This is a genomic window from Pseudomonas sp. NPDC088368, assembly GCF_044753445.1.
Lineage (GTDB): Bacteria > Pseudomonadota > Gammaproteobacteria > Pseudomonadales > Pseudomonadaceae > Aquipseudomonas > Aquipseudomonas bambusae.
Genome location: NZ_JBIVNG010000015.1, coordinates 113735 through 202802 on the forward strand (window position 1 = coordinate 113735; position 89068 = coordinate 202802).

Here is an 89068-nt window from a genome sequence, read left to right on the forward strand (position 1 = left end):
GGCCCAGCCCGGAAAAGCCCGGTTGCAGCAGGATCGCCAGTAGGATCGCCACGCCCGGCAACCAGGGTTTCTGGCGCACATGGCTGAAGGCCAAGGCTGCCAGCGCCGGGTTGTAGCCTGACAGGCCGAGCAACGCCAGGTCGGTTTCCTGTTGCCACAACGCGAAAGCGATGCCGCATGCGCAACCCAATGCCGCCCACACCGCGGCGGTGCGATTGGCGATGAGCAGGCCAATCCCGATCAGTACACCGGCCAACGGATGATCCAGCAGAAACACTTGGCCGAGACCCAGTGGCAGCGCCCGGATCAGGTCCGAATGGGCCATGCCGACATTCGACACAGGCTCGGCGAATACCAGCAGCACCCAACTGAACAGCACGAACGGCGCGGTGTAGGCCTTGAGGCAAGACGCAAGAGGCGCCCGTTGCATCCACGCGTGCATCAGCATGGCGCTGAGACCGCCGCAGGCGATGATCAGCAAAGGTGACAGGGGCGAATCATCGAAACGGTAGCTGATCAGCAAGCCCAACAGTACGCCGTTGTAGCTGTATACCCCGGACTGCCGCTCGGACTTGGAATAGCCGCGACGTTGCGCGGTGAGCAACCCGGCGACCGCACCTAATAACGCGCCACCCAAGGAAGAGGGCGCGCTGATCAGGATCGCCATTAGACAGAAAAGGCCGCACACGGGGCTGCGTTGCAGCAGGACCTGACTGAAACCATTGAGCAGCGCTTCGGCCCAGTCGGGGCAATGGGAGGAGGGGGCAGGGTTGAGTGTGCTCATGTATGTATTCAATAGTTTTAGTTATTGTATACATATTGGATCTGGCGACCGGCGTAATCAAGCCCTAGGGTCGGATATCACGAACCTGTGGGAGACGCCGGAGGTACGACGGCGTCTCCCACAGGGGATCGGAGCATTCCGGAGTTTTGTTTGAACCTTATTAAACCCTGAACTGCCGCAACAACCCATTCAACTGTTCGCTCAGCCCTTTGAGCTGCACGCTCGCCGCGCTGGATTGTTCGGCCGCCACCGCTGTGCTTTGCGACAACTGCGCAGCCTGGGTCACGTTCTGATTGATGTCTTCGACCACGTGGGATTGCTGCAACGTGGCGCTGGCGATGGAAGCGTTGAGCCCGTTCAGATTACGCAGTGCCTGGCTGATGGAGGTCAGGCTCTGGCCCGCGAGGTTGGCCTGTTCGATGGTCAACTGCGAGGACCGGCTGCTGTCGCCGATCACTTTCACGGCCGCGTCGGAGTGGCTTTGCAGGCGTTCGATCATCGCCTGAATTTCCGCCGTGGACTTCTGAGTGCGTTGCGCCAGCAAACGCACTTCGTCCGCCACCACCGCGAAGCCGCGACCTTGATCCCCGGCGCGGGCCGCTTCGATTGCAGCGTTCAGCGCCAGCAGGTTGGTCTGCTCGGCGATGGAACTGATCACCTCCAGCACCCCGCCGATCTGCGTGCTTTCGCTGGACAAGGTGCGGATCACCTCGACCGCCTGATCGATGGTGCCCGACAGATGCCCGATCTGTTTCAGGCTGCTGTCGATGTTGGCTTGGCCCTGCTGGGCCTGGGATTCGGCGTTGCGCATTTCACTGGCGGCATGCTCGGCGTTCTTCGCCACGTCCTGCACACCGTAGGTGACCTCGTTGACCGCGGTCGCCACTTGCTCCATCTGCAGCGATTGCTGCTGGCTGCGCTCTTGCGCCTGCACGGCGTTGTTGCCCAAGTCGTTGGACGCCTGGCCCAGTCCGAGCGCCGACACCTGCAACTCCCCGACGACCCGGCGCAGCTTGGCGGTGAAGGCGTTGAAATGGGTCGCCAGTTGTGTGATTTCATCGCGCCCGTGGGTTTCCAGGGTGCGGGTCAGGTCGCTCTCGCCACTGGCGATGTTGGCCATGGCGTCGACCGTGGTTTTCAGTGGCCCGGCGATGCTGCGGCCAATGACGATCAGCAGGATCGCCATCAACAGAATGATCCCCAGGCTGATGGACACGGCTTTGATTACCTGTTGCTGGAACTCGGCCTGCACGTCATCGACGTACACACCGGAGCCAATCACCCAGCCCCAGGGCGAGAACAGCGACACGTAGGAGGTTTTCTGCACCGGCTCGCTGGCGCCCGGTTTCGGCCAGCGATAGTTGACTGTACCCGCGCCTTTGGCCTTGGCCACCGCCACGATTTCATTGAAGACCTGAAAACCGTCCGGGTCCTTGATGCCCGACAGGTCCTGTCCCACCAGCTTGGGGTTGGCGGGGTGCATGATCATTACCGGGCGCAGGTCGTTGATCCAGAAATAATCAGTCTGGTTGTAGCGCAGGCCTCGAATGGCATCCATCGCCTGCTGCTGCGCCTGTTCGCGGGTCAGCTTGCCGGTGGTTTCCAGCCCCTGGTAATAGTCGAGCAGGCCCGCGGCTGTCTGCACCACGTGCATGGTCTTCTGCGCCTTGGCGTCGTACAGGTCGTCGTGGATTTGCTTGAGCATGGCCACCGCCAGCGTGAACAACATCAACACAGCGACGATGAGGATCAGCCACAGCCGGCGGCTGATGGAGAAGTTGCGCATATTCATGACCGTCACTCCGTTCATTGTTCTTGTTATGACGCGGGCTGCGCGTTTGAGACCAGCCCCCGAGACGGTGAATCATCCACAGCCAAGGCCAGGTGCATCATTCCCGTCATAAAGCATCTCGGCGCTGCGAAGCCAAACCTGAGAGCCCTGTGAAGTTATTTACGGTAATCAAGCGAGTGTGTTTCGAAGGTTTGCCAAATGCCCAAAAAATGACGTCAGAATGTTTACACGTATAGCCAAAGGCTTACACGAAATGGAGCGTTTCGCTCTATGTTGGATCCCATCGAAGCAGTACATTGGATCCATCAACTGCAGCAAAGGATGGCTGCAGGATCAAGGATGATCGACCGTTGCCAAGGTACTGGCGGCCAACAGGATGTTGGACGGTGTTGCACAAACCCGCTTCGGCGGGTTTTTTTATGCCCGCGAAAAACGCCGTTTGGCATGCGTATGCATCCCGGTCTCCGCTACATTCCCCCTTCAGGCATTTGCCCGTACGCGCGCGTGAAACACTCATTTGGATCAAATCTCATCAGCCGATGGAATTTCCAGCGCTGGCGCCGTTCACAGTACCGACAACACCCGAGTCCAGGACAGGGCCGGCCGGGCAGGCAATGGGAAAAATTATGGTGGATGCAGCGCAAATGGCAGCAAACGGGCAACAAAAAGGACTGATCCTGGTGGTTGAGGACGAGTCGATCATTCGTGATTTCGTGTGCGAGATTCTGGGCGATGAGGGGTTTACGACCCATGCGCTGGAAAACGCCGATGACGCCGCGAAGTTTCTGGATGACCACGCGGACAGGGTGTCGTTGCTGCTGACCGATATTCTCATGCCGGGCACGTTGAACGGCGCCGACCTCGCCAACCTGTCCGGCAACAAATGGCCCGAGATTCCGATCCTGATCATGTCCGGCCACGAAACGCCGGAAAGCTCCGGGGTACAGCATGCGGTGACGTTCATCCGCAAACCGTGGAGCTTCGGTCAGTTGCTCGACGGTGTCGACAAGGCGTTGCAGACCCGCAACCCGGCGTGACGCGGGCTAGCGATCCGGTTCACACCCTTTTAGCACCAGACGGATGATGGTCTGGGCGGCGGCCTCGTAATCGGCGTCGTCCAGTTTGCTCTTCCCGGTGACCGTGGAAATCTGCCAGTCGAAATCCGCGTAGGTCTGGGTAGCGGCCCAGATGCTGAACATCAGATGATGAGGATCAACGGGCGCAATCAGCCCGTCGTCGATCCAGCCCTGAATACACTCGATGTTATGCCGTGCCTGACCGTTGAGCTGCTCGACCTGCTCAGGCGTCAGGTGCGGCGCGCCGTGCATGATCTCGCTGGCGAACACCTTGGAGGCAAAGGGCAAGTCTCGCGAAATGCGGATTTTGGAGCGGATGTAGCCGCTCAAGACTTCAGAAGGAATGCCTTCGCGATTGAAGGGCGTCGACGCCTGCATGATCGGTTCGATGATGCTTTCGAGCACCTCGCGGTAGAGGTTGTCCTTGGATTTGAAGTAGTAATAAACGTTGGGCTTGGGCACACCGGCCTTGGCGGCGATGTCGCTGGTCTTGCTGGCGGCGAACCCTTTGTCGGCGAATTCTTCACTGGCTGCGCGCAGGATCAGTTCTTTGTTGCGCTCGCGGATGCTGCTCATAAAGCGGAATGTCCTTGCCTGCTCGGCGGTGGCGAATGTTAGCACCGGCTTCGCGACAGGCTCAAGATTGCTGCAAATCCCTGAATCCTCACTGTTTGTCCCCTGTGGCACCGGGGAGGGCCGGTGGTATTGTGTGCGGGTGAAGACGGGAGTGGAAAAAGGGGGCGCCTTTACGGGGCCTGAACGGGTATTCGGTGACGAGGTGTCGGCTTATGAACAGCCCTTTGTTTTCCAGCGTGGTTGCCTATGCCCAACATTGTGAGCGGCAATTGGTGGAAATCCTGCATCGCCGACCGACCCTCGACCGGCAGCAGGTCATGACCTGGGTCGATGAGCAGAGCCATGCGATGAAAGACCGCGATCCTCTGGATCTGCTGCGTGCGCTCAATGCCAAGGTGCGGGCGGGAAAGCCCTTGCCGTGGGAGTCGCATTGATGCGCCGATCCGGGGATTGCTGCTGCCGGAACGCCGTGCGCTGATTCCCCTGTGGGAGCGAATTCATTCGCGAATGATCGGCTGGGCGATGGAGATGTATCGCCTGTAGCGGCTTTTCGCGAATGAATTCGCTCCCACAGGTTGGACTGCTACACGTGTGAAGGCTGTCAGTTGTCTGCGACTTGGCTGTAGGTTTTTTCAGGCTTGCGGTTGTAGAACGTCGCCAGGCCGACCAGCACTACCAGAATGGTTAGCAGCACAAGTGATGATCCCACTGTGCCGAAGTCCAGACCGCCTTTGTCGTAAGGCTTGGTCAGCACGTCGCCCAAGGTCGCGCCAAACGGCGGGGTGAGAACGAAGGTGATCCAGAACAGGGCCACCGACGACAGCCGCGAGGTGTAGTGCAGCAGGGCGACCAGCGCAATGGCCGAGCCGATCAGCAGCGCGCCGCCCATGAAACCCAACCCCGAATCGTCCGCCAGGAAATCCCCCAATGCGGTGCCGAGGGTGTTGGAAAACAGGATCGCGAACCAATAGAACAACTCGGCCTTGAGCGTGGTCACGCGGGTGACCGACAGCGACTTCTCGCTCAGGTACCAGACTGAAAAAATCGCCAGCAGAATCGCCACCAGAATCGCAGACCCCGCCGCGTAACCCAGCCCCAGCGTGCGGTCCATGAAATCCGACATCGTGGTGCCTGCCGTGCTGGTGGACAGGATCACCAACCAGTACAACGCCGGGTTGTATCGCTTGGACGCCAGCTGTGTCAGCAGCGTGACCACGAACACGCTGATCAGAATCAGCGAACTCACCAAATAGCCCACGTCCAGCGTCATCGACAACAGGTCGCCTGCGGTTTCCCCCAGCGTCGTGGCACAGATTTTCATGATCCAGAACGCAAGCGTGATCTGCGGAAGTTTATTCATCGTTCATACCCGAGAAGGCCGGACGGCATTGTTCGAAATAGGGCGCGTCAGCCGTTGGCTGATGGTGGCTCATGATCCCGAGGCCGGTGTTAAAAATAGGTCGAACAAAGATGAAAACGTCATGAAAGCGTGCAGACCGCCATTGACTTGGGATTCGGTTCCGGACAGAGGGCGCATCCGGTGTGCTGCGCCGGTGTAAACTTGCCGACGGCGACTCGATGGATCGAACAGCCGTGAGTACATCGATGATCTGGAATAGGGAGATTGAGCCATGCATGGATATGGCATGTCCGGCGACTTGTTACATCTGGCGCTTTATTTATTGACGATTGTGGCTTGGCTCTATTTGTGGCTGGTCTGCGTATTCAACGCCCGAATACCCTTCAAACAAAAACTGGGCGCCCATGCCCTGTTGATCTGTGCGCTGGGCATCCCGAGTCTGGCAACGATCATGGTCGGCGGCGCGTTCCTGGTGTTTGGCCTTGAATACCTGCTGTGGAGTCTGATGATCGTCGGTGTGGGCGTTCCGGTGGCCAGCGCCCGACTGGTTCAACGCCACACAGCCTGACCATACGTCACCTGTAATCCTGTGTTGCCGCGTTTGCGTCTAGCCTTTGATCAAGGTCTGGACACGGACGTCGGCACATGAATCTCTGCTCCCATACTCCCAGTCTCAGCGTGGTTGACTCGCGCGGCTTGCCCGTGCGTCAAGTCGGTTTCTACCGTGCCGATGTGCAAGATCGCCCCGAATTCCGGATGACCCGCCAAGCGTTCGACGTGTCAGGGCGCCTCTTGGCAACCACTGATCCTCGCCTTGAACGACCCTCTACTTCCACCGTTTTCAGCCTCACCGCCCAGCCGTTGTTTACCGACAACGCCGATGCAGGATCGCGCCTGACGCTGTTGGGTGAAGCGGGGCAGCCGCTGGAAAACCGCGACAGCCGGGGCACGCTGTCGTTGGTTGAATACGACGAGCTGATGCGGCCTGTGGCGATCGCCGAAACGCTTGATGGGGAACCCGCTCGGGTGTCTGACCGGTTCATCTATGGCGACGCCAGCGCGCAATGGATTGCGCACAACCAGTGCGGCATGTTGCTGCGACGCGACGATCCGGCGGGGGCGGTGTGTTTTTTGGAATACGGTCTGACTGGGGCTGTGTTGCATCGAGAGCGGCGATTTCTTGCACAGACAGGGCGCGTTGACTGGCCGCAAGAGCCTTCGCAACGTGACCTGTTGCTTGAGGCGCAGCGCTATCTATCGACGAGTGCTGTGAATGCTGGCGGGGAGGTTATCGAGCAGACCGATGCCCAAGAGAATCGCCGGTTTCTCACTTACGCGTGCTCAGGAGAACTGACGAGCACCGCTCTTCAATCGTCGGGCAGCGACAAGGTGCGCGTTTTAGTGAGCCATATTCACTACGATGCAATGGGCGCCGCCGAACGGGAGGTCGCAGGCAATGGTGTCGTCAGCACTGCGACTTACGATCAGGCAGATGGGCGGCTGACCCGGCTGTTGGCGCTCACTCGCAATGGGCAGGTGCTGCAGGATCTGAATTATGGCTATGACCCGGTAGGTAATGTCGTGAGCGTCAAGGATGCCGCGCAGCCGGTTTCGTTTTTCAAGAATCAGCGCGTTGATCCGGTCAACCGTTATGCCTACGACAGCCTTTACCAACTGATCGAAGCCACTGGGCGAGAAGTGGCCCCGGTTTCCCATTTGCCCGGACTGCCCGGCCTTCAACCCCTGCCGTTAGACCCTGACCGGCTGATCAACTACACCCAGCGCTTTGAATACGACGCTGGCGGAAACCTGCTGGCGCGGCATCACTCAGGTGCTGAAACTTGGCGCATGGCGGTGTCTTCAACGAGCAATCGCAGCCTGCCACAGCGGGCAGACGGAACACTGCCAGACGAGGGGCAGATCGCTGAAGGCTTCGACGCGAACGGCAATCTGAAGGCGCTCCAACCGGGTCCGGCCATGATGTGGGGTACGCGAAATCAGCTAAGTGAAGTCACATCCGTCGAACGCGAGGATGGACCTGATGACAGCGAGCTTTATCGCTACGACGGCGATGGCCAGCGGGTGCGAAAGGTGCGAGTGAGTCAGGCGCGCGGTCGCGCGCTGACCGCCGAAGTGCGTTACCTGCCGGGGCTGGAAATTCATCGCAATGAGGCAACCGGAGTAGTGCGGCATGTGCTGACGGTGGAGGCGGGGCTCAGCAGCGTGAGGCTATTGCATTGGGAGTCCGGCAAACCCGACGGCATCGAGAATGATCAGTTGCGCTATAGCCTGAGTGATCACCTGGGCTCCAGCACCCTCGAACTTGATCAAGACGCGACGTTGATCAGCCACGAAGGCTATTACCCGTTTGGCGGCACGGCATGGTGGGCGGCGCGAAGTGCTGTTGAGACTAAATACAAGACCGTGCGTTATTCCGGCAAAGAGTGTGATGCGACGGGGCTTTATTACTACGGGTTCCGGTATTACGCGCCGTGGTTGCAGCGCTGGGTTAATCCCGACCCAGCGGAGGATGTCGATGGGCTGAATCGGTATCGGATGGTCGGTAATAATCCTATTACATGCGTTGATAACGATGGGCTTGAAACAGAAGTGGCGGCGCGCTGGAAGGATGCCGCGAGAAGAGCAAGGTCGGCGGTGACTGTAAGAACGATTGTTCCGGGTATTATTGCAGTGCGAGTGCGCGGAGATAATGCCTTGTTCGAACGGATCGGAATTGACCTGAATAGAGCTGCAGCAAGCGACAGGCAACTTGCTTATCTATCGATCGATCAAACCTACCGAGGCAAGATCTCGGGCGGTGACGATTTTGTGGATCTCAGAACCCTTTCATCGGCAGATATTGAGAGCGTGACTCGAAAAACGAGCACATACACGGCAGTCATAAATGGAGGATTTTTTAACGGTCGTCGTAGGCTAGACTCGGGATACCCCGCTCATGCCTCTGTCGGCAAAAACAAAATTGACGGAAAAGCCAAACCCGCCGCGTCAGTTCCGGAGCATCACAGAGGTGATTACGTCAAAGTTAAAATGGATGACAGTTCCTACATTCATTCCGCACCGCAGTTGTCTACGGCAGGGACCCCTTCATTTACCGCCGACAAGATAAAACGGTTTTCCAGATTTCGCTTTGAGCAAAAGACTCCTACACCTGGCTATCTCAATCATGCGGATCAGCCTAATTCTCGCTCTGCAGTCAGCCTCCCTGCGCAGGCCAATTCAAAAGGCCGGACAAGGCTTGCAGTTGGATTGACAGAAAGCCGAGACCTGACCATATCACCCGGTTACACAATGCCGGAGTGGGCCGCCGTCATGTCCAGGCTGGATCGGTTGGATGGCACCGCTAAAGCGGGTTCCTCGATCAATCTTGACGGTGGTGCATCCTCGACGCTTGCGGTTATAGGTCGGGAGGAAGGCAGGATTTTTTCTGCTGCTCTGCCAAATGGCGAACGAAAGATAGGCAATTTCTTGTCATTCCATAAGCGCAAGCCAGCCTTTTGGTCTCGGTTGAAATGATAGAGCCTGCCCGGCCTGAACACTCAATTGCGACCAGTCCTGATGGCAAACGCAGACACATGGACGTCGGCACAATGAACCTCAACACCCGAACTCCCGCATTCGTTGTTGTCGATCCTCGCAGTCTCGAGGTTCGCCGTGTCTTATGTTATCGAGCTTCCTTGGAGCAAGACCTTCAGGTTCGCACAAGCAGGCAGATTTTCGACGCCTTAGGGCGGCTGTGCGCCATGACGGATGCCCGACTCGACAGGCCAGCGACTCAGACGATCTACAGCTTGTCCGGCCAGCCAATGTATGTGCAGAGCGCCGATGCGGGCTGGCGTCTGAACTTCCCTGGCGAAGCAGGCCCGGTACGAGAAAGTCGAGACAGTCGCGGCACTCAATCCTGGACCGAGTACGACGCCTCATTACGCCCGGTGTCGATTGCCGAGCAGCTCAGTGCCGAGCCGCCTCGGGTCGTCGAGCGGTTGGCCTATGGCGATGGCGACGAGGCGGGCGCCCAGCATAACCGCTGTGGGCAGTTAGTCAGACGAGACGATGCGGCAGGCTCCACAGCTTTTCAGGAATATGCTTTGACCGGCGCGATTGTGCAGCAGCAACGCCGTTTTCTGGCCGGTCTGGACAGTCCCGACTGGCCTGAAGCGCTCTCATTGCGCGACCCGCTGCTGGAGGCTGAGGCGCATGTCTCGACCTTCACGTTGGGGACGTTGGGGGATGAGCGGGTGCGTTGCGATGCTCTACAAAATTATCAGTACACCGGCTATACCTGCGCCGGACAGAGATGTGTTGTCAGGCTCCAGCCCACCGGCAGTCAGGCGTTGCACACCTTGGTCAGCGAGATTCGATACACCGCGTCGGGGGCGGTCGAGCGCGAAACCTGCGGCAATGGGGTCGTCAGTCGGTACACCTATGATGAAGCTGACGGGCGGTTGACCCGGATGCTGGCGTTGTCTCCTGAAGGATTAGCGCTGCAGGATCTCAATTACGGCTACGACCCCGTTGGGAATGTCGTGAGCGTTGAGGATGTTGCGCAGCCGGTCTCGTTTTTCAGAAACCAGCGCGTTGATCCGGTCAACCGTTATGCCTACGACAGCCTTTACCAACTGATCGAAGCCACTGGGCGAGAAGTGGCCCCGGTTTCCCATTTGCCCGGACTGCCCGGCCTTCAACCCCTGCCGTTAGACCCTGACCGGCTGATCAACTACACCCAGCGCTTTGAATACGACGCTGGCGGAAACCTGCTGGCGCGGCATCACTCAGGTGCTGAAACTTGGCGCATGGTGGTGTCTTCAACGAGCAATCGCAGCCTGCCACAGCGGGCAGACGGAACACTGCCAGACGAGGGGCAGATCGCTGAAGGCTTCGACGCGAACGGCAATCTGAAGGCGCTCCAACCGGGTCAGGCCATGATGTGGGGTACGCGAAATCAGCTAAGTGAAGTCACATCCGTCGAACGCGAGGATGGACCTTATGACAGCGAGCTTTATCGCTACGACGGCGATGGCCAGCGGGTGCGAAAGGTGCGAGTGAGTCAGGCACGCAGTCGCACGCTGACCGCCGAAGTGCGTTATCTGCCGGGGCTGGAAATTCATCGCAATGAGGCAACCGGGGTAGTGCGGCATGTGCTCACGGTCGAGGCGGGGCGTAGCAGCGTCAGGTTATTGCACTGGGAATCCGGCAAACCCGACGGCATCGAGAATGATCAGTTGCGCTATAGCCTGAGTGATCATCTGGGCTCCAGCACCCTCGAACTTGATCAAAACGCGACGTTGATCAGCCACGAGGGCTATTACCCGTTTGGCGGCACGGCATGGTGGGCGGCGCGAAGTGCTGTTGAGGCCAACTACAAGACCGTGCGGTATTCTGGCAAAGAGCGCGATGCGACGGGGCTTTATTATTACGGGTTCCGGTATTACGCGCCGTGGTTGCAGCGCTGGGTTAGTCCGGACCCGGCGGGGGATGTGCAGGGGGTGAATCGGTATGGGTTTGTTGGTCATTCACCTGTCTCAAACAAGGAGATTGACGGTCAAGTTTATGAAGGCGTAGATGATGCTATCGAAAGAAGAATGGTTGAAATGGGCGATCGGATTCTTTGGAGAGGATTGCCACAGTTCGAGCCGTCATCAGCCGCCAGAGTGAGGAGCGCTTTGGACGAGGTTAGCCAGATGTACATTGACGCGCTCCGTATGGTTGATGCTCACCCAGCAGAAGCGGCACCCATCTTACGAAGCTATTTCGGGCCAGCGCACCCTACTGTCATGGCGGATGTGAAGTCTGCCTGGGTCAGAACGCGTGAGCTTGCTGCGCAATACAGCCACGGTTGGGGGCAGGAGAAATTTGTAGGCGTGACAGGAGGGGATGCTGACCAAATCGCGAAGATATATAGAGACGATTTTCACGGTCGAATCGTCATCAATAGAGAGGATATAAACAATCCTGAGCTCAACATGACGTTAGCGCATGAGCTTTCGCATCTCAAACGGGTTAATCGAATTCCAGCGGTGGGGCCTTCAACCATGGACTACTTCTATTTGTGGGAGAGCGGGATGAAAACGATGACAGGCCGGACTGAAAGCCGTCATGAGGTGGCAATGGAGAGCGTCTCGGAAGCACTCATGAACGGTCGCGCCAGCCTCGGCTTTCTTTATAAACAACAGACCATTTTCTATCAGAATTTCTTGCCAATGGTTCGTTCTCAAGCCCCTTCGACGCAAGGTGGCAACATGGGTGTTGTGGTCAGTGCGTTTAATGCTCGGCCTGACATCAGGGCGCAGATGGCTGCCGATAACGCTGACAGTTTGGCGTGGTCGGCTTACAGCTTGCAGAGGCGGTATCGGCAATTGAGGCGAACTTCAGCCCCCAGCGCAGTGGCGACTCACTAATCCTGTGGTTTGTGATGAGGCGCTGCTCGTCTGGAGCAGCGCCTTATTGGTTTAAAAAAACACCTTCACCAACAAACTCGCCGTGTTCTGATCCGTATCAAAATACCGCGTGTCATTGATCCCGTACTTGTTGGTCCAGTAGTCATACTCGATCCCCACGTACAACTGCCGCTCTGGCAAGTTCATCGCCTTGCCCAAGTCGTATTTGATCTGCGGGTTGAAGTGCAGGTTGGAGTGGTAGTCGCCTTTGGTATTGGACTGTTTGTTGTCCACGACCCAGTCCATGAAACCGTCGATCAAAATGTCCGACTTGCCCACGGGAATGGTGTACGACCAGACCGGGGTGATCTGCCAGGCGCCATAACCCGCACGGTGGCCATCGTTGTAGCGCTTGTAAAAGTTCAGCTGGAAGTAGTCGAAACCGGGGATGTTCAGGTCGAAACCGGGGCCGATCAGGTAAGACTCGACATCGCCTTCACCAAACTCGTAAGTCCCGGCCAACAACACGTCCTTGATCGGGCCGAGTTCGAATTTCTGGTCGAAGATCTTGCCCAGCGACAGGCGAGGGGAGAACTCGCCGTACAGCGTGTTATTGCCCACGCCCGGGTCTTTCTTGCCGTTGTAGAAGATGTTGTCGACGAACAGGAAGTTGTCGCCGTATTTCCAGCCGTCTGCGTGTTCGAAGGTAAAGGTCTGCTGGGTATCCGGGTTGACCTCGAAATTCTGGCCGTACAGATACGTCAGGCTGTTGCTCTGCCATTGCAACAAATCGCCAGACATTGCAGGGGTGGCGGCCAGCAGGCTACTGGCGGCCAACAGGCTGGAAAGCGAACGGTTCATGCGGTACTCCCTTGGGTTCAAAGTCGGTGTTGCGGTGATTTGGCGCTCTGTTCTGGCGCCTTTCTTTGCTGCTTTAGTTGTCCAATTGATCAGCTTTTTACAGGTAGCAATCCCTAAGCCAACCCGCTGAAAAAAGACAAAAAAGTCTCGTCGGCTGTTATTGAAAACAGTCGATTCCGTGATTTTTCGAGCGAGGCGCGGCTGGGCGGCAACTTGGCCGTTCAGTCAGATTATTGTGTGGAGTCGTCAGACCCTGTTTTTCGAGGCGCGGTCGAGCGGCGGCGGAGGATACTGACTCGTGCCCCGCCGCTCAAGTGCGCTGCAAAAGAGCGGTGCGTCTAAAACAGGGCACCCACGACTAGTGTGAGTGCAGCGGCCCGGCCATCGCGGCACGCTCGGCACCACCGAGCACGTTGAACAGCAGGTTCAGCAGCACGGCGCTCAAGGTCGCCATGGCAATGCCGCTGTGGGTGATGGGCCCCATCCACTGCGGCAACTGGCTGAAGAATTCCGGCCGGACGACCGGGATCAGGCCCATGCCGATGCTCACCGCCACCAGCAGTTGATTGCGACGATCCGAGATGTCGGCCTCCTGAAGGATCTTGATGCCGGTCGCCGCAACCATCCCGAACATGGCAATCGCCGCGCCGCCCAGCACCGCTGGCGGAATCGAGGCCACCAGATAGGCCGCTTTCGGCAGCAGGCTCAGCAACACCAGAAAGCCGCCCGCGACCATCGTCACCGAACGGCAACGCACGCCGGTCATCTGCACCAGGCCGATGTTCTGCGCGAACGAAGAATGGGTGAAGGTGTTGAGGAAACCGGCGAGAAAGGACGCGGCCGCGTCACACAGCAAACCGCGACGCAGCATGCCCGGCGTGACTTCGCGGTCGGTGATCTTGCCCAGCGCCAGGAACATCCCGGTGGATTCGACGAAGATGATCACCACCACGAGACACATCGAGAGAATCGGCGCGAGGCTGAAGGTCGGCATGCCGAAGTGCATCGGCGTGACCACTTTCACCCAGTCCGCCTGGGCCAGTCCGCTCAAATCCACCATGCCGATGAAGCCTGAGAGGATGTAGCCCAGGCCCATGCCGATCAGCACTGAAATGTTGACCCAGAAGCCGCGCATGAAGCGGTTGATCAGCAGGATCGTCAGCAGCACCAGCGCCGCCACGCCCAGGTAAAGCGGGTCACCGAAACTCACCGCTTTACTGCCGCCGCCCGCCCAATTCACGGCGACGGGGAACAGCGACAAGCCGATGGAGGTGATCACCGTGCCGGTGACCAAAGGCGGAAAGAAGCGCACGATTTTCGACATGAACGGCGCGATCAGCATGCCGAAGAAACCGGCAGCGATGGTCGCCCCGAAAATCCCCGGCAAGCCCACGCCCGGCATGCCCGCCATCGCCACCATGCTGCCGACGGCGGCAAAACTGGCGCCCATCATGATCGGCATGCGGATGCCCAAAGGACCGATGCCGAACGACTGCACGACCGTCGCGATGCCCGCGACGAGCAGGTCGGCATTGATCAAGAAAGCGATTTCTTCACGGGAAAGGCCGGCGGCCTGGCCGATGATCAGCGGCACCGCGACGGCACCTCCGTACATCAACAGGACGTGTTGCAGGCCGACCAACAGCAGTTGGGCAAGTGGCAGGGGCTGTCGTGGTGGCGCAGCAGGGATGCGCGCGTGAGTTGACTCGGACATGCAACACCTCATTGTTCTTATTTTTGAGTACGCCCGGTGTGGCTGGGCGGTGGAACGTTGTATTCGATGGAGCGCTGTCCCTGTAGGAGCGTGGCTTGCCCGCGATCGGCGACGAAGTCGTCGTAAACCCGGCGAACGCGATTCGCCAGACGGAACCGGCCGCCTGACTTTACGACCGCTGCGCAGCCGATCGCGGGCAAGCCACGCTCCTACAGGTAGTGCGTCGATCCGAAAGGGACGATGGCTCAGTTCGTCTGCGCCCCCTTGTCGATCCACTGCCCCAGCAAATCACGCTCTTGCTGGGTCATCTGGGTGATGTTGCCCAGCGGCATGATTTGCGCGGTCACGGCCTGGGCCTGGATGCGCGGGGCCAGTTGCTGAATCTGTTGCGGGGTGTCGAACATGATCCCGGCCGGCGCGCTGCTGAACAGCGGGCTGGTCGGTTTGGCCGAATGGCAGACTGCGCAGCGTTCCTGAATCACGCTGTGCACCTTGTCGAAATCCACGCCACCGGTGTTGCTCGCTTGGGCGGGGGCCGCAGGCGCAGCGGGGGCCGGAGCGGGCGCGACCTCAGGTTTCGGCTCGTCGGCACGGTGTCCGCCAATTGCCGTACCGGGCAGCGGCTGGTACTGGATGTTCGCCGCGACGTCCGGACCGCGCGGCACTTGCGCAGGCCCTGTCACGTAGGCCAGGCAGATCATGCCCAGTGCGCCGACCGGCAAGGCCCATGCAAATTTGTGGCTGTCGTGACGGGTGTTGAAGTAGTGACGCACCAGTACCGCACATACCGCGATGGCCGCCAGGATCAGCCAGTTGTACTGACTGCCGTAGGTGCTCGGGAAGTGGTTGCTGATCATGATGAACAGCACGGGCAGGGTGAAGTAGTTGTTGTGGCGCGAACGCAGCAGGCCTTTGGCGGGCAGGGTCGGGTCCGGCGTGCGGTTCTCGGCGATGGCCGCCACCAGTGCGCGCTGGGCGGGCATGATGATGCGGAACACGTTGCCGACCATGATGGTGCCGATGATCGCGCCGGTGTGCAGGTACGCACCACGACCGCTGAACACCTGGCTGAAGCCGTAGCAGGCGCCGATGACCAGCACGAACAGCACCAGGCCCAACAGGCCAGGGCGCTTGCCCAGCGGCGAGTCGCAGAGCAGGTCATAGATGAACCAACTGGCGATCAGTGCGCCGACGCCGATGGCGATGCCTTCGCCGCCGCTCAGCGTGCTGCCGGGGGCCAGCAGGTAAAGGGTGGGGTTGGAGTAGAACACGATGCACAACAGCACGATGCCCGACATCCAGGTCCAGTAGGCTTCCCATTTGAACCAGTGCAGGTTGTCCGGCATGGTCGGTGGGGCCAGCTTGTATTTTTCCAGGTGGTAGATCCCGCCGCCGTGGATCGCCCACAGGTCACCGGACAGCCCGTCGCGGGGGTTGGCACGGTTGAGGTTGTTCTCCAGCCAGACGAAGTAAAAGGATGCGCCAATCCAGGCGATCCCGACGATCATGTGAATCCAGCGCACGCCCAGATTCAGCCATTCCATCAGATGTGCAGCCACAGTCTTTACCGTTTGCCTGTCGTCACTGGCGGACGCTTAGGCCCTTCTTATTAGTGGGGATCGAGAATCATCATCTGACTCTCTTCGAAGAAATGCTCATCGCAGTTATTGCCACTGCCACTGCGATCAACCACCAGGAAGTCATCCCGCTTTTCGATCGTCAGCACCGGGTGGTGCCAGACGCCGCGATGGTAATTGACACCCTGCCTGCCGTTGGTGAGGAAGGCGCGGGTCAGCTCGGGTTCAGGTGCATCGCCAAGTGGCGCGACCACGACCAGAAAAGGGTTGCCGAGCAGCGGTATGAACGCCTGACTGCCCAGCGGATGCCGCTCCAGCATGCGCACGGTCAGCGGCATCTCCAGCGCGTCGGCGCGGAAGATGCTGATGATCGCGTGATCGTCCGGCGTCGCCGTTTCAACGGTCGCCAGCTTGTGAAAGCGCATGGTCGAGCCGTTGTTGATCATGAAATGATCGCTGCCATCGGTTTCGATGACATCACCGAAAGGGGCGAAGGCTTCTTTGGTCAACGGCTCGATAATCAGTGTGCGCATGCGGGTTCTTCTGTTCTCAAGTTCAATGATCAAATCAGGGTTATGGGTTCGCTCACGGGGAACGCGTTACTTCGCCACCTTACCCAACACGCGCAACCGGCTCACGCCCCCGTCCGGGAACACGTTCAGGCGGATGTGGGTGATCGGGCCGAGCGCCTTGATCTGCTCGACGAAGGTGTGTTCGGCGTGCATTTCCAGTTTCTGGCTCGGCAGCAGTTCGCGCCAGAACAAGCTCTGGGTTTCGATCTGGCTGTCGGTGCCGCCTTTGACGAATGCGCCCTGGATCGAGCAGCTGTCCGGGTAGTTGCCTTTGAAGTGCAGGGTGTCGACGACGATCTGCTCGACTTCACCGGCATGGCCCAGCGCGACGATGACCCAGTCGTTGCCCGGCGTGCGGCGACGTGCGGTTTCCCAGCCATCGCCCATGTTGATGCCACGGCCCGGGTTGAGGATATTGCTCATGCGGCCGAAGTGCTCGTCGGAGCAGGCCAGGGCGCGACCGCCGTTCAGTGCTGCGACCAGGTCGACTTGCTCGTTGTCGCCCACCGCCGACCAGTCCCGGTGCGGCACGCCGTACACGCGCAGACGCGCCACCCCGCCGTCCGGGTAGATGTTGAAACGCAGGTGGCTGTAGGCCTGGGTGTCGCCGATTTCGTGATAGTGGTGGCTGTCGCCTTTCAGCTCGACGGCGGGCAGCACTTCAGTCCACACGGTGTTCTCATCCGGCTCGCCCGAGGCCAGGAAGCAGGCTTCCAGCGAGGCCGATGGTGGGTAGTTGCCGGTGAAGAACGAGGTGTCGATGTCCACGCCTTTGATGGAGCCTGCCACGCCCAGACGGATCACGGCGCTGTCATAACCTTCGAAACGCTTGCGACGCGATTCCCAGCCGTCCATCCATTTGCCGTTGTCGTCGAACACGCCTTCCTTCCACACCGCGGGGGTGGGCTGGAACAGGCGGTTGGCGTCGGCGAACCAGTCGTCGGTCACGGAAATGATTTTTGTGCCCAGACGGGAGTCGGCCAGGTTGACGAATTTTTCGAAGGGTACGGCGTAAGCTTTCATTCTTTTTGTCTGCCTTTGATAAGGGGCGTGGGGATGGTCAGGGTTAAAGCGTCTGCAAGCGGAACATCGCGATCTTGTTGATCTCGGCCAGGGCGCAGGCGAACTCGGTTTGGGCCGGGTTGTGAATGCGCGTCTCGAAGGCCGCGAGGATCTGATGCCGGTTGCTGCCTTTCACCGCCATGATGAAGGGGAACGCGAACGTCGCTTTGTAGGCGTCGTTCAGCTCGGTGAAGCGAGCGAACTCTTCAGCCGTGCATTGGTGGATACCGGCGCCAGCCTGTTCATTCGTGCTGGCTTCGGTCAGTTGGCCTTGCACGGCGGCTTTGCCGGCAAGGTCCGGGTGAGCGTTGATCAGCGCCAGTTGCGTGGCGTGGTCGGCGCTCAACAGGATGTCGCTCATACGGGCATGCAGGGTCTCGATGTCGTCGAGGCTGTGCAGATCACCCAGGTCATAGGCCTTTTCAGCGACCCAGGGCGAATGCTCGTAGATGTCGGCGAAGGCTTCGACGAAGGCTTTGCGGCTCAGGGAAGAGGGCGTCAGGGTCTTGAAACGGCTCACTGGGCGGCTCCTTTCAACGGGCTGCTTCTGAAGGGATGAACGTCGTGCCAGTGGCGGGCGATTTCCACGCGGCGGGCGAACCACACCTGTTCGTGGCCTTTGACGTATTCGAGGAAACGTTGCAGCGAGGCGAGACGGGCAGGGCGGCCGATCAGGCGGCAGTGCAGGCCGATGGAAAGCATTTTCGGCGCCTCGGCCCCTTCGGCGTAGAGCACGTCGAAGGCGTCTTTCAGGTAGTCGAAAAAGTCGTCGCCCTTGTTGAAACCCTGCACTTGGGTGAAGCGCATGTCGTTGGTGTCCAGGGTGTACGGAATCACCAGATGCGGCTTGCCATTCGGCGTGTTCGGTTCCCAGTAGGGCAGGTCGTCGTCGTAGGTGTCGCAGTCGTAGAGAAAGCCGCCTTCTTCCATCACCAGACGCCGGGTGTTAGGGCCGGTGCGACCGGTGTACCAGCCCAGCGGGCGTTCGCCGGTGAGTTCGGTGAGGATGCGGATCGCTTCGAGCATGTGCTCGCGTTCCTGAGCCTCGTCCATGTTCTGATAGTCGATCCAGCGGTAGCCGTGGCTGCAGATTTCGTGACCGGCCTCGACCATCGCGCGGATCACGTCCGGGTGGCGCTGGGCGGCCATGGCCACGGCGAAGATGGTCAACGGAATGTCGAATTGCTTGAACAGTTTGAGGATGCGCCACACCCCGGCACGACTGCCGTATTCGTACAGCGACTCCATGCTCATGTTGCGCTGGCCTTGCAGCGGCTGAGCGGCGACCATTTCGGACAGAAACGCCTCGGATTCCTTGTCGCCGTGCAGAATATTGCGCTCGCCGCCTTCTTCGTAATTGAGTACGAACGACAACGCGATACGGGCATTGCCCGGCCAGTTGGGATGGGGCGGGTTACGGCCGTAACCGATCAGGTCGCGTGGATAGTCGGCGCTCACTGCAATCTTCCTTATCTACGTGTTGTCTGTGACGGTGGAGAGGGATCGATCTGCCCTGAGGTGTGATCATGATCCGTCGACCGTCGCGGCGATGGGACGATTGTATACAAGTTTATTTGTGATTTGTAAGCCTGTTTTTTCGCTTTTCTCATAACAGATGACGCTGCAAGAAACTTGCCTGAGTGGTCAGAATCCACCGAAAAAATTCAACAGAGGCCTCGCTATCCGGCGTTTTGAGGCTTTGAGGCGTGTCTGGCAATGAGCCGGATAAAAAGTGATTTTTATTGTGTACAATTTCTTTTGAAAATGTCTTAATTCGTCATCGCTCGCGCTGTTCAACCGCGCTCTGCTCTCAAAAGCGGCACTGAAACGGTGCGATTCCACTCAATCTCCAAGCGAGGCACCGACGCGCCATGGGACGACTGACCACACACGTGCTGGACGCCGCACACGGCTGCCCCGGCAGCAACATCCGCATTGCCCTGTACCGGGTCGATGGCGAGCAGCTGGAAAAGATTGCCGACACCGTGACCAACAGTGACGGCCGCTGCGACGCCCCCTTGTTACAGGGCGAGGATTACCGTTCGGGTGTCTACCAGCTGCAGTTCAGCGCCGGCGATTACTACCGGGCCAAGGGCGTGAAGCTGGGTGATCAGGCCTTTCTCGACGTCGTGGTGCTGCGGTTCGGCATCGACGCCGGGCAGGATCACTACCACGTTCCGCTGCTGATTTCGCCGTACAGCTACTCCACGTATCGCGGCAGCTAGGCGATACGCGTAACCGAGCAACCCGTGACATCGCTTTGCCCCTGTACCTCTTGCCCGCCCCACACTGCGGGCTTTTTTTCGTCCGATGAATATGTACCACAGGGCCGGTTGCAGTCTGTGAACACTCCAGTGCATCACACGCACCTGGAGCCCCCCATGACCGGCACCGTTTTACAACCCGTCGACCTGCTGACCGCAGACGAACCCCACGATCAACCCTTGCAGTCACTCAGCATTGCGATGCCCGGCTGGCTGAGCACCGTCGAGCAGCCTGTTCGCGATGAATATGCCCAGCGGCTCACCGAGTACCACGCCAGCGCCCAGGCACTTGAAAACCATCTGGATCACGTGCTGCCTTCGTTCGAGGATTTCGTTCGAGCGCGCATCAAGGCCAGGATCAAGGATGATCTGGGCATCGATCTCGATCCTGATCTCATCACTGTCGAGCTGCCGAGACGGGTCTGGCGCGACTACCGAATCGACCCTCAATACGGGCGGGTGACGAATTATTTCGCACCGTGGGTCGCCAGTCGGGAGCGTGAGCACCTGACGTTGGCGGCCCTGGCCGAGCGCAATTTTGCGGCGGGTGACGCGCAGATGGCACGGCGTTTCGATTTCGCCGCGATCCGTGGCACGTCGGGCCTGACGGGCACCTGGCTGCACGCGGTCATTCCGCAGCTGGACGTTGCGCTGCACTACCGTAATTTGCTTAAAAAAGTGTTTCAGCTGGCACCCGGGTCCACGGCGCAGCAGCAACTCGACGCCGAGCGCCTGCTGGAACCCTATCAGCACAAGATCGAGCTGGAGGCGTTTTGCGAACTCAAGCGGCGACGCCTGAGCGAAGAGGGTGGTCTGTTGCTGCAACTGGCAGCGCAGTCTCGCTCTCAGGCCGAAAGCGACGCCGCTGGCATCGAGATGAACTGGTTGCAGTTCAAGCCGGGCACCTCGGTGAGTGGCGAGCAGGACAGCCACACGTTGAGCGGGCTGTGTGCAATTCGCAGCAAAGTCTCCAACCGCACCGTGATCTATCTGCCGGACGCGCCCGACGACGTCCTGACTGTCGAGGCGTCCGATCCTGAAACCGCCCGATCCCGCTTGATCCAGCACCTGATCAGCAAGCCCGCGCTGACGGGTTACCTCGCACAGCGCACGCTGGACGCTCAGGGGGCGGCCCGTCACGTCAGCTACATCAACCAGGCACTGGCTCGGGGGTTCGAAGGTTTTCTGCGTTTCGTTCCCGCGCTCGACCTGCAACTCGCCGCCCAGCAGCTCGACACCCGCGCCTGGATGCTTCAGCAGGCGATTCAGAGCCGCGCGCGCACCCGCTTCGACATCCAGACCGAGCAGAACCGGCAGCAAGGCGAGACCTATGTGGGGTACCTGAAAGCCCTGTTGGGTCTGCTTCCCGGCATCGGCACCCTGGTCAGCGTGCAGGATGGCTGGCTGGATGGGCACGACGCCATGAAAGCCTTTAGAGAGGGGCGCCTCGATGACGGGCTACTGGCGTTGGGTAGCACGGCGATGAGTGTGCTGGACGTGGCGATGTCGGTGATTCCCGGTGCCGCCAGCGTGTTCGTGCTGGGGCGGATGGCGCGCCGTGGCGCAAAGTTGGGCACTGCGACGTCAGGCTTGCGGCCGCACCTGCTGACGCCGTTCGAAGGCTATGAAGTGCCCAAAACGCTCACTGATGCGGTGCCGCAATCGGGGCGCGATCTCGGCACGCTGCTCAAGGACGGTCAGCTCTGGATCGAGCGCGAAGGGCACGCGTACGAGGTTTATCGACGCGCTGGAGAGCAAACGCTGCGCCTGAAGAAGACCGCTGTTCACGGCTTCGAACCCCCGGTGCGGTTTCACAATGGCGCCTGGGTGTATCACTCGGACGTCGGGCTCAGGGGCGGCATGCGCTCGACCATCGCCGAAACCCTGATCGCCCAGGCCCACGGCGACCCCGCGTTCAAGCCCCGGCACGCGCGGCAGTTGCTTGATGAGTTCGAATTCCCCGCTAATCGCCAACGCAGGCTGGAGCTGGACATCGCCGTGCACTACCAGCAACACAAGGCGACCCCGGAATGGGCCGAGGCCTATCGTCGGCCGCCCCAGGCCGAACCACAACCTGGTACCAGCGGCAGCAAACGCAAGGAGCCACCTCAACCTTCGGCGCTGCGCGATGCGCTGGACGGCGCCGACCGCTGGAAGCGTTGGGGCCGTCCCCTGGATGATGCCGGCAGGGTGCAACAGGTCGAAGTGTTTCCACCGATCTTCCGACTCAGCGATGAACCGAGGAGCACCTTCGTGCAGATCGACAGCCAGCGCTACGACATCCTGCCGAGCGGGGCGAGCCAGAACCCTTCTATCGTGTTCCTGAAAAGTCCGACGACCCTTGAGGACAGTTTTTCCGGTCTCAACGAAACCATTCGCCGCGACCGCTTTAACCAGCCGGGCATGGCGTCTTTCAAGGACGGGCGCTGGACAGTGCATGGTCCGCTGTTTCGCTTGAAGATCCAGCATCTGGTGGAGGAAGCGCGGCCCGGGCTGAGCCCGGTCACCTGCCGGATTCTCGCGGAGAAAATCTACGATGCCGCTGATCAGGGGCATACCGGGCTGACCGCCACCCGGCTGATCAATATGAAAGCCACCCTCAATGCCTGGAAGAGGGGGCAGCTGGCGCCGTTACCGCAGTTGAATGATCCGCTGCTGATGCTCGAAGGCGCTCATTTCACAGGTATCGGCACCACGATGCCCCGGATGTGGATCAGCTACGGGCCTTCGATGCAGGATTTCAAGCGGCTGGATTTCGCGGTCTCCAAACCCTCACTGGTGACCCTGCTGGAAAGCGTCACCCGCGGCCCGCGTATTGGCGCACCCGCAAAAACGGCAATGCGTGAGTTCATGTCGGCGTTGATCACCGACGCAGGCTACCGCATGGTTTCTGACGGTGAGACTGTGTTGCAGGTGCGTTCGATTCTGTTGTTCCGGCGCACCGGCCAGGAGCACCTCTACATGCTGCACACGCATTACGTCTCTGCTGCGCAAGTGGAATTTCAGACCCTTGCGCCCAATGCCGCCGTCCCTCTGTCCAACCGCTGGATCGATGAATGGGCGGCGGCGCGACCGGGAGAAGGTGCATTGAATACCTTGGTCGAAGCCCGGGATCAGGGGCGTCTGGTGAAATTGATCGGGGGTGTCAGAAGCGGCAGCTCGCTGGAGCCGGCGCCGCAGGTGTTCATACAGCGCGTCGCCGAACCGTGAGGAACACGCCGCTGCCTTGAGAGGACAACAACGTGCAGGGCGTCAATGGCTGAGCAGTGCAGCGCTGCCCGCGCCACCGAATAGCCCGGCGCTGATGCGGTTGAACCAGGTTTGACCCTTACCAGTGCGCAGGTAACGCGCGGCGCCTTGGGCACTCAAGCCGTAGAACAACTTGCAGGCCAGATCCAGCACGGTCCAGGTGATGATCATGGTGATCAACTGACCGAGGAAAGGCTGGTCGGCCTTGAGGAACTGCGGCAAAAACGCGGCGAAGAACAGAATGTCTTTCGGGTTGCTGCCGCCGAGCACGAAGGCGCGCCAGAACAGCGCCCCAAAGCCCGGATGGCTGACGGCCGCTGGCACGTCCGCGCCGGTCGCGGGTTAGCGGGACTGTTTCCAGCTTTGCCACGCGAGGTAGAACAGGTACAGCCCGCCAACGATCTTCAGCGCGCTGAACAGTTGCTCCGACGCCATCAACAACGCGCCCAAGCCAAAGGCCGAGGCGCTGAGCAGGCAGATCGACGCACAAACCCCGCCGAAAAACGCCGGGTATGAGCGCAGCACGCCATAGTTCAGGCTGTTGCCGATCATGAGCAGGGACAGCGGCCCCGGGATCAGAATCACCACCAGCGCAGCGCCGCTGAACAGCAGCCAGGTTTCCAGGGTCATGGGGTTTCTCCTTGTTGAAATCAGAAAAGCAAAAACGCCACCCAATGGGCGACGTCATGTGCGGATCTACAGCGTTCCCTGTGGGAGCGAATTCATTCGCGATGCGTTGGATCAGGCGACGAATCTACGTCGCCTGTATTGCCCCCTCGCGAATGAATTCGCTCCCACAGGGGGTGTTGCATCAGGCAGATACGGGCCTCTTTACAGGAACACAAACTTGGCAATGAAGATCGCGCACAGCGCCCACAGGCTCACCGAAATCTCCTTGTGACGCCCGGTAAAGGCCTTCAGCACGACGTAGGTGATGAAGCCCAGTGCGATGCCGTCGGCCACCGAGAAGGTCAGCGGCATCATGATCGCCGTGACAATGGCGGGAATCGCGTCGGTGGCTTCGTCCCATTCGATGTGCGCCATGCCGCCCATCATCAGCATCGCCACGTAGATCAACGCGCCTGCGGTGGCGTACGCCGGGATCATCCCCGCCAATGGGGCGAAGAACATCGCGGCGACGAACAGCACGCCCACGGTCACGGCCGTCAGCCCGGTGCGGCCACCCGCCGCCACGCCTGAAGCACTTTCCACATAACTGGTGACCGGCGGCACGCCGACCATCGCACCGAATACGCTCGACGCGCTGTCGGCCTTGAGGGCGCGGGACAGGTTCTCGATGCGGCCATCGTCATTCACCAATCCGGCCCGTTGCGCGACGCCCATCAAGGTGCCCGCGGTGTCGAACATGTGCACAAACAGGAAGGCCAGCACCACGCTGATCATGCTGACGTTGAACACGCCTGCGACGTCCATCGCCATCCAGGTCGGTGCCAGGCTCGGCGGGGTGGAGAAGATGCCGTTGTAATGCACCAGCCCCAGGCCCCAACCGGCGGCGGTCACGGTGATGATGCTGATCAGGATCGCGCCGAACACGCGGTGATAGCTGAGCACCGCAATCATCAAAAAGCAGATCGCCGCCAGCAACGGACCGGGTTCACGCAGCGAACCCAGCTTGATCAACGTCGCGGGGCTGTCGACCACGATGCCCGCTGTTTTCAGGCCGATCAGCCCGAGGAACAGCCCGACCCCCGCGCCCATCGCGAACCGCAGGCTCACCGGAATGCTGTTGAGCAGCCATTCGCGGACGCGGGAGAGGGTGAGGATCATGAAGATCACGCCCGAGATGAACACCGCACCCAGCGCGGTCTGCCAGCTGTAGCCCATCGTGCCGACGACGGTGTAGGTGAAGAACGCGTTCAGCCCCATGCCCGGCGCCAGGCCCACCGGCCAGTTGGCGTACAGGCCCATCAACAGGCAACCCAGTGCGGCGGCGATGCAGGTGGCCACGAACGCGGCGCCGTGATCGATGCCCGCGTCGGCCATGATGTTGGGGTTGACGAAGATGATGTACGCCATAGTGATGAACGTCGTCAGGCCCGCCAGCAGCTCGGTCCGAACGGTGGTGCCGTGCAGGCTGAGCTTGAAGAGGCGTTCAAGCAGGCCCGAGCGTGTCGGCCTGAGGTCTCCTTGAGTGGCTTCCAGCGGCGTGGCTTCGGTTTTGCGACTTTCCACAGTGAATCCCTCGAAACGTTTTTGTTGTTTTTTTCAGAGCCGGTAACTGCTCCGTGGGGCGAATCGACCGCCAGCCTGATTTGTTGACTAGAAGGTCAGAAACTTGCACGAGCGAATTATGCTTTTGTATACAAAAAATGCAAATAATGTTTTCGGTTTTGTCGTGGGGATTTTTGGGATTGTGTGCATAACGAAGCGAGCAGCAGAAATCTGTTCAGCCGCTGCGCACTGTGTACAATGCGCCATTACTTTTACTGTGACTTTGCCCTGATATCTGCTATTGCTTTTGTCATCGCCGTTACGGTCACGGCTTACATGCCGGATTCAGTTCTCACGAGTGCCCATGAACGATCAGTTGCAACCCCTCAAGAAACAGCCGCGCACCGCCAAGGCGGGCCGCAGCGGCACCCAGGACGACATCGTCTACGCGCACATTTTCGAGGCCATCCTCGAACAACGGTTGGCGCCCGGCACCAAGCTTTCCGAAGAAGCCTTGGGTGAGATTTTCGGGGTCAGCCGCACCATCATTCGTCGCGCTTTATCGCGTCTGGCCCACGAAGGCGTGGTGTTGTTGCGCCCGAATCGCGGCGCGGTGGTTGCCAGTCCGAGCGTGGACGAAGCGCGGCAAGTGTTCTTCGCCCGGCGCATGGTCGAGAAGGCCATCACTGAATTGGCGGTCGAACACGCGACCACCGAGCAGTTGAGCGAACTGCGCAAGATGGTCAGCGACGAGCGCGACAGTTTTTCCAGAGGGGATCGTGGGGCGGGGATTCGCCTGTCGGGCGAGTTCCACTTGAAACTGGCCGAAGCGGCGACGAATGCGCCGCTGATCAGCTTCCAGCGCAGCCTGGTGTCGCAAACCTCGCTGATCATCGCCCAGTACGAAAGCGGCAACCGCTCGCACTGTTCCTACGATGAGCACACCCAGTTGATCGACGCCATCGAAGCCCGCGATGCGACGCTGGCGGTGAGCCTGATGATGCACCACATGGACCACATCGACAGTAAGCTCAACCTCGATGAAGAAAGCGCCTCCGACGACCTGCACGCGGTGTTCTCGCACCTGATGCTGCCGAAGAAAAAGCCGGGGCGCAGCACGGCGGTTTGATTCTGTGTTTGATTGACGCTCGTTCCCACGCTCTGCGTGGGACCGCCGCTCTCGAGGCTCTGCATCGCAGGTGTACACGAAACGCTTTTGATTCTGGCCGAAGGCCGTGGGAGCTGGCTTGCCTGCGATCTGTTGCGCAGCAACAGCAAACCCTGTGGACGCGTTCGGTCTGACACAACCGAGGTGTCCGGTTCGGCTGCCGGTTCCCGGCAGATCGCAGGCAAGCCAGCTCCTACGCCTTCGGCAGAAGCCGATCCGAGAGAAACCCCAGCCTGATGATTAATTATCGTTCCCACGCGGAACGTGGGAACGATCAAGCCGAAGCCTTCAGCGCTTATGCACCAACACCCCCGCCGAATACGTCTCGCTCACCGTCCGGTCGTCCCCCAGCGTCATCAGCACGAACAGCTGCTCTTCGATGCTCTTCGCCTGTTTCATGCGGTAGGACAGCAGCGGGGTGGCATTGAAGTCCAGCACCACGAAGTCCGCCTCAGTCCCTGCATGCAGGTTGCCGATCTTGTCTTCCAGACGCAGCGCCCGCGCGCCGCCCAACGTCGCCAGGTACAACGATTTGAACGGGCTCAACTTGGCGCCTTGCAGCTGCATCACCTTGTAGGCCTCGTTCAGCGTTTGCAGCAGCGAGAAGCTGGTGCCGCCGCCCACGTCCGTCCCCAGTCCCACATTGACCTTGTGCTTCTCCGCCATCGGCAGGTTGAACAGGCCACTGCCCAGGAAGAAGTTGGACGTCGGGCAGAAGGCGATGGCTGACCCGGTCTCCGACAGCCGCTGACATTCCTCGTCGCACAGATGCACCCCGTGGGCAAACACCGAGCGCTCACCCAGCAGCTTGAAGTGATCGTACACATCCAGGTAATTCTTGCGCTCCGGGAACAGCGCCTTGACCCATTCGACTTCCTTCAGGTTTTCACTGATGTGGGTCTGCATATAGAGGTCGGGGTATTCGGTCAACAACTGGCCGGCAAGGGCAAGCTGCTCGGGCGTGCTGGTCGGTGCGAAGCGGGGCGTGACCGCGTAATGCAGACGGCCCTTGCCATGCCAGCGCTCGATCAGCGCCTTGCTATCGACGTAGCTGGATTCGGCGGTGTCCACCAGATAATCCGGGGCGTTGCGGTCCATCATCACCTTGCCCGCGATCATCCGCAGGTTGAGCTTTTCGGCGGCGCTGAAGAACGCCTCCACCGACTCCTTGTGACGGCTGCCGAACACCAGCGCCGTTGTGGTGCCGTTGCTCAGCAATTCCTTGATGAAGATGTCGGACACTTCCGCGGCGTGGGCAGGGTCAGCGAACTGCTTCTCGCAGGGAAACACGTAGGTATTGAGCCAGTCGAGCAACTGCTCGCCGTAGGAACCGACCATGCCGGTCTGCGGCAAATGGATGTGGGTGTCGATGAAACCGGCGGTGATCAGCGCGTCGGCGTAGGTCACCACTTCAACGTCGCTGCCAAGGCTGCCCAGCAAATCCCGGGCATGGCCGACGGCGGAAATCTTGCCGTTCTCCACCACCATCAGGCCGTCTTCGAAATACTCGTAGGACGCTTCGGCCACCACCTCGGCAGGGTCGGCGATGCTGTGGACGATGGCGGCACGGTAGGCTTTCTTTTCAATAGTCATGTTTACGATTCGTTCTTCTAAAAATTCATTGAGCCTGGGCGCGGCGGGAGACCGGCATCAGCTTGGCGATGGGTTCCGAGGTCGAGCCGTGCTCGCCGCTCTCTGTGCCGAAATGCATGTTGTAAGTGGCGATCACCTCGGCCGCGACCGACACGGCAATCTCCATCGGCAGCTTGCCCTTCACTTCGGACAGCCCCATCGGGCAGCGCATGCGTTGCACCAGCGCCGGGTCGAAGCCGCGATCGCGCAGGCGGTGTTCGAATTTGGCGCGTTTGGTTTTCGAGCCGATCAGCCCGAACCAAGTGAAGTCGCCGCGCTTGAGAATGGCGGCGGTCAGTTCCAGATCCAGCTGATGATTATGGGTCATGACGATGCAATAACTGCCAGCGGGCAGGTGATCCACTTCATCGATGACTTCCTCGTTGACGATCTTGCTCACGCCTTCGGGGAGGTGGGCCGGGAATTCCGCTTCCCGCGAGTCGATCCAGCGCACCCGGCAGGGCAGGCTGGCCAACAGCGGCACCAGCGCACGACCGACATGCCCGGCACCAAACACGGCAATCTGCGCCTGCGGCTGACCCATGGGTTCGAACAGCAGCACGTTCACGCCGCCGCAGCACTGACCCAGGCTGGCGCCGAGGCTGAAGCGTTCGAGGCGGGTTTGCTGACTGCCGCTGGCGAGCATGTCGCGGGCGATTTCCATGGCCTTGTATTCCAGATGGCCGCCGCCAATGGTGTCGTAGATCCTCTCGGCACTGACCACCATCTTCGACCCCGCGTTGCGCGGCGTCGAGCCACGCTCCTCGATGATCGTCACCAGCACGCAGGCTTCACCCTGGGTTTGCAACTCGGCGAGGGCGCTGATCCAGTTGTTCATGTGTTTCTCCTGATCGAGTCAGACGATCAAAAATCCATGTTGTCTGTGCCGTCGTCTCGCGAATGAATTCGTTCCCACAGGTTGATCACCTACCTCTGTGGGAGCGGATTCATCAGCGATGACGTCAATTCAAACGCCGCAATTTTCTCGGTTGGCCCCTATCCTGTGGGAGCGAATTCATTCGCGAAAGGCCGGTACATTCGACGCCGATATGTCGCCAGATCCACCGCTTCGCGAATGAATTCGCTCCCACAGTTTTCGACCGTCCATGGCTTCTAAACCGGTGAAACCGTCAGCTCATGGGCCACGCCCGCGGCCTCTGAACTGGCCACCTTCAACTGGCGCATCTGCTCACACCCCCACAACACCCGCTCCGGCGTGGCAGGCGCGTCGATCTTCGGCTGATGTTTGTAATCGCCGAGACTCGCCACGGCGTCCTTGATCGCACACCAGGCCGCAATGCCCAGCATGAACGGCGGCTCACCCACGGCCTTGGAATGGAAGACCGTGTCTTCGGGGTTCTTGCGGTTTTCCACCAGCTTGACCCGCAAGTCGGCGGGCATGTCCGCCACCGCCGGGATCTTGTAACCGGCCGGGCCGTTGGTCATCAGCTTGCCCTTTGCGTTCCACACCAGTTCTTCGGTGGTCAGCCAGCCCATGCCCTGAATGTAGCCGCCCTCGACCTGGCCGATGTCGATGGCCGGGTTCAGCGAGGCGCCGACGTCGTGGAGGATGTCGGTGCGCAGCATCTTGTATTCGCCGGTCAGCGTGTCGACGACCACTTCGGTGCACGCCGCGCCAAAGGCGAAGTAATAGAAAGGTCGACCTCGGGCCTGACTGCGGTCGTAGAAAATTTTTGGCGTTTTGTAATAGCCGGTGCTCGACAGCGACACCTGACCCATCCACGCCTGCTGCGCCAGCGTGTCGAAGCTGATGACCTGCTCGCCAACCCGCACGTGGCCATTGCGGAATTCGACCTGAGCGGCTTCGCATTTGTAGTGTTTGGCGGCGAATTCGATAAGCCGTTGCTTGATGGTTTCCGCCGCGTTCTGCGCGGCCTTGCCGTTCAAGTCCGCGCCACTGGACGCTGCGGTCGGCGAGGTGTTCGGCACTTTGTCGGTATTGGTCGCGGTGATCTGCACGCGGCTGATGTCCACCTGAAACACCTCGGCCACCACCTGCGCGACCTTGGTGTTCAAACCCTGGCCCATCTCGGTGCCGCCGTGGTTCAGGTGGATGCTGCCGTCGGTGTAGATGTGAATCAGCGCACCCGCCTGATTGAGGAAACTGGCGGTGAAGGAAATGCCGAATTTAACCGGGGTCAACGCCAGGCCTTTCTTCAGAATCGGGCTGTTGGCGTTGTAGGCCGTGATTGCTTTTCGACGCTCGGCGTACTGGCTGCTTTCTTCCAGTTCGGCGGTCATTTCTTCGAGCATGTTGTGCTCGACTTCCTGGTAATAGTGGGTGACGTTGCGCTCGGTCTTGCCGTAGTAGTTGGCCTTGCGCACGGCCAGCGGGTCCTTGCCCAGATGGCGGGCGATGGCGTCCATCACTTCCTCGATAGCCACCATCCCTTGCGGACCGCCGAAGCCACGGTAGGCCGTGTTCGACGCAGTGTTGGTCTTGCAGCGGTGGCCGTTGATGGTGGCGTCGCCGAGGTAATACGAGTTGTCCGAGTGGAACATCGCGCGGTCGACGATAGAGGCCGACAAGTCCGGCGAACAGCCGCAGTTCCCGGCCAGTTCCAGCTGAATGCCGTGCAGGCGCCCGTCGTTGTCGAAGCCCACGTCGTACTCGACGTAGAAGGGGTGACGCTTGCCGGTCATGATCATGTCTTCCATGCGCGGCAGGCGCATCTTGGTCGGCTGACCGGTCAGGCGCGCGATCACCGCGCACAGGCACGCAGGGCTCGCGGCCTGCGTCTCCTTGCCGCCGAAACCGCCGCCCATGCGGCGCATGTCCACCACCACTTTGTTCATCGACACGTCGAGCACTTCGGCGACCAGCTTCTGCACTTCGGTGGGGTTTTGCGTGGAGCAGTAGACGATCATGCCGCCGTCTTCGGTGGGCATCACCGAGGAGATTTGCGTCTCCAGATAAAAGTGTTCCTGTCCGCCAATGTGCAGCGTGCCCTGAATGCGGTTCGGGGCCGTATCCAGCGCGGTGACCGAGTCCCCGCGCTTGTGGGTGTGGCTGTCCAGCACGAAATGCTTGTTGCGATAGGCCTCGACCACGTCGAGCACCGGCTCCAGGTCTTCGTATTCGATGATCGCGGCCATCGCTGCCTTGCGTGCCGTTTCCAGATCACGAGCGGCCACGGCGATCACCGGCTGACCGACGAACTCGACCTTGTCGATGGCCAGCAGCGGATCGCCCGGCAGCAACGGGCCGATGTCTTTCAGGCCGGGAATGTCTTCGTGGGTGATGGCGATGCGCACGCCTTCGAAGTCGTAGCAGGGCGACACATCGACGCTGACGATGCGCGCGTGGGCCCGGTCGGACATCCGCGCATAGACGTGCAACTGATTGGGGAATTCGAGCCGGTCATCGATGTAAATCGCTTCGCCTGAGACGTGTTTGTCGGCGCTGTCGTGCTTGACGCTGCGGCCGACGCCCGAGGTCAGGTCCTGCTGAAACAGGGCAACCAGTTCTTCTTGAGTCTTTTGCGGTGCGTGATTAGACATAGTCGGTCACCCGTGTCTCGATGTGCGGCGTTTGCAGTTCAATGAAGTATTTGCGCAGCAGGTTCTGTGCGCTCAGCAGGCGGTATTCCTTGGTGGCGCGAAAGTCTGACAGCGGGGTGAAATCCTGCGCCAGTGCGGCACAGGCGCGCTCGACGGTGGCCGACGTCCACGGCTGGCCGATCAGGGCTTTCTCGCAATTCGCGGCACGTTTCGGGATCGCCGCCATGCCGCCAAACGCCGCACGGGCATCGACGATCGCGCCGTTTTCCACCTGCACACGGAACGCCGCGCAGACCGCCGAAATGTCGTCATCCAGACGCTTCGAGACCTTGTAGGCGCGGAAAGCCTGTTTGGCGTTGGCCTTGGGCACGATGATTTTCTCGATGAACTCGCTTTCCTGACGTGCGGTGACGCGGTAATCGATGAAGTAATCCTCCAGCGCCAGCGTGCGGGTGTTATCGCCTTTGCGCAGGACAATACTGGCGCCCAGCGCGATCAGCAGCGGCGGTGAGTCGCCAATCGGTGAGGCGTTGCCGATATTGCCGCCCAGCGTGCCCTGATTGCGGATCTGCAACGACGCAAAACGGTGCAGCAATTCGCCGAAGTCCGGGTATTCGCTGCTCAACGCTTCGTAACAATCGGTGAGTGCGGTGGCGGCGCCGATTTCGAGGCGGTCGTCGAAGTGCTCGACCTTCTTCATGTCCGCGACGTTGCCGACGTAAATCATCACCGGCAGGGCGCGGTGGAACTGGGTGACTTCCAGCGCCAGGTCGGTGCCGCCCGCCAGCAGGCGCGCCTGGGGATAAGAATCGTAGAGGTCGGCCAGATCGGCCACGGTCAGCGGGACGAGGCAGCGTTTGTCGCCGCTGTTCAGCTCGGCGGTTTCCGCAGGCTTGATGGCTTTCAGGCGGGCGATGGTCTGCGCCTTCAAGGCATCGAACTGATCGGGTTGGCGTTGTTGGCCGCAGGCCTGTTCAGCGGCGGCGAGAATCGGACGGTAACCGGTGCATCGGCAGAGGTTGCCGGCGAGGGCTTCGTGGGCCTGAGCAGTGTCCGCAGTGGTGCTGTTTTTCTGCAAGGCGAACAGCGACATCACGAAGCCCGGCGTGCAGAACCCGCATTGCGAGCCGTGGCATTCGACCATGGCCTTTTGCACGTTGTGCAGCTCGCCCTGGTGTTTGAGGTCTTCGACGCTGATCAGCTGTTTGCCGTGCAGTGACGCCACAAAGGTCAGGCAGGAATTGAGGCTGCGATAGCTCAAGTGCTCCTGGCCCTCGTCATCGGTGGTCAATTCGCCCACCACCACCGTGCAGGCGCCACAGTCGCCGCTGGCGCAGCCTTCCTTGGTGCCGGACTTGTGCAAATGCTCGCGCAGGTAGTTGAGCACCGTCATGTTGGGGTCCAACGCATGTTCGGTTTTCAACGTCTGGTTCAGTAGAAACTGGATCACCGGTTGTGCCTCGTTTTTCTTTTAATAGAAGTGGTCATCGAACCTGTCGATGAATCTATCAGTTCTGACTATGGGGTCAACGAAAATCTGACCTTTAAGTCAAGAAATCGGGTTTTGCCGGGATTTGCCGATTAACGGCAGCCTGAGGTTGCAATGAATCGCTGCGCACACGCTCAAAGTTTTGCTTATTTCGTGCCACATTGCGTGACATGGCCCTGCGCCACAGGTATCCAGTGCGATACACTTCCGCGCTTGTGTACAGCTATTGGTTTAAAGGAAAGAAATGACGTTCAAGGCACCGGACAGCCTCGCTGAGCAGATCGCTCATCACCTTGCCGAGCGGATCATTCGTGGCGAGCTCAAGCCTGGTGAGCGGATTCAGGAGCAGAAGGTCACGCAGGCCCTCAACGTCAGCCGCGGTTCGGTTCGCGAAGCGCTGTTGATCCTCGAACGCCGCCACCTGATCGCCATCCTGCCGCGCCGGGGTGCGCAAGTGACGGTGCTCACGGCGCACAACATCCAGAGCCTCTGCGCGTTGATGAGCGAGCTGTACATTTTGCTCGGCCTCGCGGTGGCCAAAAGCTGGACCGAACAGCTCGATCTGGCGCCTTTCCTGCAAATCCAGCAACGGCTTATCGCCAGCTGCGAGCGGGGCGACGTGAAGAACTTCGTCGAGGACAGCTTCAACGTGATGCGCGCCGCGTACCCGTTCGCCAACAACCCGTACCTGCAAGAAACCGTCGAGAACTTTCAGCCGTCCATGAGCCGCTTCTATTACCTGGCGCTGGAGCAGCGGCAGGCCGAGATGAGCGAGTATCTGACGCTGTTTGGCCAGTTGCTCGAAGCGGTGGTCGCCCGTGATCTGACGCGCATCCGCGAGGTGCTCACTGCTTACGCCGAGCGCAGTTGCCAATCCATTCTTTCTGCCTTGGCGGCCAGCTAATCCATGCGCCTCAAATGCATCAGGCTGGCCGGGTTCAAGTCGTTCGTCGACCCGACGACGGTGAACTTCCCCAGCAACATGGCGGCCGTGGTCGGCCCCAATGGATGCGGCAAATCCAACATCATCGATGCGGTGCGCTGGGTCATGGGCGAAAGCTCGGCCAAGAACCTGCGTGGCGAGTCGATGACCGACGTCATCTTCAACGGCTCCACCAGCCGCAAACCGGTGAGCCAGGCGAGCATCGAGCTGGTCTTCGACAACTCCGACAGCACCCTGGTGGGTGAGTACGCGGCGTACGCGGAAATCTCGATTCGCCGCAAGGTCACCCGCGACAGCCAGAACACCTATTACCTGAACGGCACCAAATGCCGTCGTCGCGACATCACCGACATCTTCCTCGGCACGGGCCTGGGGCCGCGCAGCTACTCGATCATCGAGCAGGGCATGATCTCCAAGTTGATCGAAGCCAAGCCTGAGGACCTGCGCAATTTCATCGAGGAAGCGGCGGGCATCTCCAAGTACAAGGAGCGCCGTCGCGAGACCGAGAACCGCATCCGCCGCACCCACGAAAACCTGGCGCGCCTGACCGACCTGCGCGACGAGCTCGAACGCCAGTTGGAGCGTCTGCACCGACAGGCCCAGGCCGCCGAGAAGTATCAGGAATACAAGGCCGAAGAGCGCCAGTTGAAGGCGCAACTGTCGGCCTTGCGCTGGCAGGCCCTGAACGAACAAGTGGCGCAGCGCGAGTCCGTCATCGGCAGCCAGGAAGTCGGTTTCGAGGCATTGGTGGCCGATCAACGCAGCGCCGATGCCGCCATCGAGCGCCTGCGGGACGGGCATCACGACCTGTCCGAGCGCTTCAATCTGGTGCAGGGCCGCTTCTATTCGGTGGGCGGCGACATTGCTCGCAACGAACAGAGCATCCAGCACGGCCAGCAGCGCTTGCGTCAGTTACAGGACGACCTGCGCGAAGCCGAGCGCGCGCGGCAGGAAACCGAATCCCACCTGGGCCACGACCGCACCTTGCTCGCGACCCTTGGCGAAGAGCTGGAAATGCTCGAACCCGAGCAGGAGATGACCCTCGCCGCCGCCGAGGAATCCGCCGCGGCGCTGGAAGAAGCCGAAGCCGCGATGCACAGCTGGCAGGAGAAGTGGGACGCCTTCAACCTGAGTTCCGCCGAACCCCGCCGTCAGGCCGAGGTTCAGCAATCGCGCATCCAACAGCTGGAAACCAGCATGGAGCGGCTGGCCGAGCGTCAGCGTCGCCTCGGCGAAGAGCGCCAACTGCTCGCGGCCGATCCGGAAGACGCGGCGATCCTCGATCTGAGCGAAGACCTCGCCGCCCGCGAGATGGCCTCCGAAGAACTGCTGGCCGAAGAAGAACAGCTGATCGAGCGCCTTGAGCACCTGCGCGTCGAACTGCAACGGGCCAGCCAATCCCAGCAACAGGCGCAAGGCGAGTTGCAACGCCTCAACGGCCGAATCGCGTCGCTGGAAGCCTTGCAACAGGCGGCGCTTGATCCGGGCACGGGCACCGCCGAATGGCTGCGCGATCATCAGTTGAGCGAGCGTCCGCGCCTGGCTGAAGGCCTGCGCGTGGACGCAGGTTGGGAGCTGGCGGTGGAAACCGTGCTCGGCGCTGACCTGCACGCGGTGTTGGTCGATGACTTCGCCGGACTCGATCTGGCCGGTTTCAGTCAGGGCGATCTGCGCCTGGTCAGCCCTTCGAAAGACATCACGCGCATTCCCGGCAGCCTGCTGGATAAGGTCGAATCCCGCGTCGATCTGACCCCGTGGCTGGGTCAGGTGAAACCGGTGGAGACCCTCGACGACGCGCTGTCGATGCGCGGGCAACTGAGCGCAGGTCAGAGCCTGATCAGTCGCGATGGCTATTGGGTCGGCCGCGATTTTCTGCGGGTCCGTCGGGCCAGCGAAGCCGAGAGCGGCGTGCTGGCGCGAGGGCAAGAACTGCAGCGCCTCGAAGCCGAACGCGACGAGCGGGAAGCGACTCTCGCCGCGCTGGAAGACCAACTGCTGGCCCAGCGCGAGCAACAACGGGTGCAGGAAGACAGCCGCGAGCAACTGCGCCGTCGCCTGCAAGACGAAACCCGTCAGCAAAGCGAACTCAAGGCGCAGTTGTCGGCGGCCAAAGCCAAGGTCGAGCAGTTGACCCTGCGCCGCACCCGTCTCGACGAAGAGCTGACCGAACTGGGCGAGCAGCGCGCCATCGAGCAGGAAAGTCTCGGCGAATCCCGGCTGCAATTGCAGGACGCCCTCGACAGCATGGCGCTGGACACCGAACAGCGTGAGCTGCTGCTGGCCCAGCGCGACAGCCTGCGCGAGCGGCTGGACCGGGTGCGTCAGGAAGCCCGACAGCACAAGGACCACGGCAACCAGTTGGCCGTGCGCTTGAGTTCTTTGCGGGCCCAGCACGACTCGACCCGTCAGGCGCTAGAGCGGCTGGAGATGCAGTCCGAACGCCTGACCGAGAAGCGCGAGCAGCTGAACCTCGGGCTGGAGGAGGGCGAAGCACCGCTGGAAGAACTGCGCCTGAAACTCGAAGAACTGCTGGAAAAGCGCATGGTCGTCGACGACGAAATGCGCGTCGCCAAGAACGCCCTGGAAGACGCCGACCGCGAACTGCGTGAAGCGGAGAAACGCCGGACCCAGGCCGAACAACAATCTCAACTCCTGCGCGGGCAACTGGAGCAGCAGCGGCTCGAATGGCAGTCCCTGACCGTGCGCCGCAAAACCTTGCAGGAGCAATTGCACGAAGACGGCTACGATTTAAATGGTGTACTGGCGACCCTCACGCCGGAGGCCAACGAGAAAGACGCCGAAGAAGAACTGGAGCGCATTGCGGCCCGGATTCAGCGTCTCGGCGCGATCAACCTCGCGGCCATCGACGAATACCAGCAGCAGTCCGAGCGCAAGCGCTATCTGGATGCGCAGGACGCCGACCTCGTCGAAGCGCTGGACACCCTGGAAAACGTGATCCGCAAGATCGACAAAGAAACGCGCAATCGCTTCAAAGAGACCTTTGATCAGATAAACAGCGGAATTCAGGCACTTTTTCCAAAAGTTTTCGGTGGCGGCAGCGCTTACTTGGAACTGACGGGCGAAGATTTACTCGATACAGGGGTGACGATCATGGCGCGTCCTCCGGGCAAGAAAAACAGCACGATCCATTTGCTGTCCGGCGGCGAAAAAGCCCTGACCGCACTGGCGCTGGTTTTCGCCATTTTCAAACTCAACCCGGCGCCGTTCTGCATGCTCGACGAAGTCGACGCACCACTGGACGACGCCAACGTGGGCCGCTATGCCCGACTGGTCAAGGAGATGTCGCAAACCGTGCAGTTCATCTACATCACCCACAACAAGATCGCCATGGAAATGGCCGATCAACTGATGGGCGTCACCATGCATGAGCCGGGGTGTTCGCGCCTCGTGGCAGTGGACGTTGAGGAGGCGATGGCGCTGGTGGATGCGTAGCGGGTGACACAGGATTAGACGGATTTGAAGGGAAAAGTGAGGCGCAGAGGCTTCAGCACAGGTTTTACCGTCGCAGCAGCACAGATGCTCGCGACATGCCAGATGTAACAGACGGTGTAAAGTTACCTTTGGTCGTGCTAGCTTAATGTCCACTTTTTCTTGTTACGTGGGTAAAAGGCCATTCAGAACAGAGAGTTGGCTCCACGTTTTAAAGGGGTTTACGCCCTTAATTTTCAGAATTTTCATTAGAGGCACGGGATTACATGGAAATCGGTCTGCGAGAGTGGCTGATCGTCATCGGCATTATTGTCATTGCCGGTATTCTTTTTGACGGCTGGCGCCGGATGCGCGGCGGCAAAGGCAAGTTGAAATTCAGGCTGGACCGCAGCTTTTCCAACCTGCCGGACGACGAAGAAGGCTCGTCCGCCGAGGTGCTGGGCCCTGCGCGTGTCCTCGAATCCCAGAAAGAACCCCAGCTCGACGAGCACGACCTGCCCACCATGAGCGCGGCCCGCGAACGGCCTGAGCGCCCGGAGCGCGAAAGCAAACGCGGCAAGCGTAAAGACGAGCCGCAGCAGGGCGACCTGAATCTCGATACCGACAGCCCGAGCCTGTTCAGCGCCCGTGACGACGATTTCCCGGACGACAAGGCGCCGCAGCGCATCACCGAAGACAAGGACCTGGCCCCGGTCGAAGAAGTGCTGGTGATCAGCGTGATTTCCCGCGACGAAAGCGGCTTCAAAGGCCCGGCGTTGCTGCAGAACATTCTGGAAAGCGGCCTGCGCTTCGGCGAGATGGACATTTTCCACCGCCATGAAAGCATGGCGGGCAATGGCGAAGTCCTGTTCTCCATGGCCAATGCGGTCAAGCCGGGCGTGTTCGACCTGGACGATATCGACCATTTCAGCACCCGCGCCGTGAGCTTCTTCCTCGGTTTGCCAGGCCCGCGTCACCCGAAGCAGGCGTTCGACGTGATGGTGGCGGCAGCCCGCAAGCTGGCCCACGAGCTGAACGGCGAGTTGAAAGACGATCAGCGCAGCGTCATGACCGCGCAGACCATCGAACACTACCGCCAGCGCATCGTCGAATTCGAACGCCGCGCGCTGACTCAGCGTCGTTGATCTGGTGAGTCGATCAACCTGCTGACGCACCACTCTCTGTAGGAGCGGATTCATTCGCGAAAACGGTCCAGACGATAGAGACAGGTCGGTTGTACTGGCGCATCGCAAATGAATTCGTTCCTACAGTATGAAGTGGCGGTGAGCCGGCGCTATCCGGCAACAGCCCCTGAATCGAGCAGCCCCGGCTGCTCTTTTGCTTTTTCGAGAACACACTTATGAACGCCGCCGAACAACGCATCCTTGAACTGCGCGCAGAGCTGGATCTTCACAACTACCGCTACCATGTCCTCGACGAGCCGAGCATTCCGGACGTCGAATACGATCGCCTGTTTCACGAACTCAAGGCGCTGGAAGCGGAAAACCCGCACCTGGTGACCCCGGATTCGCCGACTCAGCGCGTCGGCAGTGCGGCGTTGTCGGCGTTCACCCAGGTACGTCACGAAATCCCTATGCTCAGCCTCGGCAACGCCTTCGAAGAAACCGACTTGCGCGAGTTCGACCGTCGTGTGAACGAAGGCCTCGACCTCCCGGTGGGCGACCTGTTTGGCGCAGGGGCCAAGGTTGAATACAGCTGCGAACCCAAGCTCGACGGCCTGGCCGTGAGCCTGCTCTATCAAAACGGCGCACTGGTGCGCGGCGCTACCCGTGGCGATGGCACCACCGGCGAAGACATCAGCGTCAACGTCCGCACCGTGCGCAACATCCCGCTCAAGCTGCACGGCAAGGGCTGGCCGGAAACGCTGGAAGTGCGGGGCGAAGTGTTCATGTCCAAGGCAGGCTTCGAACGCCTCAACGCCAGCCAGCTGGAAGTCGGCGGCAAGACTTTCGCCAACCCGCGCAACGCGGCGGCGGGCAGCCTGCGTCAGCTTGACTCGAAGATCACCGCCAACCGCCCGTTGGAATTCTGCTGCTACGGCATCGGCCAGGTGTCCCACGACGTCGCCGACAGCCACATCGGCAACTTGAAACAGTTGAAAGAGTGGGGCATGCCCATCAGCCGCGAGCTGAAAGTGGCGGATGGCATCGAAGACTGCCTGACGTATTACCACGACATTGGTGAGCGTCGCCTGTCGCTGCCCTATGAAATCGACGGCGTGGTGTTCAAGGTCAACAGCGTCGCCTCCCAGCGCGAACTGGGCTTCCGCGCCCGCGAACCGCGCTGGGCCATCGCCCACAAATTCCCGGCCATGGAAGAGCTCACCGAATTGCTGGACGTGGAGTTTCAGGTGGGTCGTACCGGCGCTGTGACGCCCGTGGCGCGTTTGAAGCCGGTGAAGGTCGCAGGTGTGACCGTCGCCAACGCGACCTTGCACAACATGGACGAAGTGGCACGTTTGGGCCTGATGATCGGCGATACCGTGATCATCCGCCGTGCCGGTGATGTGATCCCGCAAGTGGTGCAAGTGGTGATGGAGCGTCGTCCTGAAGACGCACGCCAGGTCGAGATTCCGCAGACCTGCCCGGTGTGCGGTTCGCAGGTCGAGCGCACGCAATTGATCAAACGCAGCAAGGGCAAGGAAACTGTCAGCGAAGGCGCGGTGTACCGCTGCGTCGGGCGTCTGGCCTGTGGCGCGCAACTCAAGCAGGCGATCATCCACTACGTGTCCCGCCGGGCGATGGACATTGAAGGCCTGGGCGACAAGACCATCGAGCAATTGGTGGACGAAAAGCTCATCGGCTCGCCCGCCGACCTCTACAAGCTCGAATACGATCAGATCATCGACCTGGAGGGCTTCGCTGACATCTCAAGCAAGAAGTTGCTCAAAGCCATCGACGACAGCAAAAAGCCGACGCTGGCGCGCTTCATCTATGCGCTGGGCATTCCAGACGTGGGCGAGGAAACGGCCAAGGTGCTGGCGCGCTCGCTGGGGTCTCTGGAGAAGGTCAAGGTCGCGCTGCCGGAGGTGCTGACGTACCTGCCGGACATCGGCCTGGAAGTGGCCCACGAAATCCACAGTTTCTTCGAGGACGACCACAACCAGAATGTCATCGGCGCATTGTTGGGCGAGTGCAAGATGCAATTGCAGGACGTCGGCGAGCTGGGGGCGGAGTTTGCGGCCAGCGCGACGTTGGGCGGCATGCTCGACAAACTGAACATCCCGTCGATTGGACCGGGCGGCGCGCAGAAGCTGGCCGACAAGTTCGGCACGCTGGAAGGCGTGGTCAAGGCCGACTGGCTGGACATGCGCCAGACCTTGCCGGAAAAGCAGGCGCAATCTGTCAGAGCCTTCTTCGATGTGACCGAGAACGCTGACCGCGCCCTCCAGATCGAGCAGCAGCTCAAAGACTTCGGCATGCACTGGCAAAGCGAGAAAAAGGTCGTCGAAGGCCTGCCGCTGACCGGCCAGACCTGGGTGCTCACCGGCTCACTGGAACTGATGAGCCGCGACGTCGCCAAGGAAAAACTCGAAAGCCTCGGCGCCAAAGTGTCCGGGTCGGTTTCCGCCAAGACCCACACCGTCGTGGCCGGACCGGGGGCGGGATCTAAGCTGACCAAGGCCAACGAGCTGGGGTTGAAGGTGCTGGATGAAGAGGGGTTTGTGGCGTTTCTCAAGAAGTACGACGTCGCAGTCGAGTAGTTGCGCTCGCTGCGTGCGCGGCGTTGAAATTGGCACCGACCTACCGACCTACCGACCTACCGACCTGTAGGAGCGCACGAGCCGAGCGAGGCCGCGATCTGGCGCTCAGCGGCAGCAAAACCGGTATGCGCGGTGTGTCAGCCACACCGCAACCGGCCCATTGACGACTGCTGCGCAGCCGATCGCGGCCTCGCTCGGCTCGTGCGCTCCCACAGGGGGAATGTGTGACTCGCGGGGCAGTTAAAACCGGGTTTTCATGACAGATTTAACCCTTCAGAAAATATCCGGAACCCCCGCAACCGCCCGTGATCTAGTGCTTGCAGCCCACTCAGGAGATCGCCATGTTCCAGTTCTTCGAACAACTCAGCACACGGATCGCGGCGCCTTTCGCCGGTGAAAGCAAGCGCAACAGCAAGGTCTGGCAGTGCCGCTGCGGACAGTCGGTGTTTTTCCGCAACAGCCAGTGCCTGGCCTGTTCGGCTGCCCTGGGTTATCTGCCGGAACAAAGTAAAATCGCGGCCCTGGAACCCGGCGCCGATATCAACACCTGGCGCCTGAGCGACGAGCCAGACGCCGGGCTGTATCGCCGCTGCGCCAACCTCGACACCCCGGCGGCCTGCAACTGGATATTTCCTGCGCACAATGCTGGCGAGTTCTGCGTGGCCTGTAGCCTCAATCGCACCATTCCCGACCTGTCCGTCCCGGAAAACCCTGAGCGCTGGCTGAAGATCGAAACCGCCAAGCGGCGTCTCGTCGCGCAACTGATTACCCTCGGGCTGCCCGTCATCCCTAAAACGGTCGATGAAGAACGCGGGCTGGCGTTTGAATTCCTCGGCGTCGATCTGGACGGCAACCTGCCGACCACTGGCCACGCCAATGGCCTGATCACCCTCAACGTCGAAGAAGCCGACGACGCCATTCGTGAGAAGGTTCGCGTGCAGATGCACGAACCCTACCGCACGTTGCTCGGGCATTTCCGTCACGAAGTGGGGCATTACTACTGGGACCGTCTGATCGCCAACACCTACTGGCAGGACGGTTTCCGCAATCTGTTCGGCGACGACCGCGCCAGCTACGCCGAGGCCCTCGATCATCATTACCAGAACGGCGCCCCGTCCGACTGGCAGCAACACTACGTCAGCGCCTACGCCACCATGCACCCGTGGGAAGACTGGGCCGAAACCTGGGCGCACTACCTGCACATGATGGACGCCGTTGATACTGCACTCAGCCTGGGCATGAGTGCCCGGGACATGGACCTCGACTACCAGCCTTTTGAGCTGAACACCCTTTACGACCCGCAACATCCGGGCGGGCCGTCCTTCCTTGCGTTCGTCAATGCCTGGATCGAACTGGCGGGCATGCTCAACGAACTTTCTCGCGCCATGGGGCAACAGGATTTCTACCCGTTCGTGTTGCCACCTGCGGTCATTACCAAGTTGCATTTCATCCATTTGGTCATACAGGGTGCAGGCGGCAAGGCAGATGAGGTGTTGCAGGTGCAGTGACCCCTCCAACTGAGGGGTAAGGCCGTTTGACTGCAACTTTGCGACGGCGGTTGTGTCATCACCGCCGGTCTGCGAATGCCTGCACGTCGCTGAATCTGATGCTACTTTCCCTCAACAATATCGTTTTGATACTAGTGGCACAGAGCAGTTGCAAAGGGATTCGCATATGGCCAATAGCGCTCCAACTCCGTCAAACGAGGCCTCGCGTCTGTCCCGAATTCAACACATGGGGCTTCTCGATTCAGGCTCGGACGAAGTGCTCGATCACATCGTCGCGATGGTCACTCATTATTTCGACGTGCCCATCGCGCTGGTCTCCATCGTCAGTGAACACCGGCAATGGTTTCGCGCAGGCGCCGGTCTGGATGAGCGGGAGACGCCTCGGGAAATCTCGTTCTGCGCGTATTCGATCCTTTCCCACGACGTGTTCCAGGTGCCGGACGCCCGGCTTGACGAGCGCTTCTGCGACAATCCGATGGTCACCGGCGATCCGCACATCCGCTTCTATGCCGGTGTACCGCTGGTCACCGCCGATGGCCTCGCCCTTGGCACGCTCTGCATCATCGACCACAAGACCCGCCCACCCCTCGATGCCCGCGACATCACCATGTTCGAGATGTACGGCCAGTTGGTGATGAAGCGCCTGAATAACCTGCGTAAGGCCAGTTACGTTGACCAACCCACGGGGCTGTTCAACCGCCTGCGTCTGGAGGAAGACATCATCGCGCTGGCTGACCGGGACGACCACGCATTGGTAGCGCTGGACATGGTCAACCCGGTGTTCCTCGACAGCATTATCAAAGCGCTGGGCTACAGCTTCGCCCAAGAGTTGGTGCGCTGCATGATCGACAGCTGCCGTGAGCAATTGCCCCCCGACACCGCGCTGTACAAAGTCAGCCCGACGCGCATCGCGTTGGTCATGCGGCACGGCGGCCCGGAGCAGGCCGAACTGCTGTTTCGCAGACTGATCAAGCATTTTCAGCGCCCGTTGATCTGCCGCAACATCCCGATTCAGATGGACCTTGGTATCGGCGTTTTGCCGCTGGGCCTGGGGCGTTGTGACGAAAAGGACTGGATTCGTCTGGTGGTCAGCGCCGCCGACGAAGCGCGAGGCAAGTCCACCGGGTGGCGCTGGTACGAACCGCACCTGGATTTCGCGCAGCAGCGTGCGTTCCTGCTGCTCGCTTCACTGGCCGACGCGGTGCGCAGCCCTGATCAGCTGTCGCTGGTGTATCAGCCAAGAATGGAAGTGAGCACCGGGCGCATCGTCACCGTCGAGGCGCTGCTGCGTTGGCAGCATCCGGTGCTCGGGCCGATCAGTCCCGCTGAATTTATCCCCCTGGCGGAGAAGACGGCGCTGATTCGCTCGCTCAGCCTCTGGGTACTTCGTCATGCCGTGGAACAGGCACGAACCTGGCAGCGGCAGGGCTACGCGTTCAAGGTCGCGATGAACGTCTCGGCCATTGATCTGGCAAATTCGCAATTCAGCGATGCGCTGTTCGAACAGCTCGCCATCAGCGAGCTGGACCCCGGCCGTTTCGAACTTGAATTCACCGAAAGCGCACTCTGCGACAACCCCGACATCACCCGCCAGCAACTCGAACGCCTGCGCGCGCTGGACATCGACATTGCCATCGACGACTTCGGCACGGGCTACAGCAACTGGACCTACCTGCGCCAACTACCCGCCACCACGGTCAAACTCGACAAATCGCTGGTGGAAAACCTCGACGCCAATGAAAAGGATCGGCGCCTCGTCGAAGCCATCGTCGACCTCGCCCGGCGCCTGGGGTATCGCGTCGTCGCAGAAGGCGCCGAGACCGAAGATGTCTATGAAATCCTCTGCCAGCTCGGCTGCCACGAAGTGCAGGGCTACCTCGTCGCACGGCCCATGACCGTCAACGCGCTGGAACACTGGATGAACGGCGAGCGCAACAACAAGGTCCGACAACTGCGGGCGCTGTCCCACTGAGACCGGCGGGACGGGCACTCATGCCTTGCACACAAGTGCTTGAGCCCTCTCATATTTTTTTATCTGAAACGAGAGGTTGTAACTTCGCGTCAGACCGGTACAATGGCGCGGCTCGCCGACTGGCGAGTGTCGTTATGGTGACCCCATCGGTCCCCCCGCAACGATTACCCGTTAACCTGGTCAGGCCCGGAAGGGAGCAGCCACAGCGGGAACATTGTGTGCCGGGGTGTGGCTGGTGGGGTTGCCTCCTTATTCAAGGTCTTGAGCTCTCAAGGCTGTCTGGCGAATTTCACGTCCTCTTTCTCCTATCATTGTCTCCATCGTTGTCTGTCCACCCATTCGGCCTCGGCGCTGAACAGTGGCATACTCCCTTGCCTGAAATCATGAGGTAGGGCAGTGGACAAGATTGACGACCTGACCCGGCGCAAACTTCGGGAATGGCAGATGCGTCGCTTGGAACTCAAGGACCAAATGCAGTCGCACCCCGAGCAGACGCTTGAGCTGTCGAAGGTGCTGGACCTGATGGACGAGGAGCACGCGGCGATTCTGGCCGGTGCGACGTCTGTGCCGTCGAAGCCTGAACCCGAGTCTGAGTTGGCGCAGGCATCCACCGCTGTTCAACCCGAACCAACCGACAGCACACCTCCATTTGCCGCCCCCGCGTTCGACCTGAACCTGCGCGTCACCGCTCACTCCCGCGAGGGCTTGCGAAAGCTGCTGGAGATGGCGGTGTACGAACTGCGCGAGCAGGTCGATAACGCGGCCACCGACGAAGCCCGGTCCTGCCCCGGCGGCATGTCCGGCACGTTGGGCGACTATGAATACACGCTCGACATCCACTGCCTTTCCAAGCCCTGAGACGCCATGCAACCGGAACATTCCGATTTATCCACGCCGGTCTTTCTGCCTGTCACATCGGTGACCTGTGAAGCGCTGAAAGCCGACGGTGCCACTGCCCTCGACACGCTTACTGACCCGGAATTGGCCGCCGTGCTGGTCATCCAGAATCTGGCGCAGATGAGCGAAAAGGACCTGAGTGGCGCGGCGGCGGAGAAAATTCTGACGCGGCTGATCGCGTGGTCTGTCACGGGTCAACATTCAACAGGCACGGGCTTGCTGTCGGAAGCGCGGCGCTTGTTCGATCCGGGCCAGCTGTATTTCGGGCTGGAGGCGATCAAAGGCCTGAACCTGCGTCTGCTGCTGGCCGAGGAAGTGGCAGCGCGGGAGTACCTGTTGGCCGATGGCCAATGGGACACCGAGTACAAAATTCGTCATCAGCGAAACAACGATCCGTTCAGCCAGCAGATGGTGACGCCACGCTTTCGCGAGCGCTGGTTGAGTGCGGCGCAGGACAAGCTGGTGCGAACCTTTCGCGCCAACCTCGATGAAGACCTGCACGTGCAGGGCTATGCCGGGATCGGCAAAAGCCATTTGCTCGGCGTGTTGATCGAGTGTCTGCGGCCCGAGAAAACGCTGTTGCTGGCGCGCACGCCGGCGAAGCTGAATACCCTTCGCGAGCGGTTGAATCATGGCAAGGGCAAGGCACCCGGTTCGACCTTCAAAGCCTTCGCTCAAGCGTTGCTGCGCGGTCCGCAATCTCAACCCGAACGTGCGCCGGCCAAAGGCCCCACCCGGCAGGATCTGGCTCAGGAGTTGAATATCCTGGGCTTTCGCGACCACGGCGCCCAGGCCACCCTCGACATCTGCCTGAAGGTGCTGGAGCTTTATTGCCAGTCGTGGGATCGCAGCTTGTCGAGCAAACATCTGCCGCATTTCAGTCAGCCGCTTGGCGGTCTGGAACTTCAAGTAGTGCTGGAATACGCCAGTCGGCTGTGGGTCTGGCTGGAGGCGCACCCGGCTTGGGCGAGTCAGACCGGGTTCGAAGCTCTGTGGATGATCAAACGGGCGAATCTGGAGGGCTGCGTGATGCCCGACCGTTACACCCACGTGCTGATCGACGAGAGCCAGGACATTCCGCCGTCGTTGTTGCAAATCATCGAGCGCGGTCGGCAGGTGCTGATCACCCTTGGCGACGAGTACCAGCAGCCGGGCAGGGTGATGGTCAAGCGCGAGCGCAGGGTTCGACAGACGGACATCAGCTACTCGGTCCGCTCCGGCCGTAACGTCGAACGCCTGGTCAATCCGCTGATCTACCAGCACTCCGAGAAGGGCAAGGTGCCCTTCGAAGGCACCCGCGATGCGGACGTCACGATTGTGGAGTATCCACAAGGGTTCGTGCCGCCGGAGCGTTGCGTGATCCTGACTGCCTCACCTTGGGACACGATGCGCTGGGCCATCGAGTTACACGGCTCAAACAGTCCGTTCGGGTATCCGGACGACACGACGCGGCGCAGTTTTGAACACTTCATGACCACGGCCGTCGGTTTGTCAGACCCGGACTTCTACGCACCGGAACGCAGTGCCGATGGGCTGCATCCCTATTTCAGCGACCTGACCGATTGGGCGCAGGTGCATGAGGCCAACCGGTTCGACGAGTCGTTTCTGCAGGTCGAAGCCTTGCTCAAGAACAAGGATTTCCGCATGGCCGACGTGACCCGCCTGAGCCGACTGGTCGGCGACCCGGACAAGCGCTGCCTGTTGATGCAGGCCGATGAGGCCGGTGGGATGGAGTTCGATGAGGTGCTGCTGACGCCGGAATTGCTGACCAACGTGAAATTCAAGGACGCCTACGCGTTCGATCAGCGCATCTGCGCGGTGTACATCGCGATCTCACGGGCCAAACGTCAGCTTTACGTGCCTTACGACGTGGTGGAGTGGATCGAGTACCACCAGTACCAGAAATACCGCGAGTCTCACGGTTACTGAGGATGGCGCTCGCCGCTCAGCGTCGATACCTCGGTCGCGATGGGCCACCTGCACGGTCACTGGCGAACTGCTTCCCGGCGGCCGTGCGCTCGGCCACCACGCAGCCATCCTTGACCGACACCGCGGCATAACCTTGATCGCGCAAATAGAGCAGCGCGGTGAAGTCCAGCGGATTGACGCGGGAGGCGACTTCATCGGTCAGGGTGGCGAGCAGTGCGATAGCCAGGGATTCAAGCCGCATCGGGGGTTGCCTCTGGTTGCGAGTGAGTTAGTGGCTATTTGTCACCACGGCTCAAACCAGAGTTCCATTTATTTTCGGCCTCGTATGAAAGGCTTCCGAACCCGCGCTCAGAAGCCGTTTCTCGTATCAGGTGCCGGGAATTGCGTCCTCATGCAGCAATTTCGCAATGGTTGCGCTGACACCGTGCCCCTCCCGAATCAGCGTCGCGAACCGGTGCAGCATCTGTGGGCCGGTGTCATGGAGCAGCGCATCGCACAGCAGCCGTTTGACCGGCCCGTTCTCTGGAGGTGCTTCGTCAGCAAAGGGTGGGGCGGGCATGAGCGCGGTCAGACGCGCGTAAACATCTGCGCCCGGGGTGTCTTCGTCGATGCCGAACAGGTCGCTGAAGAGCATGCCCAGCGTGCCGGCAGGTTGGTAATTGGGCCGGTCCCACTTTGGGACGTCCGTGCTTTGCTTTTCGATCTTTTCGAGGTTCCGACGGATCTTGCCAGGAATCGTGGCCGTCGCGCGGGCTTCGGAGTAGTAGACCATTCGGGCGAGACTGGCAGCGTCTTTGACGTTTTTCCAGATGACGTACCAGATCTGCGAAACGCTGTGGGTTTTCAAGCCTTCGCGCAACGTGCTCCTGATTTCGTCGAACTGGGATGCGTCCAGATCGTGATCGAATGCGCTGCACTTGTCCGCCAGGTAACTCATGGCGTCGGCACTGGCGAAATCCAGCCAGAGGTTGAACAACGCCAACCCGTCGCTGTACTCCCGGTCCAGTTGGCTGCGCAGGATTGCCGTGCTCGCCTCCGGCTGCCGGTCGGGCGCCAGGGTGTAGACGACCTGTCGGGTTCGAATCACCAAATGGCCATCGAGCAAGAAATACGTGCCGGGTGCGGCCAGGCGCGGAACCTCGCGCAACACGTCCGCTGTTACAAGCCGTTCGATAAATCGGTCGGCGTCGGCAGGCACCAGCGATGTGCAGTCGTCGACGGTGAACGCCCCGTCGGTCAGTCGGGGTGACAGGGCCGCGTTGAGCGCCAGCAGCAGTAAAGCCTGATCGTCTTTCAACTGCGCGTAATCGATCTCGTGGTTCGGAAGCTGGGCGATGTAAGCGTTGAGCTGGACGTCAAGCGCTGCGGTGGCGGCGGCCTGTGCTTCGCGGTCCTTTTGATCCTGCAGGACTTGGCAAGCGGGGCACGGGCGGATGGACTTTTGTGGAAACTTCTTGGCCAGTGAACGGCTTTTGACCTCCATGATCGCGCCGCAGTACCGGCAGGTCAGGTTTTCATCGAACGCACGACACCATTCCCTGACATGCCCTGCCAGCGAGCCGCTGTGGGCGATGTCCCGAAAGGGCACCAGATCGATCACTTTTTCCTTGAATTCCCCGTCTTCGGTCATGGCCCAGTAGCGAACGGCCAAGGCCTTTTCTTCAGGGTCACTCGTGAGCATTTCGAGCTTGATTGGCATCGCTGGGATCAATCCATTGTTCATGATGAGTTGAATGACAGGCGTTGTCGGCGTTATGCAGCGGCCCCGCCTGCAGAGCGGCCGAAACAACAAGTAACGACCGCCTTCATCATCCTTGGACGGAGGTTGGGATCGCTGTCAGTCAAGGATGGCGTGAGTTGTAGTCCGGGTCCGTTAACTGTCCTGTTCAGGTGTGGGAATCTGTTCGCTTGGTGTGCGCGCACGGATAAACGTCTGAGATTCTGCTGAAACGATTCGGGAGCGGCTGGGCGTGGTGCACGAGGTTTCGCACCTGAGCATCGAATACAGGAGGGCGTGAAACGGATTAATTGAGAGTGGCTTGATTTGGCGCAATGCGCGGGATTGAAACACCGTTTTCCGCGCCAATAATGCGTGGGAAATCAAAGAAATCTGCCCTGTTTTTGGGTCAATACGATAGTCTTCGCACCATTGTCGATACGGACACCTGGATTGGAAGGCTATAGATGGCGCCTGATGACTATCTCGTAATGACCAGCGCGGAATGGGCGGGGCTGCGCGCCAGCACGCCACTGACTTTATCCGAAGAAGATCTGGCGGCATTACGGGGCGTAAACGAAGATATTTCCCTGGAAGATGTCGTCAATATCTATCTTCCGCTGTCGCGCCTGATCAACTTGCACGTCAACGCGGCCCGCAGTCTGGCCAGCATCAAGGACACGTTCCTCGGTCGTCCGGCGAAAAAGCAGACGTACGTGGTGGCCGTTGCAGGCAGCGTTGCCGTGGGCAAGAGCACTTTCGCCCGTGTGTTACAGGCGCTGATGGCCCGCTGGCCCGATCATCCGCGGGTCGATCTGGTCACCACCGACGGCTTTCTCCACCCCAATGCCAAGCTGGCAGCAGGGGACATCATGCACCGCAAGGGCTTTCCGGAAAGCTACGATCGCAAGCGCATGGTCAAGTTTCTTTCCGACCTCAAGGCTGGCATTCCGGTGATCAGCGCGCCGGTGTATTCGCACATCAGCTACGACATCGTGCCGGACAAATTCATCGAGATCAGCCAGCCGGACATCCTGATTTTCGAAGGGCTGAACGTTCTGCAAACCGAAGGCAACGACGGTCAGAAACCGGGCAGCATCGTGTCGGACTTTTTCGACTTCTCGATCTATCTGGACGCTGCCGAGGGCGACATCGAGCGCTGGTACGTCGAGCGGTTTCTGATGCTGCAACAAACGGCGTTTCGTGCGCGTGGTGCTTACTTCCGCGAACTCGCTGACTTGCCTCCCGAGAAATCCCCCGACGCGGCGCGCAAGATCTGGCGCGACATCAACCGGCCGAACCTGCTGGAAAACATCCTGCCAACCCGCGAGCGCGCGAGTCTGGTGGTGCGCAAGGCGGCGGATCATTCGGTCAAGGAATTGTGGCTGCGCTGATGCTCAAACCCGTCCTGTTCGCTTCGGCGCTGTTCGCCCTGTGTTGCAGTGCATCTGCCCTGGCGGACGGCAATACGCTGTTGCTCGAATGCCAGGACGGGATCGCCAGCATGAGCGGCGGGGCGGCGAAAAATCCCGTGGGGATCGGCCATTGCGTCGGCGTGCTACAAGCCACCATCGACACCCTTGATCTTGTCCACGAAGCGGGCGGCACGCCGAAGCTGGTGTGCGTGCCCGAAGGCGGCATTCCGATGGTTCAGTCGATGCGCATCGTGGTCCAGTCACTGGAAGAACACCCGCAAAGCCTGCATTTGAATGAGTCCGTGCTGGTCACCGCTGCTCTGAAAAACGCCTTCCCTTGCCAATAAACGTCACGCCGCGAGCGTGAACGCCATCAACGTCTAGAGTTGATGGGCCAGTCTGATTTGTTGGCGAATTCTCCTACATCTATAAGCCCATCTTCAGCCGGTTTGAAGGTGCGTTTCTGGTACTTGCCTGGAAAAGAAAGGACGCTGACCATGCGCATCAATGCGTTGATCGTGGTGCTGCTGACCGGCCTGGTCGCAGCCACCTTCGGTTTCGGAATTTACCTGTTTGCCCAGTTGGTGCCGGACATGCGCGCCAGTCTGGGCTTCGACATTTCCTACGTGGGCACCCTGACGGCTGCCGGGCAATTCGGCTATCTGACGTGCGCGTTGGTAGCTGCCTGGTTGACGGCGCGGCTCGGCGGCGGCTGGGTGATTTTTGGCTCTGGCGTGGTGTGCGCCTTGGCGCTGATCGGACTGTCGATGGCCCAGAGTGTGCTGCTGATCGGCGTGCTACTGACCGTCTTGGCGGGCACGGCGGCCACGGTGTTCGTGCCGATGGTCGATGTCATCTCGCGCACGGTCGCTTACAAATACCGCGGCATGGCCATGGGATTGGTGTCCAGCGGCACCAGCTACGGCGTGTTCGTCAACAGCCTGTTGGTGCCGCTGTATGCGCCGCAGGGCGAATGGCGCACCGTGTGGTGGATCGTCGGGCTGATCACCGCCGTGTTGGCCGTCGGCGTGCTGATCGTGTTCAAACGTGCGCGGCTGTTCGTCAACACTTCCCACGCCACTGCTGCGATCGATCCCACAGCGAAGGTCGGAAAAGCGGCAATGTTGCAACCGTGGGTGCTGATGGTCTGGGCGATGAATTTCCTGCTCGGTTTTTCGACCTTTCCGTTCCAGAACTACCTGTCGTCCTACTTGCGCACCGAACTGAATTTCGACGTGACCTACACCGCGCAGATCTGGGCCAGCATCGGTTTCGTCGGCATGTTCGCAGGCCTCGCAGTGGGCTGGCTGTCGGATCGCATCGGACTGCGCATCACCATGATGCTGGTGTTCGTCTGCGTCGCGCTGGCGTCGTTGATCCTCGTCGTGCACCCGGCCGGGTATTGGCCACTGGTGGCGGGGGTGCTGTTTTCCATCGCGTTCTACCCCATCTTCGGGCTGATCCCGGCCTACGTCTCGAAAATGGCCGGCACGGCTGCGTTGGCCGTCACCATTTTTGGCGTGGCGAACATCATGCAAGGGGTGGGCGGCATGCTCGGCAACTTCAGCGGCGGTGTGCTGGCAAGTTTCAGCGGGACGTTTTTGGGGCTGTATGTGGCGATCGGGCTGGTGGCGCTGGTGATGGCTGGGCTGGCGTTGCGGTTGCCGAGGGAAGGAAAGGAGCTGCCGTCGGATGACACACCGGTTCCTGCGGGCGTCTGACCGGGTGATGTCAGGACCGGCCGCAATTTATCGCGGCCCGGTCGTTTGAGAAGGGCTACAACGTCACTCGACCCACCACACAGGGCTGCACATCGCCACCGACCCAAATCCGCTCGCCGATCTGTTCGATGTGGATTCGCCCCTTGTGCCCAATCACCGTGCCTTGGCGGGCGGTGTACGCGCTTGGCGCCAACCCTGCGCCAATCAGCCATTGCGCCAGGCTTGCGTTGAGGCTTCCGGTCACCGGGTCTTCCGCAGCGATGTCACCGATCAGGGCGCGCACTTCGAAATCGGCCTCGGCTTCAGGTCCGGTCCATGGCGCAACGACGCCGACATTCATGCCTTTCAGGGCGGGGTAATCCGGTTGAATCGCCAGCAATTCTTCGCGGCTTTCGAGCAGGATCGCGACCCAGCCGGGGCCATTGTCGGCCCATTGGCTGGCAACGATGCGCTCGGGCTTAATCTGCAATCCCGCCACGATAGCGTTGAGCACCTCGGCTTCCACCGGACCGCTGCGTTTCAACGGGGGCGCGGCGAACGCCAGGCGGCCGCCATTGCGACGCAGGCGAACCAGCCCCACGCCGCATTCCTGAACCACTTCATCGCCCTTGGGAATGCCGCCGTTGTCGAGCCAGACGAAACAGCTGCCCAAGGTCGGGTGCCCCGCGAACGGCAGCTCGCGGGTGGTGGTAAAGATGCGCACGCGGTAGTCGGCGTCGGGGTGGGTGGGGCGCAGCAGGAACGTGGTTTCGCTGAGGTTGGTCCAGCGGGCGAACGCGGCCATCTGCGCGTCCGTCACGTCATCGGCGGCGATCACTACGGCCAGCGGATTGCCCTCGGTGGCGGCGCTGGAAAAGACATCGACCTGCTGAAAACTCAGTGGTTGGGGCACGGTACTCTCCTGTTTATGCGGTGGGCGCGGTCACTCTAGGCAGGAGCGACCACGCTGTACAGGCACAGATCCACGCTCATTCCCGGCCAATGTGTGTGGTCTGCAGAGACGTCACCCGGCCAGTTCGCGGCCCGATAACCAGGCGGTCACATCGAACGAGGGACAGGCCTTGATGAACTCATCGGCGCTGATGATGCCGTCGCCATTGCGGTCCGGTGACAGGTCTCGATGGCCCAGGATGCGGGCGTCGGGATAGCGTTTGCGCAGGTCGTCCAGCAGTTGTCCCAAGGCGGCGAATTGCGCGGTGGTGAAGGTGTTGGCGGGTTTCCCGGCTGCGTCCAGGCCTCCGGCCAGGCATATGCCGATCGAGCGTGAGTTATGGCCTTTGACGTGAGCGCCGACGGCTGTCTCCGGGCGACCGGTTTCCACGGCGCCGTTGCGGCGGATGACATAGTGGTAGCCCACCGTATCGAAGCCACGCTGGACGTGCCATTGAGTGATCTCCCTCACGCCGATGTCGTGCGTGGGACGAGTCGCCGAGCAGTGGACCACCAGCAGATCGGTGGCCGTGCGAAAGGTCGGTTTATAAAGGGGAGGTGATGCGTTCATGGTATTGCTTCCTTGCAAGGTCAATAGGAACCCTGAAGGAATACGCAAGGAGGGCGAAGGTCAATTACGCAAACGTTGCAGAACGTCTCTATGACGGCTGCAACGTTGCGAAGAGGGCCGAGCTTCGATCAGGCCGGGAAGTGCAGCGCGTTGGTCAGGTCGCCCATGGGCGTTTGGCCACGGGCGATCATCGCGTTGTCGCGTTCGGTGAGGCCGTCGAGTTTTTCCAGGCCGTGCACACGGGTGATCAGGCGCAGGATCGACGCCGTGTCATAGACCGTGTGGTCCACGGTGCCCTTGCGGGCGAACGGCGAAACGACGAGGGCCGGAACCCGCGTGCCCGGACCCCAGCGATCACCTTTCGGCGGTGCCACGTGGTCCCACCAGCCGCCGTTTTCGTCCACGGTCACGACAACCACCATGTTTTTCCATTGCGGGCTGTTACGCAGGACTTTCAGGGCGCGGTCGATATGACGGTCCCCGGCGGCCACGTCGGCGTAACCGGCGTGCATGTTCAGGTTGCCCTGTGGCTTGTAGAACGTCACGGCAGGCAGCTTGCCCGCCTCGGCGTCGGCGAGGAACTTATTGGTGCTGGCTTCATCCCCCAGACCGCCGTCGCGCAGACGTTTCTTACGCTCGGACGGGTTCTCCGGGCCTTGCTGCTTGAAGTAGTTGAACGGCTGGTGGTGGTACTGGAAGTTCGGGATCTTCGGGATGCCCGTGGAATCCTTGTACTCGTCCAGGGTCACCTGCCAGGCCCCGGCGTACCAGGCCCAGTCGATGTCCTTTTTCGACAGCTTGTCGCCGATGTGATCGTGGCTCTGGGGCACCAGCACGTTGGCCAGGTTTGGCTGTGAGTAGTCCGGTTTTTCCTTGTCGCGCAGCCAGGTCGGCCAGTAGGGCGGGGCCATGGTGTTGACCGCATAGCCGTCCGGCGTCAGGGCGCTGGGGCCGAATTGCGGCGGGCCGGACATCGCGCTGGCCGGGGATTTTTCCAGCGGCTTGAGGCGGTAGTCCAGCGGATCGCTGCTTTCGAGGGTGGCGATTTGCGACTTGGCGGCAGAATTTGCGGCGTCCGGGTAGAACGGCGCGCGGGCGGAAATCAGGTACTGGTGATTCAGGAACGAGCCGCCGAAGGCGCCCTGGAAGAAGTTGTCGCAGAGCACGAACTCGCGGGCGACGTCCCACAGGCGCAAGGAATATTGGGTCTGGCTGTAATAGCCCATGGTCAGGCCACCGGAATCGGCCCACGCCACGAAGGCATCGTTCTTACCGGCGTTGATCTGCATCTGGTTTTGGTAGAACACGTGCCACAGGTCACGGGTGACCAGGCCCAGCGGCAGGTCTTCGCCGGACGGCCCCTTGAGGGCGTACGGCGCGTTGGGCAGGTTTTCCTGATATTGCACGCCGGTGGCGTAGGTGACGCCGTCGAGGCTTTGCGGGCCGATCTGGCATACGCCCCCCCAGGCTGGCGGCAAGTTGTCGAGAACCTTGCCGTCGCGGTCGCGCTGGCGGAAGTCGTCCTTTTTGACGGCGGACAGGGGTTTTTCCACGCCTGGGAAATCGGCGAACAGATTGTTGAAGCTGCGGTTTTCCGCGTAGATCACCACGATGGTTTTGACGTTGTCGTGCAGCGCCTTATCCAGATGAGGCCCGCTCAGCGTGTTTTCCAGCGCGGCGGCATCGCCGCCTTTTTTCGATTCGCTGGCTGAGACGACACCGCTCAGCGTCGCACCCGCGCCCAGCACGGCGACACCGCCCAGAAAGCGGCGACGGCTGGTGTCCGTGGGGCTGTCGGTCGAAGTTTCAGGGGTGGACGGTTTGCTTGGGTCTTGAGGTGTGTCGCTCATCACGGCTCCTGCTCACAGAACTGAAGTGTTGCGAATTATGTCGAGCGAGCCTAATCCTGCAATGTGACGGTATTGCTACAGGCTAGGAGGTGCAGGGTTGAGCCCTTTCACCCTTTTGTCATGACGCACACAAACAGAAAGGCCTGCGCGGACCTGTGGGGTTGCGATGACCTGTGGGAGCGAATTCATTCGCGAAAAGTCGGCGCGGCCAACAGATCTTCATCGCCTGAACGATCATTCGCGAATGAATTCACTCCTACGGAAGGCCGCGGTCATCCTGCGACACCGCAGTGTGACTTTGGGATCAGCAAAGGCTTACGGCATCGCGGGCCCATCCACGGGCAACCCGGACGAGGTGCTGTAGCGGCTCATGATCCGGTCGATCTCGCCGGACATGCGCATCCTCAACAAAATTCGCATCAACCGCTGCGCCGGAATGTCGGTGTCGTTGCGCACGATGCAGCCCACCGGTTGCTCGTCGATCACCGCCACGCCGCGCAGCTTCTGGTCGTCTGGCAGGTTACGGTTGAACCAGTCCAGCGACCATTGATTGCCGACCGCGTAGCGATAGCGATGAATCTGAAGCTTCTGTAGGACCTGGACTTCACTGCGGGCATCGTCGCGGCGCAGGGTGTGGTTGTCGAACGCGGTCTGCAAGGTGGGGTAGGCGTAGCCCAGCACCGTGCCGATGGTTTCGTTCGTCAGGGTGTCGGGCGTTCGCGGGGTGGCGTTGTCCGGGGTGCTGATCAACAGGTCTCGCTGAATCAACAGCGGCAGGCTCCAGGTGTAATCCCCGGACAGACTGGGCATCCACGACTGCGCCGCATAACAGCGCACGTCAATGGCGCCGCGCTCCAGCGTGCGTTGCACACGTTGGATGGGCACGACGCGGTATTCCGCCGTCAGATGGGCGTGGGCCGCCATGCTTTGCATGATGTCGAAGATCAACCCGCTGGTGGGCTGATGATCTTCGATCTGCACCAGCGGCATGGCCCACGCATCGGCAATGGAAAACCGCAACGGCGTTTCTTCGGCCACGACCGGCCCGCTCACCAGCCACACAACGCTCAATACCCTTAGACGCATAGGGTCCCCTTCAAGAGCCAATCGGTGCCATCGAGCAGTGATGGCAGTCTAGCGGCAGATCCTTTATATGCGCGCACTCATATTGCCCGGATGCAATTTTGGCCCCGCTCCGCTAGCATTAGCGGTCTTCCGCATCCCAGTCGCGACGGTTTTCAATGAGTTATCAGGTTCTTGCACGTAAATGGCGTCCGCGCTCGTTCCGCGAAATGGTCGGCCAGACCCATGTGCTCAAGGCTTTGATCAACGCCCTGGACAGCCAACGCCTGCACCACGCCTATCTGTTCACCGGCACGCGGGGCGTCGGCAAGACCACCATCGCACGGATCATCGCCAAGTGCCTGAACTGCGAAACCGGCATCACGTCGTCGCCCTGTGGCGAATGTTCGGTCTGTCGGGAGATCGACGAAGGCCGTTTCGTCGACCTGATCGAGATCGACGCCGCGAGCCGCACCAAGGTCGAAGACACCCGCGAACTGCTGGACAACGTGCAGTACGCCCCGAGCCGCGGACGCTTCAAGGTCTACCTGATCGACGAAGTGCACATGCTCTCCAGCCACTCGTTCAACGCCTTGCTCAAGACGCTGGAAGAACCACCGCCCTACGTCAAATTCATCCTCGCGACCACCGACCCGCAAAAACTGCCCGCGACCATCCTGTCGCGCTGCCTGCAGTTCTCGCTGAAAAACATGACGCCCGAGCGCGTGGTCGAGCACCTGACCCACGTGCTGGGCGCTGAAAACATTCCGTTCGAAGACGACGCGCTGTGGCTGCTGGGCCGCGCCGCCGATGGCTCGATGCGCGACGCCATGAGCCTCACGGATCAGGCCATCGCGTTCGGTGAAGGCAAGGTGCTGGCCACCGACGTTCGGGCGATGCTCGGCACGCTGGATCATGGCCAGGTCTATGACGTCCTCACGGCGCTGATCGATGGCGATGCGCGCTCGTTGCTCGAAGCCGTGCGCCATCTCGCCGAACAGGGGCCTGACTGGAACGGCGTGCTGTCGGAAATTCTCAACGTGCTGCACCGCGTGGCCATCGCCCAGGCACTGCCTGAAGGCGTGGACAACGGTCATGGCGACCGCGATCGGGTCTTGGCACTGGCGCAGGCGCTGCCCGCCGAAGACGTGCAGTTCTATTACCAGATGGGCTTGATTGGCCGTCGCGACCTGCCTTTGGCGCCGGACCCGCGTGGCGGTTTCGAAATGGTGTTGCTGCGCATGTTGGCGTTCCGCCCGGCCGACAGCGACAACGCGCCGAGACAGCCGCTAAAGTCAGTGGGGATCAACCCGGCCACGGTTGATTCCCAGACAGCGGTGGCCGGTGCAGCCCCTGTTGCGTCGGTTCCGGCTTACATCCCGGCGCCCGTTGCGCAAGCCCCTGTCGCGACCCCGCCTCCCGTGGAAACACCGGCCCCGGTCGCAGCCGCTGTCCAGCCGCCCGCTCCGGCGGAAGAAGTTGATCTGCCGTGGAACGAGCCCAAGGCTACGCAGCCGATCAACACTCCCGCGCCGGAACCCGAGCCGGTCGCAGCGCCCGTTGTCGAAGCCATTCCCGAGCCGGTCCTGGATACCGTGGCCGAACAGCCCGACCTCACGCCGATGCCGACGCCCGCCCCGGCGAGCCCGGTCCCGGATGCACCGGAGGTGGAATCCGAAGCGCAGCTGCAAGCCGCTGCCGAGACCGTCACCCCGGCGATGCTCGAACACGTGCCCGATGCTGTGTCGTATGTTCCCGCGCCCATGGAGCGCGACGACGAGCCGCCACCGGACGACGATTATTACGAACCGGACGTGGACATCGATCCTGCGTCGTTCGCCTATCTCGATGATTTGGCTCACGACGCAGTCGAGGCCGTGGAGAAAGAGCCCGAACTGCTGCCGGCCGCCAAGCCTGCCACAGGCCTGGCCGCAGACTGGCTCGACCTGTTCCCGAAACTGCCGATTTCCGGCATGACCGGCAGCATCGCCGCCAACTGCACGCTCATTTCAGTGGACGGCGACAACTGGCTGTTGCACTTGGACCCAGCCCACAGTGCGCTGTTCAACCCGACGCAACAGCGCCGTTTGAACGACGCGCTGAACCAATACCACGAACGCACCCTCAATCTGACCATCGAGCTGATCAAGCCCGAACAGGAAACCCCGGCCCAGGCGGCGGCGCGTCGGCGTGCCGATCGTCAGCGCCAGGCGGAGGCGTCGATTCAAAGCGATCCGTTCATCCAGCAGATGATGCAGCAGTTTGGCGCGATCATCCGGGACGATACGATTGCCCCCGTGGATGCACCGGCGACCCCTTAATGACCGCGAGGCGCTAAGCTTTAACAGCGCCGCGCAACGACCCATCGACTTTCGAGGAGAACAACCATGATGAAAGGTGGCATGGCAGGCCTGATGAAGCAGGCCCAGCAAATGCAGGAAAAAATGGCCAAGATGCAGGAAGAACTGGCCAATGCCGAAGTGACCGGCCAATCCGGTGGCGGTTTGGTCAGTGTGGTGATGACCGGTCGCCATGACGTCAAGCGCGTGAGCCTGGATGACAGCCTGATGCAGGAAGACAAGGACGTTCTCGAAGACCTGATCGCCGCGGCCCTCAATGACGCCGTGCGCAAGATCGAAGCCGCGAGCCAGGAAAAAACCGCCAGCATGACCGCCGGTATGCAACTGCCGCCGGGCATGAAACTGCCGTTCTGATCGAACGGTCGTTGCGTCACCCGAATGCCAGGCCTCGTGCCTGGCATTTTTGTGCGTGGGGTCACCGATTCCTCAGTTTGTCCACGACCTGTAGCAGCGAATTCCTTCGCGAATAATGGTTCGGCCACTGCAGGTGTGCTGGATGTACCGGCGTCTCGTCGGAATGCCGCCCAGCGTGAATTCGTGTCGACAGGAGTCTGCGGCGACTCGCAGTATTGCGTGTGCCATATTGAGCGCCCACATCCAACCGAACGCCGCCCGACAGCCACGGTCTGCTTTTTATAGCCATTCAAGGAGCCGCTCCCGATGTCGCATGAACTGATCCTCAACCAGCGTATCGTCCTCGCCTCACGCCCCGAAGGCTCGCCGACCCCGGAAAACTTCCGACTCGAACGCGAGGCGTTGCCCGACCTGCAAGACGGTCAGGTTCAACTGCGCACGCTGTACCTGTCCCTCGACCCTTACATGCGCGGTCGCATGAGCGATGCGCCGTCCTACGCGCCACCGGTGGAAATCGACGGGGTGATGGAAGGCGGCGCGGTCAGCGTGGTCGAGCAATCGCGCAACCCTGCATTCAACGAGGGTGATCTGGTCGTGGGGCAGACCGGCTGGCAGACCCACAGCATCTCTGACGGCAAAAACCTCATGGCCATGCCCAAAGACCTTCCCAGCCCGTCGATGGCGGTCGGGGTGCTCGGCATGCCGGGCATCACCGGCTACATGGGGTTGATGCACATCGGCCAACCCAAGGCCGGTGAAACCCTGGTGGTGGCTGCGGCGTCCGGCGCGGTGGGTTCGGTGGTGGGCCAGGTCGCCAAGCTCCACGGCCTGCGCGTCGTGGGCATTGCCGGGGGCATCGACAAGTGCCGTTATGTAATGGACGAGCTGGGCTTCGACGCCTGTATCGATCACAAGAGCCCGCACTTCGCCGAACAGCTCAGCGAGGCTTGCCCCAGCGGCATCGACATTTATTTCGAGCTGGTCGGCGGCAAGATTTTCGAAGCGGTGATCCCGTTACTCAACCAGCATGCCCGCATTCCGCTGTGCGGCGTCATTGCGCAATACAACGCCCAACGCCTGCCGGACGGCCCGAATTACCTGCCGCTGCTGATGCGCACCTTACTGACCAAACGCGCGCGGATTCAGGGCTTCATCGTTTACGAAGAGTATTATCACCGCCTGGACGAATTCATGCGCGACATGGTGCCGTTGGTGAAGGACGGCAAGGTCAAGTTCCGCGAGGACGTGGTCGAAGGCCTGGAACATGCGCCGGATGCCTTCATCGGCATGCTGGAGGGCAAGAACTTCGGCAAGCTGGTGGTGAAGGTGTCCTAAGCGCCATTTGACGCTTGTCAGAGGCGCGGGTATAAACCGCGTCTCGTGTTTTTGTGAGACTTTTCTTCAATGAGCTTCAGCCCCCTGATTCGCCAGTTGATCGACTCCCTGCGCATCCTGCCCGGCGTCGGTCAGAAAACCGCCCAGCGCATGGCGTTGCAGTTGCTAGAGCGTGATCGCAGCGGTGGCTCGCGGCTGGCTCAGGCATTGAGTCAGGCCATGGAAGGTGTCGGTCACTGCAAGCAATGCCGCACGCTTACCGAAGACGAACTTTGCCCGCAATGCTCGGACAACCGCCGCGATGACACGCTGCTGTGCGTGGTGGAAGGACCGATGGACGTGTATGCGGTGGAGCAGACCGGTTATCGCGGTCGCTACTTCGTGCTGAAGGGGCACCTGTCGCCCCTCGACGGGCTCGGGCCCGAGGCGATTGGCATCCCGCAACTGATGACGCGGATCGAAGAGCAGGGCACCTTCGCGGAAGTGATCCTCGCCACCAACCCCACCGTGGAAGGCGAGGCGACGGCCCATTACATCGCGCAACTGCTGACCGACAAAGGCCTCATCACCTCCCGCATCGCCCACGGCGTGCCGTTGGGCGGCGAGCTGGAGTTGGTAGACGGCGGGACCCTGGCGCACTCGTTTGCAGGGCGTAAGCCGATCAAGCTTTGAGGCCGAGCCAGACCGCTGTTGATTCTGGCCGCAGGCCGTGGGAGCAACCGGGGTGGCGCTCCACCTTGCTCGCGATCGGCTGCGCAGCAGTCGTAAAACCTGTGTTCGCCGTCTGCCTGACACCGCCGAGGTGTCAGGTTTTGCTGCCGCTTTGCGACAGATCGCGAGCAAGCTTGCTCCTACGCCCTCCGGGCAGAATCAAGATCTGATCCGCGGCGTCGCGGGTTTTACTTATCGCTCAACGCAAACTGCGTCAGGCAAAAGGTCGGGATTTCCATGTCTTCCAGCCGCTGAGACCCGCCCAGTTCCGGGAGGTCGATGATGGCGGCGGCTTCGTGGACCTTGGCGCCCATGCGGCGGATCAGGTTGGCGGCGGCGACCAGCGTGCCGCCGGTGGCGATCAGGTCATCGAACATCACCACCGAGTCGCCGTCGCACAGACTGTCGGCATGGACTTCCAGAAACGCCTCGCCGTATTCGGTCTGATACCCCTCGGCCAGCACGTCCGCAGGCAGCTTGCCTTGTTTGCGAAACAGCACCAGCGGCTTGTTCAGTTCGTACGCGATGATCGAGCCGATGAGAAAACCCCGCGCATCCATCGCGCCGACGTGGGTGAATTCCGATTCGATGTAACGCTGGACGAAGCTGTCGATCACCAGGCGCAAGGCCTTGGGCGACTGAAACAGCGGGGTGATGTCACGGAAGATGACGCCGGGCTTGGGGAAGTCCACGACCGGGCGGATGAGGGATTTGAAGCTGAATTCGTCGAAAATCATCGAAAGGTCCTGGGCAGGAAGACGCGCACAAAGAGCGTAGTCTAAGCCTGCCCGAACCTGACGGCCATCAGCTTTCCAGCGAACCTCCGGCCAGGGCGCACAGCTGGATCGGGTCCAGAATGTGAATTTCTTTGCCCTCGGCAGAGATCAGTTGGTTCTGCTGAAAGCGCGTGAACACCCGCGAAACGGTCTCCACGGCCAGCCCGAGGTAATTGCCGATTTCGTTGCGCGACATGCTGAGGCGGAACTGATTGGCGGAGAATCCTCTGGCGCGGAAACGCGCGGAGAGGTTCACCAGAAAGGTGGCGATGCGCTCGTCGGCGGTCTTTTTCGACAGCAACAGCATCATTTGCTGATCATCACGAATCTCGCGGCTCATGACCCGCATCAACTGACGTCGCAGTTGCGGCAACTGCACGGACAGCTCGTCCAGCCGCTCGAACGGGATTTCGCAGACCGACGTGGTTTCCATGGCTTGGGCCGAGACCGGGTAGGCCTCCGCGTCCATGCCCGACAACCCGACCAGTTCGCTGGGCAGGTGGAAACCGGTGAGCTGTTCTTCGCCGCTGTCGCTGAGGCTGAAGGTTTTCAGTGCGCCGGAACGCACGGCGTACACCGAATCGAACCCGTCACCCTGACGGAACAGAAACTCGCCTTTCTTCAGTGGACGGCCACGTTTGACGATGTCGTCGAGTGCGTCCATGTCTTCCATGTTCAATGAAAGCGGGAGGCACAGCGGGGCCAGGCTGCAATCCTTGCAGTGAGCCTGGGTATGAGCGCGCATTTTGACTGGCTCAGACATTGGGAAATTCCTTGTGAGAAGACACTTATCAGTCGTAAGGGTAGCCCAGGGCTCAACCTTGCGACCAGCACGCGCCCTCCGTGGCGTGAAAATGATTCCTGCCGGCTTTGCGGAAATTTCCTAGATCACTCTGGAAAAACGCTGACGGTTTTGTAAGTCGAGGTAGGCGTCGAACACCATGCACACCGAACGCACCAAGAGACGTCCGGCGGGTGTGATCCGGATGCCGTTGGCGTCCAGATGAATCAGGCCGTCTTTGGCCATGGCCAGCAGTTTTGGCCAAACGTCGTTGAAGTAGCCGCGAAAATCGATGTCGAAGTGTTTTTCGATTGCGGCAAAGTCCAGCGTGAAATGGCAGATCAATTGCGCGATGACCGCACGGCGAATGTGATCGTCCTCGTTGCACAGCAGCCCACGCCTGGTCGCAAGTTGATCGCTGGCGAGGGCCATTTGGTATTCGGCCAGATCACTGCTGTTTTGCGCATAAAGATCGCCAATCTGACTGATGGCCGACACGCCGAGGCCGATCAGGTCGCAATGGCCGTGGGTGGTGTAGCCCTGAAAATTGCGTTGCAGCGTGCCTTCTTCCTGCGCGATCGCCAGATCGTCGTCGGGGAGGGCGAAATGATCCATGCCGATGTAGCGATAACCGGCGCGGGTCAACTGTTCGATGGTGCGTTGCAGCATCTGCAATTTGTGTTCGGCACTGGGCAATTGGGCCGTGTCGATGCGCCGCTGCGGCATGAAACGCTCCGGCAGGTGGGCGTAATTGAACACCGACAGGCGGTCAGGTTGCAGGGCAATGACCTCGTCCACGGTGCGGGCGAAACCGTCCGGGGTCTGCAACGGCAGGCCGTAGATCAGGTCGATGTTCACCGAGCGGAATTGCAGGGTGCGGGCCGCTTCGACGATGGCGCGGGTTTCATCAAGGCTTTGCAGGCGATTGATGGCGCGCTGCACGAGCGGGTCGAGTTCCTGAACGCCGAGGCTGACACGGTTGAAACCCAGCTCGCGGAGCAGGCCCATGGTCGACCAGTCGGCTTCGCGGGGGTCGATCTCAATGCCGTAATCGCCGGAATGTTCATCCAGCAGGGTGAAGTGTTTGCGCAGGTGCGCCATCAACTGACGCAGCTCGACGTGACTGAGAAAGGTCGGGGTGCCGCCACCGAAGTGCAGTTGCTCCACTACCTGACGTTCGTCGACATGGCAGGCGATCATCTGGATTTCCTGCTCCAGACGCTGCAAATACGCCTGCGCCCGGCCTCGGTCCTTGGTGATGACCTTGTTGCAGGCGCAGTAGTAGCAAATGTTGGCGCAGAAGGGGATGTGCACGTACAGCGACAACGGGCGCATCGCCTTGCGGCTGTCGCGCAACGCATGCAGCAGATCGAACGCGCCAACCTGGTTATGAAACTGCACGGCCGTGGGGTAGGACGTGTAACGCGGTCCTGTCAGATCGTGGCGGTGGATGAGGTCTGAGTCCCAACGTAGGTCGTCGAGCATGCGGGTAGTCCCGAGGAGGCTGGCGTTAAAGGCAGTTTAAGGACTGTAGGACGGGGGTTTATTGATCTGGGTCAGTGTTTGCAGAGCTGTGGTACACCGCGCCCCCGCTTCTGGCCCCAGGCCGTAGGAGTTGGCTTGCCTACGATCTGCCGGGAACCGGCAGCAAACCTGACGCACGCGGTATGCCTGATACAACCAAGGTGCCAGAATTTACGACCGCTGCGCAGCCGATCGCAGGCAAGCCAGCTCTCACGGCCTTCGGCCAGAATCAAAAGCACATCAATGCCCCATCAACCAATGCTGATGCGGCCCCGGCAGGGTCCACAGTCCAAACAGCATCACCAGCAACCCACCCGCGATCCGGATGCCGCGTTTGCGCAGCAGTGCCGTCGTGCGCTCGGCCGCCAGCCCTGTCGCCAGCAACACCGGCCAGGTGCCGAGCCCGAAGGTCAGCATCAACAACGCGCTGTACACGGCATTGCCCTGACTGGCCGACCACAGCAACGTGCTGTAAACCAGGCCGCAGGGCAACCAGCCCCACAGCGCGCCGAGCAGCAGCGCCCTCGGCAGGCTCGACACCGGCAGCATCCGACTCGCCAGCGGCTGAATGTAACGCCACAGCCAGCGCCCCAGTCCTTCGATGCGCGTCAGGCCACTCCACCAGCCCGCCAGGTACAACCCCATGCAGATCAGCAACAGCGCCGCGATCACCCGCAACACCATGGCCCCAGGACTGTTGGCCACGGCCCAGCCTGCCAGCCCGATCAGCAGACCGGCGCAGGCGTAGCTGAAAATGCGCCCCAGGTTGTAGGCCAGCAGCAGGCGAAAGCGTCGGCTGCGTTGTTCTTTAGGGATGGCCAACGTCAACGCCCCCATCAACCCGCCGCACATGCCCAGGCAGTGACCGCCGCCGAGCAGGCCGAGGATCAGGGCGGAGAGGAGTTGGGGAAACAGTTCACTCATACCGCTGTTTCTCGATGGCTTTGCGCGCGTCCTTCCCCGAAGCCTCATCCACCCCGGCCTTGTGACTTGGGTCCTGATCGTCAAACAGAATGCTGTGCGCCGGGCCGTCCAGGTCGTCGTACTGGCCGCTGTCCACGGCCCAGAAAAACACGTAGATCGCCACCGCGACGATCAGCAGGGCCGCCGGAATCATGATGTAGAGCGCGGGCATCGGGCCTCCGGAATTCGCTACACAGGCAACGGGCGTTGATGGCCCGTCAGGGAGGGCGCGGCATCGCTGGCCTTCATCCGCGTCAGACGCAGCGCGTTTAGCACGACAATCAACGAACTGACTGACATGCCCGCCGCCGCCCACAACGGGGTGATCCAGCCGAGCGCCGCGAAGGGCAGCATGACGCCATTGTACACAGCGGCCCATATCAGATTTTCAAGGATGATGCGCCGGGTGCGCCGTGCGAGATCGAACGCCTGCACCAACGCCTGCAAACGGTTGGACAGCAACACTGCGTCGGCGCTGGTTTTCGCCAGGTCGGTGGCCGAACCCATCGCCACGCTGATGTCCGCCGCCGCCAGCACCGGCACGTCGTTGACCCCGTCGCCGAGCATCAACACCGTGCGGCCCTCGGCCCTGAGTTGTTGAAGCAGGCGCAGCTTGTCATCCGGGCGCAGGCTGCCGTGGGCCTCGTCGATGTTCAGTTGAGCCGCGACACGCGCGACCATCGGTGAGCTGTCACCCGAAAGCAGCAGCGTTTTCCATCCGCGCTGTTTGCACGCGTTGATCAATGACGCCGCGTCATCGCGCAGACGGTCGTCGAGCACCAGCCACGCCAGTGCCTGCTGCTCATCGCCCAGCAGCAGCCATTGGCCGGGTTCATCGGGCATTCTGGGCACTGCGTTACCGCTCAGCTCGCAGACGAAGCCCGGCTCGCCGATTCGCAAGCGGCGGCCTTCCACCCTGCCTTCCAAACCCAGCCCAGACGTATTGATCACGTGTTCGGCGGCCATCGGTGCCATGCCAAACGCACGGGCAATGGGGTGTTCGGAATGGCCTTCCAACGCTGCCGCCAGGCACAAGCAATCGTCGCTGCTCAACGACCCCAATGGATGAATCGCTCGCAAGGTCAGGCGTCCTTCGGTGAGGGTGCCGGTTTTGTCGAAGATCACGGTGTCGATACGATTCAGCCCTTCGAGCACATGGCCTCGGGTGAGCAGCAGGCCCAGGCTGTGCAGCGTGCCGGTGGCGGTGGTCAGCGCGGTGGGCGTTGCCAGCGACAGCGCGCAAGGGCAGGTCGCGACCAACATCGCCAGCACGATCCAGAACGCCCGTTGCGAGTCCAGTTGCCACCACAGCAGGCCGATGCCTGCGGCGAGCACCAGCGAAATCACCAAGAACCATTGTGCAGCGCGGTCGGCGATCTGTGCCGTTCGGGGCTTTTCCGATTGCGCGCGGTCCAGCAGGCGAACGATGGCCGACAGCCGCGTGTCATGGCCCAGCGCGAGGACTTCAACGGTCAGCGGGCTTTCGACATTGAGCGTCCCGGCCGTCACAGCATCGCCTGTCTGTCGCGACTGAGGCAGGTATTCCCCGGTGAGCACGGATTCATCGATGCTCGATTGCCCGTCCACGATGCGCCCGTCCGCTGGCAGCACGGTGCCGGGGTGCACCAAAACACGATCGTTAAGGCGCAACTCGCTGAGCAAAATACGCTCGCTCTGGCCGTTTTCATCGAGACGCAGGCAGGAGGCGGGCAGCAGATTGACCAGTTGTGCGGTCGCGGCGGCCGTTCGTTCCCGGGCGCGACGTTCCAGATAGCGTCCGGCGAGCAGGAACAGCGCGAACATCCCCACCGCGTCGAAGTACAGCTCGCCGACCCCGGTGATCGCCGTCCAGATCCCGGCGACGTAGGCCATGCCAATCGCCAGCGACACAGAGACGTCCATGGTCAGATGGCGGGTGCGCAGGTCCCGCAGGGCCCCTTTGAAGAACGGCGCGCAGCTGTAAAAGACGATGGGCGTCGTCAGAAACATCGCCACCCAACGCAGGATCGCGTGCATCTCGGGGCTGAGGTCGATGTTGAATTCGGGCCAGGTCGCCATGGTCGCCATCATCGCTTGAAACCACAGCAGGCCCGCGACGCCCAGTTGGCGCAGGCTGCGACGGTTTTCCTGCGCGAGCCGTTCGGTGGCCTGATCTGCCTGATAGGGGTGCGCGGCGTAACCGATGCTGCGCACTTCGTTCAGGACCTGACTCAACGGCAACTGACTGTCGTTCCAGCGCAGGTGCAGGCGGTGGTTGGACAGGTTCAGGCGCGCCTCCACTATGGCGGGGAGAGCGCGCAAATGACGCTCGATCAACCAGCCGCACGCGGCACAACTGATGCCTTCGATCAGCAGCGTGGTCTCGGCGATATCCTCAGCGTGATGCACGAACGGCGCCTGTACGTCGGGACGGTCGTAGAGCGCCTGCTCGTCCGCTAATTGCGTGGGCAACGTCTGAGGGTTAGTCGAGGCTTCGCTGCGATGGCTGTAGTAGCTTTCCAGCCCGCCCTCGACGATGGCCTGCGCCACGGCCTGGCAACCAGGGCAACAGAACGCCCGGGTTTCACCGAGGACGACCGCATTGAAACGGCCGCCACGGGGGACGGGCAGGGCACAGTGATAGCAAGGAATGGGCGCGTTCACGTCATCACTTCTTCGGCGCTTCGGCACCCTGAATCGGCTCGTCGCCCAGAATCAGGTCCTTGTCGCGGGTGATGGCTTCTTCTTCGAACAGGCGCCAGGTCTGGCTGTTTTCCACCCCTAGCAGCTCAACGAAACGCCGCCCCTCCACCCGGTCGCTGAGCTGTCCGACGTAACGACCTGGCTCGGCCGCGACCCGTGCCAGCACGATCTTGCGGTCCTTTTCCGGTTGGGTCGGGGAGATCAGATTGAGCACCAGCGTTTCCGGCTGGCTGTTGCCGGTCAGGCGCAGGCTGGTTTCGCCGGTCACGTCATCAAGGCTCACGGTGGCGCGCAGCTTCAGGTTTTGCGCGAACAGTTCGCGGTCCAGCGAGCGGTTGATGCCTTTGCCCGCTTCGTAATAATTGTCGCTGACGAGGTTGTCCGGATGGGTCACGGCAATCGTCACCATCGAGAGTGTCAGGGTGACCGAGCACGCCAGAATGCCGATGAGAATCCATGGCCACAGGTGTTTGTACCAAGGGCTTGAAGCGGTTGCTGCGGTCATGTCTGACGTCTCTCAACGAACGTGGGGGCCGATGAACCGGCTCTTGGCCTGAACTTCGGTGCCGCTGTTTTCAATGTCTTTCAGGATGAACGTGATGTCGTTGGTGCTCGACGGCAGGCGTTCGGGCGCCACCGACAGCTCCACGGGCTGGGTGTAGATGTCTCCCGCTGGCACCTTGATCTCGCGACGGCCTTGCAGCTTGAGGTCCGGTAGACCCGTGGCGTCCAGCACGTACGTGTGATCGACCTGATCCTTGTTCATCACTTTGAGGCTGTAGACGTTCTCGATCCGGCCTTCGGCGTTCTCGCGGTACAGCACGCGGTCCTTGCTGACGTCGAAGCCCACCAGCGAGCGCATGAAAAACGCGCCGGTCAGCACGCCGATCATCACCAGCAGCACGACTGCGTAACCGATCAGACGCGGTCGCAGTTTATGCGTGACCTGCCCGGAGAGGTTGTGTTCGGTGGTGTAGCTGATCAGGCCGCGAGGGTAGCTCATCTTGTCCATGATCGTGTCGCAGGCGTCGATGCACGCCGCGCAGCCGATGCACTCGATCTGCAAACCGTCGCGGATGTCGATGCCGGTGGGGCAGACCTGAACGCACATCGTGCAGTCGATGCAGTCGCCCAATCCCTGCGCCTTGTAGTCCACGTCCTTTTTACGCGGGCCACGTTTCTCGCCGCGACGTGGGTCGTAGGAGACGATCAGGGTGTCTTTGTCGAACATCACGCTTTGAAAACGCGCGTAAGGGCACATGTAAATGCACACCTGTTCCCGCAGCCAACCCGCGTTGCCGTAGGTGGCGAGGGTGAAAAAGCCGACCCAGAAATACGACCAGCCGTCGGCCTGCCCGGTGAAAAACTCAACGGCCAGTTCGCGAATAGGGGTGAAGTAGCCGACGAAGGTCAGGCCGGTGACCAGGCCGATCAATAACCACAGACCGTGCTTGGCGAACTTGCGACTGAACTTGCTGGCGCTCATTGGGGCTTTGTCCAGCTTCATACGCTGATTGCGGTCGCCCTCGGTGACCTTTTCGCACCACATGAAAATCCAGGTCCAGACGCTTTGCGGGCAGGTGTAGCCGCACCAGACGCGTCCGGCGAACACTGTAATAAAGAAGAGCCCAAAGGCGCTGACGATCAGGATGCCGGAGAGCAGGATGAAGTCCTGCGGCCAGAAGGTCGCGCCGAAGATGTAGAACTTGCGCTCCGGCAGGTTCCACCACACCGCCTGATGACCGCCCCAGTTGAGCCAGACCGTGCCGAAATACAACAGAAACAGCACAACGCCCCCGCCAATGCGCAGGTTGCGAAACACACCGGTGAACGCCCGGGTATAAATCTTCTCCCGAGAGGCATAAAGGTCAACGTCATCGCTCTTTGAGGGCGGCGTGACGTTGTGGACCGGAATCTGATTGCTCATTGGCATGTGCTCATCAAAGCGTCCCACGGCTGGGAAATTGCCCCGGCCAGTGCGTGCCGATCGGGGTCGTTATGGTGTGTGTTGTCGCTCATCATACCCTTGTGATTTCAGTTGGGACTGTGACTGATGGCTTTTGATTCTGCCCGGAGGGCGTAGGAGCAAGCTTGCTCGCGATCTGGCGCGAAGCGGCAGCAAATTCAACGAGCGCGGAGTGCCTGACACCATCGAGTCGTCAGGGTTTGCGACTGCTTGGCAGCCGATCGCAGGCAAGGTGGAGCGCCACCCCGGCAGCTCCTACGCCCTTCGGGCAGAATCAGACCGCGATCAATTCGCCTTCCGAACTGAATCAACCGCATCAGACCGCGCCAAATTCTGCGTCAGTCATCACTGCGCATCCGCCGCACTCTTCTCCCCATGAGAAAGGCTATACACATACGCCGCCAGCAAATGCACTTTGTCATTGCCTTGCAGCAATTCCTGCGCAGGCATCTGCCCTTGGCGCCCGTACCGAATCGTCTGTTGCAACTGCGCGAAGCTCGATCCGTAGATGAATGCGCCAGGGTGGGTCAGGTCGGGGGCGCCCATGGCGGCGGTGCCTTTGCCTTCGGGGCCGTGGCAGGCGACGCAGTTGGCGGCGAAAATTTTCTGCCCGGCGACCGGATCAGCCTTGGCGTCTTCGGGCAGCTTGCGGCCGTCCAGTCGGGTCAGCACGAACGCGGAGACATCCCGCACACCCTGGTCGCCGACGACTTCACCCCATGCTGGCATCACGGCGTGGCGACCGCCCATGATGGTGGTCTTGATGGTCTGCGGATCGCCTCCCCAGCGCCAGTCGGCGTCGGTCAGGTTAGGGAAGCCGTAGGCGCCTTTCGCGTCGGAGCCGTGACAGACCGAGCAGTTGGAGGCAAACAGGCGACCGCCCATTTTCAGCGCTTGCGGGTCTTTGGCGACGTCTTCGATGGGCATCGCGGCGAACTTGGCAAAGATCGGCCCGAAACGCGCGTCCGAACGGGCCATTTCCTTCTCCCATTCGTGTACACCGGTCCAGCCGGTCTTGCCGTCCGAGAAGGCGATCTGCTTATCGTTGTCGGCGTAGTCGTAGCCCGGCAGCAAGCCGGTCCAGTTGCCGAGGCCGGGGTACAACGCCAGATAGCCCAGCGCAAAGATGATGGTGCCGACAAAGAGCATGAACCACCACTTGGGCAGCGGGTTGTCATACTCCTCGATGCCGTCGAACGAGTGGCCGACGGTCTCGTCGGTGGTGTCGGCGCGCTGGCCCTTGCGGGTCGCCAGCAGCAGCCAGGTCAGGCAAAAAATCGTGCCCAGCGTCAGGACCGTGACGTAGAGGCTCCAAAACGTAGTCATTCTGTGTGGCTCCTGGAGGCTTTCGCTTTTTCCAGTTGCGCGATGGCCTCGGGGTCATCGGCAAAGGGCAGCAGGGTCGCGTCGTCGAATTCGGCCTTGCGGCGGGGGCTGAACACCCACAGCGCGAGACCGATGAAGGCCACCATCACCACGACGGTGCCCAGACCTCGAATCATTCCGATATCCATGGCGATCACCGTTTACTCTTGATGACAGTACCGAGGCCTTGGAGGTAGGCCACCAGCGCGTCCATTTCGGTTTTGCCTTTCACCGCGTCGGCGGCACCGGCGATGTCCGCGTCGGTGTACGGCACGCCGAGGCTGCGCAGGACCTCCAGCTTGCGACCGGTCAACTTGCCGTCGAGCCTGTTTTCCACGAGAAAGGGGTAGGCCGGCATGATCGACTCCGGCACCACGTTGCGCGGGTTGTACAAATGCGCGCGGTGCCAGTCATCGGAGTAGCGGCCGCCGACGCGGGCCAGGTCCGGCCCGGTGCGTTTCGAGCCCCACAGGAACGGGTGATCCCAGACGCTTTCGCCTGCCACGGAGTAATGGCCGTAGCGTTCGGTTTCAGCGCGGAACGGCCGGATCATCTGCGAGTGACAGCCGACACAGCCGTTGGCGATGAACACGTCCCGGCCTTCGACTTCCAGCGCCGGGCGCGGCTTCATGCCTTCGACCGGCTGGTTGGTGACGTCCTGGAAAAACAGCGGCACGATCTGCGTCAGACCGCCCACCGCCACCGCGATGACCATGAAAATCGCCAGCAGACCGATGTTCTTTTCGAGTGCTTCGTGCTTGATCATCAGTGCGCTCCCACGACAGCGATCTGGGTGGCGGCGTCGGCTTCTTCGGCGTTCGAGGCACGCACGGTGCGGAACACGTTATAGGCCATGAACAGCATGCCACTGGCGAAGAACGCCCCGCCCAGCGCGCGCACGATGTAACCCGGATGGCTGGCTTGCAGCGCTTCGACGAAGGAGTAGGTGAGCGTGCCGTCATCGTTGATTGCCCGCCACATCAGCCCTTGGGTGATGCCATTGACCCACATCGAGGCGATGTACAGCACGGTGCCGATGGTCGCGAGCCAGAAGTGGGTGTTGATCAATCCGATGCTGTGCATCTGCGGACGGCCGTAAAGGCGCGGGATCATGTGATAAACCGCACCGATGGAAATCATCGCCACCCAGCCCAGTGCCCCGGCGTGCACGTGGCCGATGGTCCAGTCTGTGTAGTGCGAGAGGGAGTTGACGGTCTTGATCGCCATCATCGGCCCTTCGAAGGTCGACATGCCGTAAAACGCCAGCGACACCACGAGGAAGCGCAAAATCGGGTCAGTGCGCAATTTATGCCAGGCGCCGGAGAGGGTCATCATGCCGTTGATCATGCCGCCCCAGCTCGGGGCCAGCAGAATGATCGACATCACCATGCCCAGCGATTGTGCCCAGTCGGGCAGGGCGGTGTAGTGCAAATGGTGCGGGCCCGCCCATATATAGAGGGTGATCAGCGCCCAGAAGTGGACGATGGACAGGCGATAGGAATAGATCGGGCGTTCGGCCTGTTTCGGTACGAAGTAATACATCATCCCCAGGAAGCCCGTGGTCAGGAAAAAGCCTACGGCGTTGTGCCCGTACCACCACTGAATCATCGCGTCGGTGGCGCCCGAGTAGGCCGAATACGACTTGAACAGGCTCACCGGCAGCGACATGTGGTTGACGATGTGCAGCATCGCCGTCACCACGATGAAGGCGCCATAGAACCAGTTGCCGACGTAAATGTGCTTGGTCTTGCGCTTGACGATAGTGCCGAAGAACACCAGCGCATACGTGATCCAGACAATGGCCAACAGGATCGCGATAGGCCATTCCAGCTCGGCGTATTCCTTGGTGGTGGTGTAACCCATCGGCAGCGTGACGATGGCGCCGATGATCACGGCCTGCCAGCCCCAGAAGTGAAAGGCCGCCATGCCGTCGGAAATCAGCCGCGTCTGACAGGTTCGCTGGACGACATAGTAGGACGTGCCGAACAGCGCGCAGCCACCGAAGGCGAAGATCACGAGGTTGGTGTGCAACGGGCGCAGGCGTCCGAACGTGGTCCATTCGAGACCGAAGTTCAGGTCAGGCCACACGAGTTGTGAGGCGATGAAGACACCAAGCCCCATGCCAAGGATGCCCCAGACCACCGTCATGATGGCGAACTGGCGGACTACCTTATAGTTATAAGCAGTCGGAGTGATTGCAGTGCTCATTCTAAGGTTCCACGGTTTGGGTTTTGTTATGTGTGGTAACGACCGCAACGTCGATTTAAGCGTAGACCCTTTGCCGCAACGAAGCGGAATCCGGGGCCTGCGGGACGATTGTCGGGTTGCTCCAACAGAGGCCTCTGCGAACGTGCGCAGAAGCGATCTGCCCAAGTGGGCCGAAGAAGGCGGGGAACAGGTGGGTGAGGCAGCGCGCGTGAATGGGAGAAAAATTGGATACAACCCTGCGGGTGACGGACAGGGCTGCGCTGTCTGTCTGCAAGAGGGCTGAGCGGTCGTGCACAATCCTTACGCCAAACCTGTGGCCAGCTGTCGCCGGACCACTGTGGCGCCTAGCTTAGACGGGTTTGATCGGCGATGGAAGCCTCAAGACAGGGGGATGCGACACTTCGACGCGTCGAAATGGCAGGATGCTGCGCCCCGTTGCGAGGCGCAGCGATCACCGGATTCGAAGGTCGCTGAAACGCTTCACTCCCTGCGTTCCTTGCGCGTGGGAGATGCGTTTCTACTTCGAAGTTGTATACAAAAGCCGCTGACATTTGCACTTGTTGCTGCCCAAAAAATGTTTGGCCCGAGCTGGCAGGCAAGGCCGGAGATCGTCACGGTTGATCGACCGGCACCGGACAAAAAGCTCACACGCCGATGAATCCGCCCGGTTGCGTATGGTTTGGGGCGCTCAAGGCAGCGGCGCTTTATGCCGAAGTGTTCTGAAAGGGTAAGTACCGCAAGCTGAACCGGGGCTGTCGCGGGTGGGTATCTTCATGAGGTGGGCGCGCCGGGGTCTCCCACAGGGATCTTCGATGGCCCACAGGTTTCGTGAACCCGCGTCTTCCCATAACATCCACCCCCTTTCACCCGAACTGCATGGCGAGCCGAGACTTCATGAGCACATCACTTCCTCACGCCGACCCCTGCGCCCGGCTGGCAAAAGAACGCGGCTGGCTGTGGAACGGCCCGGCTTCCCTCGAAGGGAACGCGCCCGCAACGTTGATCCTGGCCCACGGCGCCGGTGCACCGATGGACAGTGCGTTCATGGACGACATCGCCACGCGGTTCGCCGCGTTGGGGGTGGGGGTGATCCGATTCGAATTTCCCTACATGGCCCAGCGCCGGATCGACGGTGGCAAACGCCCACCCAACCCGAAACCCAAGCTGTTGGAGTGCTGGCGCGAGGTGTATGCGGCAGTCCGCGCGAGCGTCAGTGGCACCTTGGCCATTGGCGGCAAATCCATGGGCGGTCGCATGGCCAGTCTGCTGGCCGATGAGCTGCAACCCGACGCGTTGATCTGCCTCGGTTACCCGTTCTACGCCGCAGGCAAACCGGAAAAGCCGCGAGTCGAGCACCTGGCTGCGCTTCAGACCCCGACCCTCATCGTTCAGGGTGAACGCGACGCCTTGGGCAATCGCGAAACCGTCGAGGGCTACACACTGTCTTCGGCGATCCGCGTCCATTGGTTGCCCACCGCCAACCATGACCTCAAGCCATTGAAGGCGGCGGGCGTCAGTTATGAAGCCTGTCTGCAAGACGCGGCGGAACAGATCGCCAGACACTTGGCGCCTTGATCAGCAGATGGCTTTACCCGCACGGCACACCAGGTTGAACTCGCCCCGGGTCACGTTGAAATCGATGGCCGGGATCGAGAACTCAAACGTCCCGCGCAGCCGACCGGTTTCAACGTTGCATTCCAGAAGGGTCAGCGCGCCATCCTGAAAATCCCGCGAATGAAACACCAGTGCCTGTTGTTTGGGTGTCAGGTGGTAGACCGCCGACACCCGCTCGTTGCGTACCAGGTCGTAGGTGCCGGGCTGCAAAGATTGATCGATGAAAAAACCGAACACCGTTCGCCGGTGCGCGACCTTTCCCGTCGCGTGAATCTTCCAGATTTGCTGGGTCTGGACGCCTTCGAGTTCAGAGCGCAGGCAGGCAATGCCTTGCAGACGTGTCGTGGTAAACGGCTTGCCGTTGACCACCGCGCTGAAGCGCGAATCCTTGTCAAAAGGGAGGACGTTCGAAGGTGGGAGATGTATTGAACCGTTCATGATCTCTCTTGGAATTGTAGTGTTGCGTTAAAACGCGAAAATCGAGGACATCACCGGACCGCAGCGATGCCCACGGACAGGGGGTGGTTCAGAGCATCAGCGAATCGCGACGCCGAGGCTGGAGTTGGTGTGCAGCAGCTTGAAGTCTTGCCCGGTCTGCATGTTTTTCACGTAGTACCATTTCGCGCCGAGGAAATTCACAGCGTACGTCGTGGACCAGAAATTCTGGGTACCCATCGGCCAGCGCTTGCCGTACGCGTTGTAGATTTCGATCAATTCATTGATGTTTGGAATGCGCCCACCCTTGGCGGCGGCGGCCGCCTCCATCTGGGTCAGATTGCCCGACCCCACGCCTTCACACTGAATCACGCCGGTGACCGACACCGTGTAGCTGCGGCTTTCGCCAGCGGCATCCGAGACCGTGATCGTTGCGTTGCCATTGCCGCGCACCGAGGTCTGTCCCTCTTCCGTGACCTGCGCCACCAACGGATCGCTGGAGGTGTAGGTATAAGGAGGGCGACCACCGCTGGCCGGGCGCAGTACCGTGGTCCCGGTCGGGAAGGACGGCAGCAGATCGGGATGGCCAGGAATCAGGTAAATCTTGCCCGGCAACGCCACCGGCGACTCATCCAGAATCAGCCCCTCGCGCACGCTCACCTCGAGCTTGTGCGACTCCGTTTCCGTGCCATCGCGGTTCACCAGATAAGACACCGTCGCCGATTCCCCGTTACTCGCTTCGATGAACGACTTGGGAATCGTGAATTTCAAGTGCGTGCTGTCGCCAACGGTCTGTGATTCGCCTTCAAATGGGGTCTTGCCAACCCAGCGCACCTTCACGGCATCAGAGGCAAGCATGCCGCGATACGTAGCCCGGGCAATTGCTTCGTCGCCCGTGATCAGTGAAGGACGCAGCACGCCATCCGACCCGACCGTGTCCAGCGTGGGCGCCGACAGATCCAGCGCCGTGCTGAGAATCTTCAGCGACACCTTCTCTGATTCCTGCACCCCACCGCTGCGACGCATCACGCTGTAAGACACCACCACTGTTTGCCCGTCGTTCACCATCACCAGCGCGCTGGAGATGATCACCGAAACGGCTTGCCCGGCCTCTTCGGTCGTGACCACGTGCTCTTTGAAATCACTGCCTTTCGGGCCGTTCCAGCGCACCGCAATCTTCTCGCCCTCGCGCAGATTGGCCGAGGTGTCGATGACCACCGTTGCGCCATCGCTGGCGTTGGCCGGATCAAGAATGTTGTCGGCGGCCTCCTTGATGGTCGGGAGCGGGAGCGGGGTGGTGACCGACAGTTGCAGGCTGATCGACAACGCTTCCGACTTCATCGACTCGTTCCCCGCCAGGTCCGTAACCGTGTAATACACCTCGGAACTCACACCATCCGCCTGCTCCAGCAGATCACGGGTGAAATTCACCGTCACACTGTTCAAGCCCATGTCATTGCCATCGACCGTGACCAACGGACCTTCCAACTCACCCCAATACGTGCGCACCACATCACCGAGCGCCATGCCGTTGTAACTGGCAATGCGGCCGGGGAGGATGTTGTTCAAGGCTTCCAGCTCGTCCGAGGTGAGCTTGTCCTGGATGGTGGATGGGAAGAGGATGGGGCCGAGGTCAGGGGCGCCGGGGGCGGTTTTGTCGATTTCGATGTTTACGGAATCGGAAAATTCTTCGGACTCTCCGACTGGGCTGAAAATTCTATAAGCGACAGCATGTACGCCTTCAGTCATGAGCGGTACCGGAATTTCTACCGTCAGCGGACCTCCTGGCTTATCAAGGTCTGAGATCACATGTTCGGGTAGGATTCGCTCCCCATCGAATACCAGTTGATAGGTATACCCCGGCTCCGCAGCAAGCCAGACCGGAAAAGTAACAGTCACAGCTTTGTCCAAGTGTTCATTTGGAATGAGACCGTTTTCTAGCGCCACTGAAACAGTGGGAAGCGCTAGGGGAATCGGTGCGGTTCCGGCGATATCTTCTTGTTTTGGCATAGTTACAGCTTCCTTGATGAATGGGCAGGGGCAAAAAGGGCCATACCTGCCCAAGGGTTATTGTCTTAAATAGAGCACGCACCTTCGCTAGGTAAGCGCATTTCAATAGTGAGACGAGTGGCTTTCGAAGTTACCGAGCTTTGATTACTACCCGGGGCTGGCTCAACCCGGACGTATGCTTCGATAAAACCAGTGCATACAGTACGTAGAATGGTATGGGGGACATGGAAGTCATAACCATCTGTGATATCCCTGTCGTCCAAGATTCTCGTGTCAGTAAAGTCAGCGGCTTCAATAGGGTTGTTTTGTCGATCAAACCCTCTGAAACTAAAAAACAGCTTCTGTCCTATTTTTATATTTACATATGGAGCCACGTGGCCATCGGTGCCATTTGGAGCAACGCTGTGTGAGATTGCTCCGCTTGCATTCAATTTGAAAGCCGGACCGTCGATGCCTGCAAGACCGCCAGGTAAATCTTCCGTTGAGCGCACTATAACTTTCTGAACAGGTGATACAGTTGCGTTGGGGTTACCCAGCCGCGTGACGCTGTACCGGACTGGAATTTCCGCACCTGTGCCTTGGGCTCTCATTACTGCGTTATCGATACCAATGATTAAGTCTTTGGCGTTAGCGATATCCGTGGATCGTACCTGGTACCAATGTAAACGTTCCTGATCACCCCAGCGCAGGTGAACCTCATCGCTGATTTGAAATGCACCGTTCCACTTGACGATAGCTTGAGCGTTGAGTTCGTAATCATTTTCATCGATAAAGTTATCCTCGGTGTTCGAACCGTCCGAGCTGGTACCTTGAACAGTCAATGCCGATACTACCTCTGGAATCGGGAGTGCAATGTGCACATCCACCTGCGTTGGTAACGACGAACCATTCAACTGGTTGTTTCGCATCACACGATAAGTGATCGAGATCGCGCCAATGGGGGCTTCAGCAATTTTCTCGTAAGGCACACGCAGTGATAAGACGATGTCGTCGTTCTCACTGCCCGGTGGAAGCTGTACGGGAAGCATTGGTGAGTTTGTACCCCAATATAGCGTAATTTGATCAAACGCCGATGCACCCACATACCTTGGAATATCCACGCGAATTCCGGGTTTTGCTTCTAAATAATCGATCAGTGTGCCAATAGCGGGATCGAGAATCGGTGCAGGATAGTTGTCTGGGATTTCTTCAAGCAGCAAGAGCACGTCGACTGCTAAGGAATCATCGGAAATGTTACCGGCGCGGTCAGTCACCTGGTATTTCACAGGATGAGATCCGCTCGAAATGGTTTCTAGAAACGGTTTAGTGAACTCAAAAGCGACTTTATTAAGTCCCATGTCGGTTTCATCAACCGTCGCGGTTGGACCCTTAATATCGCCCCAGTAAGTGGTGATCAAGTCGTGCTTTGTCATCCCTGTGTAGCCGGGAATGCTCACTTCAAGTCTGCTACCCAACGCAGCGAGTTCCGCAGCCGTCAGACCATTCTGAACCTCAACTGGGAAAAGAATCGGGGCCAGCACGGGTTTGCCCGGCGCCGTACGGTCGATGATGACGGGAAAGACTGCGGAGAAATCTTCAGACTCGCCTACCGGGCTGTAAATCCGGTAGGCGAGGCTGTGATAACCCTCGGTTAGCGCTTCAACGGGAATTTCGAGTTTCAACGGGTCGCCAGGTTTATCCGTGGTTGAGATCACTTTAACCGGCCCCAGGCCTTGACCGTCCCAATACAATTGATAGGTGTAGCCAGGTTCGGCAGCGGGCCAAACTTCCAAATCCACTGTGAGCGGTGCATTCAATTCGGAGACGGGAATAAGTCCCAAGTTATCATCATCATGAAATGCAACAGCTATATCAGGTGCCGGTAGCGGTATAGGCTCCACACTTGAGCGAGTGATGATGATTTCAGGTGCAACATTACCAGTGTTCATAACTATCCTTCGAATGAGTTTTTATTGTTTGTCAGAAGCCGTAACGTTGATGAGCCGGCTCTGAAGCTGAACGGCTGTATCGCCAGTTCGTAATCAAATAAATAGATATTTTTTTTAGGTGTCAACCTTCGGTATCCTTTGGGTATGTAGTCCTAATGGTGGGATATGTAGGAAAATGGAAAAAGTCCTACAAACAACCTCTGTCGCCGTTTTCGGAGATGAGCCCTAAATGTCGAGGGTTTCGAAAAAAATGCGTCGGAAGTGGACTGCATGCGTCGGGGAAACGTCCTACTTTGATTTTTTTTCAGATTTATTATTTTTTCTCCGATTTCCTTCAGCCTGCGGCGCTTCTACTTATGAGGTTGCAGAGGGCAATATGATTTCAAATGGGTTTCACACGAAGCTTGGGTATCAGCGGACGTTGTTGGCCATCTCCGTCAGCTTGTTCTCAACGATTGGCGTCGCGGATGCCTTCATTCAGGATTGGCGCGCTGAGAGGGAAGAAAACGAGCTTGGTGAAAACCAGCGGGCAGGTAACGGTAATGCTGACAAAATAGTAGATGGAGAGACGCTTACCATTACCGCTGCAGATTCGGAATTTAGCTACAGTGTCAGTGGGCGAGGCACCCTTAATGCACTACCGAATGCGCGGTTAAAAGACGTGTACATCTATGACTCAAACTTCAATGCTGAGGGTAGTCAGGTTTTTGGTGGGGTCCAGATCAGTTCAGGTGAGGCCCTCATACGGAACTCGAAGATTGAAAATCTTAACGGTTCAGGCGCGCACCTCGTTTTTAATCGTCAGGCACCGCTCGCAACGTCCCGAATGCGCATAGAAAATACTGAAGTGATTGGCGCTCATAACGGTATCTCTGTCGGCGCAATGGGGGAACTCTGGCTGAAAAACTCCGTGGTTCTTGGACTGGGCAAGTCTTCGACAGCCGATTATGGGGGGGTGGCAATGGCGGGGGGTATCGCCCATTTCACCGACGATACAAAAATTGAAGGTGAAGATAGCGGTGTCTATATTGTCGATGGTACTGCTGGGTCTGGGGTGCAACGCAATTTTCTAGAGGTGGATAGTTCCTCTATCTCCGGACGTACTGGTGCCGCCATTAAAGTCTTCAGAAGTCCCAGTGCTGAACAAAGCGATACAACCGCGAAAATCCTCATCGCAAACGGCTCGACACTGTCAGCAGGCAATGGCCGTCTGATTGATGTCCTCACCCGTAGCAAAGCCGATGTTGAGGTCAACAACAGCGTTCTCACCGGACACTTCGTCGCCGACGACACCAGCACCCTGAACGTTGCGCTGCACAACCACGCCCGCCTCGACGGAAATATTGTCAACGGCAATGCCGTGATCATCGACTCCAGTGGTCACTGGCAGTTGGCCGAGGACAATTCGATAAAGTCTCTGGCCATCGACGGTGGCAGTGTCGGCTTTGCGGGGGAAGGCTTTCATACGCTCACACTCGGTCAGCTGTCGGGGCGAGGTCGGTTTGACATGCGCATCGATCCGGCCAACGGGGAAAGTGACTTGTTGAACGTCGAAGGCCAGGCCAGTGGCAATCATGTGCTCAACGTTCGCAATACAGGTGAAGAAGCGGTGCCGTCGGACTTCGACGCGTTGCGGGTGGTGCACACTGAAGGGGGCGATGCGCAGTTCCGCTTGCGAGGCACGCGCGCGGATATCGGTGCCTACTCGTACGCGCTGGAGCAGCAGGGTGATGACTGGTTCATCATCGGTTCCGGCAAGACCATCAGCCCTTCGACGGAAAGCGTGCTGGCGCTGTTCAACGTCGGGCCGACGATCTGGAACAGCGAGCTGAGCACCTTGCGCGGTCGCATGGGCGAGGTGCGCGGTCAGGAGCAGGGCGGTGGCTGGGTTCGCAGTTACGGCAGTCGCTTCAAGGCATCGCTGGATTCGGGACTGAGTTATCAGCAGCGGCAACACGGGCTGTCTTTGGGTGCTGACGGGCCGGTGCCCGTCAGCAATGGCCAATTGCTGGTGGGTGTGATGGGTGGCTACAGCCAGTCCGATCTGGACATGGGCCGTGGCACGTCGGGTGAAGTCGACAGCTACTACGTGGGCGCCTACGGCACCTGGCTGTCGGACGAGGGTTATTACCTCGACGGCGTGGTGAAGGTGAACAAATTCCACAATGCGTCGAAGGTGGCGATGAGCGATGGCGAAAAGGCCAAGGGCGATTACACCAATATGGCGGTGGGTGGCTCGGTGGAGTTCGGCAAGCACATCAAGCTGCCTGACGATTATTTCGTCGAGCCGTTTGCCCAACTGTCGAGCGTGTGGATCGGAGGCGACAGCTACACGCTGAACAATGGCCTGAAAGCCAAGACCAGCGAGACGCAGTCGATCGTGGGTAAAGTGGGTGCCACGCTGGGCCGTTCGTTCACCCTCAAGGATGGCGGAGTGGTGCAGCCGTACGTGCGAGTGGCGGGGGCGCATGAGTTCTCCCGTAGCAATGACGTCAGCGTCAACGACCAGCGTTTCGACAATGACCTGTTCGGCTCGCGGGCCGAGCTGGGCGCCGGTGTGTCGGTGTCGCTGTCCAAACGCCTGCAAGTGCATGCCGATTTTGATTACATGAAAGGCGAGCATGTCGAGCAGCCATGGGGGGCCAATCTGGGGCTGCGTCTGGCGTTCTGACCGGTTGACCCTGTAAACGATTCAAGTCGTAAGTAAGCCCCGACGGCAGCCATGCCGCCGGGGCTTTTTTCTCCATTGTTTGAACGGGCATGTGGGCGTACGACGGGTATCGAACGCCTTCACGCCGGATCGGTTTTACAGGTCCAGTTTACGTCGACGGATAGGTCGGCCATGTGAGCCTTTTGGCTCCCCTGTTCCATCGTCGCGCACGTAGATCGTCAACGTCTCTGACACACCGACCAGACGTTTGCGACGGACCACTTCGTAGCGAATATCGATCAACCCGGTACGGTCGTTTGGTACTCCTTCAACGTTGATAAATTGAATCAGACGTGGCCCTTTTCGTGATTTGGAGGTCGGCACGGTGGTGTAGAACGTGCTTTTCCCCCAGCGCATCTTGAGCTGATCAGCGACCCAGATCTTTGAGGAACGCGGTACGGTAATCAGCACCCCCTTGGCGAGCTGTGCGGAGGAGACCTCACCGTTTCTTCCGCCGTCCAGGGACGGCGGAGGCAACGAAGGGGCCGCCTTTCGAGCCTCTTCATCGATTTCCCAAGGGAAACCCAGAACGTGCTCGAGGTGTTCGCTGTAGAACGTGGCGATGTCCTTGGATGTGGCGCCAGGCGGGAGAATGGCGCGCAAATCTTCGTAATGCGGTATCGAATCAAAGTTGAAGGTCGATCCGTCCACACGTTCGTCAGCATTCGCCAGTTGATCTTCCGCAGATGTTTCATCCTTGTTCCGAGTGATGTCAGTCGGATTTACAGATGGCGGAATATCCTTTTCATGTTCCATTAAAGTTCCCTGGTCTGGATGGGGTTGTGATAACAGAGGTTAAAACGATGATAAACATCGTTGTGGGGCTGCGTGCCCCGGCTGCATATGTTCAAGTCATGACCTGTCACTGTCAATCAAGCCCCGTGCAGAGGTTGAATGTGTCCGCCGCGTCATTTACAACGCTTGAAGCGGAACCTGTTTTATGCATTACGGCATATTTAGTCGAATTTGACGGGGGTGTAAGTACATATGTACCGCATCCAGGATCTCGGAGCGTGCTTGCGGCTTCACATAGTCCTCAATCGTTGTAGGCAAAAGGGAAATAAGCGAGAAAAAAATAATCCCCCGGAGTTCGAATTTCGACGTAATTGGGCCACTCCTCCTTCAAGTGAAGGAGGAAGGCACGTCAGATGATCGAATTAATTTCAGAGGTCATGAAATTACATACTGAGGGAAATTGTTACAGGTAAGGAACTGAAGGATGGGTTGCCTGCGCGGTCGACGACAACGTACTCGATGGTCACCTCTAGGGCGGCCAGGCCCAGGAGGTAGTCTGCCTCGAAGACGATTTCGATGGGGCGCACGGTGAGTTCGTCCGCTTGCACGGTGTGGGTCGGTCCGGGGATGCCGTTGCACTGGGTGCGGACAACGTCGCCTATGGCCATGCCAGCGTAGCCGGGAAGAATGGCGTTGGCGTCGCCGTTGATCGAGCCTTCAGCGAAGAACAGCGGGGCGAGGACTGCGGCGCCGGGTGGGGTTCGGTCGACGATCAGGGGGATCGAAGGTGAGAAAACTTCCGCGCCTGTAATTGGGCTGTATATCCGATACTCCAAGGTGTAAACACCTTCATTCACCAGTTGCCTTTCAGACAAATCGAGTGTGAGGATATCGCCCGGTTTGTCAGTGGCGGTGATGACGCGCTCATCGGTGACAGGCACGCGATCCAAGTCCAGCCGGACGGTATACCCGGTTTCGGCGGCAGGCCAGACCTCAACCTCGACCGCAATGGGCGCATTCAAATCGGCGGTTCTCAGCAGTCCATCTTCATAGGCTGCTGGCACCACCGCAGGTGGAAGGGGGATTGGTTCTCGGACATTCATGTCGTTCATGGCATTTCTCCATAAGGCACGGTCGTCCGCGTTCTCGCGCGGGACGGGTGCTTGATTGCTCGGATGAGCGTGTAGGTTTGCCCGGCGGCTTGGCCTGCCGGGCTGTGATGTGCGTCGGGGGAGTTACGGCACCAGTGACAGCGTTACCGGCACTGCCCGGATCGACTCATTGCCTGCGCGGTCCGCGACCGAGTAATCGACGACGACCTCGGGTGCCGCGAGACTCAACAGGAAGTGTTCTTCGAAGGCGATCTGGATGGGAGCCAGCGTGAGTTCCTCTGCTACCACGGTGTGGACTGGACCGGGCACGCCGCTGCAGAGGGTTTGAATCGTGTCACCTACTGCCATGCCGAAATAGGCAGGGACCAGCGCGGTCGCACGCGCGCCAAAGCTGGCACGAGGAAACATCATCGCAGCAAGGAGCGCAGCGCCGGGAGGGGTTCGGTCGACGATCAGGGGGATCGAGGGTGAAAACACTTCATCCCCGGTAAGGGGGTTACAGATTCGGTACTCAAGGGTATGGAGGCCTTCATCTTCCAAGTACGTTTCGGGCAGGTCGAGTGTAAGAATATCGCCCTGTTTGTCAGCGTCGGTGATGACGCGTTCCTCGGTTGCAGGTACGCCATCCAGATCCAGTCGCACGGTATAGCCGGTCATGGCCCCAATCCAGACCATAACCTGCACTGCAATGGGCGCATTCAAATCCGCGGTTTTCAACAACCCATCCTCATAGGCTGCGGGCACAACCGCAGGCGTAAGGGGGATCGGTTCTCTGACATTCATGTCGTTCATATCATTCTCCATAAGGCACAGTCGTCCGCGTTCTCTGGCGGAACGGGTGCCTGATTGATCAGGTGATCGTGTTGTTTTTGGCCGGCAGGTCGGTTCGCCGGTCAGTGTTACGAGACCAGCGTTAGCGTCTTGGGCAAGGATCGGATCGACTCATTGCCCGCCCGGTCGGTCACTGTGTAGTCGATGTCCACGTACTGCGCGGCGAGGCTTTGCAGGAAGGCTTTTTCGAAAACGATCTCGATGGGGCGCAGGGTGAGTTCGTCTGCCTGCACGTTATGAGTGGGGCCGACAACGCCGTTGCACAGGGTGCGAATCAGGTCGCCTGCTTCGATGCCAGCGTAGCCGGGGACGAAGGCGAGGGTGTTGCCGTTGAATTCTCCCTCTGCGAAGAATACTGAGGAGAGGAGTGCGCCGCCCGGTGGGGTGCGGTCCACTTTAAGGGGTGTGCACGGTGAAAAATCTGACACCTGCGTGTTTGGGCTGAAAGTCCGGTATTGCAATTGGTACGTACCCTCTTCCTGCAGATACTTTGGGTCCAATTCGAACGTAAGAATATTTCCCGGTTTGTCGGCCTCAGTGATCACTCGCTCTTCAGTGACAGGGAGGCCATCCAAGTCTAGCCGTACGGTATACCCTTTCTCTGCAGCAGCCCAAACTTCGACTTCAACCAGGATAGGGGCACTCAAGTCTGCTGATTTTAACAGGCCATCTTCATACGCCGCTGGAATAACGGCGGGTGGAAACGGAATCGGTGCTTTGACATTCATGTCGTTCATAGCATTCTCCATCGAGCACTCATCACGTTTTTCGCCAATGTGCGCTCTTTTATTAATTGGGCTAGATCAGCGAATTCACTCCAGAGGTGGTACATATATATCGCGATCTGAATTTCAACTAATAGCGATCCCGACTTTCTGTCAACCCTACATTTCTCTCCAATTCCACAAAAACTGCACTTAACTTGCAACTTCGGAAATTTCCTACTTTTTCACCGCGCAATAAAAAGCCCCGGCAGAGTCGCTGCCGGGGCTGGAGTCATGCTGACTATTGATTAGCGGTTAAAACGTTCTACCAGCGAATACTGGCTGAGCGCAGTGTTGGTCAATTCGGCGCTGAGGTCGGCGGAGCGGCGGGCTTCGTCGGAGGTCTGGTCGGCCAGTTGGGCGATGGTGCTGATGTTGCGGCTGACCTCTTCGGCGACCGAGCTTTGTTCTTCGGTGGCGGCGGCGATTTGTGTGGTCATGTCAGTGATGTTGGCCACGGCGTCGCTGATGCCCACCAGCGCCTTGTCGGCTTCCATGACTTGTTCGACGCCTTCTTCCGCCTGGCGGCGGCCGGTGGCCATGGTTTGCACAGCGTTGTTGGCCGTGGCTTGCAGTTTGGCGATCAGGGAATGGATCTGGCCCGTGGATTCGGTGGTGCGTTGCGCCAGTTGGCGAACCTCGTCCGCCACGACCGCAAAGCCACGGCCCATTTCGCCGGCGCGGGCGGCTTCGATGGCGGCGTTCAGGGCCAGCAGGTTGGTCTGGTCGGCGATGCCTTTGATGACGTCGACCACGCCACCGATTTCGTCGCTGTCCTTGGCCAGTTGCGTGACGGTCAGGCCGGTTTCGCCGACCGAGGTCGAGAGGCGTTGAATGGCCTCGCGGGTTTCACTGGCGATGGTGCGGCCGCGACGGGTCAGTTCGTTGGCTTGCTGGGTGGCGTCGGCGGTGCGTTGAACGTGGCTGGCGACTTCCTGGGTGGTGGAGGCCATCTGGTTGATCGCGGTCGCGACCTGTTCGGTTTCCACGCGCTGACGTTCCAGCCCGTTGGAACTGGCCTGGGCCAGGCTGTCGGACTGGCGCGCCTGGGAATTCAGGTGTTCGGCGGTGTCCTGCAAACGCGTGAGGCAGGTTTTTAGGCGGGCTTCCTGACTCAGAATGGACATTTCCAGACGGGCCTGGGCGCCACGGCTGTCGGTGTACATCTGCGCGATCAGCGGGTCCGACGTGGTCTGATCCGCCAGGCGCAGCAGGCGCTTGATGCCCCGTTGCTGCCAGCTCAGGCCCAGCAGCCCCAACGGCACGGACAGTGCCGCCGCGAGCGCGAAGCCCCAATAGGAGTTGAGCCAGACGCCGATCAGGAAGCTCAGTTGGCTGACCAGAATGAACGGCAGCCAATCCTGCAGCACCGGCAGCCAGGTGTCGCGGCTCGGGACGGCTGACTTGCCGTTGTTCAGGCGTTGATACAGCGATTCGGCACGGCGGATCTGTTCGGCGGTAGGTTTGACGCGCACCGACTCGAAGCCCACCACCTGTTTGCCGTCGAAGATGGGCGTGACGTACGCGTTGACCCAGTAATGGTCGCCGTTCTTGCAGCGATTCTTGACGATGCCCATCCATGGCAGACCCTGTTTGAGGGTGCTCCACATGTGTTCGAACACGGCGGACGGAACGTCAGGGTGGCGCACGGTGTTGTGCGGCGCCTTGAGCAATTCGTCGCGGGTGAAGCCGCTGATCTCGACGAAGGCGTCGTTGCAGTAGGTGATCACGCCGCGAGCATCCGTGGTCGAAATCAACCGCTGCTGTGCCGGGAAGGTCCGTTCGCGTTGGGTGATGGGCTGGTTATTGCGCATAAGCTGTTCTATCCGGGAAGGCTTTGAGGTGTTATCGGCCCTGTTATCAGGAAATTAAGCATTTTGTGAACTGCGTCATGGGACGGTTTGCCGCAGGTCAACGCTCATCGGTCGAACATCGGGTAGGTGAACAGGCTGAAGTGCGTGAGGTTGAGCCCAAAATGGGTGATGACCGCCGCCGGTAATCCACCATATCGGTACGCGATGCCATACCCGAGTCCGGCCATGCTGGTGAGGATCATCCATTGCCAGCCGCCGCCGAGGTGCATCACACCGAACAGCAACGAGCTGATGAGCAGTGCCAGCGTTGGGGCGTTTGGCATTCGCGCGAGCAAACGGCTGAGGCCGCACTGCAGATAGCCGCGAAAGATCAGCTCTTCGGTCATCGTGACCAGCAGCAGATTGTTCAGCGCCCAGATACCCCCTTGCTCGGGCCATTTCGGCGTCCAGCCCACGAGTCCCAGCGCCACCGCCGTAGCGAGGCAAGCGATGACTGTGACCGGCAGGGTCAGGCCAGTGGTGATCAGTGATCGGCGCAGATTGAACCCCGCGAACACCCAGGGGCAGGCGAGGATGATCCAGAAGCCGATCAGGGGCTTGTCGAGGTTGAGGTACATCGAAAAGGGCGCGGCTTCGGGAGTGAAACGCGCTGCGGCGATGACCCGGGCGTTGAAGAAGCCCGGCAGCCAATGGCTGGCCAGACCCGCCGCGAGGGCGATGAACAGGGCATGACCGAATCCGCGAACGGCCCAGTGTCGGAAATGGACGACGCAGATCCCCGCCATGATCAACAGCCCGAAGGTGACGACCACCGGCAGGCTCAGTTGGCCATACACCCAGGCGATGCAATAACCGAGGGTCAGCAGCGCGAGCGCGCTCCAGCGCAGCACTGGCATGGGGTCGTCCTTGAACGTGGGATAAGAACGGCGATTTTAGCGTTGTTTAAACGTGGGTGCTTGTGGGAAAGGGCTGAAAGTGTTGTCGGTGGGGCGGGTTGTGGCGGGCTAGGACAGCGTGGGGTGTCAGGTCGATCGAGTCGTCAGGGGTTGCTGCCGCTGCGCGACAGATCGCAGGCAAGCCAGCTTGTATGGTAAGACTCGAAGGGGTGGGTGGGACCAAAAGCCAGCTTCTGACTGTTAGCAGCAGTACAGACCGTG

General features: G+C 60.2%; 68 protein-coding genes, 1 other RNA gene and 1 pseudogene (1 of these 70 only partly in view). 26 read left to right on the forward strand and 44 right to left on the reverse strand.

Annotated features, from left to right (window positions below):
- Positions 1-784 carry the 5' portion of an urea transporter gene (locus tag ACIQAL_RS28175; RefSeq protein ID WP_401151233.1) on the reverse strand. It extends 101 nt beyond the left edge of the window, so 784 of the gene's 885 nt are visible here — the first part of the coding sequence; it begins with the start codon at positions 782-784; the stop codon falls past the left edge of the window.
- Positions 785-944: 160 nt separating this feature from the next.
- Positions 945-2576, reverse strand: a complete 1632-nt coding sequence (locus tag ACIQAL_RS28180) for a methyl-accepting chemotaxis protein (RefSeq protein ID WP_166597900.1) — start codon at positions 2574-2576, stop codon at positions 945-947.
- A gap of 644 nt (positions 2577-3220) precedes the next feature.
- Between ACIQAL_RS28180 and ACIQAL_RS28185 the strand changes: the two genes are divergently transcribed.
- Complete coding sequence (locus ACIQAL_RS28185) at positions 3221-3613, forward strand: response regulator (RefSeq protein WP_401151236.1); 393 nt, start codon at positions 3221-3223, stop codon at positions 3611-3613.
- 6 nt (positions 3614-3619) lie between these two features.
- On the opposite strand, the gene ACIQAL_RS28190 is transcribed toward ACIQAL_RS28185, so the two are convergent.
- Entirely contained in the window at positions 3620-4228 is a 609-nt protein-coding gene (locus ACIQAL_RS28190) for a TetR/AcrR family transcriptional regulator (protein WP_166597899.1), read from the reverse strand.
- A 212-nt stretch (positions 4229-4440) separates the two neighbouring features.
- Between ACIQAL_RS28190 and ACIQAL_RS28195 the strand changes: the two genes are divergently transcribed.
- Complete coding sequence (locus ACIQAL_RS28195; RefSeq protein ID WP_166597898.1) at positions 4441-4662, forward strand: hypothetical protein; 222 nt, start codon at positions 4441-4443, stop codon at positions 4660-4662.
- 167 nt (positions 4663-4829) lie between these two features.
- Here the strand turns inward: ACIQAL_RS28195 and ACIQAL_RS28200 are convergent, their stop codons facing one another.
- Positions 4830-5588: a hypothetical protein gene (locus ACIQAL_RS28200; RefSeq protein WP_401151240.1), complete on the reverse strand. Its 759-nt coding sequence runs from the start codon at positions 5586-5588 to the stop codon at positions 4830-4832.
- Between the two features lie 286 nt (positions 5589-5874).
- Here ACIQAL_RS28200 and ACIQAL_RS28205 point away from each other — a divergent pair, with 286 nt between their 5' ends.
- The 3 genes from ACIQAL_RS28205 to ACIQAL_RS28215 all read left to right on the forward strand — a co-directional run bounded on the left by ACIQAL_RS28205 (position 5875) and on the right by ACIQAL_RS28215 (position 12004).
- Complete coding sequence (locus ACIQAL_RS28205) at positions 5875-6156, forward strand: hypothetical protein (protein ID WP_401151243.1); 282 nt, start codon at positions 5875-5877, stop codon at positions 6154-6156.
- A gap of 77 nt (positions 6157-6233) precedes the next feature.
- Positions 6234-9122 (forward strand): RHS repeat-associated core domain-containing protein, encoded by a 2889-nt coding sequence (locus tag ACIQAL_RS28210; RefSeq protein ID WP_401151245.1) that lies wholly within the window; start codon positions 6234-6236, stop codon positions 9120-9122.
- A 74-nt stretch (positions 9123-9196) separates the two neighbouring features.
- Complete coding sequence (locus ACIQAL_RS28215; protein ID WP_401151248.1) at positions 9197-12004, forward strand: RHS repeat domain-containing protein; 2808 nt, start codon at positions 9197-9199, stop codon at positions 12002-12004.
- 51 nt (positions 12005-12055) lie between these two features.
- Here ACIQAL_RS28215 and ACIQAL_RS28220 read toward each other — a convergent pair whose 3' ends face one another.
- From ACIQAL_RS28220 to puuE, 7 genes are all read right to left on the reverse strand, one after another.
- The gene (locus ACIQAL_RS28220; RefSeq protein ID WP_166597893.1) at positions 12056-12844 is read right to left on the reverse strand and encodes an outer membrane protein OmpK; all 789 of its coding nucleotides are present in this window, start codon (positions 12842-12844) and stop codon (positions 12056-12058) included.
- 358 nt (positions 12845-13202) lie between these two features.
- Entirely contained in the window at positions 13203-14558 is a 1356-nt protein-coding gene (locus ACIQAL_RS28225; RefSeq protein WP_401151252.1) for a nucleobase:cation symporter-2 family protein, read from the reverse strand.
- 245 nt (positions 14559-14803) lie between these two features.
- Positions 14804-16117: a urate hydroxylase PuuD gene (locus ACIQAL_RS28230; protein ID WP_401151254.1), complete on the reverse strand. Its 1314-nt coding sequence runs from the start codon at positions 16115-16117 to the stop codon at positions 14804-14806.
- Between the two features lie 50 nt (positions 16118-16167).
- Positions 16168-16668 carry an ureidoglycolate lyase gene (locus ACIQAL_RS28235; RefSeq protein ID WP_401151257.1) on the reverse strand — a complete coding sequence of 167 codons (501 nt, stop codon included), beginning with the start codon at positions 16666-16668 and terminating at the stop codon, positions 16168-16170.
- Positions 16669-16734: 66 nt separating this feature from the next.
- Positions 16735-17730, reverse strand: a complete 996-nt coding sequence (alc, locus tag ACIQAL_RS28240) for an allantoicase (RefSeq protein ID WP_401151259.1) — start codon at positions 17728-17730, stop codon at positions 16735-16737.
- A 43-nt stretch (positions 17731-17773) separates the two neighbouring features.
- Positions 17774-18289, reverse strand: a complete 516-nt coding sequence (uraD, locus tag ACIQAL_RS28245) for a 2-oxo-4-hydroxy-4-carboxy-5-ureidoimidazoline decarboxylase (protein ID WP_401151262.1) — start codon at positions 18287-18289, stop codon at positions 17774-17776.
- Positions 18286-19227, reverse strand: coding sequence for an allantoinase PuuE (puuE, locus tag ACIQAL_RS28250; RefSeq protein WP_401151265.1), 942 nt, complete (start codon positions 19225-19227; stop codon positions 18286-18288). The genes uraD and puuE overlap by 4 nt, the downstream gene beginning before the upstream one ends.
- 413 nt (positions 19228-19640) lie before the next feature.
- On the opposite strand from puuE, the gene uraH reads away from it, so the two are divergent.
- A complete protein-coding gene (gene uraH / locus ACIQAL_RS28255) occupies positions 19641-19994 on the forward strand; it encodes a hydroxyisourate hydrolase (protein ID WP_401151268.1) in 354 nt (117 codons plus the stop codon).
- A gap of 156 nt (positions 19995-20150) precedes the next feature.
- Complete coding sequence (locus ACIQAL_RS28260) at positions 20151-23243, forward strand: dermonecrotic toxin domain-containing protein (protein WP_401151271.1); 3093 nt, start codon at positions 20151-20153, stop codon at positions 23241-23243.
- 42 nt (positions 23244-23285) lie between these two features.
- Here the strand turns inward: ACIQAL_RS28260 and ACIQAL_RS28265 are convergent.
- Positions 23286-23912, reverse strand: a pseudogene (locus tag ACIQAL_RS28265) (LysE family translocator).
- A gap of 201 nt (positions 23913-24113) precedes the next feature.
- Complete coding sequence (locus ACIQAL_RS28270; RefSeq protein ID WP_401151274.1) at positions 24114-25475, reverse strand: NCS2 family permease; 1362 nt, start codon at positions 25473-25475, stop codon at positions 24114-24116.
- A 343-nt stretch (positions 25476-25818) separates the two neighbouring features.
- Here ACIQAL_RS28270 and ACIQAL_RS28275 point away from each other — a divergent pair, with 343 nt between their 5' ends.
- On the forward strand, positions 25819-26583 hold the full coding sequence (locus ACIQAL_RS28275) for a GntR family transcriptional regulator (RefSeq protein WP_401151276.1): 765 nt from the start codon (positions 25819-25821) through the stop codon (positions 26581-26583).
- Between the two features lie 327 nt (positions 26584-26910).
- Here ACIQAL_RS28275 and guaD read toward each other — a convergent pair whose 3' ends face one another.
- The 4 genes from guaD to xdhA form a co-directional block, all read right to left on the reverse strand.
- A complete protein-coding gene (gene guaD / locus ACIQAL_RS28280) occupies positions 26911-28215 on the reverse strand; it encodes a guanine deaminase (RefSeq protein WP_401151279.1) in 1305 nt (434 codons plus the stop codon).
- Between the two features lie 25 nt (positions 28216-28240).
- Entirely contained in the window at positions 28241-29092 is an 852-nt protein-coding gene (gene xdhC, locus ACIQAL_RS28285) for a xanthine dehydrogenase accessory protein XdhC (RefSeq protein ID WP_401151281.1), read from the reverse strand.
- A 275-nt stretch (positions 29093-29367) separates the two neighbouring features.
- On the reverse strand, positions 29368-31776 hold the full coding sequence (xdhB, locus tag ACIQAL_RS28290) for a xanthine dehydrogenase molybdopterin binding subunit (protein ID WP_401151284.1): 2409 nt from the start codon (positions 31774-31776) through the stop codon (positions 29368-29370).
- Positions 31769-33226 (reverse strand): xanthine dehydrogenase small subunit, encoded by a 1458-nt coding sequence (gene xdhA, locus ACIQAL_RS28295; protein WP_401151286.1) that lies wholly within the window; start codon positions 33224-33226, stop codon positions 31769-31771. The genes xdhB and xdhA overlap by 8 nt, the downstream gene beginning before the upstream one ends.
- 283 nt (positions 33227-33509) lie before the next feature.
- On the opposite strand from xdhA, the gene ACIQAL_RS28300 reads away from it, so the two are divergent.
- The 9 genes from ACIQAL_RS28300 to ACIQAL_RS28340 all read left to right on the forward strand — a co-directional run bounded on the left by ACIQAL_RS28300 (position 33510) and on the right by ACIQAL_RS28340 (position 47667).
- Positions 33510-34169, forward strand: a complete 660-nt coding sequence (locus ACIQAL_RS28300; RefSeq protein ID WP_401151288.1) for a GntR family transcriptional regulator — start codon at positions 33510-33512, stop codon at positions 34167-34169.
- 3 nt (positions 34170-34172) lie between these two features.
- Positions 34173-37661 carry a chromosome segregation protein SMC gene (gene smc / locus ACIQAL_RS28305; RefSeq protein ID WP_401151291.1) on the forward strand — a complete coding sequence of 1163 codons (3489 nt, stop codon included), beginning with the start codon at positions 34173-34175 and terminating at the stop codon, positions 37659-37661.
- Positions 37662-37924: 263 nt separating this feature from the next.
- Complete coding sequence (gene zipA / locus ACIQAL_RS28310; protein ID WP_401151294.1) at positions 37925-38782, forward strand: cell division protein ZipA; 858 nt, start codon at positions 37925-37927, stop codon at positions 38780-38782.
- A gap of 215 nt (positions 38783-38997) precedes the next feature.
- Complete coding sequence (ligA, locus tag ACIQAL_RS28315) at positions 38998-41361, forward strand: NAD-dependent DNA ligase LigA (RefSeq protein ID WP_401151296.1); 2364 nt, start codon at positions 38998-39000, stop codon at positions 41359-41361.
- 341 nt (positions 41362-41702) lie between these two features.
- Positions 41703-42869, forward strand: a complete 1167-nt coding sequence (locus ACIQAL_RS28320; protein WP_401151299.1) for a putative zinc-binding metallopeptidase — start codon at positions 41703-41705, stop codon at positions 42867-42869.
- A gap of 166 nt (positions 42870-43035) precedes the next feature.
- Complete coding sequence (locus ACIQAL_RS28325; RefSeq protein ID WP_401151301.1) at positions 43036-44841, forward strand: putative bifunctional diguanylate cyclase/phosphodiesterase; 1806 nt, start codon at positions 43036-43038, stop codon at positions 44839-44841.
- Between the two features lie 144 nt (positions 44842-44985).
- Positions 44986-45082: signal recognition particle sRNA small type (gene ffs, locus ACIQAL_RS28330), an RNA gene on the forward strand.
- Positions 45083-45237: 155 nt separating this feature from the next.
- A complete protein-coding gene (locus ACIQAL_RS28335) occupies positions 45238-45699 on the forward strand; it encodes a hypothetical protein (RefSeq protein WP_401151304.1) in 462 nt (153 codons plus the stop codon).
- Between the two features lie 6 nt (positions 45700-45705).
- A complete protein-coding gene (locus ACIQAL_RS28340; RefSeq protein WP_401151307.1) occupies positions 45706-47667 on the forward strand; it encodes a hypothetical protein in 1962 nt (653 codons plus the stop codon).
- 16 nt (positions 47668-47683) lie between these two features.
- On the opposite strand, the gene ACIQAL_RS28345 is transcribed toward ACIQAL_RS28340, so the two are convergent.
- Both ACIQAL_RS28345 and ACIQAL_RS28350 read right to left on the reverse strand, forming a co-directional pair.
- Positions 47684-47908, reverse strand: coding sequence for a hypothetical protein (locus tag ACIQAL_RS28345; protein ID WP_166597869.1), 225 nt, complete (start codon positions 47906-47908; stop codon positions 47684-47686).
- Positions 47909-48034: 126 nt separating this feature from the next.
- Complete coding sequence (locus tag ACIQAL_RS28350; RefSeq protein WP_401151310.1) at positions 48035-49366, reverse strand: hypothetical protein; 1332 nt, start codon at positions 49364-49366, stop codon at positions 48035-48037.
- 485 nt (positions 49367-49851) lie between these two features.
- Here ACIQAL_RS28350 and coaA point away from each other — a divergent pair, with 485 nt between their 5' ends.
- The 3 genes from coaA to ACIQAL_RS28365 all read left to right on the forward strand — a co-directional run bounded on the left by coaA (position 49852) and on the right by ACIQAL_RS28365 (position 52520).
- Positions 49852-50778: a type I pantothenate kinase gene (gene coaA, locus ACIQAL_RS28355; protein WP_166597867.1), complete on the forward strand. Its 927-nt coding sequence runs from the start codon at positions 49852-49854 to the stop codon at positions 50776-50778.
- Positions 50778-51146 carry a Rap1a/Tai family immunity protein gene (locus tag ACIQAL_RS28360; RefSeq protein WP_341958903.1) on the forward strand — a complete coding sequence of 123 codons (369 nt, stop codon included), beginning with the start codon at positions 50778-50780 and terminating at the stop codon, positions 51144-51146. The genes coaA and ACIQAL_RS28360 overlap by 1 nt, the downstream gene beginning before the upstream one ends.
- A 150-nt stretch (positions 51147-51296) precedes the next feature.
- Positions 51297-52520: a nitrate/nitrite transporter gene (locus tag ACIQAL_RS28365; protein ID WP_401151314.1), complete on the forward strand. Its 1224-nt coding sequence runs from the start codon at positions 51297-51299 to the stop codon at positions 52518-52520.
- 55 nt (positions 52521-52575) lie between these two features.
- Here the strand turns inward: ACIQAL_RS28365 and ACIQAL_RS28370 are convergent, their stop codons facing one another.
- From ACIQAL_RS28370 to ACIQAL_RS28385, 4 genes are all read right to left on the reverse strand, one after another.
- Positions 52576-53412: a PhzF family phenazine biosynthesis protein gene (locus ACIQAL_RS28370; RefSeq protein WP_401151317.1), complete on the reverse strand. Its 837-nt coding sequence runs from the start codon at positions 53410-53412 to the stop codon at positions 52576-52578.
- Between the two features lie 111 nt (positions 53413-53523).
- Positions 53524-54021, reverse strand: a complete 498-nt coding sequence (locus tag ACIQAL_RS28375; protein ID WP_401151320.1) for an N-acetylmuramoyl-L-alanine amidase — start codon at positions 54019-54021, stop codon at positions 53524-53526.
- Between the two features lie 128 nt (positions 54022-54149).
- The gene (acpA, locus tag ACIQAL_RS28380; RefSeq protein WP_401151323.1) at positions 54150-55871 is read right to left on the reverse strand and encodes an acid phosphatase; all 1722 of its coding nucleotides are present in this window, start codon (positions 55869-55871) and stop codon (positions 54150-54152) included.
- 315 nt (positions 55872-56186) lie between these two features.
- On the reverse strand, positions 56187-56957 hold the full coding sequence (locus tag ACIQAL_RS28385) for a substrate-binding periplasmic protein (protein WP_401151326.1): 771 nt from the start codon (positions 56955-56957) through the stop codon (positions 56187-56189).
- A 155-nt stretch (positions 56958-57112) separates the two neighbouring features.
- Here ACIQAL_RS28385 and dnaX point away from each other — a divergent pair, with 155 nt between their 5' ends.
- From dnaX to recR, 4 genes are all read left to right on the forward strand, one after another.
- Positions 57113-59254, forward strand: a complete 2142-nt coding sequence (dnaX, locus tag ACIQAL_RS28390; RefSeq protein WP_401151329.1) for a DNA polymerase III subunit gamma/tau — start codon at positions 57113-57115, stop codon at positions 59252-59254.
- A 66-nt stretch (positions 59255-59320) separates the two neighbouring features.
- Positions 59321-59647: a YbaB/EbfC family nucleoid-associated protein gene (locus ACIQAL_RS28395; RefSeq protein WP_166597859.1), complete on the forward strand. Its 327-nt coding sequence runs from the start codon at positions 59321-59323 to the stop codon at positions 59645-59647.
- Positions 59648-59953: 306 nt separating this feature from the next.
- The gene (locus tag ACIQAL_RS28400; RefSeq protein ID WP_401151333.1) at positions 59954-60982 is read left to right on the forward strand and encodes an NADP-dependent oxidoreductase; all 1029 of its coding nucleotides are present in this window, start codon (positions 59954-59956) and stop codon (positions 60980-60982) included.
- A 69-nt stretch (positions 60983-61051) separates the two neighbouring features.
- Entirely contained in the window at positions 61052-61654 is a 603-nt protein-coding gene (gene recR / locus ACIQAL_RS28405) for a recombination mediator RecR (RefSeq protein ID WP_166597857.1), read from the forward strand.
- Positions 61655-61881: 227 nt separating this feature from the next.
- Here recR and ACIQAL_RS28410 read toward each other — a convergent pair whose 3' ends face one another.
- From ACIQAL_RS28410 to ccoN, 12 genes are all read right to left on the reverse strand, one after another.
- On the reverse strand, positions 61882-62430 hold the full coding sequence (locus tag ACIQAL_RS28410) for an adenine phosphoribosyltransferase (protein WP_401151336.1): 549 nt from the start codon (positions 62428-62430) through the stop codon (positions 61882-61884).
- Between the two features lie 67 nt (positions 62431-62497).
- A complete protein-coding gene (gene fnr, locus ACIQAL_RS28415) occupies positions 62498-63232 on the reverse strand; it encodes a fumarate/nitrate reduction transcriptional regulator Fnr (protein ID WP_341958892.1) in 735 nt (244 codons plus the stop codon).
- A 120-nt stretch (positions 63233-63352) separates the two neighbouring features.
- On the reverse strand, positions 63353-64735 hold the full coding sequence (gene hemN, locus ACIQAL_RS28420) for an oxygen-independent coproporphyrinogen III oxidase (RefSeq protein ID WP_401151339.1): 1383 nt from the start codon (positions 64733-64735) through the stop codon (positions 63353-63355).
- Between the two features lie 279 nt (positions 64736-65014).
- The gene (locus tag ACIQAL_RS28425) at positions 65015-65698 is read right to left on the reverse strand and encodes a sulfite exporter TauE/SafE family protein (RefSeq protein ID WP_401151341.1); all 684 of its coding nucleotides are present in this window, start codon (positions 65696-65698) and stop codon (positions 65015-65017) included.
- A complete protein-coding gene (ccoS, locus tag ACIQAL_RS28430; protein ID WP_401151344.1) occupies positions 65691-65909 on the reverse strand; it encodes a cbb3-type cytochrome oxidase assembly protein CcoS in 219 nt (72 codons plus the stop codon). The genes ACIQAL_RS28425 and ccoS overlap by 8 nt, the downstream gene beginning before the upstream one ends.
- A gap of 17 nt (positions 65910-65926) precedes the next feature.
- On the reverse strand, positions 65927-68380 hold the full coding sequence (locus ACIQAL_RS28435; protein WP_401151347.1) for a heavy metal translocating P-type ATPase: 2454 nt from the start codon (positions 68378-68380) through the stop codon (positions 65927-65929).
- 4 nt (positions 68381-68384) lie between these two features.
- Entirely contained in the window at positions 68385-68924 is a 540-nt protein-coding gene (locus ACIQAL_RS28440) for a FixH family protein (RefSeq protein WP_341958889.1), read from the reverse strand.
- Between the two features lie 12 nt (positions 68925-68936).
- Positions 68937-70346 carry a cytochrome c oxidase accessory protein CcoG gene (ccoG, locus tag ACIQAL_RS28445; RefSeq protein WP_401151350.1) on the reverse strand — a complete coding sequence of 470 codons (1410 nt, stop codon included), beginning with the start codon at positions 70344-70346 and terminating at the stop codon, positions 68937-68939.
- 384 nt (positions 70347-70730) lie between these two features.
- Positions 70731-71711, reverse strand: a complete 981-nt coding sequence (ccoP, locus tag ACIQAL_RS28450) for a cytochrome-c oxidase, cbb3-type subunit III (RefSeq protein ID WP_401151352.1) — start codon at positions 71709-71711, stop codon at positions 70731-70733.
- Positions 71708-71899 (reverse strand): cbb3-type cytochrome c oxidase subunit 3, encoded by a 192-nt coding sequence (locus tag ACIQAL_RS28455; RefSeq protein WP_166597845.1) that lies wholly within the window; start codon positions 71897-71899, stop codon positions 71708-71710. The genes ccoP and ACIQAL_RS28455 overlap by 4 nt, the downstream gene beginning before the upstream one ends.
- Positions 71900-71904: 5 nt before the next feature.
- A complete protein-coding gene (gene ccoO, locus ACIQAL_RS28460) occupies positions 71905-72516 on the reverse strand; it encodes a cytochrome-c oxidase, cbb3-type subunit II (protein WP_166597844.1) in 612 nt (203 codons plus the stop codon).
- The gene (ccoN, locus tag ACIQAL_RS28465; RefSeq protein ID WP_401151356.1) at positions 72516-73958 is read right to left on the reverse strand and encodes a cytochrome-c oxidase, cbb3-type subunit I; all 1443 of its coding nucleotides are present in this window, start codon (positions 73956-73958) and stop codon (positions 72516-72518) included. Before ccoN ends, ccoO begins: the two co-directional genes overlap by 1 nt.
- 894 nt (positions 73959-74852) lie before the next feature.
- On the opposite strand from ccoN, the gene ACIQAL_RS28470 reads away from it, so the two are divergent.
- Complete coding sequence (locus ACIQAL_RS28470) at positions 74853-75533, forward strand: alpha/beta family hydrolase (RefSeq protein WP_401151359.1); 681 nt, start codon at positions 74853-74855, stop codon at positions 75531-75533.
- Here the strand turns inward: ACIQAL_RS28470 and ACIQAL_RS28475 are convergent, their stop codons facing one another.
- From ACIQAL_RS28475 to ACIQAL_RS28485, 3 genes are all read right to left on the reverse strand, one after another.
- Positions 75534-76010: a hypothetical protein gene (locus tag ACIQAL_RS28475; RefSeq protein ID WP_401151361.1), complete on the reverse strand. Its 477-nt coding sequence runs from the start codon at positions 76008-76010 to the stop codon at positions 75534-75536. It lies immediately after the preceding gene.
- Between the two features lie 96 nt (positions 76011-76106).
- Positions 76107-78017 carry a hypothetical protein gene (locus ACIQAL_RS28480; protein ID WP_401151364.1) on the reverse strand — a complete coding sequence of 637 codons (1911 nt, stop codon included), beginning with the start codon at positions 78015-78017 and terminating at the stop codon, positions 76107-76109.
- Positions 78018-78082: 65 nt separating this feature from the next.
- The gene (locus ACIQAL_RS28485) at positions 78083-79945 is read right to left on the reverse strand and encodes a hypothetical protein (protein WP_401151366.1); all 1863 of its coding nucleotides are present in this window, start codon (positions 79943-79945) and stop codon (positions 78083-78085) included.
- A gap of 229 nt (positions 79946-80174) precedes the next feature.
- Here ACIQAL_RS28485 and ACIQAL_RS28490 point away from each other — a divergent pair, with 229 nt between their 5' ends.
- Positions 80175-82616, forward strand: coding sequence for an autotransporter outer membrane beta-barrel domain-containing protein (locus ACIQAL_RS28490; protein ID WP_401151368.1), 2442 nt, complete (start codon positions 80175-80177; stop codon positions 82614-82616).
- 135 nt (positions 82617-82751) lie between these two features.
- Here the strand turns inward: ACIQAL_RS28490 and ACIQAL_RS28495 are convergent, their stop codons facing one another.
- The 6 genes from ACIQAL_RS28495 to ACIQAL_RS28520 form a co-directional block, all read right to left on the reverse strand.
- Positions 82752-83411 (reverse strand): hypothetical protein, encoded by a 660-nt coding sequence (locus tag ACIQAL_RS28495; RefSeq protein WP_401151371.1) that lies wholly within the window; start codon positions 83409-83411, stop codon positions 82752-82754.
- A gap of 422 nt (positions 83412-83833) precedes the next feature.
- Positions 83834-84502 (reverse strand): hypothetical protein, encoded by a 669-nt coding sequence (locus ACIQAL_RS28500; protein ID WP_401151373.1) that lies wholly within the window; start codon positions 84500-84502, stop codon positions 83834-83836.
- A 123-nt stretch (positions 84503-84625) separates the two neighbouring features.
- Complete coding sequence (locus ACIQAL_RS28505) at positions 84626-85294, reverse strand: hypothetical protein (RefSeq protein ID WP_401151376.1); 669 nt, start codon at positions 85292-85294, stop codon at positions 84626-84628.
- Between the two features lie 107 nt (positions 85295-85401).
- A complete protein-coding gene (locus ACIQAL_RS28510) occupies positions 85402-86070 on the reverse strand; it encodes a hypothetical protein (protein WP_401151378.1) in 669 nt (222 codons plus the stop codon).
- 275 nt (positions 86071-86345) lie between these two features.
- Positions 86346-87911, reverse strand: coding sequence for a PAS domain-containing methyl-accepting chemotaxis protein (locus tag ACIQAL_RS28515; protein WP_166598474.1), 1566 nt, complete (start codon positions 87909-87911; stop codon positions 86346-86348).
- Positions 87912-88015: 104 nt separating this feature from the next.
- Positions 88016-88807: a lysostaphin resistance A-like protein gene (locus tag ACIQAL_RS28520; RefSeq protein WP_401151380.1), complete on the reverse strand. Its 792-nt coding sequence runs from the start codon at positions 88805-88807 to the stop codon at positions 88016-88018.
- Between the last annotated feature and the right edge of the window lie 261 nt (positions 88808-89068).

Excerpts from the sequence above, each read along its gene's own strand:
- ACIQAL_RS28180 (WP_166597900.1), bottom strand. The coding sequence starts at position 2,576 with ATGAATATGCGCAACTTCTCCATCAGCCGCCGGCTGTGGCTGATCCTC.
- ACIQAL_RS28185 (WP_401151236.1), top strand. The coding sequence starts at position 3,221 with ATGGCAGCAAACGGGCAACAAAAAGGACTGATCCTGGTGGTTGAGGAC.
- ACIQAL_RS28190 (WP_166597899.1), bottom strand. The coding sequence starts at position 4,228 with ATGAGCAGCATCCGCGAGCGCAACAAAGAACTGATCCTGCGCGCAGCC.
- ACIQAL_RS28195 (WP_166597898.1), top strand. The coding sequence starts at position 4,441 with ATGAACAGCCCTTTGTTTTCCAGCGTGGTTGCCTATGCCCAACATTGT.
- ACIQAL_RS28200 (WP_401151240.1), bottom strand. The coding sequence starts at position 5,588 with ATGAATAAACTTCCGCAGATCACGCTTGCGTTCTGGATCATGAAAATC.
- ACIQAL_RS28205 (WP_401151243.1), top strand. The coding sequence starts at position 5,875 with ATGTCCGGCGACTTGTTACATCTGGCGCTTTATTTATTGACGATTGTG.
- ACIQAL_RS28210 (WP_401151245.1), top strand. The coding sequence starts at position 6,234 with ATGAATCTCTGCTCCCATACTCCCAGTCTCAGCGTGGTTGACTCGCGC.
- ACIQAL_RS28215 (WP_401151248.1), top strand. The coding sequence starts at position 9,197 with ATGAACCTCAACACCCGAACTCCCGCATTCGTTGTTGTCGATCCTCGC.
- ACIQAL_RS28220 (WP_166597893.1), bottom strand. The coding sequence starts at position 12,844 with ATGAACCGTTCGCTTTCCAGCCTGTTGGCCGCCAGTAGCCTGCTGGCC.
- ACIQAL_RS28225 (WP_401151252.1), bottom strand. The coding sequence starts at position 14,558 with ATGTCCGAGTCAACTCACGCGCGCATCCCTGCTGCGCCACCACGACAG.
- ACIQAL_RS28235 (WP_401151257.1), bottom strand. The coding sequence starts at position 16,668 with ATGCGCACACTGATTATCGAGCCGTTGACCAAAGAAGCCTTCGCCCCT.
- alc (WP_401151259.1), bottom strand. The coding sequence starts at position 17,730 with ATGAAAGCTTACGCCGTACCCTTCGAAAAATTCGTCAACCTGGCCGAC.
- uraH (WP_401151268.1), top strand. The coding sequence starts at position 19,641 with ATGGGACGACTGACCACACACGTGCTGGACGCCGCACACGGCTGCCCC.
- ACIQAL_RS28260 (WP_401151271.1), top strand. The coding sequence starts at position 20,151 with ATGACCGGCACCGTTTTACAACCCGTCGACCTGCTGACCGCAGACGAA.
- ACIQAL_RS28275 (WP_401151276.1), top strand. The coding sequence starts at position 25,819 with ATGAACGATCAGTTGCAACCCCTCAAGAAACAGCCGCGCACCGCCAAG.
- guaD (WP_401151279.1), bottom strand. The coding sequence starts at position 28,215 with ATGACTATTGAAAAGAAAGCCTACCGTGCCGCCATCGTCCACAGCATC.
- xdhC (WP_401151281.1), bottom strand. The coding sequence starts at position 29,092 with ATGAACAACTGGATCAGCGCCCTCGCCGAGTTGCAAACCCAGGGTGAA.
- xdhB (WP_401151284.1), bottom strand. The coding sequence starts at position 31,776 with ATGTCTAATCACGCACCGCAAAAGACTCAAGAAGAACTGGTTGCCCTG.
- ACIQAL_RS28300 (WP_401151288.1), top strand. The coding sequence starts at position 33,510 with ATGACGTTCAAGGCACCGGACAGCCTCGCTGAGCAGATCGCTCATCAC.
- smc (WP_401151291.1), top strand. The coding sequence starts at position 34,173 with ATGCGCCTCAAATGCATCAGGCTGGCCGGGTTCAAGTCGTTCGTCGAC.
- zipA (WP_401151294.1), top strand. The coding sequence starts at position 37,925 with ATGGAAATCGGTCTGCGAGAGTGGCTGATCGTCATCGGCATTATTGTC.
- ligA (WP_401151296.1), top strand. The coding sequence starts at position 38,998 with ATGAACGCCGCCGAACAACGCATCCTTGAACTGCGCGCAGAGCTGGAT.
- ACIQAL_RS28320 (WP_401151299.1), top strand. The coding sequence starts at position 41,703 with ATGTTCCAGTTCTTCGAACAACTCAGCACACGGATCGCGGCGCCTTTC.
- ACIQAL_RS28325 (WP_401151301.1), top strand. The coding sequence starts at position 43,036 with ATGGCCAATAGCGCTCCAACTCCGTCAAACGAGGCCTCGCGTCTGTCC.
- ACIQAL_RS28340 (WP_401151307.1), top strand. The coding sequence starts at position 45,706 with ATGCAACCGGAACATTCCGATTTATCCACGCCGGTCTTTCTGCCTGTC.
- ACIQAL_RS28345 (WP_166597869.1), bottom strand. The coding sequence starts at position 47,908 with ATGCGGCTTGAATCCCTGGCTATCGCACTGCTCGCCACCCTGACCGAT.
- ACIQAL_RS28350 (WP_401151310.1), bottom strand. The coding sequence starts at position 49,366 with ATGCCAATCAAGCTCGAAATGCTCACGAGTGACCCTGAAGAAAAGGCC.
- coaA (WP_166597867.1), top strand. The coding sequence starts at position 49,852 with ATGGCGCCTGATGACTATCTCGTAATGACCAGCGCGGAATGGGCGGGG.
- ACIQAL_RS28360 (WP_341958903.1), top strand. The coding sequence starts at position 50,778 with ATGCTCAAACCCGTCCTGTTCGCTTCGGCGCTGTTCGCCCTGTGTTGC.
- ACIQAL_RS28365 (WP_401151314.1), top strand. The coding sequence starts at position 51,297 with ATGCGCATCAATGCGTTGATCGTGGTGCTGCTGACCGGCCTGGTCGCA.
- ACIQAL_RS28375 (WP_401151320.1), bottom strand. The coding sequence starts at position 54,021 with ATGAACGCATCACCTCCCCTTTATAAACCGACCTTTCGCACGGCCACC.
- acpA (WP_401151323.1), bottom strand. The coding sequence starts at position 55,871 with ATGAGCGACACACCTCAAGACCCAAGCAAACCGTCCACCCCTGAAACT.
- ACIQAL_RS28385 (WP_401151326.1), bottom strand. The coding sequence starts at position 56,957 with ATGCGTCTAAGGGTATTGAGCGTTGTGTGGCTGGTGAGCGGGCCGGTC.
- dnaX (WP_401151329.1), top strand. The coding sequence starts at position 57,113 with ATGAGTTATCAGGTTCTTGCACGTAAATGGCGTCCGCGCTCGTTCCGC.
- ACIQAL_RS28395 (WP_166597859.1), top strand. The coding sequence starts at position 59,321 with ATGATGAAAGGTGGCATGGCAGGCCTGATGAAGCAGGCCCAGCAAATG.
- ACIQAL_RS28400 (WP_401151333.1), top strand. The coding sequence starts at position 59,954 with ATGTCGCATGAACTGATCCTCAACCAGCGTATCGTCCTCGCCTCACGC.
- recR (WP_166597857.1), top strand. The coding sequence starts at position 61,052 with ATGAGCTTCAGCCCCCTGATTCGCCAGTTGATCGACTCCCTGCGCATC.
- ACIQAL_RS28410 (WP_401151336.1), bottom strand. The coding sequence starts at position 62,430 with ATGATTTTCGACGAATTCAGCTTCAAATCCCTCATCCGCCCGGTCGTG.
- fnr (WP_341958892.1), bottom strand. The coding sequence starts at position 63,232 with ATGTCTGAGCCAGTCAAAATGCGCGCTCATACCCAGGCTCACTGCAAG.
- hemN (WP_401151339.1), bottom strand. The coding sequence starts at position 64,735 with ATGCTCGACGACCTACGTTGGGACTCAGACCTCATCCACCGCCACGAT.
- ACIQAL_RS28425 (WP_401151341.1), bottom strand. The coding sequence starts at position 65,698 with ATGAGTGAACTGTTTCCCCAACTCCTCTCCGCCCTGATCCTCGGCCTG.
- ccoS (WP_401151344.1), bottom strand. The coding sequence starts at position 65,909 with ATGCCCGCGCTCTACATCATGATTCCGGCGGCCCTGCTGATCGTCGCG.
- ACIQAL_RS28440 (WP_341958889.1), bottom strand. The coding sequence starts at position 68,924 with ATGACCGCAGCAACCGCTTCAAGCCCTTGGTACAAACACCTGTGGCCA.
- ccoG (WP_401151350.1), bottom strand. The coding sequence starts at position 70,346 with ATGAGCAATCAGATTCCGGTCCACAACGTCACGCCGCCCTCAAAGAGC.
- ccoP (WP_401151352.1), bottom strand. The coding sequence starts at position 71,711 with ATGACTACGTTTTGGAGCCTCTACGTCACGGTCCTGACGCTGGGCACG.
- ACIQAL_RS28455 (WP_166597845.1), bottom strand. The coding sequence starts at position 71,899 with ATGGATATCGGAATGATTCGAGGTCTGGGCACCGTCGTGGTGATGGTG.
- ccoO (WP_166597844.1), bottom strand. The coding sequence starts at position 72,516 with ATGATCAAGCACGAAGCACTCGAAAAGAACATCGGTCTGCTGGCGATT.
- ccoN (WP_401151356.1), bottom strand. The coding sequence starts at position 73,958 with ATGAGCACTGCAATCACTCCGACTGCTTATAACTATAAGGTAGTCCGC.
- ACIQAL_RS28470 (WP_401151359.1), top strand. The coding sequence starts at position 74,853 with ATGAGCACATCACTTCCTCACGCCGACCCCTGCGCCCGGCTGGCAAAA.
- ACIQAL_RS28475 (WP_401151361.1), bottom strand. The coding sequence starts at position 76,010 with ATGAACGGTTCAATACATCTCCCACCTTCGAACGTCCTCCCTTTTGAC.
- ACIQAL_RS28480 (WP_401151364.1), bottom strand. The coding sequence starts at position 78,017 with ATGCCAAAACAAGAAGATATCGCCGGAACCGCACCGATTCCCCTAGCG.
- ACIQAL_RS28485 (WP_401151366.1), bottom strand. The coding sequence starts at position 79,945 with ATGAACACTGGTAATGTTGCACCTGAAATCATCATCACTCGCTCAAGT.
- ACIQAL_RS28490 (WP_401151368.1), top strand. The coding sequence starts at position 80,175 with ATGTCGAGGGTTTCGAAAAAAATGCGTCGGAAGTGGACTGCATGCGTC.
- ACIQAL_RS28495 (WP_401151371.1), bottom strand. The coding sequence starts at position 83,411 with ATGGAACATGAAAAGGATATTCCGCCATCTGTAAATCCGACTGACATC.
- ACIQAL_RS28500 (WP_401151373.1), bottom strand. The coding sequence starts at position 84,502 with ATGAACGACATGAATGTCCGAGAACCAATCCCCCTTCCACCTGCGGTG.
- ACIQAL_RS28505 (WP_401151376.1), bottom strand. The coding sequence starts at position 85,294 with ATGAACGACATGAATGTCAGAGAACCGATCCCCCTTACGCCTGCGGTT.
- ACIQAL_RS28510 (WP_401151378.1), bottom strand. The coding sequence starts at position 86,070 with ATGAACGACATGAATGTCAAAGCACCGATTCCGTTTCCACCCGCCGTT.
- ACIQAL_RS28515 (WP_166598474.1), bottom strand. The coding sequence starts at position 87,911 with ATGCGCAATAACCAGCCCATCACCCAACGCGAACGGACCTTCCCGGCA.
- ACIQAL_RS28520 (WP_401151380.1), bottom strand. The coding sequence starts at position 88,807 with ATGCCAGTGCTGCGCTGGAGCGCGCTCGCGCTGCTGACCCTCGGTTAT.